The sequence below is a fragment of the Daejeonella sp. JGW-45 genome, from assembly GCF_029360805.1.
Taxonomy (GTDB): domain Bacteria; phylum Bacteroidota; class Bacteroidia; order Sphingobacteriales; family Sphingobacteriaceae; genus Daejeonella.
Genome location: NZ_JARKNC010000006.1, coordinates 405,455 through 498,580, shown reverse-complemented (window position 1 = coordinate 498,580; position 93,126 = coordinate 405,455). Strand labels below are relative to the sequence as shown.

Annotated in this window: 84 protein-coding genes (1 of these 84 running past the window's edge); 56 read left to right on the top strand and 28 right to left on the bottom strand. The window is 44.5% G+C overall.

The features are described 5' to 3' along the window. The first annotated feature begins 398 nt into the window (after positions 1 to 398). Both P2W76_RS09620 and P2W76_RS09615 read left to right on the top strand, forming a co-directional pair. Positions 399 to 1,316, top strand: a complete 918-nt coding sequence (locus P2W76_RS09620; protein WP_276347587.1) for a hypothetical protein — start codon at positions 399 to 401, stop codon at positions 1,314 to 1,316. A 202-nt stretch (positions 1,317 to 1,518) separates the two neighbouring features. Next, the gene (locus tag P2W76_RS09615) at positions 1,519 to 2,040 is read left to right on the top strand and encodes a hypothetical protein (RefSeq protein WP_276347586.1); all 522 of its coding nucleotides are present in this window, start codon (positions 1,519 to 1,521) and stop codon (positions 2,038 to 2,040) included. 58 nt (positions 2,041 to 2,098) lie between these two features. Here P2W76_RS09615 and P2W76_RS09610 read toward each other — a convergent pair whose 3' ends face one another. Continuing rightward, positions 2,099 to 2,629 carry a DUF6705 family protein gene (locus P2W76_RS09610; protein WP_276347585.1) on the bottom strand — a complete coding sequence of 177 codons (531 nt, stop codon included), beginning with the start codon at positions 2,627 to 2,629 and terminating at the stop codon, positions 2,099 to 2,101. A 265-nt stretch (positions 2,630 to 2,894) separates the two neighbouring features. Here P2W76_RS09610 and P2W76_RS09605 point away from each other — a divergent pair, with 265 nt between their 5' ends. Next, positions 2,895 to 3,533: a hypothetical protein gene (locus P2W76_RS09605; protein ID WP_276347584.1), complete on the top strand. Its 639-nt coding sequence runs from the start codon at positions 2,895 to 2,897 to the stop codon at positions 3,531 to 3,533. Beyond that, positions 3,530 to 4,393 (top strand): nucleotidyl transferase AbiEii/AbiGii toxin family protein, encoded by an 864-nt coding sequence (locus P2W76_RS09600; protein ID WP_276347583.1) that lies wholly within the window; start codon positions 3,530 to 3,532, stop codon positions 4,391 to 4,393. The genes P2W76_RS09605 and P2W76_RS09600 overlap by 4 nt, the downstream gene beginning before the upstream one ends. A 23-nt stretch (positions 4,394 to 4,416) precedes the next feature. Here the strand turns inward: P2W76_RS09600 and P2W76_RS09595 are convergent, their stop codons facing one another. Together P2W76_RS09595 and P2W76_RS09590 are read right to left on the bottom strand one after the other, a co-directional pair. Next, positions 4,417 to 4,995: a PDC sensor domain-containing protein gene (locus tag P2W76_RS09595; protein ID WP_276347582.1), complete on the bottom strand. Its 579-nt coding sequence runs from the start codon at positions 4,993 to 4,995 to the stop codon at positions 4,417 to 4,419. A gap of 61 nt (positions 4,996 to 5,056) precedes the next feature. Next, entirely contained in the window at positions 5,057 to 6,091 is a 1,035-nt protein-coding gene (locus P2W76_RS09590) for a quinone-dependent dihydroorotate dehydrogenase (protein WP_276347581.1), read from the bottom strand. 612 nt (positions 6,092 to 6,703) lie between these two features. Here P2W76_RS09590 and P2W76_RS09585 point away from each other — a divergent pair. After that, on the top strand, positions 6,704 to 7,456 hold the full coding sequence (locus P2W76_RS09585) for an isoprenylcysteine carboxylmethyltransferase family protein (RefSeq protein WP_276347580.1): 753 nt from the start codon (positions 6,704 to 6,706) through the stop codon (positions 7,454 to 7,456). Between the two features lie 3 nt (positions 7,457 to 7,459). Here the strand turns inward: P2W76_RS09585 and P2W76_RS09580 are convergent, their stop codons facing one another. Then, complete coding sequence (locus tag P2W76_RS09580) at positions 7,460 to 9,892, bottom strand: AsmA-like C-terminal region-containing protein (RefSeq protein WP_276347579.1); 2,433 nt, start codon at positions 9,890 to 9,892, stop codon at positions 7,460 to 7,462. A gap of 242 nt (positions 9,893 to 10,134) precedes the next feature. On the opposite strand from P2W76_RS09580, the gene P2W76_RS09575 reads away from it, so the two are divergent. The 3 genes from P2W76_RS09575 to P2W76_RS09565 all read left to right on the top strand — a co-directional run bounded on the left by P2W76_RS09575 (position 10,135) and on the right by P2W76_RS09565 (position 14,228). Further along, positions 10,135 to 12,051 (top strand): ABC-F family ATP-binding cassette domain-containing protein, encoded by a 1,917-nt coding sequence (locus P2W76_RS09575; RefSeq protein WP_276347578.1) that lies wholly within the window; start codon positions 10,135 to 10,137, stop codon positions 12,049 to 12,051. A gap of 121 nt (positions 12,052 to 12,172) precedes the next feature. Next, the gene (locus tag P2W76_RS09570; protein ID WP_276347577.1) at positions 12,173 to 13,468 is read left to right on the top strand and encodes a DUF5103 domain-containing protein; all 1,296 of its coding nucleotides are present in this window, start codon (positions 12,173 to 12,175) and stop codon (positions 13,466 to 13,468) included. A gap of 232 nt (positions 13,469 to 13,700) precedes the next feature. After that, a complete protein-coding gene (locus P2W76_RS09565; RefSeq protein WP_276347576.1) occupies positions 13,701 to 14,228 on the top strand; it encodes an acyl-CoA thioesterase in 528 nt (175 codons plus the stop codon). Positions 14,229 to 14,380: 152 nt separating this feature from the next. On the opposite strand, the gene P2W76_RS09560 is transcribed toward P2W76_RS09565, so the two are convergent. Then, the gene (locus P2W76_RS09560) at positions 14,381 to 14,803 is read right to left on the bottom strand and encodes an EVE domain-containing protein (RefSeq protein ID WP_276347575.1); all 423 of its coding nucleotides are present in this window, start codon (positions 14,801 to 14,803) and stop codon (positions 14,381 to 14,383) included. A gap of 464 nt (positions 14,804 to 15,267) precedes the next feature. On the opposite strand from P2W76_RS09560, the gene map reads away from it, so the two are divergent. The 4 genes from map (at position 15,268) to P2W76_RS09540 (ending at position 18,670) form a co-directional block, all read left to right on the top strand. Next, positions 15,268 to 16,032, top strand: a complete 765-nt coding sequence (gene map / locus P2W76_RS09555; RefSeq protein ID WP_276347574.1) for a type I methionyl aminopeptidase — start codon at positions 15,268 to 15,270, stop codon at positions 16,030 to 16,032. Between the two features lie 133 nt (positions 16,033 to 16,165). Further along, entirely contained in the window at positions 16,166 to 17,038 is an 873-nt protein-coding gene (locus tag P2W76_RS09550; protein WP_276347572.1) for a pirin family protein, read from the top strand. Between the two features lie 236 nt (positions 17,039 to 17,274). Continuing rightward, positions 17,275 to 17,691 carry a cupin domain-containing protein gene (locus tag P2W76_RS09545; protein ID WP_276347571.1) on the top strand — a complete coding sequence of 139 codons (417 nt, stop codon included), beginning with the start codon at positions 17,275 to 17,277 and terminating at the stop codon, positions 17,689 to 17,691. Between the two features lie 58 nt (positions 17,692 to 17,749). Next, complete coding sequence (locus P2W76_RS09540) at positions 17,750 to 18,670, top strand: hypothetical protein (protein WP_276347570.1); 921 nt, start codon at positions 17,750 to 17,752, stop codon at positions 18,668 to 18,670. A gap of 92 nt (positions 18,671 to 18,762) precedes the next feature. On the opposite strand, the gene holA is transcribed toward P2W76_RS09540, so the two are convergent. Then, positions 18,763 to 19,791, bottom strand: coding sequence for a DNA polymerase III subunit delta (gene holA, locus P2W76_RS09535; protein ID WP_276347569.1), 1,029 nt, complete (start codon positions 19,789 to 19,791; stop codon positions 18,763 to 18,765). A gap of 319 nt (positions 19,792 to 20,110) precedes the next feature. Between holA and P2W76_RS09530 the strand changes: the two genes are divergently transcribed. The 3 genes from P2W76_RS09530 to P2W76_RS09520 all read left to right on the top strand — a co-directional run bounded on the left by P2W76_RS09530 (position 20,111) and on the right by P2W76_RS09520 (position 23,955). Next, complete coding sequence (locus tag P2W76_RS09530) at positions 20,111 to 20,572, top strand: type I restriction enzyme HsdR N-terminal domain-containing protein (protein WP_276347568.1); 462 nt, start codon at positions 20,111 to 20,113, stop codon at positions 20,570 to 20,572. A 95-nt stretch (positions 20,573 to 20,667) separates the two neighbouring features. After that, positions 20,668 to 21,375 (top strand): DUF4397 domain-containing protein, encoded by a 708-nt coding sequence (locus P2W76_RS09525; RefSeq protein ID WP_276347567.1) that lies wholly within the window; start codon positions 20,668 to 20,670, stop codon positions 21,373 to 21,375. A gap of 192 nt (positions 21,376 to 21,567) precedes the next feature. Then, positions 21,568 to 23,955: an ATP-binding protein gene (locus P2W76_RS09520; RefSeq protein ID WP_276347566.1), complete on the top strand. Its 2,388-nt coding sequence runs from the start codon at positions 21,568 to 21,570 to the stop codon at positions 23,953 to 23,955. Here P2W76_RS09520 and P2W76_RS09515 read toward each other — a convergent pair. Continuing rightward, on the bottom strand, positions 23,947 to 26,637 hold the full coding sequence (locus P2W76_RS09515) for a valine--tRNA ligase (RefSeq protein WP_276347565.1): 2,691 nt from the start codon (positions 26,635 to 26,637) through the stop codon (positions 23,947 to 23,949). The genes P2W76_RS09520 and P2W76_RS09515 overlap by 9 nt on opposite strands. Before the next feature lie 368 nt (positions 26,638 to 27,005). On the opposite strand from P2W76_RS09515, the gene P2W76_RS09510 reads away from it, so the two are divergent. From P2W76_RS09510 to P2W76_RS09465, 10 genes are all read left to right on the top strand, one after another. Then, positions 27,006 to 29,054, top strand: a complete 2,049-nt coding sequence (locus tag P2W76_RS09510; RefSeq protein ID WP_276347564.1) for a M13 family metallopeptidase — start codon at positions 27,006 to 27,008, stop codon at positions 29,052 to 29,054. 60 nt (positions 29,055 to 29,114) lie between these two features. Beyond that, entirely contained in the window at positions 29,115 to 30,077 is a 963-nt protein-coding gene (locus P2W76_RS09505; protein ID WP_276347563.1) for a CvpA family protein, read from the top strand. 198 nt (positions 30,078 to 30,275) lie between these two features. Then, positions 30,276 to 30,692 carry a rhodanese-like domain-containing protein gene (locus tag P2W76_RS09500; RefSeq protein ID WP_276347562.1) on the top strand — a complete coding sequence of 139 codons (417 nt, stop codon included), beginning with the start codon at positions 30,276 to 30,278 and terminating at the stop codon, positions 30,690 to 30,692. A 12-nt stretch (positions 30,693 to 30,704) separates the two neighbouring features. Beyond that, positions 30,705 to 31,379, top strand: a complete 675-nt coding sequence (gene mnmD / locus P2W76_RS09495) for a tRNA (5-methylaminomethyl-2-thiouridine)(34)-methyltransferase MnmD (RefSeq protein WP_276347561.1) — start codon at positions 30,705 to 30,707, stop codon at positions 31,377 to 31,379. A gap of 49 nt (positions 31,380 to 31,428) precedes the next feature. Next, on the top strand, positions 31,429 to 32,235 hold the full coding sequence (gene mazG, locus P2W76_RS09490; RefSeq protein WP_276347560.1) for a nucleoside triphosphate pyrophosphohydrolase: 807 nt from the start codon (positions 31,429 to 31,431) through the stop codon (positions 32,233 to 32,235). 72 nt (positions 32,236 to 32,307) lie between these two features. Beyond that, a complete protein-coding gene (locus P2W76_RS09485; protein WP_276347558.1) occupies positions 32,308 to 32,556 on the top strand; it encodes a hypothetical protein in 249 nt (82 codons plus the stop codon). A gap of 60 nt (positions 32,557 to 32,616) precedes the next feature. Then, positions 32,617 to 33,177 carry an RNA polymerase sigma factor gene (locus tag P2W76_RS09480; RefSeq protein WP_276347556.1) on the top strand — a complete coding sequence of 187 codons (561 nt, stop codon included), beginning with the start codon at positions 32,617 to 32,619 and terminating at the stop codon, positions 33,175 to 33,177. Further along, positions 33,174 to 34,517: a hypothetical protein gene (locus tag P2W76_RS09475; RefSeq protein WP_276347554.1), complete on the top strand. Its 1,344-nt coding sequence runs from the start codon at positions 33,174 to 33,176 to the stop codon at positions 34,515 to 34,517. The genes P2W76_RS09480 and P2W76_RS09475 overlap by 4 nt, the downstream gene beginning before the upstream one ends. A gap of 88 nt (positions 34,518 to 34,605) precedes the next feature. After that, a complete protein-coding gene (locus P2W76_RS09470) occupies positions 34,606 to 34,947 on the top strand; it encodes a hypothetical protein (protein WP_276347552.1) in 342 nt (113 codons plus the stop codon). A 26-nt stretch (positions 34,948 to 34,973) separates the two neighbouring features. After that, positions 34,974 to 35,408 carry a hypothetical protein gene (locus P2W76_RS09465; protein WP_276347551.1) on the top strand — a complete coding sequence of 145 codons (435 nt, stop codon included), beginning with the start codon at positions 34,974 to 34,976 and terminating at the stop codon, positions 35,406 to 35,408. On the opposite strand, the gene P2W76_RS09460 is transcribed toward P2W76_RS09465, so the two are convergent. After that, the gene (locus P2W76_RS09460; protein WP_276347597.1) at positions 35,409 to 36,629 is read right to left on the bottom strand and encodes an FtsX-like permease family protein; all 1,221 of its coding nucleotides are present in this window, start codon (positions 36,627 to 36,629) and stop codon (positions 35,409 to 35,411) included. Between the two features lie 198 nt (positions 36,630 to 36,827). Here P2W76_RS09460 and fmt point away from each other — a divergent pair, with 198 nt between their 5' ends. Next, positions 36,828 to 37,736 (top strand): methionyl-tRNA formyltransferase, encoded by a 909-nt coding sequence (gene fmt / locus P2W76_RS09455; protein ID WP_276347549.1) that lies wholly within the window; start codon positions 36,828 to 36,830, stop codon positions 37,734 to 37,736. Positions 37,737 to 37,747: 11 nt separating this feature from the next. On the opposite strand, the gene P2W76_RS09450 is transcribed toward fmt, so the two are convergent. Continuing rightward, complete coding sequence (locus P2W76_RS09450) at positions 37,748 to 38,584, bottom strand: aminotransferase class IV (protein WP_276347547.1); 837 nt, start codon at positions 38,582 to 38,584, stop codon at positions 37,748 to 37,750. Between the two features lie 3 nt (positions 38,585 to 38,587). Beyond that, the gene (locus P2W76_RS09445; RefSeq protein WP_276347596.1) at positions 38,588 to 39,613 is read right to left on the bottom strand and encodes an RluA family pseudouridine synthase; all 1,026 of its coding nucleotides are present in this window, start codon (positions 39,611 to 39,613) and stop codon (positions 38,588 to 38,590) included. Positions 39,614 to 39,754: 141 nt separating this feature from the next. Between P2W76_RS09445 and P2W76_RS09440 the strand changes: the two genes are divergently transcribed. The 3 genes from P2W76_RS09440 to lat all read left to right on the top strand — a co-directional run bounded on the left by P2W76_RS09440 (position 39,755) and on the right by lat (position 43,247). Continuing rightward, positions 39,755 to 40,831 (top strand): DUF6588 family protein, encoded by a 1,077-nt coding sequence (locus P2W76_RS09440; RefSeq protein ID WP_276347545.1) that lies wholly within the window; start codon positions 39,755 to 39,757, stop codon positions 40,829 to 40,831. Positions 40,832 to 40,841: 10 nt separating this feature from the next. Beyond that, positions 40,842 to 41,741: a pyridoxal-phosphate dependent enzyme gene (locus P2W76_RS09435; RefSeq protein ID WP_276347542.1), complete on the top strand. Its 900-nt coding sequence runs from the start codon at positions 40,842 to 40,844 to the stop codon at positions 41,739 to 41,741. Positions 41,742 to 41,921: 180 nt separating this feature from the next. Beyond that, a complete protein-coding gene (lat, locus tag P2W76_RS09430; RefSeq protein ID WP_276347540.1) occupies positions 41,922 to 43,247 on the top strand; it encodes an L-lysine 6-transaminase in 1,326 nt (441 codons plus the stop codon). Between the two features lie 88 nt (positions 43,248 to 43,335). Here the strand turns inward: lat and bshB1 are convergent, their stop codons facing one another. Genes bshB1 through P2W76_RS09415 form a run of 3 tightly spaced genes read right to left on the bottom strand, consistent with a single transcriptional unit; the run spans position 43,336 to position 45,118 of the window. After that, positions 43,336 to 44,052, bottom strand: a complete 717-nt coding sequence (bshB1, locus tag P2W76_RS09425; RefSeq protein WP_276347538.1) for a bacillithiol biosynthesis deacetylase BshB1 — start codon at positions 44,050 to 44,052, stop codon at positions 43,336 to 43,338. Further along, on the bottom strand, positions 44,049 to 44,555 hold the full coding sequence (locus P2W76_RS09420) for a glutathione peroxidase (protein WP_276347536.1): 507 nt from the start codon (positions 44,553 to 44,555) through the stop codon (positions 44,049 to 44,051). The genes bshB1 and P2W76_RS09420 overlap by 4 nt, the downstream gene beginning before the upstream one ends. Beyond that, positions 44,552 to 45,118 (bottom strand): DUF4294 domain-containing protein, encoded by a 567-nt coding sequence (locus P2W76_RS09415; protein WP_346429827.1) that lies wholly within the window; start codon positions 45,116 to 45,118, stop codon positions 44,552 to 44,554. The genes P2W76_RS09420 and P2W76_RS09415 overlap by 4 nt, the downstream gene beginning before the upstream one ends. A gap of 170 nt (positions 45,119 to 45,288) precedes the next feature. Between P2W76_RS09415 and P2W76_RS09410 the strand changes: the two genes are divergently transcribed. The 4 genes from P2W76_RS09410 to P2W76_RS09395 are packed head-to-tail and all read left to right on the top strand — an operon-like array spanning position 45,289 to position 50,684. After that, positions 45,289 to 47,526: a bifunctional (p)ppGpp synthetase/guanosine-3',5'-bis(diphosphate) 3'-pyrophosphohydrolase gene (locus tag P2W76_RS09410; RefSeq protein ID WP_276347535.1), complete on the top strand. Its 2,238-nt coding sequence runs from the start codon at positions 45,289 to 45,291 to the stop codon at positions 47,524 to 47,526. 57 nt (positions 47,527 to 47,583) lie between these two features. Continuing rightward, a complete protein-coding gene (locus P2W76_RS09405) occupies positions 47,584 to 48,060 on the top strand; it encodes a transcriptional repressor (protein WP_276347534.1) in 477 nt (158 codons plus the stop codon). Between the two features lie 36 nt (positions 48,061 to 48,096). Then, entirely contained in the window at positions 48,097 to 49,371 is a 1,275-nt protein-coding gene (locus P2W76_RS09400) for an adenylosuccinate synthase (RefSeq protein ID WP_276347532.1), read from the top strand. A 26-nt stretch (positions 49,372 to 49,397) separates the two neighbouring features. Then, positions 49,398 to 50,684: an anthranilate synthase component I family protein gene (locus tag P2W76_RS09395; RefSeq protein WP_276347530.1), complete on the top strand. Its 1,287-nt coding sequence runs from the start codon at positions 49,398 to 49,400 to the stop codon at positions 50,682 to 50,684. A gap of 19 nt (positions 50,685 to 50,703) precedes the next feature. On the opposite strand, the gene P2W76_RS09390 is transcribed toward P2W76_RS09395, so the two are convergent. Genes P2W76_RS09390 through P2W76_RS09375 form a run of 4 tightly spaced genes read right to left on the bottom strand, consistent with a single transcriptional unit; the run spans position 50,704 to position 53,551 of the window. Continuing rightward, positions 50,704 to 51,525, bottom strand: a complete 822-nt coding sequence (locus P2W76_RS09390) for a M48 family metallopeptidase (protein WP_276347529.1) — start codon at positions 51,523 to 51,525, stop codon at positions 50,704 to 50,706. Between the two features lie 29 nt (positions 51,526 to 51,554). After that, positions 51,555 to 52,196, bottom strand: coding sequence for a glycerol-3-phosphate 1-O-acyltransferase PlsY (gene plsY / locus P2W76_RS09385; protein WP_276347527.1), 642 nt, complete (start codon positions 52,194 to 52,196; stop codon positions 51,555 to 51,557). Positions 52,197 to 52,248: 52 nt separating this feature from the next. Continuing rightward, entirely contained in the window at positions 52,249 to 53,106 is an 858-nt protein-coding gene (gene nadC, locus P2W76_RS09380) for a carboxylating nicotinate-nucleotide diphosphorylase (RefSeq protein WP_276347525.1), read from the bottom strand. Between the two features lie 43 nt (positions 53,107 to 53,149). Next, positions 53,150 to 53,551 (bottom strand): DUF4783 domain-containing protein, encoded by a 402-nt coding sequence (locus P2W76_RS09375; protein ID WP_276347523.1) that lies wholly within the window; start codon positions 53,549 to 53,551, stop codon positions 53,150 to 53,152. Positions 53,552 to 53,630: 79 nt separating this feature from the next. Between P2W76_RS09375 and gpmI the strand changes: the two genes are divergently transcribed. The 3 genes from gpmI to P2W76_RS09360 are packed head-to-tail and all read left to right on the top strand — an operon-like array spanning position 53,631 to position 56,220. Next, complete coding sequence (gene gpmI / locus P2W76_RS09370; protein ID WP_276347522.1) at positions 53,631 to 55,154, top strand: 2,3-bisphosphoglycerate-independent phosphoglycerate mutase; 1,524 nt, start codon at positions 53,631 to 53,633, stop codon at positions 55,152 to 55,154. Beyond that, positions 55,154 to 55,675 (top strand): hypothetical protein, encoded by a 522-nt coding sequence (locus tag P2W76_RS09365; RefSeq protein ID WP_276347520.1) that lies wholly within the window; start codon positions 55,154 to 55,156, stop codon positions 55,673 to 55,675. Before gpmI ends, P2W76_RS09365 begins: the two co-directional genes overlap by 1 nt. A 47-nt stretch (positions 55,676 to 55,722) precedes the next feature. Beyond that, on the top strand, positions 55,723 to 56,220 hold the full coding sequence (locus P2W76_RS09360) for a CAP domain-containing protein (protein WP_276347519.1): 498 nt from the start codon (positions 55,723 to 55,725) through the stop codon (positions 56,218 to 56,220). A 213-nt stretch (positions 56,221 to 56,433) separates the two neighbouring features. Here the strand turns inward: P2W76_RS09360 and P2W76_RS09355 are convergent, their stop codons facing one another. Together P2W76_RS09355 and P2W76_RS09350 are read right to left on the bottom strand one after the other, a co-directional pair. Further along, positions 56,434 to 56,790: a hypothetical protein gene (locus P2W76_RS09355; protein WP_276347517.1), complete on the bottom strand. Its 357-nt coding sequence runs from the start codon at positions 56,788 to 56,790 to the stop codon at positions 56,434 to 56,436. A gap of 76 nt (positions 56,791 to 56,866) precedes the next feature. Then, a complete protein-coding gene (locus P2W76_RS09350; RefSeq protein ID WP_276347515.1) occupies positions 56,867 to 57,481 on the bottom strand; it encodes a tetratricopeptide repeat protein in 615 nt (204 codons plus the stop codon). Positions 57,482 to 57,786: 305 nt separating this feature from the next. Here P2W76_RS09350 and lon point away from each other — a divergent pair, with 305 nt between their 5' ends. Further along, complete coding sequence (gene lon, locus P2W76_RS09345; RefSeq protein ID WP_276347513.1) at positions 57,787 to 60,264, top strand: endopeptidase La; 2,478 nt, start codon at positions 57,787 to 57,789, stop codon at positions 60,262 to 60,264. 107 nt (positions 60,265 to 60,371) lie between these two features. Next, entirely contained in the window at positions 60,372 to 61,331 is a 960-nt protein-coding gene (locus P2W76_RS09340; RefSeq protein WP_276347512.1) for a lipid A deacylase LpxR family protein, read from the top strand. A 104-nt stretch (positions 61,332 to 61,435) separates the two neighbouring features. Here P2W76_RS09340 and arfB read toward each other — a convergent pair whose 3' ends face one another. After that, positions 61,436 to 61,846 carry an alternative ribosome rescue aminoacyl-tRNA hydrolase ArfB gene (arfB, locus tag P2W76_RS09335; RefSeq protein ID WP_276347511.1) on the bottom strand — a complete coding sequence of 137 codons (411 nt, stop codon included), beginning with the start codon at positions 61,844 to 61,846 and terminating at the stop codon, positions 61,436 to 61,438. 251 nt (positions 61,847 to 62,097) lie between these two features. Here arfB and cmk point away from each other — a divergent pair, with 251 nt between their 5' ends. Next, positions 62,098 to 62,778, top strand: coding sequence for a (d)CMP kinase (gene cmk, locus P2W76_RS09330; protein WP_276347510.1), 681 nt, complete (start codon positions 62,098 to 62,100; stop codon positions 62,776 to 62,778). A gap of 1 nt (position 62,779) precedes the next feature. Here cmk and P2W76_RS09325 read toward each other — a convergent pair whose 3' ends face one another. Further along, positions 62,780 to 63,004, bottom strand: coding sequence for a hypothetical protein (locus P2W76_RS09325; RefSeq protein ID WP_276347508.1), 225 nt, complete (start codon positions 63,002 to 63,004; stop codon positions 62,780 to 62,782). A 169-nt stretch (positions 63,005 to 63,173) separates the two neighbouring features. Here P2W76_RS09325 and rpsA point away from each other — a divergent pair, with 169 nt between their 5' ends. From rpsA to P2W76_RS09270, 11 genes are all read left to right on the top strand, one after another. Next, complete coding sequence (gene rpsA, locus P2W76_RS09320) at positions 63,174 to 65,186, top strand: 30S ribosomal protein S1 (protein WP_276347507.1); 2,013 nt, start codon at positions 63,174 to 63,176, stop codon at positions 65,184 to 65,186. A gap of 134 nt (positions 65,187 to 65,320) precedes the next feature. Continuing rightward, on the top strand, positions 65,321 to 65,860 hold the full coding sequence (pyrR, locus tag P2W76_RS09315) for a bifunctional pyr operon transcriptional regulator/uracil phosphoribosyltransferase PyrR (protein WP_276347506.1): 540 nt from the start codon (positions 65,321 to 65,323) through the stop codon (positions 65,858 to 65,860). Further along, the gene (locus tag P2W76_RS09310; RefSeq protein WP_276347505.1) at positions 65,860 to 66,798 is read left to right on the top strand and encodes an aspartate carbamoyltransferase catalytic subunit; all 939 of its coding nucleotides are present in this window, start codon (positions 65,860 to 65,862) and stop codon (positions 66,796 to 66,798) included. The genes pyrR and P2W76_RS09310 overlap by 1 nt, the downstream gene beginning before the upstream one ends. 128 nt (positions 66,799 to 66,926) lie before the next feature. Beyond that, positions 66,927 to 69,950: a tetratricopeptide repeat protein gene (locus P2W76_RS09305; RefSeq protein WP_276347503.1), complete on the top strand. Its 3,024-nt coding sequence runs from the start codon at positions 66,927 to 66,929 to the stop codon at positions 69,948 to 69,950. A gap of 11 nt (positions 69,951 to 69,961) precedes the next feature. Then, positions 69,962 to 71,629 (top strand): TonB-dependent receptor, encoded by a 1,668-nt coding sequence (locus tag P2W76_RS09300; protein WP_276347501.1) that lies wholly within the window; start codon positions 69,962 to 69,964, stop codon positions 71,627 to 71,629. A 45-nt stretch (positions 71,630 to 71,674) separates the two neighbouring features. After that, complete coding sequence (locus P2W76_RS09295) at positions 71,675 to 72,763, top strand: SPOR domain-containing protein (RefSeq protein ID WP_276347499.1); 1,089 nt, start codon at positions 71,675 to 71,677, stop codon at positions 72,761 to 72,763. 3 nt (positions 72,764 to 72,766) lie between these two features. Continuing rightward, positions 72,767 to 73,474, top strand: a complete 708-nt coding sequence (locus P2W76_RS09290; RefSeq protein ID WP_276347497.1) for a MotA/TolQ/ExbB proton channel family protein — start codon at positions 72,767 to 72,769, stop codon at positions 73,472 to 73,474. Next, the gene (locus P2W76_RS09285) at positions 73,471 to 73,869 is read left to right on the top strand and encodes a biopolymer transporter ExbD (protein ID WP_276347496.1); all 399 of its coding nucleotides are present in this window, start codon (positions 73,471 to 73,473) and stop codon (positions 73,867 to 73,869) included. The genes P2W76_RS09290 and P2W76_RS09285 overlap by 4 nt, the downstream gene beginning before the upstream one ends. Beyond that, a complete protein-coding gene (locus P2W76_RS09280; RefSeq protein WP_276347495.1) occupies positions 73,870 to 74,691 on the top strand; it encodes an energy transducer TonB in 822 nt (273 codons plus the stop codon). 26 nt (positions 74,692 to 74,717) lie between these two features. Beyond that, positions 74,718 to 76,061, top strand: a complete 1,344-nt coding sequence (locus P2W76_RS09275; RefSeq protein WP_276347494.1) for a folylpolyglutamate synthase/dihydrofolate synthase family protein — start codon at positions 74,718 to 74,720, stop codon at positions 76,059 to 76,061. 89 nt (positions 76,062 to 76,150) lie between these two features. Continuing rightward, positions 76,151 to 76,984: an energy transducer TonB gene (locus P2W76_RS09270; protein WP_276347492.1), complete on the top strand. Its 834-nt coding sequence runs from the start codon at positions 76,151 to 76,153 to the stop codon at positions 76,982 to 76,984. A gap of 18 nt (positions 76,985 to 77,002) precedes the next feature. On the opposite strand, the gene P2W76_RS09265 is transcribed toward P2W76_RS09270, so the two are convergent. Beyond that, entirely contained in the window at positions 77,003 to 78,424 is a 1,422-nt protein-coding gene (locus tag P2W76_RS09265) for an amino acid permease (protein ID WP_276347491.1), read from the bottom strand. A 289-nt stretch (positions 78,425 to 78,713) separates the two neighbouring features. On the opposite strand from P2W76_RS09265, the gene P2W76_RS09260 reads away from it, so the two are divergent. From P2W76_RS09260 to P2W76_RS09250, 3 genes are all read left to right on the top strand, one after another. Then, positions 78,714 to 80,948 (top strand): sodium-translocating pyrophosphatase, encoded by a 2,235-nt coding sequence (locus P2W76_RS09260; protein WP_276347489.1) that lies wholly within the window; start codon positions 78,714 to 78,716, stop codon positions 80,946 to 80,948. 220 nt (positions 80,949 to 81,168) lie between these two features. After that, positions 81,169 to 82,644, top strand: coding sequence for an amino acid permease (locus P2W76_RS09255; RefSeq protein ID WP_276347487.1), 1,476 nt, complete (start codon positions 81,169 to 81,171; stop codon positions 82,642 to 82,644). Positions 82,645 to 82,747: 103 nt separating this feature from the next. Then, positions 82,748 to 83,317: a MarC family protein gene (locus P2W76_RS09250; protein WP_276347486.1), complete on the top strand. Its 570-nt coding sequence runs from the start codon at positions 82,748 to 82,750 to the stop codon at positions 83,315 to 83,317. A gap of 14 nt (positions 83,318 to 83,331) precedes the next feature. On the opposite strand, the gene P2W76_RS09245 is transcribed toward P2W76_RS09250, so the two are convergent. From P2W76_RS09245 to guaA, 3 genes are read right to left on the bottom strand one after another with little or no spacing between them, the layout of a single operon-like run. After that, entirely contained in the window at positions 83,332 to 84,510 is a 1,179-nt protein-coding gene (locus P2W76_RS09245) for an RsmB/NOP family class I SAM-dependent RNA methyltransferase (protein ID WP_276347484.1), read from the bottom strand. Further along, entirely contained in the window at positions 84,507 to 85,757 is a 1,251-nt protein-coding gene (locus tag P2W76_RS09240; protein WP_276347483.1) for an ABC transporter substrate-binding protein, read from the bottom strand. Before P2W76_RS09240 ends, P2W76_RS09245 begins: the two co-directional genes overlap by 4 nt. Continuing rightward, the gene (gene guaA, locus P2W76_RS09235) at positions 85,714 to 87,243 is read right to left on the bottom strand and encodes a glutamine-hydrolyzing GMP synthase (protein WP_276347482.1); all 1,530 of its coding nucleotides are present in this window, start codon (positions 87,241 to 87,243) and stop codon (positions 85,714 to 85,716) included. Before guaA ends, P2W76_RS09240 begins: the two co-directional genes overlap by 44 nt. Positions 87,244 to 87,392: 149 nt before the next feature. Here guaA and P2W76_RS09230 point away from each other — a divergent pair, with 149 nt between their 5' ends. Both P2W76_RS09230 and P2W76_RS09225 read left to right on the top strand, forming a co-directional pair. Beyond that, a complete protein-coding gene (locus tag P2W76_RS09230) occupies positions 87,393 to 87,863 on the top strand; it encodes a YdeI/OmpD-associated family protein (RefSeq protein ID WP_276347480.1) in 471 nt (156 codons plus the stop codon). 90 nt (positions 87,864 to 87,953) lie between these two features. Further along, entirely contained in the window at positions 87,954 to 88,562 is a 609-nt protein-coding gene (locus P2W76_RS09225) for a C40 family peptidase (RefSeq protein ID WP_276347479.1), read from the top strand. 10 nt (positions 88,563 to 88,572) lie between these two features. Here the strand turns inward: P2W76_RS09225 and P2W76_RS09220 are convergent, their stop codons facing one another. The 3 genes from P2W76_RS09220 to P2W76_RS09210 are packed head-to-tail and all read right to left on the bottom strand — an operon-like array spanning position 88,573 to position 92,531. Beyond that, on the bottom strand, positions 88,573 to 90,411 hold the full coding sequence (locus tag P2W76_RS09220; protein ID WP_276347477.1) for a UbiD family decarboxylase: 1,839 nt from the start codon (positions 90,409 to 90,411) through the stop codon (positions 88,573 to 88,575). Positions 90,412 to 90,465: 54 nt separating this feature from the next. Beyond that, positions 90,466 to 90,924 (bottom strand): dCMP deaminase family protein, encoded by a 459-nt coding sequence (locus P2W76_RS09215; protein ID WP_276347475.1) that lies wholly within the window; start codon positions 90,922 to 90,924, stop codon positions 90,466 to 90,468. Then, the gene (locus P2W76_RS09210; protein WP_276347474.1) at positions 90,924 to 92,531 is read right to left on the bottom strand and encodes an MFS transporter; all 1,608 of its coding nucleotides are present in this window, start codon (positions 92,529 to 92,531) and stop codon (positions 90,924 to 90,926) included. Before P2W76_RS09210 ends, P2W76_RS09215 begins: the two co-directional genes overlap by 1 nt. 185 nt (positions 92,532 to 92,716) lie before the next feature. On the opposite strand from P2W76_RS09210, the gene P2W76_RS09205 reads away from it, so the two are divergent. After that, positions 92,717 to 93,126, top strand: the 5' portion of a protein-coding gene (locus P2W76_RS09205; RefSeq protein ID WP_276347472.1) for a LysE family translocator. It continues 220 nt past the right edge of the window; only the first 410 of its 630 coding nucleotides appear in the window; the start codon lies at positions 92,717 to 92,719; its stop codon lies off the right edge, out of view.

Sequence of the window (93,126 nt, the reverse complement as noted above, 5' to 3'; positions counted from 1 at the left end):
GTAGCGATCTGGGTTTCTGTGAATTGCTGCTTTTTCATTTTATGACATTTGAAATTAAACTTTTTGTCTAATTACTTCATGTCTTAATTTCAGGGAAGCTTACATTTTCGCATGAGTATAACGCGGGAGATGGTAAAGTGAAAGAGATCCGTTCTCTTACTATTCTGAGATTTTTCAGCCTTATTCTTTCGAGCGTCTCAAGATTTACCAATGAACGATACGAAAGATTATACCAATGCTGACGTGCGAACATCACGTTTAGAATGCTAATTCTGTCATGTTTAAAAGCTTATTTGTTCTGTTAGGGTTTTATATAGCACTAATAGTTGGGTGTAATTCGAAGCCTTCTAATCACAATATCGATAATCAACAAAATTCTGTGGACTGAAGGTCTCTACTTGAGGGGTTATAATATAAGAGACAATCAGCCGATAACAGACGATGATATCCGAAGTTTCGCGTTAACCCTTAAAACTCACAAAATAAAATATGCCTATCTCTTCGCCGGACCCTTCAATGTAGACGGAACACTTCCTGAATACCCGTTTTCAGCGCGCGCCCAGAAAAGTGTAGCATTATTAAAAAAATTATATCCAGAGCTTAAAATTCTACCTTGGATTGGTGGTGTTCAGAACAAGCAATTATATCTTGGGGATTCGCTTTGGGTAGCAAACGCATTATTCGACACGAAGCGACTGATTGATTCTCTACAAGTTCCGGGTGTGCATGTGGATTTCGAGTATATTCTTAAAGGGGAACCAGCTCTAGATTCCACCACATTAGCAGAAAAGCCTGGTGACGTGAACTCTTATGGTCGTAATGTCAACGAATTTCACAGAAAGCTTCGGAAGATTTTGCCGGATTCCTTTATTTCCTCGGTAGTTGTTTCGACGTCTCCGAAAACAAAGCATTGGAAAAGAAAAACGACCAATCAAGAAATAAAGACATTGATTAACTATGTAGATCAGTTATCCTTTTTATTTTATGACACTTCGATAACCGATCAAGATGTCTTTAACGAAAGTTGCAACTATTTGTTACGGGACATCCAAACTCTTAATTCGATACGTGATATTCAGTATTTAATTGGTATAGGAACATTCGTTAACGACAAAGAACTTCAGAAATATCGTAACATGGAAATAGAAAATATCTCCAACTCTCTACAGACAGTAAGTCGCGGTCTCGCTTCTATTGAAACTTCTGAAAACTATCTGAATGGAATCGCAATCGCCTGTTATTGGACAACTTCCGATTTTGACTGGCGTGCATTTGACAAGTATTGGGTGAAGCCTAAAACATCTTCCGTCCCGTAACGAGTTATTAACCTAAATCCGATAGTGTTTTCTTATCGCACTTAATTAATTATAAATCAGCAGAGTAAAGAGTGTTCAGCAAGTAAGCAGTTTCCGACTATGGCTACTTACCTCCCGATACAAAAACGGGAAGGCTACAATTTCAGGGAAGCTTACAACTAGTGACTAATCCTCGTATATTCAATTTCTAACAAAGTAAATTATGAAAATACTAGTTTTAATAATATCAATCATATTTGCTTATAGTTTAACATTGTATTCGCAGGTCGCGGTAACAAAAAAGAATGTCAGGGGTAATACAGAGACTTATGAGAAGTCATCTACGAAGTTTAACCACTCATTTAGAAATGTAAAAAGCAAATTTAAGAATCCAAATTACGCGATGAACGAATTTGGAGCGGCCGACATAATTTTCCCGGAAACCAAATTCATATACAACGCTATAAGAAATACATTTTCATCTTCAGAACTCGATGTTCTGGCAAGAGAGAAAAGCAGGATGTATATTGGCTGTATCTTTAATGTAAATGGAAGCTTGGAGGATATGCGTTTTATAATAAAAAACGACTTAATAATCACCCCCGAAAAAATTGAAATACTGGAAAAAGTTCTTACTAATTATAAAGTAAAAATTTCGAAGCTCTCCAAGCCGAATGTTAAATATGTGGGCGCCGCAATACCCATTGTGTTTGAAAAATTCATAAATGACACTTACAAATTATGAGGTCATACTGTAAACTTCCCCGAACGGAAAGTCTGCAAGGTCAAATCGCGTATTATCATTATTTCGACCGCTTTAGAATCAATGTTTTGGGTACGACAATTTCTCGGGGCTTATGAGTAGTTCCTGGTCTTCTTAGGCCTTCATCGGGTTTATCAGTTATCGTCCATTTTAACGTGTTCCTATCTACAAGCTCTAAATCAACAATACTAGACCCATTCGAATAAGTATACACAGCCTTAACTATATTCGGTTTGCTTTTGACGGGAAGCCCAACTGTAATTTGTTGCTCCTGGCTTTTATTGATGTTTCTGGCAATTACCACTTTGTTTTTAGTGTAATCAAACTGCCCTACCAAACAATCTACGGTAGCGTTTATATTTTTCACATAGAGATTATTTTTCTTTGTTAACACTAAAGTAAAAGTTGTAGCCCCCTCAGAGTAAATCCACCTGCCTGCAAAATCCGGGTTTATATCTATAACTAATTTGGCGCCTTTTAAGCCTCTTTCTTTATCTGCTTGCTGCGCAAAACCTGATACTGAAAAAAAGACTATGCATGTTATGATCAATAATTGATTTAAATTTCTCATTAGACAAGACCTGTTGTACTGACACTGACAGTGCCGTGTTTACTGATTACTGCTGAAACCTAACCGGTGTATCGTATAACTGATCATCAGAAATATAAGGATTTTTCCGACTCCAGAGGCGGTCGATGTAAAATATCACATAAGACCGGCGGCCGAATAGCATTCATATCGTCCCATTAAAAGGCAAATTTACCAGTAATATGTATTTTTACAATAAGATAATCGAAATTTATTCGATTATCTTATAAAATTTATACATTTGTTTATGGATTTATACCAGACCATCCGCTCATATGCTTCCCAGCCTTTAACGCATCAGGTTGTTGTTTCCCTGCTAAAGGGATACAAAAGACCCAATGACAAGGTGCATGCTTTACTGAATGAAGGAGTACTTGAATCAGTAAAAAAAGGATTGTATATCGCGGGACCGGCAATCACGACGGTTAAACCTGAGCCATTTTTATTAGCTAATCATATATTGGGGCCAAGTTATGTCTCGCTGGATACTGCACTGTCCTATCATGGCTGGATCCCGGAACGGGTTTATGAAGTATCATCAATGACTACTAAAGCAAGCAGGAAATTTATAACCCCTTTGGGAGTATTTACCTATACACATTTGTCACTACCCTATTATGCCTTTGGCATCCGGCAAATCCAGTTAGCTGAAGAACAATATGCGATGACGGCTACGCCTGAGAAAGCGCTGTTCGATAAGGTAGTTACAACTTCCGGTTTAATATTGAGGAGCCGCACGCAGGTATTAAATTATTTGCTGGAAGATCTGCGGATAAATGAGGATCGTCTGAAGGAATGCGACCTGCAGAAGATGTCCCAATGGGTGCAGGATGCTTCCAAAGCTGAGAGTTTATCTATACTCGTAAAAACACTTAAGGATCTATGATAAAAGAATGGCTGGATACTTATAGGCCGGGCAATAAGGATGAAGCTACCCAGGCGCTCCGGGAGATTATGCAGGAGATCGCACTAGCCGGGCTGCACCGTGCCGGATTCTTTGAAAAGGCAGCTTTTTATGGGGGTACGGCTTTACGGATACTTTACGGCCTGGATCGCTTTTCAGAAGACCTTGATTTTTCACTTCTTGAGGTAAATCCCGGTTTTTCGCTTAATAAGTACCTGGATGCTGTGCTTGCCGAATTTGAATCGTTAGGAATGCAAGTATCTGTCAGGGAAAAGCAAAAGACAATTTCAACAAACATTGAATCGGCATTTCTGAAGTCAGAAACTATCTGGAAAGAACTGATCCTGGACAATATTATTCCTCAAAGCGGACTGGGTCAGAAGCCCAATATTCTGATCAAGCTTGAAGTAGACAGGGAGCCACCGTTAGGCTTCGAAACAGAAGAGCGGCTGCTATTGAAGCCTTTTTCATTCTATGTGAAGTGCTTTACCATCTCCGATTTGTTCGCAGGTAAAATGCACGCGCTGCTTTTCCGCAAATGGGGGACAAACGTAAAAGGCCGTGACTGGTACGATATGGAATGGTATATTAAAAAGGGTATCTCATTGAATTTAAATCATTTCGTGCTGCGAGCCCTGGATAGCGGGGATTGGAAGAAAAAAACTATTACAGAAGAGGAGTTCCGGGAATTGTTAAGCGCAAGAATTGATACTGTTGATATGGACAGGGTAAAAGCCGATATCCGCCGCTTTATTCCGGATCAGAAGGTATTGGACATCTGGTCGGCAAAGTATTTTCATGATCTTGGTAAGCACTTAAAGATCGGTTCCGGTAAAGCATAGCCGGCCGGCATGTCTGAAACTTTTCATTCTACAAACCTAACCGGCTGTATCGTATAACTTATCATCAGCGTCCCTAAACGGCCTTCTGGCCCCAACACCGGCCCGCTAACTACGAGCTTCTTATTACCCACATTCTCCAGGCTAGTCTGTTTGTTACTCAGGTAAGCCCGCTTTCCAATGGTCAGAAAGGACCTTCCCTCTTCACGCGTATCAGTGGATACAATGATCTTCCCGTCTTTATCGGCAAGCGCGATGTGATGAATATTGGTTTTCTGAACCATTTGGTTCATATACGAACGGATCTGTTTCAGGTTACCCTGCAGCAGCTCGGCCTTTATGGCCCAGGCGAAGGGTTTGGAAAGCAGCAGCAGGTGCCCTTCGTGCGAATGCAGCACATGTTTTGCTGCCTCACCCATCAGCACACGGTTATCCTCCAGGGCTTCTTCCCGGACATGCTTTACCTCTATGGATTTGCCGATCCAGATCGCGGCCATAAGAAGCACCGCAACCGTTACAAATACATACCTGCTGTTGTATCGGGCAACTCCTGCAAACTCGCCGGCTATCTGCCCGCTCTTTGGCTTCTCATCCAGTGTATCCATAATCTGTTTTTAATCCAGGGAAGGGATTACCTGTAAGATACATAACATCCGGGACTTTAGGTCAGGCGCCCTGTTTTTTCAAAATACCCTTCAGTATCCGTTTGATCAGGGCCGGCCCCTCGTATACAAACCCGGTGTAAACCTGCACCAGTGCTGCTCCCGCATCAATCTTCTCCAGAGCGTCCGCAGCGGTATGAATACCTCCGACTCCAATGATTGTAAAAGCTTGCTTAGAGTTATCCGAAAGATAACGTATCACCTCTGTAGAACGGCGGGTGAGAGGCTTTCCGCTGAGGCCTCCGCTCTCCTTATGAAGGCTTTCGCCCGATGAGAGTCCCTCGCGCGAAATAGTGGTGTTGGTCGCAATAACCCCCGCTATCTTCGTTTCGGTTACGATCTCGATGATATCGTCCAGCTGTGAGTCGGTCAGGTCGGGCGCGATCTTTAGCAATATGGGCCTGGATATATCATTTTTCCTGTTACGCTGCTGCAATGAGTGCAAAATATGTTTTAAAGGCTCCTTTTCCTGCAGCTCCCGTAAGCCAGGTGTATTAGGCGAGCTTACATTCACTACAAAATAATCGACAACATCAAACAGGCGGTCAAAACATTTTATATAGTCGCTCAGCGCGTCCTCGTTGGGTGTGTGTTTGTTTTTTCCTATGTTTCCGCCTATTACCAGGCCCTGGCGGTCGAGCTTGCTCAAACGATGGGCGACAACATCCACGCCCTGATTATTAAACCCCATCCTGTTGATGAGCGCTTCATCAGCAGGCAAACGGAACATCCGGGGCTTCTCATTACCCGGCTGCGGCAGGGGGGTCACCGTACCTATCTCGATAAATCCAAACCCAAACCCCGCCAGTTCGCTGATAAACCGGGCATTTTTATCGAAACCCGCCGCAAGGCCTACAGGGTTGCTGAACTTTAAACCGAATACTTCCCTCTCCAGCCTTTTATCCTCCAGTTTAAAGGCGCCTTTTATCAGTGGCTTTACTCCCCAGATGCGGTTTGCGGCACGAAGCCCCCCGGTGACGAAATGATGAATATTCTCGGGATCGAATTGAAATAAAATGGGCTTTATGATCTGGTACATGAAGCGAAGTTACAGGTTTGCGTCCAAAAAACGAACCTCCACTCCCAACCCGATAGCATCGGGTCTCAACTCCCAACCCGGTAGCGCTGCCCCCCAAGGTGCCCGCCCGGACGAACACCGCCCGGACGGGTCGTATATATTTAAAATTCTTACATACGACCACCTCCGGGGTCGATTTGCCCGGGAACACCAGTTGCTATAAATATACGACCGCCTTCGCGGTCGACAACGAATTTTTTTAACCCGACACTAAGTTCTTGATAAAATATGCTCTTGTGCTTTAGATTGGTCGTTTTTTGATAAGGTTTAAAAAGCAAGCCCTTATTAAATCACCAGTAGCGCCGACCCCGAATGTGGTCGCCCGGATGAACACCGTTCGGACGGGGTCGATTTGCCCGGGAACACCGGTTGCTATAAATATATGACCGCCTTCGGGGTCGACAACATTTTTTTTTAACCCGACACTAACGACTTTCAGTAGTCAGTGATCAGTGATTAGTTTTCCACTTTCAGCTTTCAGTTTTCAACCCGATAGCTATCGGGTTTCAACTCCCCCCTTGCTATTCCCCAATAATTGCCTTACATTACGATGACATTTATCTATTCAAATTTATGGCCTTAATTGAGCAAATGGAAAGCCAGGGCAACTGGTTATTTAAACATCGGGGAATACTGCCGCTGATAGTTTTTGTAGTGGGAGCGCTTTTATTCTTACAAAATGAATCAGATCCAAAATACTGGACGCTGGAAGGGACTCCTTATGAAATGTCATACGAGCTGAGCTGCCTGCTGGTATCGCTGCTCGGCCTGGTGATCAGGATATATACCGTGGGCTTCTCTGCTGATAATACTTCCGGGCGCAATACTGAGCGGCAGGTGGCTGATGTTTTAAATACCAAGGGCATTTATTCTACGATGCGTAATCCGCTATATGTAGGTAACTTCTTTATGTGGCTGGGTATAGCGATGCTGACCGGCCATTTCTGGTTCACCTTTTCCTTCATACTTTTCTATTTCCTGTACTACGAAAGAATAATTTTTACCGAAGAACAGTTCCTGAGAAATAAATTCGGCAGCACCTATCTAAACTGGGCGAGTAAAACCCCTATCATCATCCCGAATTTCAGCTCATTTGTAAAACCGGATAATAAGTTCAGCTGGAAGAAAGTATTAAGACAAGAAAAAAACGGACTGGCCGCTTTATTTCTTATTTTTTGTCTTTTCGACATTTCAGGTGAACTTGTGAAAAGAAACAGGGATTACAACGAGGGGCTTCTTATTGCGGGTGCTTTATCGGTTGTGATATATTTAGTGCTTAAGTACCTCAAATACAACACTTCCCTTCTGAAGGAAAATACTTACTGAATCTTACTCGTAACCTTCGGGAGCTCTTTTTCCGAGGCGGAACCTGACTTTACCATTATCACCATCCAACGCGCGGAGATTAATCACTATCCCTTTCAGATCACGCTCCCGCTTTTTTGAAGCATTCGCTATCTGCTCATCTTTTGAGGGATTACGCAAAGGTACGCGAATGGCGATATTGGTACCCCTCGAGAAGCTGTATACCCCATCTAAAAATATGTTAAGCACTGTCGACCGGATCTCCATAGGAGGAATGATCACCTTTTCACCACGTATGGTAAGCGTATTTTTAAGAGTCGTAAAACGTATATCCGAGAAGTTGCGGTTTGGAAAAGCAAAGTTCCCAACCTTCGTCATAGGCTCGAAATTAACCAGCGCCCCGTTCCGGATGTCGAAACGTACGGTACCCCGGAAAGACCTCGGTACGATCACTCCGCTGTTGCTCATCGCGCCCGATACTGATGTTCCGCCAAAAAAAGTGCCCCGAAGGTTCTGACTGGTGATCGCATCCTGACCAAAATTATCGAAGGCGTAAAACAAGCGCTCCACGTTCACATTATTGATCCTGGAATCGATCGTAAAACGGTTGAGCGCCCCTGTCTGGTCAATATTTCCGGTAACATTCACCGTTCCGCCGCCCTGCTTCAGGCTCAGATTATCCATCACTATCCCGGATTGCCTCAGCGTAACCTGGCCCCGCACGTCGGTAGCCACAAATTTCTTATAGATCAGTTTATTGATGCCCAAATTCATCCGCATACTCGCCTGCTCCAGGATCCGGTCAAGATCGCCCGAAATCTTCCGGACACCCCGCCTGGTTTTGGATGCGCTGCTGTTCCCTCCCTGCCGGCGGCCCACGAAGGCCATAAATTCATTCAGGTTAATCTGCGGGCTCCGCATCTGCCAGTCGACCAGCATCTTTTCCGGGTCTGAGTAGTACAGGTTTGAAAAGTTCTTTATTCCGCCCTCCATGGATATGGCAGAAGATCCGCTTCTAAGCTTCAGGTTATTTATAAAAAGATCTCTCCCCTTGAAGTTCATCACCATCTGCATATCCTCCAGGGAAAGATTACGAGGCTTGTAGGTTGCTTTGGCATTGGCGGCATTAACAGAACCATAGATAAACCGCTCCCCCTTATCGTTCTGATCGAAGGGCGCTTTATAGCTCAGGTCGACTTTCGCTGTCCCCTTGTTAAAAATGAAAGTTGTGCCGCCGAGCACATCATTAAGCTTGGTTAATGGAAAAGAAGACTTGAAGTTCCCGGCAAATACCGGCTTCTTCAGGTCACTGATCACGATAGAATCAGTGACGAAAGGAATACCATAATATTTTCCTTTCATCCTGTTAAACCGAACTACCGAATTGGCATCATTTCTCGGGCCGCCCTTAAGCCATTCATTATTATAGAAGCCTGTAAAAGCCACTTCTGTTATGCTCTCCCCACCGACGGTCAGCTCATTGTTATCAACTACCCATGATACATTGATAAGCGGCTCGCCGCCCCGCCTGAGCTTGCCTTTAATAGACGCCAGGACACTGATTGGCTTTTTAATATCGTATTTCGACAGCTTCTTAGCCAGGTGAGGAGGCAATAAGGGCAGTGCATTCTTATATAAGACAGACGATGTTTTAATGTCGAGCTCGTAATCCGTCGCATCAGGAGCAAACTTAAACTTCCCGCCAACGTCAAAATCATCATCACCGATACTGATCTGCTGGTTCGGTATAGTCAGAAGGTGATCTTCGTCCAGAAAAGACATATCCAGATTCATATTCAGCACTTTGTCCTTTATAAAACTTCCCTTTTTTATATTAAAGGAAAACGACTGAACATGAGTTACCAGTTTCACATTGCCCTTCCAGCCGCGGGCATCATACTTTACCCGGCCAACAGCGTCAGCTATATTAAACCGGAATAATTTATTTTTAAGGCGGTCATCAACTGTAAGGACAACATCGTTGAAGACAACCCTGTTGATCTTCTTCCGCCCGCCATTACCGTCACCGCCTTTCTTCCGTTTCTTAAAAATATCCGTATTCCTGACCCCGGTGCTGTCTGTAAAAAGATAGATCGCACCATCGTCTATCCGGATATCCTTGATAGTAGGCGTAACTGACAGAATAGAAAACGCATCAATAGCAATAAATACATTCTTTGCGTTCAGGAGGTCATGCTGATGCTTATCCCACAGGCTATCCCTTAAAACCACATTCTCGAGAGAAACCGAGATGCCGGGAAAGCCCCTGATCAGGGAAGGTTCCATACGCTCAATCTCCAGGCGCCCCTTAAGGTCCTCATTCAGCTGCTCGCTGATGGTTGTCAGCAGCTCCTTTTTGTTGGAATACACATAGGCGGCAATGCCCATCCACATGACGACGATAAGGCCAAGGAAGACCCCTGCAATTTTGAGTGTTAATTTTAACCAGCGCGGCATGTATGATTTCTATAAAATGTGATCCGGTATTGGGATAAAATTAAATATAGTCAAAATGTACGCCAATTGCTTCGCTTCACCCCCAATGGCAAATTTTCTATATATGGGAGATAACCCTGGCCGTGTGCAGCGCCGAAACCCGTGCTGACAAGCAGAGCGAATTTCAAGGCGCCCGATGCAAAATGTCATTGCGAGCGAAGCGAAGCAACAAATAACACTTAAATTCCGTACTTTTGCGCCAAATGATTGCGATAAATAATCTGACGTTCGAGATCGGTGCACGGGCATTATACGACGAAGCAAACTGGCATATAAAACCAGGTGAGAAAATAGGACTGATCGGTGCTAACGGAACCGGAAAAACAACCCTCCTGAAAATAATTGTTGGTGATTACACACCCACCAGCGGTACCATATCCATGGCGAAGGACATCAAGATCGGCTACCTTAACCAGGACCTGCTGTCGTACCAGTCTGACAAAAGCATTCTGCATGTAGCCATGGAAGCTTTCGGCCGCCAGAACCAGCTTCACACAGAGATTGAAGAACTTCTGAAAAAAATAGAAACCGAATATACTGATGAGCTGATCAATAAGCTCAGCGATAAACAGCAGGAATTCGAAGCCCTCGACGGCTATAATATCGAATACCGGGCGCATGAGATCATGGCCGGGCTGGGCTTCAGCGAGGCAGATACCCATCGCACGCTAGCCGAATTTTCGGGGGGATGGCGGATGCGCGTGATGCTTGCCAGGATCCTGCTTCAGGCGCCTGATATTCTTCTGCTGGATGAGCCTACGAACCACCTGGATCTTCCCTCGATCAAATGGCTGGAAACCTATTTACAGGCTTTTGAAGGCGCCATCGTGATCGTATCGCACGACAGGTACTTCCTGGACAGGGTAGTGAAGAAGATCGTCGAATCGCGCAAGGGAAAACTGATTCCGTATGCAGGAAACTACAGTTTCTATGTGGAAGAAAAAGGATTGCGCGAGGAGATCCAAAGCGGGCAGTATAAAAACCAGCAGGCTAAAATAAAGCAGGAAGAGCGGCTTATTGAGCGTTTCCGCGCTAAAGCCAGCAAGGCCAAGATGGCGCAGTCAAGGATCAAGGCCCTTGAAAAAATGGAACGTGTGGATGATGTGGATGATGATAACCCTTCCGTGAACTTCAGCTTTAAGTTCAGCAAGCAGTCGGGCCGCCACGTGGTACGCATTGAAGACCTGACCAAATCCTATCCGGGTGTACCTATTGTTAAAAATGCAACAGCAACTATCGAAAAGGGTGATAAGATAGCCCTGATCGGAGCCAACGGACGTGGTAAATCCACCGTTCTGAGGATCATTGCCGGTGCGGACAAGAACTTTACAGGCATGTGCGAAACCGGGCATAACGTAACGCAAACCTTTTTTGCGCAGCACCAGCTGGAGGCGCTGCACCTTGAGAACGAGATCATCCGCGAGCTTCAGGCTTTTGCACCGAAACATACTGAAACAGAACTCCGCTCTATACTGGGCTGCTTCCTGTTCACCGGCGACGACGCCTTCAAAAAGATCAAGGTCCTGTCCGGGGGAGAAAAATCAAGGGTTGCACTCGCGAAGGCCCTGACGGCTGATGCCAACTTCCTGATCCTGGATGAGCCTACCAATCACCTCGATATAGCATCTGTGAACATCCTTATCCAGGCATTGGACCAGTTTGAAGGTACTTTTATTGTGGTGTCGCACGACAGGTACCTGCTGGATAACGTGGCCAATAAGATCTGGTTTATCGAAGACCAGGAGATCAAGGAATATCCCGGAACCTACGCCGAATACGAAGAGTGGAACTCCAGGCGGGTGTATGTGCCTAAGGCCATAGTTGCCGAAGCACCTAAAAAGGAAGAGAAGAAAGCGGAGAAACCCAAAGTTCAGTCTGAGAATAAGGCCAATGATCTTAAAAAGCTGAACCAGGCGCTTCAGAAACTTGAAGAAGAGATCGCTGAGCTGGAAACATCGGTAAAGAATGCAGAGGCAGAACTGGCGAAAGAAGAAATATATTCAGACAGCGGGAAACTATCTGAAGCCAACCGCCGTTATCAGCAGTTAAGTCCCCGTTTACTAAAGGCCCAGGCCGAATGGGAACGGATGGCTGAGGAGATAATGAGCTATGGGCTGTAAGCTATGGGCTATGGGCTTTGAGCCAGGGGCTTTGGGTTTAGGGCTATGAGCTTTGAGCCGCAGCCCATATCTCATATCTCATGGCCCATATCTCACAGCTCATAGCCCAATACTGATCATTATGCAGCGAACATTAATTCTCTTCTTAATACTGTCCGGGATCAGTTCCGGGTTCGCTCAGAAAAAAGCCAGGGTACGGCCTGCAGAAACTCCGCAGAATGAGATCCGTTATGAGAATTTTGTATACATCCCCGAGATCCGGACGGTAGAGTTTTACAATCGTTCGAAGGAGCAGTCAACGCCTGTTTACACCCTGGGAAGCGAGGAGGCACTAATATTAGCTTTCGACGACCTGCGCGGCGGCTCGCGGAGCATCAGCTATTCATTGGAGCATTGCGATGCAGAATGGAAAAGCAGCCGCCTGTCGCCGATGGATTTCATTGAAAGCTTTACGGAAGACCGCATTATCGACTACCGTTCCTCGTTTAACACTCTTCAAAAGTATACACATTACGAGCTCCTGATCCCAAACATGACGGTCAAACCCAAGATCTCCGGCAATTACCTGCTTAAGGTCTATGAGGATAACGACCAACGGAAGGTTCTTTTAACCCGCCGCATGTATGTGCTTAACCCCCAGGTTGCTATCGGTGCTGAGATCGCCAGCTCAAACCTCATCGGCGAGCGTGAGCAGAGGCAGAAGCTGAACTTCATTGTCAACCACGGGCAGCTGAATATCAGCAACCCGTATATCGACGTAAAGGTCTTTATTACTCAAAACAACCGGCCCGATAATATGCAAACCGTTTTGAAGCCCACCTTTATACGGCCCGGGCAGCTCGTTTACAATGATCTTCGCAGCGTCGATTTTAAGGGCGGTTCAGAATTCAGGCGGTTCGATATCCGCAGCCTGCGTTTCCGTACCGAGCGGGTTTCAAAGATCAGCAGCGACACAGCCAACACGATAGACCTGGTCACCGAAGTTTCAGAAAACCGGCCCGGCTATACTTTTATGTACGATGAAAACGGCGCTTTCATGATCCGGAACACCGACGGCCGCGACAACCGTACCGACGGGGATTACTCCACGGTCAGGCTCTCCCTGGCAAGCAAAAAGCCATCTGCCGACGGTGATGCCTATGTGGTGGGCCAGTTTAACGACTACCAGCTAAACAATAAGCTGACTTATGATGAGATCAGCAACCGCTTCCGCGGATCTGTATTCGTCAAGCAGGGTGTGTTCGATTATCATTACATCTGGGTAAGCGGCGATGGCAAAACCCGCGATGATATTGTCTTCGATGGTTCTCACTTTGAAACTGAAAATGATTACCAGATTTTCTTTTACTACCGTAAACCGGGAAGCAGGTGGGATGAGCTGATCGGGTTCAGCCAGGTGAATACGGTTAAAAGGTAGTTGTACGTGATACGTTATACGCTGTACGTTCTCGTGTTAACGCCTAAAGAGGCTTCTACTTAGACGTTACTTGACAGCGTTTAGATACTTATAACGTAAAACGTATTACGTACAACGTTATAAGTTCCCGTGTTAACGCCTAAAGAGGCTTCTACTTAGACGTTACTTGACAGCGTTTAGATACTTATAACGTAAAACGTAAAACGTACAACGTATAACTATATTTGTCCCCATGAGCATCCTGTCCAAAAACCCTAAGAACTCATTCACAATAATGAATGAACTTGTTCTTCCCAACGACACCAATACCCTGAATAATTTAATGGGAGGCCGGCTGCTCCACTGGATGGATATTGCTGCGGCCATTTCAGCCCAGAAGCACTGCAACAGGATTGTGGTTACCGCATCGGTTGACAACGTGTCATTCCAGCATCCGATCAAGCTCGGTGATGTAATTACGATCGAAGCAAAGGTAACCAGGGCATTCAACACTTCGGTGGAGGTCAGGCTTTCAGTATGGGCAGAGAATATCCCCTCCGGATCGCGGGTTAAGTCGAACGAAGCCTTTTATACCTTCGTAGCGCTCGACCAGGAGGGCAGAACTATCCCCGTCCCGCCTATTCAGCCTGAAACGGATGAGGAGCAAAAACTATATGATGGCGCCCTGCGCCGCCGGCAGCTGCGGCTGGTACTGGCCGGTAAAATGAAAGCACACGATGCGCTGGAATTGAAGGCTTTGTTTTTGGAAGGAAAGGCTTAACCCGGCGGTGTTCGGTGATCGGTGGTCAGTGACCGGTATTCAGTATTCAGTAATCAGTAATCAGTGATCGATAGTCAGTTTCACACTTTCAGTTTTCAACCCGATAGCTATCGGGTTTCAACTTTCAACTTTCAACTTTCAACTTTCAACTTTCAACTTTCAACTCCTGACCCGCTTCCCATCTCCACTATCCTGTCAAACTCTTCCCTTTTTATTGAAACAACCGATAACCTCCCCTGCCTGACCAGGTTGATATCCTTCAATTGCGCATCCGCTTTGATCTGAGCCAGGGTAACGGGCTTTTTTAGCGGTTCTACCGGGGCGAAATCTACCACTACCCAGTTCGTATCATCAGTCGTCGGATCCTGGTATGACTCACCAACCACCTTGGCTATTCCAACTACTTCCTTGCCTTCATTACTGTGATAAAACAACACCAGGTCGCCCTCTTTCATTTCCCGCAGGTTGTTCCTGGCCTGGTAATTCCTTACTCCATCCCAGAAGGTTTTACCGTCCTTGTTAAATTTATCCCAGCTGTATTTGTGGGGTTCGGATTTGATTAGCCAGTAGTTCATTTGTTTTGTTTGTATTAGGATTCAAAAATAAGAAATTGTGATCACAGCAGCTTATCTGCCGGCAAATTAAAAATCAGTCCTGCTAATTTCTGTTTCGAGAACTGGAGCATCAGAATCGGAGAACTCATCAGAAATTCCAAAGTTTAGATCCGGATAATCCAAAATCAGAGTCAAGACAATCCAAATTAATCTACCCAGACATTAAGCGGTCCGCTATTAAAAAATCTGCAACATTTTATTGAATTGGTAGAGCCACAATCTGTTCGTCCGCATTTGGTGTATGGAGGAGATCAAGCTTTAGTTCGAAGCAATGTACAGGTATTATCCTGGAAATGCTCTACCGTGGCTCCCCCTTACGCTGAAACGTGGGTGGGGTGATTCGCTTCCAGCACGTCCTTTTTTCGTATCTTTGTGCTAACCGGCATTAACTATCGCGCTATAAAGCCGGTTCTCAAAAAAGAAATATGTCGATTACAAACGAGAGTGAATTGCTCGGTATGAAAAAAGCCAGCGACGCCGTTGCTTATACACTGAAGGAAATGAGAAATTTTGCCCGGGCGGGCATGACGACGAAGGAACTGGATAACTACGGCGGGCAGATCCTCAGGGACCTGGGAGCCAGATCAGCGCCGCATCTGACCTATGATTTCCCGGGCTGGACCTGCATCAGCGTGAACAATGAATTTTGTCACGGCATCCCGTCCGAAAAGCGAATACTGGGTGAAGGCGACTTAATAAACATTGATGTTTCTGCAGAACTGGATGGTTTCTGGTCTGACAATGGCGATTCCTTTGTGATAGGGACAGATATTAACAAGCACCAGCAACTGATCGATGCTTCAAAACAGATCCTGCAGAAGGCCATAGCCAATATAAAGGGCGGGGTCCGGATTGCCGACATCGGCCACCTGATCGAAACTGAAGCGAAGAAAAGAGGCTACAAAGTCATTAAGAATTTAACCGGGCACGGTATAGGAAGAAGCCTCCACGAAGAGCCCGGAGAAATTGCAAATTACCGCGATAAATATAACCCGGCCAGGTTTAAGAAGAATTCTGTGGTTGCTATTGAGACATTCATCTCCACCGCATCCACATACGCAGAAACCCTGCCCGATGGCTGGACAATGGTTGGAAATAAGGGCGGTTTTATGGCGCAGCATGAGCATACGATTGTTGTTACTGACGGCAGGCCGGTTATATTGACAGCGGCGAATGGCATTTGGAACTAAGGTAAAATTCCCCATTGTAGCCGATCCGGCGTTAATTAATCTGCATATTCCCTCTCCCAATTCTTAATCTAAATCAAGAAATTCCAGGGGGCACCGACGTAAATTGCATTCATTAAATGAAAGGAATTTTACGATGAAAAAGCTCATTGAAAAAGTTGTAGCAAATACCACCAAACCGCATATGGTTGGTGATGGATTCCGGGTCTTCAATTATATACCGGGAGCGGGTATACCGCAGGAACGGATCAGTCCGTTCTTACTGCTGGATTTTAACCCGGAATATGATTTTGGACCTTCCGAGCATTCAAGAGGCGTGGGTGTGCATCCCCATAAGGGCTTCGAAACGGTTACTATTGCCTATAAAGGAAGGGTAGCCCATCACGACAGCACAGGGAGTTCAGGCGTGATCAACCCAGGCGATGTGCAATGGATGACCGCCGGCAATGGCATCCTGCATAAAGAATACCATGAAGAATCTTTCTCTAGGACTGGCGGCCTTTTTGAAATGGTGCAGCTTTGGGTCAACCTTCCTAAGAAAGATAAATCCACCATCCCTCATTACCAGGAACTTACCGCAGCGGGCATGGGTAAATTGGAACTGCCGGACAATGCCGGCCTGGTAAATGTTATTTCGGGAGATTTCAACGGCATTAAAGGCCCGGCAGCTACCTACAGCCCGGTAAACCTATCTGATATTAAACTGAACGAGGGAGGTGAAGTCAGCACTTCTATTCCTGCAAGCCATAATGCAGCTTTGCTGGTGGTGAACGGAGCTATAGAAGTAAACGGCAGGGAAGCCGGCGAGCACAGCTTTGTATTGTTTGCTAATGAAGGAGAAGAAATTTCTATCAGGTCGAAAGGCAAAAGCGTGGTTTTGCTGCTGAGCGGCGAACCATTGAACGAACCCATAGTAAGTTACGGTCCTTTTGTAATGAACAGCGAAGCAGAAATTCGCCAGGCGATCGCTGACTACAACCAGGGAAAGTTCGGGGTTTTAGCGGATTAAAAAATCAAGCGGGTGCCTTTCCTTGCGGGAAGGCATTCGTTTGCGTTACCGAAGAACATCCCCGAATCGCAATGTTAATAAATAGTCAACTATGTAAAAGTATTTTAGGTGTGTTAGTTAATAAGCACCTATATTAGGGTCATAATCAGGATGATAATGCTAAAAGGTATCCCTTAAGCCTTATGGACGGGAGCTCCGACACATTCATCTATTCTGCCATGAAGTAAACATCTACTATGACCACTGCCCAAACAGATACAGACGGTTTGATCATATTAAGGCCTGATGAAGGGCGGAGATACAACCTGGGCTCAATGAAGGCTATTTTCAAGGCCGACGAAGAGGAAACCGATGAACAATATTCCGTTTCAGAATGGTGGCTCGACCCGAACTCTGACGGACCGGGCGCTCATAGCCATGAAGCCAATGACGAAATCTTTTATGTCCTCGAAGGCACCTGCACCTTCCTCGTGGGTGAGGAATGGGTAGACGCCGAAAAAGGATCTTTCCTGAAAATACCGGCAACAGTACAGCATGATTTTGCCAACCGGACCAATTACCGCACCGGCATCCTTAACTTTTTCATTCCCGGCGGATTCGAAAGGCATATGCCATCGATTGTGAATTGGTTTAAAGAAAACAGGAAAGGCTAAAACCGCCACTGCTGCCGGCGCTGTTACTAATTGCCAAATTTTCTTAATTTCACCCCTGATGAAATTTCTGTTCAGGATCCTGCCGGTACTTATAAGCTTTTTTCTTTCCTCCTGCTACTACATTACCAATATCAATGAAGAACCGCCACCCACTTTCACTGACGTGATCGGCATTAAATACAGCGAGGTGCATCGCCGCTTTGATAACGGATTGTCTTTTCACGAGTCTGGTTTCCAGCTGCAGCCCGAATGGGAGGTTTACTTCAGTGCAGAAGATTCGATCAGGATATACAGTCCGGAAAGGCAGCAATATATGCCCTACCGGATCTTCCATAGCCATAAGGCCTTGTTTCATTTTGCACGCGATTGGTTCAGGGTAAAGCATGTCAGTAAAGACAGCCTGATCCTGCAGGTCATGGAGCTCGAATCGAGGGTGGTAAAAGAAGAACTTTCCGATGTTTACATGACCCTGTATTCCCACGATTATATCAGTAAGGTACTGAAAACTACTGCAGAAAAGCTTCGGGAACCCAGCCGCGAGGATAGCCTCTTCATTAAATACCGGGCTATCCAGGCAAACAGCGATCCGGATAGCGCCTTTGCTGCGCGCAACCCCGTGGTATTAACCAGCAGGAGCCCTATCCTGCAGGTCGAAAAAGTAAAACCAACAGCCGACCCCTACCTGGGCTATATCAGCCGGTCGGAAGAATATCTCTATCCTGAATACCGGATCCGCATCGATAAAGCTTACCAGGATTTCCAATACTCGTTCCAGGTGATAGTAGACCACAAGGGGAAGATGACTTTTAAGGACTTCCTGGTTGGCGTAATGCCGGAATTCCGGGAAACTAAAACCCGCGTGGTCAAGGGTATAGTCGATGTTTATCTAAAAAACCTGGTCAGCGTAAATCCCGGCAATACCCTGGGGTACCCCCATTCGAGTGTGATTAATTTGAATGTTGTTGGGAGAAAACGTTAAAATTTTTAACGCAAGATTGCAAAGGTTTCCCTGTCCGGCGGACTTCGTGCCCCTTGCGTTTAAATTACACGCCAGGCCATCCGCAGGCTCCTTTAATGAATGATCTTAAACAATAACTCCTTTATTAATTCCGCGTCCTCTGTATTCCCGCTGGCATCGACCCCCTTAGTCTTCAGGTCGCATTCACGCAGGTAGCTGATTATCTGAAAGGTTTTCTGCTTGCTGAAACTCCTTCCCGCAGTTTCATAGTCCTTTACAAAGAATGGCGCAACGCCGAGTTCCCGCGCCAGCCCCTGCGGACTGCGGTCGGTTGCGTAATGATACTTCAATATCTTCGAAAAATAGGTATTCAGCGTACCCAATAACAGCTGAACAGGGTTATTCTTTGGATTGGCGGCAAAATAGTTAATGATCTGGTTCACCTTAAATGCATCCTTCCTGGCAATAGCAGTCTGCAGTTCAAATACATTATACTCTTTACTGATTCCAATATTGTTCTCTACATCCGTAGAGCTGATCTCCTCGCCCTGTTTTACGTTAAGCATGAGCTTTTCAAGCTCATTAGCAACTTTGGACAGGTCGTTGCCCAGGTATTCTGCCAGCAGCGCCGAAGCCCGGGCATGTATGGAATAACCCTTTTCCCTGACAAAATCTTCTATCCAGCCGGGGACTTTGCTTTCATATATCCCGGCCGACTCGAATACGAGGCCTTTTTTTTCAATAGCTTTGTAGGTCTTCTTCCGCTTATCAAATTTGCCGTTCCGGTAACAAAATACGAGGATAGTACTTGGAACAGGATTCTCAAGGTACGTTAACAGCGGGTCAGCTGATTTCTTCCCATCGTCATCCTTGCCCCACTTCAGGTCCTGGGCTTCCTTAACGATCACCACCTGGTATTCACTCATCATCGGGAAGCGCTTGGCGGAATTGACGATGCTCATCACATCACTGTCCTTTCCATAAAAAACAGACTGGTTAAAACCCTTTTCGGCATCGTTCAGCACGTTTGCTTCGATATAATCACTTACCTTATCGATATAATAAGATTCTTCTCCGTGCAAAAGATACACCGGCTTGAATTTGCGGTTTTTAAGGTCTTTAATAAGGTCGCTGATGTTCATTTTGAGGAGGCAAATTACGAAATATTGCGTCCTTTCAAGATGCATAGGTTTAAATAATGCAACAATTAAAGTTGGAGAAGAAGGAAATTATTGGAATTTTGCAGGATGCCTGTTTAACCGCTGAGTATGATACGGGGGCAAGCCCTATGTCATAGTTTAAAAGGAATTCTGGCCTTGATATTCAAAGGGCACAAAGCAGGCCTGATTATACCAGACAACATTTTTAAAACTTTGCGCTCTTCGCGTGTACTTTGCGATCTTTGCGTTTAAATATGCGTAACTAAGCTCTGCGTTAAAAAAACCGGCCAGCAAGGAAAAAATGTTTAAACCGATCAAATTAAACCTCCCTCAATACCCCTTCCGTTTAAAACAGGAAGATGACACACTTTCTATTTTTGACGAGATAAGGAAGAAATTTCTTGTTCTTACTCCGGAGGAGTGGGTCAGGCAGCATTTTGTACAGTTCCTTATTCGTGAGAAAGGCTACCCGCGTTCGCTTGTTAAGCTGGAGGGCGGGCTGAAGCTGAACTCCAGGCAGAAGCGCTCAGATATTCTGCTGTTCAATAATAGCGGGGAAAAGGTCGTTCTTGTAGAATGTAAGGCGCCTGCCATTAAGATTTCCCAGGAAACGTTCGACCAGGCAGCAAGGTATAATTTTGTCTACCGCGTACAATATCTTGTAGTTACTAATGGGCTGGAGCATTTCTGTGCTGAAATAGATTTCGGGAACGAACAATATAAGTTTCTGTCAGACTTGCCTGCATATTCTTCCGGGATATAATCGCACGAGCCGCGGGTCTGAAGATTTCTTAGCCGAAAGTCAATCTTTTTATAAACCTTCCGTAATATCCGGGCGATTTTTACCGTATAGCCCTTATGACAACAATAAGAATTCCCGGCCTCCCACTGGTCAGAACAATTTTCATAACAATTCTTGTATTTTTTTTAGGAAGCATAATAGCAGCCTGCCAGAAGCTCGATCAAGACCAGCCGCAGGAATTGCTGTCGGCCGTAAATGTGGTCAATGCGAGCATCGGGATGAACCCGGTAGGTTTCTTTATCGGCGGTTCTAAAGTACAGGGTGCCCCTTTGCACTATACCGGGGAAAGCGGGTATTTTATTACTTTCCCGGGCGAAAAGACTTTCGATGCAATTGAGGACACAGCACCGGACTACTTCCTGAAAACGAGTGTTACCTTTAAACAAAACACTTATCACACCATTTTTATAGCCGGTGAGCCCGGGTCAATTACGACCCTGTTTACGGAAGATGACCTGACCGCGCCGCCTGCGGGCAAAGCCAAAATAAGGTTCGTTCAGTTAAGCCCGGATGGAGGAAGCCTTATACTGTCTCTTAAAAACGGCACGGTGCTTTTCCCGGAGCAGGGGTACAAAACGGCGTCAGCATTCAAGGCCTTAGATCCCGGAGTATACGACCTGCAGTTAAAAACCGCGACGGGCGAATTGCTTGCAGAGCAAAACGTAACGATCAATGCAGGGATTATGTATACTGCATGGGTGAAGGGATTAAGATCGAACGCTTCTAACTCCCCTATAGGCTTACAATTGCGTTCTATTAACTAGATTATTAAGGCCGATTTATCTTCTCACCTTGCCAGGCAATGGCATATTTTTATATCTCAATTGCTAAAATGATATTTTAATGGATTATTTTTGCAGCTACAACACGGGCGGGCTTGCTTAAACACACCTGACAGCGGCCTGATCTTTGCTCTCTATGATATTAAGCGCTCTAAAATAAGTTTATACATAAAAATGAGAGTTTATGTTGTCTTATACTTATTACTGATAGCGTTATCCGGCACATCGGTATATGCTGCAAACACTTCAAACTTCAAAACTCCTCAAGCCCGGAATGGAGTCCTGGACCTGCGTAACAATTCTTTCTCTGATGAAATAAAACTTGACGGCCAGTGGCACTTTTACTGGCAACGATTAATAAACCCGGGGGATACGCTGCCCGGCAACGGAATCCTGGTAAATTTTCCACACCGCTGGGACGGGTATCTGCTGAACGGTAAAAAATTGCCGGCTTACGGGTACGCCACCTACACCCTGAAAGTTCTACTACCTGCTGATCACGGCCCTTTAAGGATAGCGATGACCGATGTATATACGGCCTACCAGCTATTCATTAATGGAAAGCCGGCAGCAAAAAACGGCAAGGTCGGTACCTCGGAGAAAGACTTTGAGCCTTCCTGGCAGTACAAGACGATCGATATCCCGCCCAATACAGGCAGTCTCGATATCATTCTGCAGATAGCCAATTTTGCTCACAGCAAAGGCGGCACTAAGAAATCTGTTACCCTAGGCGACCGCGACTTGCTGGAGTTAAATCATAACCGTGCTGATGCCATAGACCTGGTTCTCACCGGATGCCTGGTAATGGGCGGCTTTTTTTTCCTGGGCCTGTATCTCCTCGGTAACCGCGACAAGGCTATTTTACTTTTTGCCCTCTTCACGATCATCTATAGTTACCGGACAATTGGTATCGATAACTATACTTTGCACAGCCTGTTCCCCGATATTTCCTGGCACATAGCGGTCAGGCTGGAATACATGACGCTATTTCTGGGTATCGGTCTGTTTGGGCTCTATACGAGGTATTTGTACCCGGACGATGTTAACCATACTGTAGTGAAAGTAATCACGGTGTTATGTGCGTTCTTTACCATCGCCTCCCTTACACTCGCTCCGTTCTACTTCTCGCAGCTAATTAATCCTTTTTTAGTGGTGATGGTGTTCTGCCTGATTTATATTCCTTATATATACACCATAGCCCACAGGGAAAAGCGGCCCGGCTCCCTGTATGCGCTGATGAGTTCAGTCTCAATAATGTGTGTATTTGCCATTTCCTTACTTCATTACTGGCTCTTCATTCCTGACATGCAGCTTCTGGGCTTCATCTGCTACCTGAGCTTCTTCTTCCTGCAATCGCTGATCCTGTCGCACCGGGTATCTTTCGCGCTCCGGCAGGCGAGCGAGCAAGCTGAAATGGGGCTTGTCGCGAAAAGCGAGTTCTTAAGCACGATGAGCCATGAGATAAGGACACCACTGAATTCGGTAATTGGGATGAGTCACCTGTTACTCAAAGAGGAACCGCGGGCCGACCAAATTGAAAAACTTAATGTGATGCTGTTTTCGGCCAATAATCTTTTGGCAATCGTAAATGACGTTCTCGATTACAGCAAGATCGAAGCCGGCATGATCACATTTGAGCATATCGAAATGGGCGCTGCTATGATCGTAAGAAATATCGTAACGGGCTTGCGGGAGACGGCATCAGACAAGGGCATCGGGCTTACAGTTAAAATTGACGATGAGCTTAAACACAAGGTCCTTGGCGATCCGACAAGGCTCTCGCAGGTTATAACCAACCTGGTACATAATGCAATTAAATTCACACAGGCAGGTTCTGTTGAAGTAAGTATAGAGGTAAAACGCCAGGATGATCAGCAGATGGCGCTTTGTTTCCAGGTCAAAGACACAGGTATAGGTATTCCCGAGGAAAAGCAACGCATAATTTTCGAGCGGTTTACACAGGCAGATTCGTCGACATCACGGGGCTTTGGCGGTACGGGACTGGGCCTCGCTATCAGCAAAAAGATACTGGAACTTCAACATTCCACCCTTCAGCTCGTCAGTGAGGAAGGAAAAGGATCTACCTTCTTCTTTACCCAGATCTTTGAGAAGTGCACCGCCACCACTGAACAAAAAAATAATGAATTCGCCGGGCCGCGGGAAGATAATATGCCCCTGAAGGATGTTCACATATTGGTTGTAGAAGATAACCCGATGAATGTGCTGGTGGCTCAGAAATTTTTGGAGCGCTGGGGCGCCACAATAGATACAGCCATAAACGGCGCCGATGCATTAGATAAAATAAACCCTGCAATACATGGCCTGGTGCTGATAGATCTGCATATGCCGGTAATGGATGGCTACGAAGCTGCCATGAAAATGCGCGCCAGGGGTATCAAAGTGCCCATCATTGCCCTTACCGCCAACCTGCCAAAGGAGGTAGGCGACAAGGTACGTGAAGCCGGCATGAATGATATTGTTGTAAAGCCATTCCTGCCCGATGAGCTATACAGAATGGTGCTTCACTATACCGCGAAAAGAAACCTTACTGATCTACGCTAGATCCTGCAGGCTGTCTTCAAGAATTTTAATCTTGGACAGCGCATCATCCTTTTTCCTGCGTTCGTTGTCCACTATATCGGCTTTGGCGTTCTGAACAAAACGCTCATTAGACAGTTTAGCCTCTACCGATTTCAGGAAGCCTTTTAAGTAATCGATCTCTTTCCCGAGGCGCTCTCTTTCTGCACCGGCATCAATAGTACTGGCCAGTTGAATAAAGAACTCGTCCTTCCCGGCCATAAAAGAAGCGGCACCGCTTACCTTGTCATCTACGAACCGGACCTCGCTGATGTTCGCCAATTTGGAGATGATGCTAAGATATTTATCGTAGGCCATTCCTGAATTGACTCTTATGTTTAAGGGTAAAGGTTCTTTCGGCGATATCTGTTTGATGTTCCTGATGTTCCTGATCTCGCTAACCAGCTGTTTGACCGTATCAATATCCCTTATAAGTCCGCCATCTACCGCACCCAACTCAGGGTAGGCAGCCACGATGCAGCAATCTAACTCAGTTCTTTCTCCAAACAGCTCGTCGTGCCATAGTTCTTCTGTCAGGAAGGGCATAAGGGGGTGAAGCAGCTTTAAGATACGTTCGAAATAGCGAATGGTAGCCTCGTGGGTTTGGGCATCGATGGGCTGCTGATAGGCCGGCTTGATCATTTCCAGGTACCAGGCACAGAAATCATCCCATACGAGCTTATAAATTCCCATCAAGGCTTCTGATAGCCGGTATTGTTTGTAATTCTCCTCTATATCATTCAGCGCCTGGTTAAAAGCTGAGTCGAACCATCTAACAGCCTCCCGGTTAGTACTTACCAGTTCCCGGTCGACCTCAAGTCCTTTGACCAGGCGAAAAGCGTTCCATATTTTATTTGCAAAGTTTCTTCCCTGCTCACAGTAAGCTTCGTCAAACATCAGGTCATTACCCGCCGGGGAGCATAAGAGCATTCCAACGCGGACACCATCAGCACCATATTTATCTATCAGATCGATCGGATCGGGTGAATTACCTAGCGACTTGGACATCTTTCTGCCCTGCTTATCCCTTACGATACCGGTGAGATAAACATTTTTAAATGGCGCCTGGCCCCGGAATTCGTGTCCGGCCATGATCATTCTCGCTACCCAGAAAAATAATATCTCCGGAGCAGTTACCAGGTCGTTAGTAGGGTAATAATAATTGATATCGGCATTATCCGGATCTTTAAACCCATCAAAAACAGATATTGGCCAAAGCCATGAAGAAAACCAGGTATCCATTACATCTTCATCCTGGCGTATAGCACCTTCGGCCGAACCCGGGAACTGGGCCCTGAACTCTGCCTTTGCTTCCTCTTCGGTTTTTGCAACCACCCACTCCCCTTTTTCATTATACCAGGCTGGTATCCGCTGGCCCCACCAAAGCTGCCTGCTTATACACCAGTCTTTCACGTTCTCCATCCAATGCCGGTAGGTATTGATAAATTTCTCGGGTATCAGCTGAATCTCGCCTGTCAGCACATAATCGAGAGCCGGCCCCGACATCTCCGACATCTTACAGAACCACTGGAGCGATAGCTTCGGCTCGATGGCTGCGTCCGTTCGTTCAGAAAAACCTACCTGCGACCTGTATTCTTCGACCTTTTCCAGGCTTGCTTTTTCTTCGAGCATAACTGCTATCTTCTTCCGCGCTGCAAAACGGTCTTCACCAACAAGGATCTGCGCTTTGTCGTTCAATGATCCGTCATCATTCAATATATCTATGACCGGAAGATTATGCCTGATTCCCAGCTCATAGTCATTAAGATCATGTGCGGGAGTTACCTTCAGACAGCCTGTTCCGAATTCCATGTCTACATAATCGTCTTCGATAACCGGGATTTCCCGGTTGATCAAAGGGATTATAACTTTCTGTCCTTTAAGATGCCTGTAACGACTATCGTTGGGATTGATGCATATCGCAGAATCGGCCATGATGGTTTCAGGCCGGGTTGTGGCGATAACGATGTAATCTGAAGCCGGAGGTTCTGAGGTCTGAGACCCCGTACCTGATACCTCAGACCTGATACCTGATACCTCAGACCCGACACCTGATACCTGATACCTGATATAATAAAGCTTCTGGTTTACTTCTTTGCGGATAACTTCCTCATCGGATACTGCGGTCTTCCCTTTCGGATCCCAGTTCACCATCCGGATACCCCGATATATCCAGCCCTTTCTATAAAGATGGATGAAGGTATCTATCACAGCTTCGGAAAGATCATCCTCCATGGTAAACCTGGTACGGTCCCAGTCGCAGGATGCCCCCAGCTTTTCCAGTTGTTTCAGGATAATACCCCCGTATTTGTCTTTCCACTCATAGGCGTGCCGCATGAATTCCTCACGGCTGACATCCTTCTTTTCAATGCCTTTCTCCTTAAGCAAAGCCACAACTTTTGCTTCCGTTGCTATCGAAGCGTGATCGGTACCGGGTACCCAGCAGGCGTTTTTGCCTTGCATCCTGGCTCTGCGTATCAGTACATCCTGAATTGTGTTGTTGAGCATATGGCCCATGTGCAATACGCCGGTAACATTAGGCGGGGGTATTACAATAGTATAAGGTTCACGCTCATCAGGCACTGAGCGGAAAAACTTCTTTTCAAGCCAGTACTTATACCATTTATTCTCAGATTCTTTAGGACTATACGTTTTCGGAATGCTCATTTTAACAAAGGGGAATTTATTACAAATTTAAGTATTTAAGCGCTGAAATTCGAAGCAGCACACCTAATTCCCGCAAAAAAAGCGGTATCTGAATGCAGGAGAATCACATTTTTTCGGACGGGGGAGCAATAATATTGCCAGCAGATAGTTATATATCGTGATCTGCCTGTTGAAACCAAGATGATAGATACAAGGGAAACATGAAAATTACTCCGAATTTCAAGATTTCGTCATTTTTCCTTGATTACTTAAGGATTGGCCGCATTCTTAGCTGGTTCAACAAATAAAACTTTCCTGTCAATTTTATTCTCCCGGAGAATACTCTTAAATTCACGGGCTGATTCTCAGCTAACTAACCATTTATTAATATGAATAGAAATTATTTAAAAGCCATGCTGTTTGGGGCGGCAAGCTTAGCGTCGATTAACGCAAATGCCCAGCACGATTCGAAACCGGTAAAAAAGGTTGTCCTTATTGACAGGTCGAATATGGACCTGACTGTCAAGCCTGGCGACGATTTTTACAACTATGCGAGCGGCACCTGGATAAAGAATAATCCGGTACCAGCCAAAGAAACCCGCTGGGGAAGTTTTAACCAGCTGCGCGACTTTAATATCAACGCAGTTAAAACCATCCTTGCTGAATCTGCCAGCAGTAAAGCGCCTGCAGGTTCAATTGAAAGACGTGTAGGTGATTTCTATATGGCAGGAATGGATAGTTTAGCCATTGAAAAACTGGGCTATATCCCGATCAAGGCGGACCTGCAGGTGATCACAACGCTTACAGATCTGAACAGTGTGATTGACCATGCTGCTGCTATGCGTACGCGCGGCGCAGGGTCTCCTTTCTTCGGCTTTTTTGTAGGCCAGGATCGCAAGAATGTGAAGAATATTGTTCCGCAGCTTTCGCAAGGCGGCACAACTTTGCCCGACCGGGATTATTACCTGAAAAATGATGCCCGCAGCACAAAGATCCAGGACGCATACAGGGCTTATATTACCCAGCTTTTTACGCTTACGGGAACACCTGCTGCTGAAGCCCGCAAGAATGCCGAGACGATATTCGATTTTGAGAAGAAACTGGCAGCTGCCCAGATGAGCAGAGTCGAAATGCGTGACCCGTATAAAACTTATAACAAATTTGCCGTAAACGACCTGAGCAAGACAACCTCAAACCTTAAGTGGCAGCATTTGCTGCCGCTGATGAAAGTAAGCGGCCAGGATACCGTCCTGGTAAATTCACCGGCTTTCTTTTCAGAGCTTAATACAGTGCTGGCCAGCACTCCGGTCAGCGATCTGAAAACTTATCTGACATGGAATCTGCTGAAAAGCTCGGCACCTTACTTAAGCTCTGATTTTGTGGATGCAAATTTCGCTTTTAACCAGGCACTTACAGGGCAGAAGATTCAAACCCCACGCTGGCAGAGGATGTCATCTTTAACAGACGGCACTGTTGGAGATCTATTAGGGCAGCTTTATGTAGAGAAACATTTCAAGCCGGAAGCTAAAGCACGGATGCAGGAATTAGTAAGCAACCTGGTAAAGGCTTATGAAATAAGGATCAAAAACCTGGACTGGATGAGTGCTCCTACCAAGCAAAAGGCGCTTGATAAGCTGCATGCTTTTACGCCGAAGATTGCATATCCTGACAAATGGAAAAACTATGAAGGACTGCAGATAGACAGAAAATCATTTTTCCAAAACTTGAAGAATGCAAGTGCCTGGAGTTATCAGGATATGGTCAGCCAACTGGGGAAGCCGGTTGATAAAACCAGGTGGGGCATGACGGCACCAACTGTAAATGCTTACTACAATCCGGTAAACAACGAGATCGTTTTCCCGGCAGGCATCCTGCAGTTTCCTTTCTTTGACCCTAACGCGGATGATGCTGTGAACTACGGCGGTATCGGCGCTGTGATAGGCCACGAGATATCGCACGGATTTGACGATTCGGGCAGCCAGTATGATAAGGATGGCACTTTACGCAATTGGTGGACTGAAGAAGACATGACCCGCTTCAAAGCAAAAGCAAAAACCTTGCAGGAACAATTCGATGCTTATACTGTTCTTGATACGCTGCATGTAAATGGCAAACTGACCCTTGGCGAGAACATCGGCGATCTTGGCGGACTTAACGCTGCCTATGAAGCATTTAAAATGACCGCGCAGGGAAAAAGCAATGAGAAAATCGACGGGTTTACTCCTGATCAGCGCTTCTTCCTGTCGTGGGCTCAAGTCTGGAAAGGCAATATTCTGAACGAAACAGCTGCACAGTTTATTGTTACCGATCCTCACTCACCAGGCCCGTACCGTACAATCGGTGCACCCGTTAACATGGATGCATGGTATGAAGCGTTCGACATTAAGCCTGGAGATAAGCTATATAAGAAACCAGAAGACCGGATCCGGATCTGGTAATTTTCAGTAATAATTTGTAGAAGCCCTGCGTTTGTGTAATTTCAAATTCAGGGCTTTTTTATGTTTGATTCGTTGAATATCGCAGATATCATCCTGATCCTGATTATGGGGCTGACAGTTTACAGTGCATTCAGGAAGGGATTCATAGAGTCACTAACCGAGCTTAGTACCTGGCTTGGCAGCTTCCTGGTGGCATTTTTCTTATCCGACCAGATCGTCCGCCTCTTACATCAATTTAATATTACCGGCTTTTGGATAAGGCCCGTTTTTTTTATCATACTACTTATCCTTACCAGTCGTATGATTTTGATCTCATGGGACCGGCTGTCGGCATACATCCCTGGCGACGCCCACTATCATTGGTCCAATAAAGTTGCGGGAATTCTCCCTGGTCTCGTTTCGGGCGTTGTATATGCATCATTAGTCTCATTTTTCCTATCGGCCTACCCTCTCGGAAATCTTACCCAACGAACCAAAGACAGTAAGTTGGCGGGATTGTTAAATAACCCTGAGAAATGGCCGGGCAAACCCATCGCTGATATGGCAAGTGATCTCGGCTATATGGCGCAGCGGAATATTACCGTTCGTACGAAAGGCAATGAGATGGTTACCCTGCCTTTTAAAACAGACCGCTTTCAGCCGCGGCCCGACCTGGAAATAAGGATGCTCCAACTTATAAATAATGAACGGAAAAAGAAGGGGCTTCAACCCATGGTTTTTGATAAAAAGTTAGCCGGAGTAGCCTTGAAGCATTCTGCAGATATGCTTCAGCGGGGCTATTTTTCACACTATAACCCCGAGGCAAAAAGCCCTTTCGACCGGATGCGGGCAGGCCGGGTATCTTTTACTGTCGCGGGTGAGAACCTGGCCTTAGCTCAGACACTGCAGTCGGCTCATGAAGGACTAATGGAGTCGCCTACTCACCGTGCCAATATTTTAAGCGCATCATTTGGCAGGGCAGGGATAAGTATTTTAGATACCGGTATTCATGGGATCATCGTTACCCAGAATTTTAGAAATTAAAGCAAATAATAACAGACTGCTGATATTTACCTAGCTTTGCTTGCAATCTTTTTTAAGCAGAAAATTGACAACAATTGCGCTCCACGCCCGTTTAAACAAGATCGAATTATATCAATGTTGAAGTATTTATTAGTTTTTCTTATTTGCTTTTGTGGGATCAGTTTGTCGGCCCAAAATACAAAACCCGGCTTTAAAGCCATGATTGATAGCCTAACTGACCCTCGAATACCCCGGCTTACAGTAGAGGAATTTATTAAGATGGACAGAAATGACGTCTATTTGCTTGACACCCGGGAAAAGGAGGAATACGAGGTTAGTCATTTAAAGAACGCCAGGAATGCAGGTTACTTTTGGTTTGATATGCGGACTGTTTATGACATACCCTTCGATGCTCACGTTGTTGTTTACTGCACGGTAGGCAGCCGGAGCGGAAAGATAGCTGAAAAGCTTCTTAATGCTGGATATAAAAATGTCTATAACCTTTACGGCGGTATATTTGAATGGATCAATTCCGGCCAGCCGGTGTATAAACAGAATGGGGCGCAGACATCGGAAATTCATACATATAGTAAAGATTGGGAACCCTGGGTTGAAAGAGGCACAAAGGTGAATTAGCTTCCCGCATTTATGAACGAACAACTTAATTTCACAATTACTGCGGACGGTTCAAAAACTATTTTCAATCCGGCAATTGGTGAGCATTATCATTCCCGCCATGGAGCCTTGCAGGAAAGCAGGCACGTCTTTCTTCAGTCCGGCCTTAATTATTTCCTGGGCGATGAAATAAAAGAGGCGAGTGTCCTGGAGGTTGGATTTGGTACAGGGCTTAACTTCTTAGTATCCGCAGATCATTGTTATCTGAATAATATTAACCTGCAGTATACCGGTATTGAGGCTTTTCCTTTGAGTCTGGAGATTATTCGCGACAGCGGCTACGATCAGTATATTTCACCCCAGGTATGGCGGGCATACGCACACGCTTATGAAAAGGCGCTCCGGAAGGAAACATCCATATTGCCCGGATGCCAACTTTACATTGATACAACCACCCTGCTGACCTTTCAATCAGAGAAGATTTTTGACGTCCTCTACTTCGATGCGTTCGCAGCTATCCACCAGCCGGAAATGTGGACTGAAGAAGCGCTCAGGCATGTCGCCGGATTTCTTCGAAAAGGCGGTGTTTTTGTAACATATGCCATCACCGGCAATCTTAAACGAACAATGAAATCTCTTGGCTTCTCCATCGAAAAAGCTCCCGGGGCCGCGGGAAAACGAGAGATGCTGAGAGCGGTGAAGCTCTGACAAGGCTCATCTCATAACTTAATTATTATTTTTGCTGCAAATTATTCATATGCCCGTTAACACCATTCCCCCTTCAGGCGCAACTCCGGCCGAATCCTTTGAGCGCTTATTAACCATCATGAATACTCTTCGTGAGCAATGTCCCTGGGATAAAAAACAGACCATGGAAACCCTGAGGCACCTGACCATAGAAGAGACCTACGAGCTATCTGATTCTATCCTGGAGGGTGATATGACTGAGATAAAGAAAGAGTTGGGGGATATTATGCTGCATCTGGTTTTCTATACACGCATTGCCTCTGAATCCAAAGCTTTTGACATCGTGGAAGTCTTAAACGGAATATGCGATAAGCTTATCCATCGCCATCCGCATATTTACGGTGATGTAGTAGTGGATGATGAGAATGATGTTAAACGCAACTGGGAGCAACTCAAATTAAAAGAGGGAAACAGGTCTGTGCTTGGCGGAGTACCGGTATCACTTCCTGCCCTCGTCAAAGCCTCAAGAATCCAGGAAAAAGCACGCGGAGTTGGATTTGACTGGGATAAAAAGGAGCAAGTCTGGGAAAAAGTTGAAGAGGAACTGCGGGAGTTCAAAGAAGAGCTGAATGTTGGGAATGGCGAGGCAGTTGATAAAGAAAAAGCAGAAGCCGAGTTTGGTGACCTGCTGTTCTCGCTGATAAACTATGCGCGTTTTATAGATATCAACCCTGAAGATGCCTTGGAAAAAACCAACAGAAAGTTCATCAAGAGATTCCAATACCTGGAAAGCCAGGCAAAAGAATTGGGAAAAAACCTTAAGGATATGACCCTCGCCGAAATGGATGTTTTCTGGAACCAGGCTAAAAAGCTATAAATGATCAGATATTTATCTTCCATGTTGCGTTTTAAAAACAACGCTCGTATTGACATGTAAAAGTGACCTGGAATGAAACGATTAATTTTCTCAGCTATCGGTGTTACTCTGACCTTTATTTGGATCGTCTATACCGCGCCGCCTATACAGGGGAAGAATAGTACGTCTGATGATGTTCAGATCAAAACCATCAACAAATCCGGATCGGGATCAGCCATGAAACAATCTGTTTACAAAACGTTTAAGCCTGACACAACCAATATCAGAAAAACATTGCTTGTGAGCTCCACTTCAGAAGTTTTTATTATGAACCGGCCATAGAAGAATAAACCATATGCTATCATCCTAATAACGATATAGCCTGACGCGATAAATTTGTAAATGTTTAAGAAACCGGTTGTTTCTGAAGAAGAGCTCATTCAGAAATGCAAGCAGGGTAACCTCAGGCACCAGGAAGCGCTATACATGCGGTTCTATAGCTATGCTATGGGTGTAGGTTTGCGCTATCTGCCCGACCGGGATGATGCATTGGAAGTTGTGAATGATTCCTTTATAAAAGTATTCAAGTCCATAGAAAGTTTTAAAAACGAACAAAATTTTAAACCCTGGCTAAGGAGGATAGTTGTTAATACCGCGCTCGACAGAAGAAGAAAAGACCTGAAGCATCAAAATCAACTAGCCCTTGAAGATGCTGAATATGTGTCTTTTGCTCCGCAAGCGATCGCACATTTGAATTCGCAGGATATCCTGAAGCTTTTAGATACCCTTCCTTATGTACAGCGGACAGTTTTTAATATGTATGAAATTGATGGTTATAATCACGAGGAGATTGGAGAACTGCTCCAGATATCCGCAAGCTCTTCCAGGGTTAATCTCAGCCGGGCTAAAGAAAAATTGAGAGAGGCGCTTAGGTTGGAACAATCAGAATATGAAAGAAAATGACGGATCAGGAACTTACAGATAAGATCAGTCAGGTATTTGACGAATTCGAAGACCCGGCAGCCGGATACGGTTGGCAGGAACTCCGGAAGAAATATCCTGAAAAGCATGCAAGGCCTGCCCTGATCTGGTGGAGTACTGCTGCGGCTATCCTTCTTATGATTTCCGGAATTTGGTTAGCAGTGCCTGATACTGAGGTCGGCAAGCTTGCCGCGGACAAAGCCGGGGTAAAGGACCAAACAGAGAATCACCCAAAGACAACGGAAACCATAAGGAAAGATCGCCTGAGCACACCTGAGAATGCCGTGGACGAGATACCTGTCCCGGCGTCCGGGAATGTAGCTATCAACATTTTAAAGCGGTCCAAAGCCGATGACAAAAAATCTTCCGCTCCGGATAATAAACTGCGGTCATCGCAGGTAGCATCCCCGTCCGCGGCCATGGATGTGAACATGCTGTCAGCTTCTCTCTCACCAGCTTTGCCAGTAGCTGGGAATAACCCTGGCCAGGCACCGCTGATCACTCTACCGCAGCCCCTTAGGCCAGCACTGGATAAGACGGACGCCAGTGCAGAAAGGGATTCGGCACTTAATGTTACGGCGAGAATGCTTGCTTTGGCACAACCTGCGGCTGCCGGGGATGATCACCTGCATAAAGTGGAGGAGCAACCTTATAGATCACAGAAGGTGGCTTCAAAAAATAACATGATAAGCTTCTATGCCGGATCGTTCTTTAATTATGCTCTGGGAAGCGAAACCACGCTTAACTTCGGGGCTGGCTTTACTTCAGATATTAAGCTTGGTAATAATTTACGGCTCTCTACCGGACTCGCACTTGCAAATAATAGTCTGAGTTATAATAACGGTGTTCCGGCGAGCGGGAAAGAGAAGTTGACCTTTGACATGCAGCCTTCATTTGCTGCCGGAGGTAACAACAACCTTACCACGATAACGAAGTATGATGCAAGCCTGCTTGCTTTAGACATCCCGCTTAACATCAAGTATCTTCTTATCCCTGAAAATAACACGCTTTATATGCTGGCCGGTCTCAGTTCGGGAACCTATCTTAATGAAAAATATTCATTAAGATATAAGAAATATAACCCTGCAGGCTTCTACGCCGGCCAGGATCAGGGGAGCACTGTAAGAACTAATTTCCAGACATTTGACTTCGCCCGCACACTGAATATTTCTTTCGGGTATAGTACCAATCTGGGAAAAACACAGAACATAACGATTGAGCCGTTCCTGAAATACCCTCTGGGGGGCCTGGGCAGTGAAGACCTCAGATTTGGCTCTACCGGGCTGAATATTAAGTTGAATTTCTCAAGTTTAAAAAAATGAAATTAACGGCCTGCCTTCAAACATTTATAAATATGCTTATGATAGTCCCATTCGGACGGGCCTCATCGCATATAAACGTATACATACGATGAAAAACCGGATAATCATATTACTTTTGACGGCCAATATGGCGTTCATGACAGGCTGCGAAGAAAAAGAGAACCCGTTGTGTGGAGGCAGCGACCCTGCAAGTGACCTGCCCTGGTTAAAGCAGGAAATTAACCGGCTGAGCGCAATAAGCAGTTGCAACAGCATTTCCAGATCAACCTATAAAAAAGAAACTGTGTTCATTTTTTCGAGTTGTGAGCCAAATTTCAACAGCATTCCCTTTTTGTACCGGTGTGACGGAACGAGGATCAATCTTGAACCCGCAGATTACCAGGATCTGAAGTTTACCGGAAGCATTGAACTGATCTGGAAGAGCAAGTAGAACAAAACGAATTTAACCTTTAACCTATGAAATATTTTTTAAAAACATCTGTAGTTATCCTTGGAGTAGTCTTTATGTCAAATACTTCTTGCGAAAAAGAAACGCTTACCGGCGTAAAAACATCCCGTTTCGATAGTCCCGTAGAGCTTTTGGTAGATGAAAAGGTAACCTTTTCAAAGAATTCCAAAGAACTTACACTCACGCTCGTAAGCCTGTCTGACAGCCGCTGTGCCAAAAACGTACAGTGTATATGGGCAGGGAATGCAGTGGCTAAAGTTCAGTTAAGTGGTGCAGATGGCTCAGAAGCCGAGCTGAGTCTATGTATTGGTGAATGCGATAAGGTGGTTAAGACATCAGATACACTTTCAGTGAGCCTGAATGATACAAATTATAAAGTCATTCTGAATGAGGTCAAGAACGAGGGGATCAATAAAGCAGTTCTGACGGTAAAAAAGATTTAACTATTTAAATGTTATCGCCTTTAAAGGAGAAATTCTTGTAACAAGCAGGGAAGGAATTAGCAGCACAAGGATGCTGATTAACAGTGTACCCGCATTTAAAAGGAGAATATCCTGAATTTCCAGCTGTACCGGAACGAAACTTATATAATACGAAGCCTGATCCAGCTTAAAAAAATGAGTTTTGTTTTGGAACAGGCCCAGGCCTGCGCCTAAAATATTGCCAAGCAGTAGCCCAAACGCAATGAGGTAAGAAGCGTTGTAAAGGAATACTTTCCTGATCTTCCAATTCGTGCTTCCCAATGCTTTAAGGATGCCGATCATGTTGGTGCGCTCCAGGATCATAATAAGCAATGCAGAAATCATATTAATAACCGCGACCGCCATCATTAATACCAGAATAACCTGGGTGTTCACATCCAGAAGCGATAGCCATTCAAATATGGTAGGATAATATTCTTTAACGGTGTACGAGCGTAGGTCGATATTAATATCATCGTATACTACATTTGCCGTCTGATCCAGTTCTTCGAAATCCTTAACCCTCAGTTCATATCCGCCCACCTGAGCGGGGCTCCAGTTATTAAGACTCCTGACCAGGTTAATGTCACCAATCACGAAAGTTTTATCTACTTCCTCCACTCCCAGGCTGTATATCCCGGAGATAACGAATTTTCGCTTCCGTAACGAATTTTCGATAAAATACATCAGAAAGTCGTCACCAACCTTCAGGTTAAGTCTGTCGGCGGTATATTTAGAGATCAGGATCTGCGTCCTGGATTTGACACTATCCGTAAAGTCTATGACTTTTCCGGCGACAAGAGTTTTCTTAAAATAAGCCCAGTTGTAAGTTTTATCGACCCCCTTTAATACGACCCCTTCTACCTCGTCATTGGTATTAATGATACCCGGTTTCGTAGCAAAAGGCTGGACGTAAGCGATATTAGGTGTAACAAGGAGTTCGTTTAGCTTCTTCGGATCAATGATAAAAGGCGAGTTCTCATAGGAGCTGTTCAGGTCCAGCCGGGATATTTGAATGTCGCCGGAAAATCCCCTGACCTTTTCCCGGATTTCGGCTTTGAATCCTTTTACAATAGCCACTGCCAGGATCATCACAGCCAGGCCAAGCATAATGCCCAGGATGGCAATGCGAACAATTAGCTTCGAAAAAGTCCGCTGAGAATTAAACGTGATCCGTTTAGCAATAAATAGAGGAAGATTCAAGCTGCTATAGTTTAGTGTCCTGTTCAAAGATGCAACTTTTGCCGGACTAATCGTTACATCGTCACGCGCCATAGTTTCGGATTTTCGGCTTAAATTAGCAGACGATTTGACTGAAAGCTGAAAGCTGAGAGCTGAGAGCTGAGAACTGAAAACTGAAAACTGAAAACTGAGAGCTCATACCTAACACCTGACATCAATATGAAAGTCGTCTTTATGGGTACGCCCGATTTTGCTGTAGCTTCCTTAAAAGCACTTCTGGATAATGGGATTGAAATCGTTGGCGTGGTTACAGCGCCGGATAAGCCGGCAGGGAGGGGTCAGAAAATAAATGAGTCGGCTGTAAAAAAATATGCCGTTGAACAGAGATTAAAAGTGCTTCAGCCCGTCAAACTCAAAGACCCTGCATTTCTTAATGAACTTCGCTCCCTGAATGCTGATCTGCAGGTGATAGTGGCATTTAGAATGCTGCCGGAGGTGGTTTGGAATATGCCTCCCAAAGGAACCATTAACTTGCATGCCTCTCTCCTGCCGCAATATCGCGGTGCTGCTCCAATAAACTGGGCGATCATCAATGGCGAGAATGAAAGCGGCGTGAGCACATTTTTCTTAAAACAAGAGATCGATACAGGAGACTTGCTTTTTGCCGAACGTGTTGCCATTAACGAGAGCGATACTGCCGGCGATCTTCACGATAAGCTTATGGCCACCGGGGCGCAGCTTCTCGTCAGGACGGTAAAAGCGATCAGCAACGGCGGATATACCGAAGCCCCCCAGCCATCATTGCCCGAGCTGAAGATTGCACCGAAAATCTTTAAAGACGACTGCCTGGTCAACTGGGACCAGCCGGTAGAAAGCGTTTACAACTTTATCCGCGGCTTAAGCCCCTATCCTACGGCCTTTACACCCTTGCATGATAAGTCGCTGAAGATCTTTAGTGCAGTTCCCGAAAAATCGGACCCGGATTTGCAGCCTGGGGCATACATAACTGATAATAAAACCTTTTTAAAGTTTGCCTGCAATGATGGCTTTATTTCTGTAAAAGACCTGCAACTGGAAGGAAAGAAACGAATGAAAGTTGACGAATTCCTTCGAGGCGCCAAACTGTAAAGGCATTGGCATCAGGTATTCAGTTTCTGTGTAAGAAACCTCGAAACCTCGTTAAAATACCTCTTATTATTATAGCCCATCACCCACTGAATTCCCCGGGCTGCGTTGGTTAGGAAAACTTCATCGGCTTCATTTAAAATATCCGGACTGATCTGTGCCTCTATTAATTCAACATCGTTCTCCCGGGCAAGCCTGATCACAGCCTGGCGCATAACGCCCGCAATACAGCCTTCTGCAAGAGCCGGAGTGTATAGCTTCTTGTCGTACACCACAAAAACATTACTGCTCATGGATTCGCACAAAAAGCCGCTATTATTAAGTACCATTACCTCGTCGAGCGAGTTTTGGCTTTTGAAGATCCCTGCGAGAACATATAGAAGAGAATTGCAGGTTTTCAAATTCGAGAGAATGTTTACAGGCTTGGTGATTTCATCAAACACGTCAATGATCAGCCCCTTCTCATTAAAAGCATAGTAATCTTCAGACAATTTGGAGGCCTCCAGGACATAACCCATTTTATTGGAAGCGGGACTGTACAATCCTTCGCCATCGCGGTAGGCCGTCAGCCTTATCCGGGCGTTCGGCCCTGTTTTATTTCTCCGGGTGAGTTCTTCGACCTTTTCCCGTATGAACCAGACATCTACCTGCGCCCAGGAGTCCATTTTAAGCAGCTTCAGGCCCTTCGTGATCCTGTCGCAATGCATATCCACAAATTTCACTTCTCCCTTCATTAGCCTCATCGACTCGAAAAGACCGTCCCCGAACTTAAATCCACGATTTGATGCCGTTAAAATCTCCTGATCAGCGGGCACGATAGCCCCATTGAAATTAATGAACTGCTTGCTCATGAATTATTCTTTAATGTAATTGCGCCATTTTTCGAGTACCGAATTAAAATCTACAGGAAGATCAGTTTCGAAATGAATAAACTTCCGGGTGGAGGGATGTATAAAACCCAGGGATTTAGCATGGAGCGCCTGCCTTGGCATCAGCGCGAAGCAATTCTCTACAAATTGCCGGTATTTGTTAAATACCGTGCCTTTGATTATCCGATCGCCTCCATATGTGCTGTCATTAAATAAAGGGTGACCAATATGCTTCATATGGGCGCGTATCTGATGAGTGCGTCCTGTTTCAAGCTGACATTCAATCAAGGTCACGTAGTTAAAGCGTTCAACGACTTTATAATGCGTTACCGACCATTTTCCATGAGCTTCATCGTCATAAACCGCCATTACCTTTCTGTCCTTCATACTCCTTCCGATATAGCCCTTTACGGTTCCGTCATCTTTAAGATCGCCCCAAACCAGGGCCAGATATTTTCTTGTTATAGAATGATCGAAGAATTGTTTTGCAAGGAAGGTGATAGCCCATTCGTTCTTACTCACCAAAAGCAATCCTGAAGTGTCTTTATCGATCCGGTGTACAAGCCCCGGCCGGCCATCATTACCTGGCAGCTGCGGAAGCTTCCTTACATGGTGAACAAGCGCATTTACAAGCGTACCTGTATAGTTGTTAAATCCAGGGTGTACAACCATGCCCGGAGCCTTATTTACCAGTATCACATCATCATCCTCGTACACAATGTCTATTGGGATATCCTCAGGATAAATCTCGGTATCCCTTGGCGGATGCGGCAGTACCAGGGAGACCACATCCAATGGTTTGACCTTATAGCTCGCTTTAACTATTTTATCGTTAACCAGAACGTTACCTGCATCGATTGCATTTTGTATCCGGTTACGGGATGTGTTCTCCGTACGTATAATTAGAAATTTGTCCAATCGCAGCAAGGACTGCCCCTTATCCACCACGATCCGCAGGTGTTCGTACAGATCCTGTTCCTCTAATTCCTGGACGTCATTTTCCTCGGTCATGCCGCAAAAATAATTCTTTATAGCCATTATCTTCACATAAAACAAATGCCATAATTTGAGGTTTTTTGGTAATGCGGGTAAACTCCGTTTAACAGAATTATAAAAAGAGTTAACTTTACCTGTAATTTTATTTCAACCAGGATGAAAAATATTCTTAAAACCACATTGGCAGTTTTCTTTTTATCGGCTTTAGGTGCTGCTAACGTTTCTGCCCAAAGCGATATTTCTGAATTGATAAAGTCAAGCCCTGCAGATGCGACTAAACTTGCGCAGGCATATCTAAGACCTCTTTTTAAAGGGTTTGGGGTTGGCTTAAACTCGGGCTGGAACAATACAGCTCATTCTAAGAATTTGCTGCGTTTTGATCTCCGCTTCGGAGTGACCGGAGCTGTGGTGCCTCAGAAGGACGAATCATTTGATGTTACCAAAATTGGCTTGTCGTCTAACATCCGGCCGACAAATGCGGCGCAGGTAATAACTCCCACGCTTGCCGGCAACACCAATGATGGAGTTCAACTTTCCGTGTACGATTCACAAAACCGCCTGCTGGAAACGTTCAGGATGCCGGAAGGTACGGGTGTAGGGTTAATTCCAGCACCACAGCTGCAGGGCAGTATCGGTTTACCGAGAGGACTCGAATTTACTTTGAGGGCCATGCCAAAAGTTAACCTTGGGGATGATCTCGGCGAAATAGGAATGTTTGGCGGCGGACTTAAGGTAGAGATCTTGCCTTTAATTTCGGGAGCAGTCGATAAGCTGACGCCGGTTGATGTCGCTGTTGCCATCGGATATACCCAATTCAATTATACAGTGCCGCTTGATGTTCCCGTACCATCAGGCGCCCGGCCTGCTTCCGCAGGACAACCGACCGACTTTTCCGGGCAGAAAGTCGATGCACAATTTTCCGGTATAAATACGGAAGTGATCCTTTCAAAACGATTGCTGGTCTTCACGCCATTCATAAGTCTTGGATATAATTCATCAAAGACCGATGTGGGATTGATAGGGAACTATCCGATCGTAAGCGGTGCAGACCTGCTTGGGCCTACATATACAGTTTTTACCAATCCGGTTAATATTAAGCAGACCGATATCAGCGGCTTCAGGACTAACCTGGGCTTTCAGCTAAACCTGGCATTTTTCCGGATTTACGGCTCTTACAGCATGGCCGAGTACAACTCTTTCAACGGCGGGATTGGCTTTGGACTAGGGAAATAGCTCAAATCCCTTGACTGGATTAAATACTGACAGCCCGGTTGAGCAAATTTTCGATCCCTTATTTACTGAAAAAGGAATTGAAGTTTTTGTAAAGCGGGATGATATGATCCATCCGTTTATTTCAGGAAATAAATGGCGGAAACTTAAATATATTCTGCTTGAGGCCGACCATCTGGGTAAAAAACACCTGGTCACCTTCGGGGGCGCGTATTCAAATCACCTTATTGCGACTGCCTGTGCAGCCGCCAGGTTTGGCTTTAAAAGTACAGGTATTGTACGTGGTGAAGAAGTTCAAAATGACATCCTTATGCTATGTAAGCTTTTTGGGATGGAACTCAGGTTTACAGACCGCTCATCTTATCGCGACAAGCTCCTTTTATTCAGCGAACTGTTCGGCGATGATCCTGAGACTATGTTTATTGATGAAGGGGGTGCTGGGGAACTGGCAGTAAAGGGCTGTGCTGAACTTATAACAGAACTGTCGGAAGAAGCCTACGACCATATCTTCTGTGCAGCCGGAACGGGAACTACAGCGGCCGGAATAACACACGGAATTGGAGAAGGATCGCTGGTTGCCACAGCCCATATCGTGCCCGTATTAAAGGGCGGTGAATACCTCACCGACGTGATTAAAAAATACACGCCTCATCAGTTTGAAATGCATACAGATTACCATTTCGGCGGCTATGCTAAAACGTCTCCTGAGCTCCTTGATTTTGTGCATTCCCTTTGCCGGTCGACTGGCATTTTGATTGAACCTGTTTATACGGGTAAGATGTTTTTTGCACTTTTTGATCTTGCCTCCCGTGGCAGGTTTGCGCCGGGGAGTAAAATCCTTGCGGTGCACACCGGCGGATTGACGGGTCTGTTGGGTATGTCATCAAAATTCAATCAAGCGGCAACATTCTAAGCGCAAAATACGCCGGGATCTCTATAAAATGCTAAACAAAATTTTGCTGCCTCCGAAATCCAGGCGTTAAAAAACAGGTTTAAACTGTTTAAACCTATTTTTACATAAAAACGCACATAAAGTGCTGAAATTTGCGCATTTGTGCGGTTTATTTTATTTTTGGGAATAAGCAAAAGAGCTATGTATAAATTATCAGTATCCCCGGATCAGGTCAATAAAACGCTTAGCAAGCACATCCTCGCAGACGGATATGATCTTACGTTTGATATGGAAAAAAGTAATGGCGTTTACATATACGATTCCAAACACCGCCGTACTTTACTTGATTTTTTTACATGCTTTGCCTCGGTTCCTCTTGGATACAACCACCCGAAAATGGTTAACGACGAAGAATTCAAGAAGAACCTCATGCTGGCAGCTCTGACAAATCCGTCGAACTCTGATATTTATACGACACAATACGCCCAGTTTGTAGAGACTTTTTCCCGGGTAGGCATACCGGAATATCTTCCACACGCATTTTTTATTGCCGGCGGATCACTGGCCATTGAGAATGCGTTAAAGGTAGCTATGGATTGGAAGGTTCAGAAAAATTATCAGAAAGGTTATACCCGCGAAAAGGGAACAAAGGTTATTCATTTTGAAAAAGCTTTCCACGGCCGCTCGGGTTACACACTCAGTCTAACCAATACCTTGCCCGATAAGACAAAATGGTTCGCCAAATTCGACTGGCCCAGGGTAAGTACCCCAGCAATCCATTTTCCATTTAGTGATGAGGGATATGAAGATCTGAAAAAGAGGGAAGCTTTGTCCATTGCACAGATCAATCAGGCTTTTGCGGATAACAAAGATGACATTTGCGCCATAATCATAGAGCCTATTCAGTCTGAGGGTGGCGATAATCACTTCAGGCAGGAATTCCTTGAACAGCTCAGGCAGTTGTGCGATGATAATGAATGCTTCCTGATTTATGACGAAGTTCAGACCGGAGTAGGCCTCACGGGGAAATTCTGGGCTCATCAGCATTTTGGAGAAAAAGCCCGGCCGGATATCTTAGCTTTCGGTAAAAAAATGCAGGTATGCGGGATCCTGGTTGGCAACAAAGTCGACGAAATAGAAACCAACGTATTTAAAGTACCTTCGCGGATCAATTCTACCTGGGGAGGTAACCTGGTGGACATGGTCAGGTCAACAAGGATCCTGGAGATCATTGAAGAGGATAACCTCTTAAGCAGCGCAGCAATAACAGGTAATTATCTTCAGGAACGCCTTCGCAAGATCTCCGAAAAACATCGGAATATTTCAAATGTACGCGGCCGTGGTTTGCTAACCGCCTTCGACTTTCCAAATAAGGCAATGAGAGATCAATTTATCGCGAAGGGCATGGAAGAGAACGTGATGTTTCTCGGCTGTGGTGATAGAACAATACGTTTCAGGCCGGCACTTATCATTAACGAGGAACAGATTGACAAGGGTCTGGAAACTTTAGAGAAGATCATAGGCTAAGAAACAAACGGCATTCAGTAATCAGGGCAGTGTATATCAGCTGCCGTCCACCGGATCCGGTTATTGATAACTGCCATACATTCATCCATTACTTTAATTCGAACAAGTCATTAACGCCCAACAGTTTTTTACTGGTAAAGCCTTCAGCGTGCACTGCTCCGATAGATTTTCCGAGCTCCCTTGAGCGGGCTTCAATGATCTTGAGAAAATCAGGCGATGATATATAGGTTTGCTGATCATCATTATCAGGATTGAAAAATTGTGTTTTGAAGGCGTGAATACTTTCCAGTTTTTTCTCCCAAAATTCGGTAACGTCTACTAAAATATCAGGCTGAATATACCTGTCCTGGATATATTGCAGAAGCAGACGCGGCCGGAAAGCTTGCTGCTCTTTTCCATCCAGTTGCGTTTTCACCTTAGCAAGGCCAGATAAAAACAGGGCATCATATACTAATTCACCCGCCCGTCCGTGGTCTGGGTGGCGATCATGCAAAGCATTACTAAGCACAATCTCGGGAGCATATTTCCTGATCATCCGGATGATCTTTAATTGATGTTCTTCATCGTTTTTGAAAAACCCGTCGCGCATCCCCAGGTTCTCACGGATATGGAGCCCTAGTATTGCTGTTGATGCGGCCGATTCCTGATCCCTGGTTTCCGCAGTCCCGCGGGTTCCGAGCTCCCCACGGGTAAGATCCACTATGCCGACCTTTTTGCCTGCTGCAATATGTTTTAATATAGTGCCCGAACAGCCTAACTCGGCATCATCGGGATGCACCGCAAATACCAAAATATCTAATTTCATAAGGTTTTACTATTCAATAACTTAATAATTTTCTTTTTTATCCGGGAAGAACCAGGCTTTGTAAATGGGTAGAAAAAATCAACCACTTCACCGTCACGGTTTATAAGATATTTATGAAAGTTCCATCGTGGCACTGCGCCGACATGCCCGTTATGCTTCTTATCAGCCAGGAACTTATAGAGCGGGTGAGCATACTCGCCTCTCACCCGGATTTTCCCAAACAGGTCGAAATGGGTGTCATAGTTATCTTCGCAAAAGTTTGCTATCGCATCACCTTCGAGGGGCTCCTGACCGCCAAAATCATTCGATGGAAAAGCAAGTATCCTGAAATCATCCCCTTCAAAATCGGTTCTCAAAACTTCAAGTTCTTTCAACTGCGGAGTAAAACCACATTCGGAGGCTATATTTACAATAAGAAGTACTTTGTCCTTATAATCGATTAATTTCCGTTCCTCACCGTTCAAACAGGGAACGGTGAACTGGTAAATTGATCTTTCCGTCATAGATTGTACATGTAATAACCCGAGGACTGGATAATTGCTTCTATATCCCGATCCTCCTGCGGATCATATTTGTTTTTGAGGTTATTACCAAAGATACGTGCTACAGACTGATAAAAGAAGGCTGTGACTCCTCCTTTCATTTCCTTAACCAGTTCATAACTGCTATTCCCGGTTTCCCGGTCAATTAGCTTTATTAAGATGCCGCCCTGTGTTATCGTTAAATTTTTGATCTCACGATTAAACATTGCCTTAATTTCATTCTCAAAAGTCTTCACCAGCACTCTTTGCTCCTTCTTGTTCCTGGTGTGCGCAAGATCGGTTTGCAGCCGGGCATATCGCTGTCGTGCAAACATCGCATAAGGCATAACCTTCATAACATTATACCTCAGCCTGTTAAATTTTGCCCTTTCCAGGGGCGATTTGAAAATACGGGTATCTACAATGGTAATTTCAGGAAGGCCTACCCATGGAATAAGTTCGTCGTCAATATTCGTAACAGCAACGACTATGGTATCCTTAACTCCTTTTATGGTTGGATCGTTCTTATATTGGGCTAATGCCATTTTTGACATCAAAGCCACACAAAACATTACCAATAGCCTAAAAAAATTCATAAATTTATACTCTGCAAATTTACAGCTAATATTTTATATATATTAATACCCGGCACGCGTTTAATGTAACCCATAGCGTATGCTTAACGTTTTAATATATTGGCTATTGCATTAGAACGATGAAAGAACTTGTGATCGATCTGGAGGCGGAGAAGAAAGAGATTCTCAAGCGTTATCGCGCATTGCTCAGGGCATGTAAGCCTACTTTGCAAAAAGGCGATAAACGTATGATACGCCTTGCTTTTAACATGGCTCTTGAAAGTCATCAGGATATGCGCCGTAAATCTGGCGAGCCTTACATTTATCATCCCATCGCCGTTGCACAGATCGCTGCTGAAGAGATCGGCCTGGGAACCACGTCTATCGTTTGCGCCCTTCTACATGACGTTGTTGAAGATACCGACATCACTCTGGAAGACATCGAAAGGGAGTTTGGAAAGAAAGTAGCCAAAATTATTGACGGCCTTACGAAGATCTCCGGCGTATTCGATTACAATAGTTCCCTGCAAGCCGAGAATTTCAGAAAAATGCTGCTAACGCTGGCTGATGATGTGCGGGTGATCCTTATCAAACTTGCTGACAGGCTCCATAATATGCGTACCATGGATTTTATGCCGCGCGATAAGCAGCTGAAAATCTCATCGGAAACCGTTTACTTGTACGCACCGCTCGCGCACCGGCTCGGACTCTATACACTGAAATCGGAACTGGAAGACCTTTCCATGAAGTATATGGAACCGGTTACTTACAAGTTCATCGCACAGCAGCTCAATGAAAAAAGAACAGAGCGCGAAAACTTTGTCCGTGATTTTATTGCTCCTATCAGTGAAATTCTTAACGAACAGGGACTCCAGGCTGATGTTTATGGAAGGCCAAAATCCATTCACTCGATATGGACAAAGATGCGGAAGAAGAATATTCCCTTTGATGAAGTATATGATCTTTTTGCTATCCGTATCATCCTGAACAGCAAGCCTGATAATGAAAAGTCAGACTGCTGGAAAGCCTACTCGATTGTAACTGATCTTTACCACCCGAACCCTGACCGCTTAAGAGACTGGATTTCCTCGCCGCGGGCAAACGGTTATGAATCGTTGCACACCACAGTCATGGGACCCAGGGGCCAATGGGTCGAGGTTCAGATCCGTACCACCCGGATGAACGAAATTGCTGAAAAGGGCTTTGCTGCACACTGGAAATATAAAGAGCCTTCCGCCGATAGCGGCGGCGACAGTGGGCTTGATCAATGGATCCATAAGGTCAGGGAAATGCTGAACAATCCCGAATCGAACGCCCTTGACTTCCTGGATGATTTCAAGATGAACTTATTCTCGGACGAGATCTTTATTTTTACACCGAAGGGCGCCCTTATCCAGCTACCGGTAAATGCAACTGCACTCGACTTCGCTTTCGAAATACATACCGATATTGGCGCCAATTGTATAGGTGCTAAAGTCAACCATAAATTGGTACCTCTTTCTTATAAACTTCAAAATGGCGACCAGGTCGAAGTTATCACCTCCAGTAAACAATCGCCGAAAGAAGACTGGCTAAGTTTCGTAGTCACTGCGAAAGCCAAATCAAAGATTAAGTCATCCTTAAAAGAGGAAAAGCGAAAGATCGCAGAGCAAGGAAAGGAGATACTTGAACGAAAGCTAAAGTCGCTCAAAGTCACTTATAACACAGATAATCTTTATAAACTAACTTATTACTTTAAACTACCTTCCACTCTTGATCTTTTCTTTAATGTAGCAAAGGGCCTGATCGATGTTAAACAGCTCAAAGAGTTTGTCGCTTCGGAAAAGATAGTAGAAAACAAACCTGAAAGGCCTGAAAACCTGACACCGGATCAATTTACCAAAAAAGTTAAGAGCGACAATGATACCCTGCTTATTGGAGAAGACCTCCAAAAACTGGATTACAAGCTTTCTGCCTGCTGTAACCCGATACCCGGGGATGACGTATTTGGCTTTGTGACCGTGGGAGATGGAATAAAGATCCATCGCACCAACTGCCCGAATGCGGCAAAACTAATGTCGAACTACGGGTACAGAATTGTTAAAGCCCGGTGGAACTCACAAAAAGAACTGGCATTCCTTACAGGCCTAAGGATTATCGGGATCGACGATGTAGGGCTGATCAGTAATATCACCAGCATTATTTCCGGAGATTTTAAAGTCAATATGCGTTCTATAACTGTAGATACGAACGAGGGCATGTTCGATGGTTCTATAATGGTTTACGTCAATAATACAGAACACCTGAACGATATGATCGCTAAACTTAAAACCGTTCCGGGGGTCACTTCTGTTACCCGGTTTGATTCACAATCGGAGGATCTGGTCAAAGCTTCCTGAATTAAATAAGGATATTCATAATTTTTTGGATAAATTTGCGGGTCATTTAATCACACTATGGCCGGACAAGATACTATTGCACTGGTAATTAAAATTTTTGAAGCTTATCTGGAAAATAAAAGTCTCAGGAAAACACCTGAGCGCTACGCCATTCTGGAGGAGATCTATTCACGAAATGATCATTTCGATGTGGAATCCCTTTATATCCACATGAAAAATAAAAAATACCGTGTTAGCCGGGCCACGGTTTATAATACGCTTGAACTGCTCGTGGCCTGCGACCTGGTTACTAAACACCAGTTTGGCAAGAATATGGCGCAGTTCGAGAAATCATACGGCTATAAACAGCATGATCATATTATCTGCATTGACTGCGGAAAGGTTGTAGAATTTTGTGATCCCCGGATACAGCAAATTCAAAGTATGATGGGTGAGATATTAAAGTTTGATATAAAACACCACTCCTTAAATCTCTATGGCAATTGCGACCGGCTCAAAGCAGGTCATTGCGAATCATATTCCAATAAAAATTAATCTTCATACCATACCCATACTCCCTTAATTTAACTAATGACAATCGATGTATTACTAGGCCTCCAATGGGGCGACGAAGGAAAAGGAAAAATTGTTGATGTTTTATGTCCGCAATATGATTTGATCGCACGTTTCCAGGGCGGCCCGAATGCAGGGCACACACTTGAGTTCAACAATCAAAAATATGTGCTGAACACCATTCCTTCAGGTATATTTAATGATAATGCGATGAACCTGATCGGGAACGGCGTTGTTATTGATCCGATTATTTTAAAAAGGGAGCTCGATAACTTAAAGAAAAACGGATTTGATCCGGTGGCACAAAAGAAGCTTGTAATAGCCAGAAAGGCACATCTGATCCTGCCTACACATCAGCTACTTGACGCGGCTTCCGAAACCAATATGGGAGCCGACAAGATCGGTTCGACCCTTAAGGGAATCGGCCCAACCTACATGGACAAGACCGGACGTAATGGCCTTCGTGTGGGCGACACTATGCTCACAGATTTTCGTGACCGTTACAATAAGCTTGTGAACAAGCATCGTTCAATACTTTCCCATTACGGAGAGATCCCTGATTTCTCTGAAAAAGAAGCGGCTTTCTTTGAAGCAATCGAATTGTTAAAAAGCATCCCGCAGGTTGACAGCGAGCATTTTGTTAATCAGTATCTTAAGGAAGGCAAAAAGGTTCTCGCTGAGGGGGCCCAGGGAACTATGCTGGATATCGACTTTGGTTCATATCCGTTCGTGACCTCGTCAAACACCACTTCTGCCGGCGCATGCACCGGACTTGGCGTAGCTCCTAAAAATATTGGAAATGTAATTGGGATATTCAAGGCCTATTGTACACGTGTAGGAAGCGGTCCTTTTCCAACCGAGCTTGAAAACGAAACAGGCGAACAATTACGCCAGGTAGGCCGGGAGTTCGGCGCAACAACCGGTCGCCCGCGCCGTTGCGGATGGATTGACCTGCCTGCTATGAAGTATGCGATCATGCTCAATGGTGTTACCGAACTGGTAATGACCAAAGCCGATGTCCTAAGCGGGTTTGACACCATCTATGCCTGCACCAGCTATAAGTACAACGGCGACATCATTGACTATATGCCATACGATATCCATGCCGTAACAGCAGAACCGATACTCGAAGCCATCCCGGGCTGGGCGGAAGATTTGACCGGAATAAGAAAAGTGAGCGAAATACCTGCGAAGCTGAGTTCCTACATAACGTTTTTGGAAAAACACTTAGAAGTACCGGTAAAGTATCTCTCAGTAGGGCCTGACCGTGAGCAAACGCTTATTCTTAGCTGAAACGGAGTATGATTATCTAGATCAAAGTGCCTGCTTCAAAAGTTTTTGTCGCTCCCGAACCGGATACTTTCAAATTAAAAGCCCTGCAATGGGCCAATACTTTTGACGATGCCTGCTATTTTGATTCAAACAAATATGCAGATCCCTATACCGCCTTTGATACATTTATCGCAGCGGGGGCAGTCCGAAAATTAAGTTCGGCCGGGGCCGGATCATTTGAAAAGCTCGATCGCTTTTTATATGAAACAGACACCCTGATCCCAGGCTACCTGGCTTATGACCTAAAAAATGAACTTGAGGATCTGAGCTCGGGAAACAGCGATCATCTTGGCTTCCCTGATCTCTGCTTTTTTATTCCGCGCCACACAGTCCTTATAAAGGGGACCGAGGTTGAGATCAGCAGCAGCGATCCGTTAAGTACGTGGCATGCTATAAATAGGTTGAACGTTGCCGATAGAAGCAATAAGCCCGTTACGGGCATACAATCGCGTTTTACCAGGTCCGAATACGTCGAGGCTGTCAATGACATCAAGCGTCATATACAGCGCGGGGATATCTATGAAATCAATTTCTGTCAGGAGTTCTACGCCGAAAATGCTGAAATAAACCCCCTGGATACCTTTATCAGGTTAAATAAAATTTCGCCGACTCCATTTTCCGGTTATATGAAAACCGGCAACCGGTTTATCATGTCTGCTACGCCGGAACGTTTTTTAAGCCGGCGGGGGCAAAAGCTGATCTCCCAGCCAATAAAGGGAACATCTGCCAGGGATCCCGACAAGAGAAAGGACGATAATCAGAAAAGGAATCTTCAAACCGATGAAAAAGAACTGGCAGAAAATGTGATGATCGTGGATATTGTAAGGAACGATCTGACAAAGAGTGCTAAGCCAGGCTCTGTGAAAGTGGAAGAGCTGTTCGGCATTTACAGCTTTACTCAGGTTCACCAGTTAATATCAACGGTAACATGCGAAAAAGCTGAAGGTTTATCCAATGCTGAAATCATCGCCAATACCTTTCCCATGGGATCAATGACCGGCGCCCCAAAAGTACGCGCGATGGACCTGGCTGAGCAATATGAAAGAACAAAAAGGGGAGTATATTCAGGTGCCATGGGTTACTTCGCCCCGAACGGCGATTTCGACTTCAATGTTGTGATCCGTACCTTACTGTATAACCAGGAGAACAACTACCTTTCCTTCCAGACCGGAAGCGCCATTACTCTCGATTCTGATCCGGAACACGAGTATAACGAGTGTGTACTTAAGGCTAAAGCCATCCTGGAAGTGCTGAAACAAAAAAACCCGGATTGACCGGGCTTTTACTTAGTTCTTAGTTAGCAGCTGTTCGGCCGCCTTTATAAAACTGTCTCGCTTCAGGAAGCAGATTTTGAATAGCGGCAATCCGGGTTGCATCACTTGGGTGAGAACTAAGGAATTCGGGAGGTGCACCGTTGCCTTCCTTCGCAGCTGCCATTCGCTGCCAGAACGCCACGGCATTATCTGGATTATAACCTGCCATCGCCATAAATATCAATCCCAACCGGTCTGCTTCGCTTTCCTGGTTACGTGAATATTTTAAAAGTGCGAGCTGTCCGCCAAGACCATACAATTGTCCGACTATCTGCTGTGTACCTTCGGACCTGCCCCCTACCGCTGCTCCGACGATAGCACCGCCACCCTGCGCCAGGGTCATTTGAGAGTATCGCTCTGCGGCATGCTGAGCGATAGCGTGAGCAATCTCATGACCCATCACCGTAGCCAAACCTGCATCATTCTGAGTAACCGGCAGAATACCGGCATATACCGCAACTTTACCACCGGGCATGCACCATGCATTAATTTCTTTACTGTCCACTAAAGTGAACTGATAATTATAATTGTATTTATCTCCATAGCCATTAGCCTGCATGTAGCGGTTGATCGCACTGGCTAGTTTATTACCCACTGTTCTTACCCTTTGTGCGTCTGTACCGCTGGATATTACTCTTGTGGATGGGTCAGAAAGAAATTGCTGATATGCTTGATTGGCTTGTTCCCGGAGAACAGCATCGTCTACCAGGCTTAGCTGGCTTCGTCCCGTGAGGGGAACTTGTGAACATGATAATAACGCTGTGCTAATAGCGACAACGCTAAATAATTGTAATCTTTTCATAATTCTGTTTTAAATAAGCTTGGTTAATTTTATTTCCTTTTAAACAGATTTACTTTGGATTCCCTACCTTTGATCAGACGTTCAATGTTTTTTTGATGTGTTACCAGAATGAGTACGCAAATGCTCATCCCATATAATAATACTGAGCGTATTGGAGACTGGAATATAAATATGATACTTAGCGGAAAACTGAATCCGGCAAGGATCGAACTAAGTGATACATATTTGGTTATCAACAATACAATAACAAAGGTAAGAACGCAAAGCATCGCTGCCTGCGGCTGTACTGCTAATATCATTCCAAATAATGTAGCAATACCCTTTCCTCCTCTGAAACCTGCAAATACGGGAAATAAGTGTCCCATTACAGCCGTGATACCCAAGGCCAGTTGATAGTTTACGAACTGAACCGAATTTTGCGGTCCCGTAACCGAAAGGCCAATAAGATATGCAAGATTTGTGGCAGTATACCCCTTAAAAATATCCAGCAGCATGACTGCTATTCCTGCTTTTTTGCCAAGTACCCGGAAGGTATTCGTGGCACCAGCATTGCCGCTGCCATATTCCCGCACATCAATCCCATAAAAGGCCTGACCGATCCATACTGCCGTAGGTATTGAGCCAAATAAGTAGGCAAGTATAAGAGCTGAGACCGAGTATATAGATATCATTCAGGTACAATTATACTAATTCAAAAAGGTGTATAGGATAAGATTTATCAATTTAATTGCTCTCAACAGCCTTTAAACTCATATCTAGGCTTTTAACGGAGTGGGTTAATGCACCCATCGACACGTAATCAACTCCACATTGTGCATATTCCAGGACATTGTCCTCCGTTATGCCACCAGAAGCCTCCGTAATAAACCGTTTGTTTATCACAGCAACGGCTTCCTTTAATTGATCAAAAGCAAAATTGTCAAGCAGAATGCGGTCAACACCACTGCTGTTTATAACTTCATTCAATTCGCTGATATTCCGTACTTCTATTTCTATTGGAATGTTTAAGCCGTTAGCATGAATATACGATTTTGCGGCTTCGATAGCCTTGGCTGTCCCGCCGGCATAATCGACATGGTTGTCCTTGATGAGGATCATATCATATAAACCAAACCTGTGATTCACCCCACCTCCTATTTTCACAGCCAACTTCTCCAGGTATCTGAGACCTGGTGTAGTTTTTCGCGTATCGAGCACTTTCGTATCAGTTCCTTCAAGAAGCTTAACGACCCGGTGGGTTGTTGTAGCTACGCCGCTCATACGCTGCATAACATTTAATACCAGGCGCTCGGCTGCTAAAATTGAATGTACACTCCCTTTTACAAAAAAAGCAATGTCTCCCGGCTGTACCTCGGCACCATCAGAAATGTGAACTTCAACCTTCAGGGCCGAGTCAACAGCCTTAAATATCTCAAGCGCTACAGACACGCCGGCCAGTATGCCGTGGTCTTTAACCAGTAGTTTTGCTTCTCCCTGCTGGCCCGCGGGAATGGTTGAAAGTGACGTATGATCCCCGTCGCCGATGTCTTCTATTAGGGCCTGTCGGATAAATGTTTTAAGGTGAGTAATGTCTGAATCCATTCTAATTGGTTGAGTACAAAAATAGAAATACTTATCGCAATTGTTATTCTTTATCGTACTCTATTCGTATTTCTTTAATAAGAAATCTCTCCCCATTACTGCTCAATGACGTATAAACGCGAAACTTATCTTTGGCAGTTACCATCGATAAGACAGCTAATTTATAGTTTGGATTGGATGTTAAACGATGGATAACTTTCGCAGAAACCGGCCTGTTCTTGAAAAAAAAACCTCTCAATATCTGTTCGGCCTGTGCTTTAGAATACAGGTTTTCCTCCGAAAGGATGTTAAGTTCAACGGTCGATGAGAAATATCCCGAGACTTTCTGAGCATCTCCTGAGCTAAAGTACCTGGCAAGCGAATCTATATCCGTTGCCTGTTTTGTTTTTGCGGCGGTCAGTATAGTCAGAAATACAATTAAAACAGGTAAAAGTCTTGTTTCCATATCTAAATAAAATTGCGCTAAAAGCATGCCATGATGTAATTAGGTCTGGAATTTTGCTGCAGCAAATGTATATTTGCGTGTGGAAAATAAAAAAGCGGTACTCCTTATATTAGATGGCTGGGGATATGGAAAGCACGATAGTTCTGATGCAGTCAGCATTGCTGAAACCCCATTTTTTGACAATTTATTAAAAACATACCCCAACTCAAAGCTTGAAGCATCCGGGGAGGCCGTAGGCCTGCCTGCCGGTCAAATGGGAAACTCTGAGGTAGGACACATGAACCTGGGAGCCGGCAGAATTGTTTATCAGGATCTCGGGCGGATTAATAAAGCAGTACGGGAAAATGAACTGGTAAATCATCCTGTTTTAAAAGCAGCTTTCGACTACGCTAAAGCGTCTGGCAAAAACCTTCATTTTATTGGTTTACTTTCCAATGGCGGGGTGCACTCCCACATCGGCCACCTTAAAGCCCTCTGCAGCGCAGCTAAGGAAAACAATGTTAAAAATGTATTTATTCATCCTTTCATGGATGGCAGGGATACTGATCCCAACTCCGGACTTCCTTTCATTCTCGAGCTCGAAGACCATCTTCAGAAGTCCGGGGGTGTTATAGCATCTGCAATCGGACGGTATTATGCGATGGACCGCGATAACCGTTGGGAAAGAATAAAACTGGCCTACGATCTTCTCGTAAAAGGTGAAGGAACGCCTACACATGATATTTCTGAAAGCATCCAGCAATCGTACGACAACGGTGTCACAGATGAATTCATCGAACCAATAGTGAAGATAGATAACGATGGTGTGCCTGTCGGTAAAATTGAGACCGGCGATGTGGTTATCTGCTTTAATTTCCGCACAGACAGGGGAAGAGAAATTACAGCAGCGTTGACTCAGAGGGAGTTTCCGGAATACAATATGTCTCCTCTTCCGCTGCACTTTATTACCCTGACATCCTATGACGACACGTTCCAAAATGTAAATGTTGTTTTTACAAAGGATGATTTGAGTAATACACTCGGGGAGGTGCTTGAAAGTTTTGGCAAAAAGCAGGTTCGTATTGCTGAAACTGAAAAATACCCCCACGTAACCTTTTTCTTCTCGGGGGGAAGGGAAAAAGCGTTTGAGCAGGAGAAACGGATCTTGATCCAATCACCTAAAGTAGCTACTTATGATCTTCAGCCCGAAATGAGTGCTGCTGAAATCACCACGGCGATCTGCGAGGAGCTTAAGACAGGCTGGCCGGATTTTGTGTGCCTGAACTTTGCCAACCCTGACATGGTTGGGCATACCGGTGTGTTCAGCGCCGTTGTCAAGGCTGTAGAGACAGTAGATCAGTGCCTTCAGAATGTTGTAGAGTGTGGTATAAAAAACGGCTACTCCTTTATTATTCTGGCAGATCATGGCAATGCCGATTTTATGATCAATGAGGATGGATCTCCGAACACAGCGCATACAACCAACCTGGTGCCCTGTATATTGATTGATAAAGACTATCACCATATCGCCGACGGAAAACTTGGTGATGTTGCTCCAAGTATCCTCGCATTAATGAACATTCCTGCACCGGAGGTTATGACGGGTACCGTACTCGTATCATAATGCTAAGCAAGTCCACCTTAGTTGCACTTCTTCTTTTTGCGTCTTGCCAGGCGCCGGGAACGAAGCAGGCAAAGAAATATATGGACTTAAAGGGCTTTTTTGAAAAAGAATCAGCACGGCTATCACAGACGGGCGTCAGGGTTGCGAAAACCGTAAGCAGAAACGGATTGTCTGAAAACAAAGACAACGTTTTGCCAAACTGGGAAACTGAATTGAGTCTTTTTACCGAATCAGATATCAATAAGGCTGCCTGGAGAGACAGCTACAAGATAGTCCAGGATAGCACAATGACCACGTACATAGCTCTTGACAGTAAACTGCGCACCCGCTCGATCGAGATCAGAAAAAATCAGCAGGGTAACCTGCAGGGTATAACTATCGTTAATCATACAGCAAACGCCCTTTACAGTTCAGCCGAAGAACTGATTTATATTCCCGACTCCATTTATCGCATTGCAAAAAAACAAGACGTGATCCTCCTGGGAAATAATAACTATGAGATTTCCGGTATTTTTAAATAGCGATCCAATAATCAGATTCTTCCGGCGTTAATACTCTCATCAGTATTATGCGTTTCATTTTAACTATTCCCGCGCTGGCGTTATTATCGTGCATGGCGCTAAAGAACGACCCGGATAAGCCCGCGTCGTCAAATAATTTTCAGAACGAATTCCTGAACAGGGTTAACAAACTTCGTACATCCGGATGCAAATGCGGCCGTACATACATGCCGCCTGTGGAGCCTGTGACATGGAATAATGCTTTGGAAAACTCGGCCTTTAATCACGCCCGTGACATGTACAGACGACGATATTTTGCACACACGAGCTTATCGGGCAAAAGCATAAAGAACAGGATAGAGGAAGCGGGCTACACCCTCTCGGGCTTACGCAGTTATGCTTACGGCGAAAATATCGCTGCAGGCCAAAAATCTATCGACCAGGTAATGAACAGTTGGATCAGGAGTGAGGGGCATTGTAAGAATATCATGAACAAAAACTTCAGGGAAATTGGCGTTGCTGAGGTAAATCTGTACTGGGTCCAGGACTTTGGGGCGAGGAACTGAGGTTTGACGCGGAGATGGGAGGTCGGAAATGTAGGAGCGGCTCTGACGAGATCCCCGACTAAATCGGGGGAGAGTCTCTCCGCTTATATAATGACACGGTTAATTGAGCACTACCACGGCTCTTCCCCGACTTGATCGGGGATCTCCTCCGGAATAGGATACACGACCTTGTTCGCCAAGTATCTCCACCCCGGCCAAATCAGACCTCAGTCCTCAGACAATGTCAGTCAGTTCAGCCTCCTTCGTCCTCGGCCTGACAAATATATAATAAAAAGCAAGCGCCGCCAGTCCTGTCAAAAAGAACACTATGGCATAGGGCCTCAGGGTATCATCAAAAAAGAATTCTCCAATCATCCAAACTGTGTTCGCAAGTATCCATGAGCAAACTGCCAGGTTATGATAAAGCTCGGACAGAACCTTCCTGAAACGGTAAGTTATATAAAACGCCAGGAATAAGGTCGGAAAGATCATGACGATCCCTGCAGTTTTCAGGTCCATAACCCAGCAGGTATCTTTCAGCAACCAGCAGACAATGTGAAGATTTTCAAGTTTGCGTATGGATCGTAACACGGCTCTGTTTTGAAAGTCCGGATCAAAAGAAAAACCCCGCTTATTGCAGGGCTCCTATTATGTTATATGAAAAATCTCAATTTAAATTCTTCAGGTAGCTCTTAGCGTCTTCAAGCTGAGTGGTAATATCCTTGCGCCCCGGTGTAAGGCTTAAAACCTTCTCAAAGTCACCTATACACGACCGGAATGCATTAACAGCCTTCGCCTTGTCGTAGAAGCCTGGTATTTTCTGCCCCTTCAATACACCGTAGTCCCGGTAGGCTACTGCCCTGTTCTGATACAGTTTAACATCTTCGGCATTCAAGTCTATCGCCTTGGAGAAATCCCTTATTGATGACAGAAGCAATTTCTCGCGGTCCGGATTAGACATACCTTTGGTATCGTTCGCCATAATATTCCGGGCTTTGCCACGATAATAATAAGCACTGTTTTCGCTCGGTTTCAACGAGATCACCCGGTTAAAAGTGGCCACTGCCTTGTTGTAATTCCCTGAATGATAATATGAATACCCAAGCATATACAGGGTATTGACATCATTGGTGTCGGCTGCAAGTGCCTTTTCCAGGCTGCTTACTGCCGATTTAAAATCTCCGTTGATGAGTGCCCGCTCCCCCATTTTATGGTACGGACTCTGGGCGAATACTGTAGTGGTAAATAACGTTAGGAAAATGAATAGTGGCGTTGATCTCATGTAGGTTATAAAGAAAATTTGTCTCGATCAATTAACGGGTGCGAGATGTATTTATTTTTAAATGTACTACTTTTAGTAAATACAAGAAAAAAAATCGCTTATTTAAATAGATTTTGGTGTTTTTGAAAGCACTGACGAAACTATCGGCATGTACCCATATCAGCAGTTTTGTCGGTTTCTCAACTGCAAATCTGACTAATTTAATATAAAGGAAGAATTGGCACATACCTTGCACTTTTAGCTTTCAACCCTTTCAAAGGGCGATTAGGACAAATTACTGTCATTATGACGTTTTTCAGATATAGATGAGCAACTACGACAATTTCGATTTTAACAGAACCCTACCATTAATAAACGAAGATACTGAGTTTTTCCCCCTAATGTCCCAGGAGGACGAAGAGGAGATGAACAATGAAGATACACCGGACGTATTATCTATCCTGCCATTGCGGAATACTGTATTATTCCCCGGGGTAGTAATTCCTATCACCGTAGGCAGGGATAAATCAATAAAACTTATTAAAGATGCTTACCGCGGAGATCGCATCATCGGCGTTGTATCACAACGCGATGTTGGCGTTGAGGATCCGGCTTTTGATCAGCTGAATGAGGTGGGAACCGTAGCACTTATCATCAAGATGCTGCAAATGCCTGACGGCAACACGACGGTGATCATTCAGGGGAAGCAGCGTTTCCGTTTAAAGGAAGAGGTTCAAAGCGATCCTTATATAAAAGCATCGATTCAGAAATTCGAGGAACTCAGGCCCAAAGCTGATAAGGAGTTCAAAGCGCTGATGGCTTCTATTAAAGAACTGGCTATGCAAATTATCCAGCTCTCTCCTAATATTCCAAGCGAAGCGGGCATAGCGATCAAGAACATTGAAAGTGCTTCATTCCTGATCAACTTTATATCCTCGAATATGAATGCGGACGTTGCAGTTAAACAGCAGATGCTTGAAGTTGCCAATCTTCGCGAAAGGGCTAAGATGGTTCTCGAACATTTAACTGTCGAGCTGCAGATGCAGGAGCTGAAAAACCAGATCCAATCGAAGGTTAGAGTTGACCTTGACAAGCAACAGCGCGACTATTTTCTGAATCAGCAATTAAAAACCATCCAGGAAGAATTGGGAGGAAACTCTCCGGACCTTGAAATCGAAAACCTGAGATCAAGGGCTGCAAAGAAGAAATGGTCGAAAGAAACCGGCGATCACTTTGGCAAGGAAATAGAAAAACTTGCCCGGATGAATCCTGCAGCTGCCGATTATTCTATACAAATAAACTACCTGGAGCTTTTGCTCGACTTGCCCTGGAATGACTTTACCAAAGACAATTTTGATCTTAAGAGAGCCGAGAAGGTACTTGAAAAAGATCACTATGGACTTGAAAAAGTCAAGCAACGGATCATCGAATATCTTGCCGTGCTTAAATTGAAGCATAACATGAAAGCGCCGATCCTTTGCCTGGTTGGCCCCCCGGGAGTAGGAAAAACTTCCCTTGGTAAATCAATTGCCAAAGCGCTGGGAAGAAAATATGTACGGATGGCGCTTGGGGGTATCCGGGATGAAGCGGAAATAAGAGGTCACCGGAAGACATATATTGGCGCAATGCCAGGGCGTATTATCCAGTCTGTAAAAAAGGCAGGCACTTCGAACCCGGTATTTGTCCTCGATGAGATCGATAAAGTGGGGAACGACTTTAGAGGCGACCCTTCGTCAGCCTTACTGGAGGTATTGGACCCGGAACAGAACAATGCGTTCTATGATCATTATGTTGAGGTTGATTACGATCTTTCGAATGTTATGTTCATCGCGACAGCCAATTCATTGAGCAGTATTCAACCGGCTCTTCTGGACCGTATGGAGATCATTGAGGTTAACGGATATACTATCGAAGAGAAAATCGAGATCACCAAACAGCATTTACTTCCAAAACAACGTGAGCAGCACGGACTAAAAACCACGAACATTTCGCTTAAATCGCCTGTCATCGAGAAAGTGATCGAAGACTATACCCGCGAATCAGGGGTACGCGGACTTGAGAAAAAGGTTGGTTCACTGGTAAGGGGTATTGCAACGAAAATTGCAATGGAGGTAGAATATAGTTCTGCGATCAGCAAAGCTGATGTTGAAAAAATACTAGGCCCGCCGCTATTCGATAAAGACCTTTATGAAAACAATGACGTTGCGGGTGTCGTTACCGGTCTTGCCTGGACCCAGGTAGGCGGAGATATTTTATTTATAGAGGCCAGCCTCAGCCCTGGAAAAGGCAAATTATCTCTTACCGGAAACCTTGGCGATGTAATGAAGGAGTCGGCTACAATTGCGATGGCCTATCTCCGTGCTCATGCATCGAAATTTGATATTGACCACCGTCTGTTCGATCAGTGGGATGTACATGTTCACGTTCCTGCCGGCGCTACACCTAAAGATGGTCCCTCGGCAGGTATCACTATGCTAACCGCATTGACCTCAGCATTTACCCAACGCCGGGTTAAATCACACCTGGCGATGACCGGCGAGATCACCTTGCGCGGTAAGGTGTTACCCGTGGGCGGAATCAAGGAGAAGATTCTTGCGGCAAAACGTGCCAACATCAAAGACATTATCCTTTGTAAATCAAATCAAAAGGACATCCTGGAAATCAAGGAAGACTACATTAAGGACCTCAATTTCCATTATGTAACGGAGATGAAGGAAGTTATAGAACTGGCGTTAATCAAGGAAAAGGTGAAAGACGCACTTGACCTGACGGTGAAGGAACCAGTCTCCCCCGCTTTGAACTAATAGAATAAGGAACAAGGAACAAAGAGTAAAGATATCCACAAGGCGCCTCTAATCCTTGCTCTTTGTTCCATACTCTTTGCTGCTATTTCTTTTACTATTTTCGCTTCATGAAATTTCTCTATGTGTTTTTAGCTGCTATTCTTTTTAGCGGAATATATGCAATAGCACAACCGCCTTCCTTTAAAAACGAATTCGGTTTCAGAAGCGAAAATGATTCATACCTCGCGTATGGCCAGGACAGATATTATACAAACGGCCTTTTCATCTATTTCAGGAGAGCTACCGATCAGGGCAGGCTTGATAAAAAACTCAACAAGATCATTTGGGAAGCCGAAGCCGGGCAGAAAATGTACAATGCTCAATCAGGAAATGTCCCTGACATAAGCTTCGTCGATCGGCCATTTGCGGGCTACCTCTATCTCGGCGGGAATGTTAATTTTCTATTCTATTCTGAAAACTCTTTAAAGGTAAGCTTGCAGGCGGGTACTATCGGCCCTGCAGCAAAAGGCAAGGAAGCACAGGAATTACTGCATGACATTGTAGGATTCTATGAGATCAATGGCTGGCAATGGCAGGTAAATAATGAAGCGGCATTAAACGCCTCGGCAAATTACAAGTATTTCCTGTTCCGAAATAAGACCGGCAAGCTGGATCTCGGCATTGAATCTTATGTAAATATTGGGAATACCTTTTCCGGTGCGGGTGCAGGACTTATGTTCCGTACGGGCAGTCTTAATCAGCTCTTTCATTCGGCAAGTACAGAAAGCACTGTTTCTCATAACTCAAGGTCAAAAGATCTTGTGGACAAGGAATTTTTCTTTTATGCTAAACCTATGCTACATTATATAGCTTACGATGCAACAATCGAAGGCGGATTATTCAGGGAGGATAAAGGGCCGGTAGTATTCGGCGTGAAGCCGATGGTCTTCAGTCAGCAGGCGGGAGTCATTTACTCTAAAAACCGCTGGACAGCCGACTTCTCCCTTATCTTTAAATCCAGAGAAGTAAAAAGCATGGCCAGGCCACATCAATATGGCTCGGCATCTTTAAACTATCGGTTTAACTAGATGGGCTGTGAGCGATGAGCTGTGGGCAATATTTCGCAAAAACTAACTGCTCATAGCTCAAAGCTCATAGCCAGAACTTCATTTCATGGTAAACATGCCACTGCTTAGTCCCAAAGATCTTTCTTCCGGTTGATCTTCCTGAGCGCTGTCGCACGCTTATGTTTCAGCCTTTTTTCAATTACGGCTTTACCTGGTCTGGTTGCTTTTCGCGTCTTTGGCTGATGAAGAGCCGCTCTGAGAAGTACGATAAGCTTTTCGATACCCCGTTCCTTATTGACTAACTGGCTTCTGTCTTCTTCGGTAATGATCTGCAAAATGCCGTTAGAATTGATCTTGTTAGATAGTTTGAATAATAAAAGGGCTTTTTGCTCTTCAGAGAATAAAGCTGACGACCTGATATCTATATTCAGTTCAACCTTACTCGAAACTTTGTTGACGTTTTGTCCTCCCTTACCCCCGCTTCGCGATGTCTTGAAGGTTATTTCTTTCAGCAAGTCTTCTTTAGAAAAATTCATGGTCAAAAGTAGCAATAGAGAGAGAAACAAGAATCAAGAGCCAGAACAAATCAGGTAAGCTTGACCCCGAAGGTGGTCGTATGTTTATAGAAAAATCATTCTAACCGTTTCCCCGACCCCAACCCTTTTAACCGGAAACCAGTGGGACAGATCCGTCTCTTTGATAACACGATCAATCTTGATTCTGGCGCTTATCTCTCAATAAATAAATATTTCTTTCCAATCCAACCTAAACCCTAAATTTGTTGCCGATGAGCAAAAACATCGTTATCGCCATAGACGGCTATTCTTCATGCGGCAAAAGCACCATTGCAAAGGCTCTGGCCAAAAAACTTAATTTCATATATATAGATAGCGGCGCCATGTACAGGGCCGTTACCTTGTATTTCCTGAGAAACAATATCGATCTCAATGATCATGAGGCTATTGCTGATGCCCTTAAAGACATCCACCTGAACTTCCATTCCCGGGACTACAAAAGTCATATTACCCTGAATGATGAAGAGGTATCCGAGGAAATACGGCAAATGCCGGTTTCTGAACTTGTAAGTGAGGTGAGTGCCATTAAAGAGGTAAGGATAGAAATGGTCCGGCAACAGCAGCGGATGGGCAAGTCTAAAAATATAATCATGGATGGACGCGATATCGGAACTGTTGTTTTCCCGGGTGCCGATGTAAAGATCTTTATGACAGCCGACCCTAAAATACGTGCGGAACGAAGGTTCAGGGAACTTATGCTTAAAGGTGAAGACGTAACGATGGAGGAGGTTTTTGACAATATTGCCCACCGGGATTACCTCGACACCACGCGGGAAGAAAGTCCACTTGTACGAGCCGATGATGCTATCATACTCGACAATACAACCATCGATCAATCGCAACAGCTTGATTTCGCGCTGGCCCGGATACTTCCGTTAATAAAGAACGTTTAGGTCAGTCGGCTTCTTCGTCAGAATAGTTACTCCTGCGATCATCATATGATTCATTCATCTGCTCATCAAAAGGCTTCTGGTGCAATACGAATTTATTATCCTTGTCGGCCGCATTATCCCTTTTTCTTACTTCAACAATTCTGGGCGCATCCTTTGTAGCAGATGCATCCTCTTCGGGTTCAATGTTTTTTATCCTGCTGTCAGGTCTTTGCTCTTCTTTACTCATAGCCAATATATTAATAACATTATAACCGGGCTGCCCGGCGAATGTTTGATGCGGCTTTAGAATGATCTTATTATCAAGAAAATAAACAACGAAAATGTTTTTTAATAAAAATGAATTTTTCTACCTTTGCAGTCCGATTTAATATCGGAAAAAGGAGATAAATTAATTAATGGCCAAAAAACTAGAAGCCGAAAAGGAGTTAACAGCTAAACAAGCGGAACTTCAGGGCGAAGAAACCACTGCGGTTAAAGAAAAAGAAACTATTGAATCAGAAGCTGATTCAGTATCGATCGAAGAGATCAAATCAAAATCTATGATCACCCCTACAGGCGATTTCGACTGGGATGCGGATGACAAGGGTTTTGGTAATTACAGCGCTGAAGACCGTGAAAAGTTTGAGGCGATGTATGCTGGAACATTTAATTCGATCGAAAAAGGCGAGATCATCTCGGGCATTGTCGTATCGATTAACAACAAGGATGTGGTATTGAACATCGGATTTAAATCTGATGGCCTTGTATCACTATCTGAATTCCGTGATACACCGGACCTTAAGGTTGGTGACTCGGTTGATGTATTTGTAGAATCGCAGGAAGATGCTAACGGACAGTTGGTATTATCACGCAAGCGTGCAAAAACACAACGTTCATGGGAAACTATCAATGAAGCATTAGATCAGGACAAGATCATTACTGGTTTTGTTAAGAGCCGTACTAAAGGTGGTCTTATTGTGGATATTATGGGTGTTGAAGCCTTCCTTCCGGGATCGCAGATCGACATCAAGCCTATCCGTGATTACGATATCTATGTAGGTAAAACAATGGAGTTCAAGGTTGTTAAGATCAATCATGAGTTCAAAAACGTTGTAGTATCTCACAAGGTGCTTATTGAAGACGATTTAGAAAATCAAAAAACTGAGATCGTTGCTAAGCTTGAAAAAGGTCAGGTACTTGAGGGTACTGTTAAAAACATCACTGATTTCGGTGTGTTCATCGACCTTGGCGGCGTAGACGGCCTGTTACACATAACTGATATTTCATGGGGCCGCATAGAGCATCCGCGTGAAGTATTAAACCTTGATCAGAAGATCAACGTGGTTGTTCTTGATTTTGATGACGAGAAAAAACGTATCGCATTAGGATTAAAACAATTAACTCCGCATCCTTGGGAAGCTTTAGATACTAACTTAGAAATAGGTTCTAAAGTTAAGGGTAGAATTGTTACTGTTGCTGATTATGGCGCATTCCTTGAGATTACTCCTGGAGTTGAAGGCCTGATCCACGTATCAGAAATGTCGTGGTCTCAAAACCTTCGCAATCCACAAGAGTTCCTGAAAGTTGGTGATGAGGTTGAAGCTCAGGTATTAACTCTTGATCGTGCTGAGCGCAAAATGAGCCTGGGTATCAAACAACTTACTCCTGATCCTTGGAAGAATATCGGCGATCGCTATCCTATCGGAAGCAAGCACAAAGCTGTTGTTAAGAACATGACTAACTTCGGTGTGTTTGTTGAGATTGAAGAAGGAATTGACGGATTGATCCACATTTCTGATCTTTCATGGTCTAAGAAAGTAAATCATCCTAACGAATTCACTAAAGTTGGTGAAGAATTAGATGTGGTTGTTCTGGAACTCGACGAAGCTAACCGCAAACTGAGCTTAGGTCACAAACAGCTTGAAGAAAACCCTTGGGAAACTTTCGAAACAGTATTCACACTGGATTCAATCCACGAAGGAACTGTATTAAAAGTAACTGACAAAGGTGCTATCGTAGCTTTACCTTACGGTGTAGAAGGATTCGCTCCTACTAAGCATATGGTTAAAGAAGATGGTTCTTCAGTTAAAGCTGAAGAGACCGCTGATTTCAGAATCATTGAATTCAATAAAGATTCTAAACGTATCGTAGTTTCTCACGCCCGCATCTGGGAAGAGGCAAAAGCTGAAGAACGTAAAGAAGAATTCAATGCTAAGAAGAAAGAAGCTAAGGCAACAACCAGCGCTGTTAAAAAAGTGAAAGAATCTGTTGAAAAATCAACTTTAGGTGATCTTGGTGTATTGGCACAATTGAAAGAAAAGATGGAAGGTGCAGAGAGCAAAGCCAAAAAAGCAAAGAAAACTGAAGATGATGCTGCCGAGGCAGCTAAATCTGAAGCTTCTGAAGAAGCTGAAGAATCAGCAGAATAAGCTTAGCTTTAATATTATAATTAAAAGCCTCCTGTAAACCGGGAGGCTTTTTTATTGGGCAGACAGGTATAACTTTCAACTTTCCACTGTCAACTTTCAACTTAATTCCCTACTTTTGGTCAAATTAAGCACTGATGCAAAACCTTACCTTGCTCGACGGTCAAAAATTCCAGATCACCATTCAGCGCCTTTGCCATCAGTTAATTGAAAATCACGACCTTTTTGATAATTCCGTCATTATCGGCATCCAGCCGCGGGGTATCTTCCTGGCCAAGCGTATTATTGACGAGCTTCAAAAAAAGCTGCCTAAGGCTACCATTATAAACGGGAACCTTGATATAACTTTTTTCAGGGATGATTTCCGTCGCAAAGACGGATTGGTTCCCAGTCCGACGGAGATAGATTTCTTCATAGAAGGAAAAAAGGTAATACTGGTTGATGATGTGCTGTGGACTGGCAGGACCATCCGTGCCGCTATGGACGCCCTGCTTGCATTTGGCAGGCCTGCAAAAGTAGAATTGCTCACCCTGGTTGACCGGAGGTACTCAAGGCACCTTCCCATCGAAGCGGATTATATTGGTATCAAGGTAGATACGATCGACTCGCAAAAAGTTGTTGTAAGCTGGAAAGAAACGGATAAGGAAGACAAGGTAATCTTACTTTCAGAAAAATAATGACAGATAAGGCTCAAACATTAAGCACAAAACACCTTCTGGGTATAAAAGATCTCACTTTAGGGGATATTGAATTAATTTTTGAAACTGCTGATACATTTAAGGATGTTCTGAACCGTCCAATAAAAAAAGTACCCTCATTGCGGGATGTTACGATAGCAAACATTTTCTTCGAAAATTCAACCCGCACCCGGCTTTCCTTTGAGCTGGCTCAAAAAAGGTTGTCAGCAGATACAATAAATTTTGCGGCTTCCTCTTCTTCGGTCAGCAAAGGCGAGACCCTGATAGACACCGTGAACAACATCCTGTCTATGAAAGTGGATATGGTTGTTATGCGGCACCCTTATGCAGGCGCAGGAGTATTTTTAAGCAAGCATGTTAACGCACAAATCGTAAATGCAGGAGATGGTGCCCATGAGCATCCAACGCAAGCCCTGCTGGATGCGTTCTCTATCCGGGAAAAATTTGGAGAAGTTGGGGGGAAAAAAATTGCTATTATCGGCGATGTGCTGCATTCAAGGGTTGCACTTTCTAATATTCTTTGTCTTAAGAAATTGGGCGCCGAAGTGATGGTTTGCGGTCCGAGTACGCTCATTCCTAAATATATCCAGACACTTGGTGTAAAGGTAGAACACGATCTTCTAAAAGCGCTAAACTGGTGCGATGTTGCCAATATGCTTCGCATCCAGCTTGAACGGCAGGATATCAAATATTTTCCATCGCTAAGGGAGTATTCGATGATGTACGGCCTCAACAAAAAGATCCTGAATTCTCTCGACAAAGAAATTATAGTGATGCACCCCGGCCCCATTAACCGTGGTGTCGAAATCACCAGCGATGTAGCTGATTCTAAGCAGTCTATCATCCTGGACCAGGTTGAAAATGGGGTGGCTGTCCGCATGGCTGTATTATACCTGCTGGCCAGTCAGCGGAATTAATAGTCTTTACGTTAATACCATCTTGAGTTAATTCCCGTTTAATAGTCTGTTTTCAACAGATGTTAATTACTAATGTGAATTCACTAGGTAGGTTTGACTTAATTTAGCAATAACTATTTTGGTTACGTATGCTCAGAAAATACATATTTAAATCGCTCCTTTTCGTTTTTATCACGTCCCCCGTCTTCGCTCAGAACACAGCATGGTTTGAACTGAACCAGGCATATAAGAGCGGCATCGAACTTCTTGAAAAAGGAAAATTTGCTGCGGCCTCCGGTCAGTTTACCCGGGTTGAACAGGCCGGTCCAAAATCTTCCGCAGATCCGGGAAGCACGCCCGAAATCAGCCTTTTGAAAGAAAATGCCCAGTATTACCTGGCATTATGCGCCCTCGAACTGGGCAATGACGATGCTGAGGGCCTGTTCCTTAAGTTTATCGCAGACAACCCTGTCAACAATTATACAAAGCTGGCGTTTTACCAGGTTGGCCGTTCATATTTTGGACAGAAAAACTATCCAAAGGTGGTAGAATGGTTTAGCAAGCTCGATAGGAATAGTCTCGGCGGAAAGGAATCTGCAGAATACCGTTTTAAACTTGCCTATTCTTATTTTGAGCTTAAAGATTATAAAAATGCGGAACCCCTGTTTGCACAGTTAAAGGATGAGAAAAGCGTTTACAGCGAACAATCGGTCTACTACTATGCATATCTGAATTATCTGTCTAAGAACTATCGTGTTGCGCTGAAAGAATTTGAACGCCTGAAGGGTTCCAAAGCTTATGAGAACACCTATCCATATTACATTGCTGCATTGTATTTTCTCGACAAAAGGTATGATGATGTGCTCGCTTACGCTGTCCCTATACTAAAAAACACTAAACAGCAGTATGAGACAGAAATGTTCAGGATAGTTGGAGCTTCGTATTTTGCTAAATCGGATTATGTAAATGCGGGGAACTATTACCAGAGTTTTCAGCAGAAAGATCTTGGTAAAACACAGAATAACCAGGATAACTACCAGATCGGATATACCTGGTTTAAGTTAAAAGACTATAAAAAAGCGATCGTTGAATTAGAGAAACTGGAAGCCACAGATGAGTATTTTCAGAATGGCATGATCGCTTTGGGCGAATCCTTCCTTAAAACCAATAATAAGCAGGGGGCACGGGCCGCATTCTTTAAAGCATCCAGGCTTAATTTTGACAAAGAACTGCAGGAAGAGGGCTTGTTTAATTATGCAAAACTCTCCTACGAGCTTGAATTTCATCAGGTTGCCTTAGACGCTACCCAGCAATTTATTAAGACTTATCCCCGGTCACCAAAGCTGGATTCCGCAAAAACCCTGCTTGGCGAGATCTTGCTTTCAACTAAAAATTACAAAGACGCCATAGATATTTTGGAATCCATTCCGAATAAGAATAAAGAGGCGAAAGAAGTTTATCAGAAAGTAACCTACTATCGCGGCCTTGAATTCTATAATGAGCGTGCATTTCAAAACGCTATATCCGCGTTCATGCGTTCTAATGACAATGCAATGGACGCCGACATTCACTCTTTATCGACGTACTGGCTTGCAGAGGCAATGTATGAAGTGAGAAAATTCGGCGAATCTGTAGATAATTTCGAGAGATTCCTGGCCATGCCTGCGTCCAGGAAAACTGATCTCTACAATTTTGCGAATTATGCTTTGGGATATGCCGCATTCGAACATGAAGCCTATCGCAAATCAGTGACCTACTTTAGCCGCTTCCTCCAGGGGAACGAAAAAGACCGTAACACGATCAACGATGCTATACTAAGATTGGCAGATTCCTATTTCGTACTGAAAGATTATGGCGATGCGCTGACGTACTATGACCGCATTATTTCTATGGGCGCTGCACGTGAAGATTACGCCTTATTTCAGCGAGGCATGATCCAGGGTTTACAGGGCCAGAACGATACTAAGATCGAGACGCACAAGTCGCTTTTACAGCAATTTCCAAAATCAAATTATGCAGATGATGCTGGTTTTGAAATCGCTTATACCTATTTTATTAAGAACGAGTTCGACATCGCAAAGACAGACCTGAGCGCGCTGATTGAGAAATATCCGCGTAGCAGCTATGTGCCGAGAGCTCTAATTACTATCGGGCTGGTGCAGTTGAACCAGGATCAGTCTGATGCGGCGATCGAAACATTTAAGCGGGTGGTTGCTGAATATGCAACTACCGACGAAGCGAAACTTGCTTTGGAGTCCATCAAAAACATTTACCTGGAAAAATCCGACGCAGCCGGCTACCTGGCCTATGCAAATACAACAAGCATTGGGAATCTAAGCACCTACGAGCAGGACAATATTACTTTCCAGGCAGCCAATAACCGTTTCATGAGAGGTGAATACCAGGCAGCTTTTGAAGCGATAAATGCTTATTTCGATAAGTTCCCTAATAAGCCTGTTCATGATAAGCATGCAAAGTTCGTCAGAGCTGAAAGCCTGGTGAGGCTTGGCCGTCCGGATGAATCGATCCCTGATTATGAATATATCCTTAATGACTGGACAAGTGATTATACCGAGCGCGCCCTGATCAGCATATCTAAGATCTATCTTTCCCAGAAGAAGTATAATGAAGCGATCGTCCATCTGAAAAAGCTTGAACTTACCTCAGAATACCGTGCTCATTACGGGTATGCTATAAATAATCTCATGGAAGCCTATGCGAATTTGAATCTTCCTGATGAAACAATACAGTATGCCGAGTTCATCCGCGAATATGACAAATCCTCGCAGGAAGAAAAATACCGTGCCGACCTGTATACTGGTAAGGCAAACCTTATCATCGGAGATAAGGCAGAAGCCTTAAAATTCTTCCAGTTGGTTGCAGATAAGACACAGACGGTGACTGGCGCAGAAGCCAAGTATAATGTGGCGAATCTGCAATATGAAAAAGGCGAATACAAAACGTCGCTGGCAACTGCTTTTGAATTGACTAATAAAATGCCATCCCATGATTACTGGGTGGCGAAAACATATATCCTCATTGCAGATAATTATGTTGGCCTTAAAGACAACTTCCAGGCAAAGAGCACACTGCAAAGCATCATTGAGAATTATGAAAGCGACGATGATGATATCCTGGCTACCGCGAAAGAAAAACTGGCTGCAATAAAATAAATAGCATTAAGATGAAGATCCCATTTTTTAGACATACGTTATTGTTAGGATGTTTGAGTATCAGCTTACCCTTGTTAGCCCAGGATAAACCTCAGCCTCCACAGCCGACAGGCACCCTTACGGAAGAGATCGAAGTTGTACGGCCTTACAAGCCGGTGCTTTCGGATGCCGTAAAAATTCGCCGCAATCCGAACCTCGATAATGAGCAGACATTCAAACCTGTGCTTACTTACTCCATCGTAGACAAAAAGCTGGAGCTGAATTCAAATATTAAAGAATTAGAGGCTCAGAGAATGGCTGGCGAACAGGAAACCGTACTGAGTAATAATTATGTTAAGGGTGCGGCAGGTAACTTCGGTACTGTTCTCGGCGAAGCCTATTTCAATACTGGCCGCGATCAGGCATTGCAGGCAGGTGCATTCGTTAAACATTTGTCGCAACAGGGCGACCTTGATAAGCAACAGTTCTCCAATCAGCAGCTCGGCATATTCGGAAGATCTATTGCAGATGCTTATTCCGTTTCAGGAAAGCTGATGTACGACAGGAGGTCTACATTTTTCTATGGCTTCAATCCTGTAGCCGCCGCTCCTGTAAGTATGGATAAGCAGCGGTTCGGAACACTCAGCGGCCAGGTGGAACTGATGAATAACTCCTCTGAGTCGTCTACGCTTGATTACGCTTTGAGTCTGAATGCATACCAGTTCAACAATATTAATGACGGCAGAGAGGGTACAGCTATCTTAGCTGGCTCTGTAAATAAAGCAATGAGTGCGTTTAATGTGGGGCTTAATGCCTCAGCTGATTTTACTGCCGTGAAAGATGCCGCATATAAGATGGGGAATAGCTTCCTTAGAGCAAATCCTTATGTTAAATTACAGGGAAAAGGATTTATATTGAATATCGGTGTTAATGTCGTGCAAGAATTTGGCGATAACAGCCGGACAAACATCTTCCCGGCTGTCTCTGCCGAAATGCCTATTGTTACCGATTATGCAATTCTCTTTGGCGGTGTTAACGGCGATGTTCTTAAAACTTCGCTGAGAGACCTTTCTTTGGAGAATCCATATCTCAACACTAATATAGACATCCGGAACTCTGTGGAGAAGATGAATATTTATGCCGGAATAAAAGGTAATGCCGGGGCAGAATTTGGCTATAAAGTCACTGGTTTTTATAAGACTGTTGATGATCTTTTATTGTTTGTTAATAATCCCCTTCAGGTTAACCGGTTTGATGTTTTATATGATACCGGCAGTAACAAGATTTTCGGATTGGACGGACAACTTAATGTTAAAGCATCGGATGTACTGAATATAAGCGGTAAGGCCGAGATATACAGCTATGAGCTGGAGTCGGAAAAAGAGGCCTGGTTTAAGCCTTCATTACGTCTAACGTCTAACGCCAAGCTTACGCTAAATGACAAAATCGCTCTCGATGGCGAGCTGCTGTTCCAGAGCGAAACTTTTGCGAAGACTATAAGCCCGGGAGTTCCGGCTACAGAATCGTCGGTGAAGATCAAAAGCTTTATGGATGTAAGCGCCGGGGCGGAATATAGGGTTAACAACAAGATCGGGGTGTTTCTCCGGGCCAATAATTTATTAGGAACGTCTTACCAGAAATATCTTTATTATTCAAGACTTGGGTTGAATTTATTCGGCGGGTTGAATTACTCATTCTAGTGCTTTTTTTGGCTGCTTGAGAATTAAAAATTAACTTTACCGCTCATGGATATTGGCTTTTATATTGCGGATTTATTGCGGAATCAGGATGAAGTGAGCCTTCCCGGTTTAGGAACTTTTACCAAGGAGCGGGTTGCCGGATCTTATGACAGTTCAAGCAATACTTTCAGGCCTCCATCCTACCAGGTATCATTTGACAACAGGTCGAATGATTTTTCCACCCTATCCGAATATATCAGTACTAAAAAGAACCTATCCCGTTCGTCAGCCGAATACTTCGTAAAGAAATTTACCACCACGATTTCCGAACTTCTGCAAACCTCAGGCACCGCCGAAGTCAAACCACTGGGTATCATCCGCCAGAACAATGATGTTATAATTTTTGAAGCCTCACAGGCATTGGAAGTTTCTGGTAAGTACTACGGGTTAAAGCCTGTTTTAGAGCGTACTCATACGTTCGAACCTCAGGTTGCTGAAGCACAGATCCCCCTAAACGAAGCCGTTGGTAATTCAATCAGTACGGAGAAAGGAAGTTTTATAGAGGATTTCATCACGGGGCAAGGCAGCGAAACCCAGGAAGAGGAAGAAGAAGAATATTTTGAGGAGACGCGAGGCAATAAAACACCGCTGATAATCCTGGTTACACTTTTGCTGGGACTTGTTACGATTGTATTACTCTATCTGTTTAACCCGGCTACAAAGAACATAATAGATGGTATGTTTTTAGGTCCGGCCCCGGCCGCTTCGGCCGCATCCGCGCCTGATAGTCTTATAAGCACAGCAAGCCCTGTACCACCTGATTCAGGTAGCAGACAGCAAACGGCGATCGATACACCTGCAAATGATGCTGTATCAACACCCCCGGAAAATAAAAACACACCTGTTGAAGTTATAACATACGAGATCGTGGGAGCCACCTTTGGTAAAAGAAGCGAAGCGGAAAGTTATATCAAGACGATGAAAAGTAAAGGGATAGAGGCTAGAATTCTTGAGAATATGCCGGGAACGCTTTTTAAAGTGAGCATAGGGTCTTTCCCGGATTCAAAAACCGCCCAGGACGCACTGAACAGAATAGTAAAAGAGGTTGAAAAATCCGCGTGGACAACAAAATATAAATCAACGAAAACCCAATAAACAATGTTTTTACTACAAATAGATACGCTTACACCTATTGCTGATACCGCCGCTTCGGCCGCTGCCGCAGTTCAAACTATGCCAACAGCAGAAGAATTGAGATTCATTGACCTGCTTTTCAAAGGCGGCTGGGTTATGATTCCTCTGGCTATCCTCGCTTTCATAGCTCTCGTGATCTTTGTCGAGCGTTATATTACCATCCGGAAAGCATCCAAAGATGAAATGAATCTAATGATGCAGGTGAAACAAAGTATACAGTCGGCCAGGCTTGAATCGGCCATGGCACTTTGCCGTAACAGCAACACTCCCCTCGGCAGGATGCTTGAAAAAGGCCTGATAAGAATTGGCCGGCCTATAAAGGATATTGAAGGCGCAATAGAGAACGTAGGTAAGCTGGAAGTTTCGAAACTTGAGAAAAATATCAGTATTCTTGGAATTATTGCCGGAATTGCGCCGATGCTGGGCTTCGTAGGGACCATTATCGGTGTGATCACCATTTTCCATGAGGTGTCGGTAAAAGGTATCATCGAGATAGGTACTATATCAGGCGGCTTATATACCAAGATGATCACCTCTGCTACGGGTCTTATCATTGGTATTATAGCTTACGTGCTTTATCACATATTAAATATTATGGTAGACAGGATCATCCTGAAAATGGAAACTGACGCTATAGAGTTTATTGATCTGTTAGAAGAACCAGGGAAATGAATTTCAAGAAACGAAAACGCGGCGCTGTAGAAGTCCACACCTCGGCATTGAACGACATCATGTTTTTCTTGCTGCTGTTCTTTCTGTTAGCATCTGCTGTAGCTAATCCTAACGTTGTAAAGCTCTTTTTACCGCGGTCCAGTTCAGGACAGTCAATTCCGCAGAAAACAATTAATGTGTCGATCACTAAGGACCTTGAATATTTTGTCGAGAAACAGCCGGTTGCATTGGCAGATCTTTATAAAAGCATAGAAGTTTACCAGCGTGCATCACCTGATCTGACAATAATTCTTTATGCAGATCGTACTATAGCTATTGAGAATGTAGTTGAACTTACGGATATTGCTAACCAGTTAAAGGTGAAGCTGGTCCTGGCTACTGAAACAAAGAAATAAATGCAATACCAAAGACAGGAAGAAAATAACTACCCAAAAGCATTCGCTATCTCCTCGGGGATAATGGGTTTCCTGGTGCTTATAAGTTTTTTTATTATTGCCAGCAGGGTCGAGCCGGAAGATATAGGCACAGGAGGAATTATCGTAAATTACGGTACCGCAGAAATCGGTATGGGGGACGATTATATGAGTATAGAAGAACCCTCCGCAGCACCTGATGCTAACAATACGCCGCCTGATAAGGTGATAACCGACAACCAGGAAATTTCAGACCCTGTGTCTGAGGTCACCGACAAATCAATTGCAACTCAGAACACGGAGGACGCTCCGGAAATAGTGACCAAGGAAAAGACTACTGCAAAATCACCATCAGTAAGCCTGCCCGCTAAGGAAAACAAGCCTACCGTTAACCAGAATGCACTCTACAAGGGAAAAAAGAATGACGGGAAAGGACGTGGCGATGGAACCGGCGACGTAGCCGGCAACCAGGGAAGTAAGGACGGCGATCCGCTTTCTCCTGACTACGGTGATGGAGGCTCGGGGTTCGGTAACGTGGCCCTGGACTTAAAAAGCAGGAAATTCACGAACTTAACCGTTCCCAAGGACGACGGGCAAAAGTATGGCCGCGTAGCAGTTAGGATATTCGTTAATAAAAACGGCGTCGTGGTCGACGCAATACCCGGAGTAAAGGGCACAACACTTTCTGACAAAGCAATTTGGGAAAAATGCCGCCAGGCCGTGATGGGAGCTTCTCTGAATAAACTTGAATCTGCGCCTGAAACTCAAATTGGGGTAGTGATGTTTAACTTCAAGGTAAAATAAGCTGCGCTCCCGCGAGGGAGATTATCATGGCTCCGCACCACTCTGATCCTTCATCCACTGATCCGCCGGCTCCGTCTTATAAGGAAACTCTGGATTATTTATATGCCCGCCTGCCCATGTTTACACGGGTAGGTGCAGCTGCCCTAAAAGCAGACCTGACCAATACCCTTGAACTTTGTGCACGAATAGGTAACCCTCAGCACGGATTTAAAAGCATTCATATAGCCGGAACAAATGGTAAGGGTTCGACATCTCACATGCTCGCGGCAATACTACAAACTGCAGGGTATAAAACCGGCCTGTATACCTCGCCTCACCTGAAGGACTTCCGTGAACGTATACGGATCGATGGAGAAATGATACCGGAGCAGGAAGTTGTCAGGTTCGTTAATAGTCAGCGGTCGAACATCGAAGAAATTGATCCCTCCTTCTTCGAAGTAACTGTTGCGATGGCATTTCGTTATTTTGCTCAGCAAAAAGTCGATATCGCAGTTATTGAGGTGGGATTAGGCGGCCGGCTCGACTCAACCAATATTATCAAACCGCTTATCTCCGTGATCACAAATATCGGCTTTGACCATGTGAATATTCTGGGTGATACACTGCCGCAGATAGCCGCAGAAAAAGCAGGGATCATAAAGCCCGGGATCCCGGTGGTGATCGGTGAGAAACATCCTGAAACGATTCAAACCTTCATTCAAAAAGCTGCACAAACGAAGTCTCATATAACATTCGCCTCTGATCACTGGCTTATTAACAGATCCGGTTCTCAAACTGATAATCGTTTCCTGAAGCTGGATGTTGCTAATAAGCTCCCGGCTAAGCCTGCCTATGGGAAGCTTGAATTGGACCTGACAGGATCCTATCAACTTAAGAATCTTGCTACTGTACTGAGTGCTGTGGATGAGTTAAAAAAGGCGGGGTTCATCATTTCAAAGGAGCAGGTCAAAACAGCCTTAAGACAGGTTAAACAGCTTACAGGATTACAGGGCCGCTGGCAGCTCCTTAAACGAACTCCATTGATTATATGCGATACCGGCCATAACGAGGATGGGATTCGCGAGGTCTTGAAGAACATTGCCCTGCAAAGTTTTGATAAGCTGCACATGGTGATCGGCATGGTAAAGGATAAAGATATCGCGAAGATCCTTGCCCTGCTTCCGCGAGAGGCCACCTACTATTTTTGCAGTCCAGATATGCCGAGAGCAAAGCCTGCCCATGAGCTCAAAGAAGAAGCGCATCGGTTCGGGCTTACCGGAGATAACTATGAAAGTGTTAGCCTGGCACTGGAGGCCGCTACGAAAAATGCTTCCCCGAATGACTTCATATTTGTTGGCGGGAGTACGTTCGTAGTAGCGGAGATCGTGTAGGGCCGGAGCTAATTTCCAACGTTTCATCGCGGTTATGGAATTCCCGGCTTTTTATCATCAATCAAGTATTAAACCTAATAACTGAACTGATGATAAATTTTAACCAAAATTTATACACGACCCAGTGGCTGGATCTTGTATTTCAAAACCGTAACAAGTCTTATGGTGCCTATGAATTACGCAAGCACAATAACGAAACAACGGCAAAGGCTTTTGCATATGCCTCAATTTTGTTCGCTGGTTTGATTGTTTTCGCATGGATCTACGGCCAGATCGGTCAGACCATCCCGCCCGTGCCTACCGCGCAAACACCTGATCCGGTAGAAGTAAGCCTGGCCAAAATACAGGAAGAAAAACCTTTAATTCCTCCGCCAGCACAAGCCGCACGGCAAAAGCCTCTGCAGAGTATTCAGTATACGACGATGGTAGTCGCTCCTCCGGCTGCCGATAATATCGAACCGCCTTCCCGGTTGGACATCTCACAATCAGTCATAAGTACAATTACTGCAAGTGGTACTGATGCCACGGGAATCAATCACCTTGAACAACCGGCAGGCGTACCGGGGGGAACGGGAACGGCTGAGACCGTATCAGAAAATACTATATACAGTCTGGATGCCATTGAGAAGTATCCTGAATTCCCGGGCGGACAAGAGGCATTTGCTAAATACCTCAGCAGGCATTTGAGATATCCGGGAATGGCTGCCGAGCACGGTATCCAGGGAAAAGTGCTGGTTAGTTTTATCATTGAACGGAATGGTGAACTCTCACATATCAAGATACTCCGCAGTATAGGAGGAGGATGCGATGAAGAAGCTATGCGGGTTCTGGCAAAATCTCCAAAATGGGCACCGGGACTGCAGAATAATCAAAGCGTCAGAGTAGCTTATAATATTCCTATTAACTTTAAGCTGCCTGATTAAGACTGAAGTCTGAGGTCCTTAGACCTCAGACTTCTTATCAGTTGCCCTCCAAAGATAATATATCGGTACTCCGCTCAGCATTATTCCAAGCCCGACCCAAACAAACTCTTGCTTATAAAGGATTAACAAGGTGCAGAACGTAAGCCCCATAATGATGTATAAGGCAGGTAGATAGGGATATCCAAAAGCTTTATAAGGCCGGTCGGCATCAGGCAATTTAGACCTGAGGACATATATTCCGAAAATTGTAAGCATATAGAAGACTACCACAACAAATGATATCATGTCGAGCAGCTGACCATATCGACCGCTGAGACAGAGTACCGAGGCCATGATGCACTGTATCCAAAGCCCGAATTCGGGTACGGCATGCTTATTTAAGCTAGCTGTTTTCCTAAAAAACAGGCCATCGTTGGCCATGGTGTGATATACCCTCGCTCCGGCAAGTATGAGTCCGTTATTACAGCCAAAAGTAGAAACCATGATCATTAAAGCAATTATGATAGTACCGGCATTTCCAAATATTACCTGTGAAGCTGTAACAGCAACCCGGTCTTTATCAGCTGTAGCGATCTCTGTAAGCGGAAGAACAGCTACGTATACAAGATTTGCCAGAACATAAACTACGGTTACGATAAGGGTTCCCAAAAATAAGCTTAACCCAATATTTCTTTGGGGGTTTTTAATCTCCCCCGCGATGAACGTAACATTGTTCCAGGCATCGCTGCTAAAGATGGAGCCAACCATCGCGGCCGACACAGCGGCCAGTGCGGCAGCAGTGGTGTACGACTGCAAGGAGCCATCTACATTAAGCTTTTGCAAAGTCCAGGCATTGGTCCAGTTTGCATCCCACACATCCGGCTTTAACATAATAAATCCGAAAACGATCAGTCCAAACAAGCTCAGCAATTTTGTAAGCGTAAATGATGTTTGGATCATTTTACCACCCTTTACGCCTTTCGTGTTTATATAAGTAAGTAAGATTATAACACCTATTGCCAAAACCCGGGCAGGCGAAATAATGACTGAACCCATCTCAAACAAAACAATATCCTCACTAACCGATGGAATTAAATAGGCAGTAAACTTTGCAAAAGCAACCCCTACTGCGGCAATAGTGCCCGTTTGGATCACGGCGAAGAAACTCCAGCCATACAAAAAGCCGATAAGGGGATTATAAGCTTCTCTTAAATAGACATACTGGCCGCCTGCTTTTGGAAACATTGCGCTGAGCTCACCATAACTGATCGCTGCTATAAGTGTCATCAATCCGGTAATAAGCCACACAGCTATCAACCATCCGGCTGAGCCTACATTTCTGATGATATCAGCCGATACAATAAAAATTCCTGAGCCTATCATGCTACCTGCAACGATCAATGTCGCATCAAGCAGACTAAGCTCCCGTTTCATTTCAGTTGGTTCCAGAGTTCCCTTCATTTTTTAAAATTGGTTTAGGTATATAAGATTAAACTTACATTAAAAAATATCACCAAATCACTAAAATTATGAAAATGCAATTTTATTCACTCGCCTTCCAAAAAAAAGCTTAATTACTATAAATAAAAGTTTCACTTAACCATCTCATTACCAGCATGCAAGTCAAATATCCAAAAGAAATATCACTGAATACCATAACATTATAGTTCAACGTGTTTGAATAATAGAATAAGCCTGCTATTTTTGCGTCACTTAGAAAAAAGTAACAAACTTAAACAGAGATCTATACATGGAGTTTTTACAAGAAAATTTAATTTATTTAATACCGGTTTTAGGTGTAGTAGGAATTATTATCATGGCTATAAAATCTGCCTGGGTAAGCAAACAAGACCCGGGCGATGAAAATATGCAAAGGCTTTCCGGATACATTGCAGACGGTGCAATGGCTTTTTTGAAAGCTGAATGGAAGATATTAGGTTACTTCTCTGCAATTGCGGCTATCTTGCTGGCATACTCCGGTACTCTTGTTGAAACTTCAAGTTGGGTTATTGCTGTTTCATTTTTGATTGGTGCGTTTACATCAGCTTTGGCTGGTTATATCGGTATGAATATCGCCACCAAATCTAATGTTCGGACTACTCAGGCAGCAAGGACAAACTTAGCCAAAGCTTTACAGGTCTCCTTTACCGGAGGAAGTGTAATGGGTATAGGTGTTGCCGGACTTGCTGTTCTAGGACTGGGAAGCCTGTTTATTGTCTTTTATCAGATGTACGTAGTTAACGTAAACGGAAATGTTAACGGAATAGAAATGGTGAAGGCTCTGGAGGTTCTTGCGGGATTTTCACTCGGCGCTGAATCGATCGCATTGTTTGCGCGTGTAGGCGGTGGGATTTATACCAAAGCGGCTGACGTTGGTGCCGATCTTGTAGGTAAAGTTGAAGCTGGTATTCCGGAAGATGATGTTCGCAACCCGGCGACTATTGCCGATAACGTAGGGGATAACGTAGGAGATGTCGCTGGTATGGGCGCCGACCTGTTCGGATCTTATGTAGCGACGATCCTTGCTACGATGATACTTGGACGGGAAATAGTCTCAGTTGATAATTTCGGTGGCATCGCCCCTATCCTTTTACCCATGCTGATTGCGGGTATTGGCTTGATCCTTTCTATTGTAGCCTGTTCATTTGTCAAAATCAAAAAAGAAACAGACAGCGTCCAAAACGCACTGAACCTTGGAAACTGGTCTTCAATAATTCTGACTGCAATTGTATCTTTCTTTGCTGTTCAATGGATGTTGCCTGAAGAAATGATGATCCGTGGGTTCGAGTTCACAAAGATGGATGTATTTTATTCTATCGCTGTCGGATTGGTGGTGGGCGCTTTGATGAGTATAATTACAGAATACTATACCGCTATGGGTAAGCGGCCGGTTATGAGTATCATCAAGCAATCATCTACCGGCCACGCTACAAACATTATATCCGGCTTATCTGTCGGTATGGAATCAACAGTATTGCCGATCCTTGTTCTTGCCGGAGGTATTTACGGCTCGTTTTATTTCGCAGGTTTCTACGGGGTTGCTATTGCAGCGGCCGGAATGATGGCTACTACCGCTATGCAACTATCTATAGACGCATTCGGTCCTATTGCTGATAATGCAGGAGGTATTGCTGAAATGAGCGGTTTGCCGCCAGAAGTCAGGGAACGTACAGACAACCTTGACGCTGTGGGAAATACAACTGCAGCAACTGGTAAAGGATTTGCAATTGCTTCAGCTGCACTGACCTCGCTCGCACTTTTTGCGGCCTTCGTTGGCGTTGCAGGTATCAATGCAATCGATATTTATAAAGCCGATGTACTGGCGGGGCTTTTTGTTGGGGGAATGATTCCATTTATTTTTTCAGCACTTTGTATATCTGCAGTTGGACGTGCTGCCATGGATATGGTAAACGAAGTACGGCGCCAGTTCCACGAAATTCCTGGAATTATGGAATACAAAGCGAAACCGGAATACGAAAAATGTGTTGCTATTTCTACAGAAGCATCTATCCGTGAAATGATGCTGCCGGGCGCAATTGCTCTGATCGTTCCAATTATTATCGGTTTCACTTTTGGGCCCGAAGTATTAGGTGGCTTGCTTGCTGGTGTAACAGTATCTGGAGTACTAATGGGAATGTTCCAATCGAATGCCGGTGGTGCATGGGATAATGCTAAAAAATCCTTTGAGAAGGGTGTAGAGATCAACGGCGAGATGTTCTTCAAAAAATCAGAACCTCATAAAGCGTCCGTAACAGGCGATACAGTAGGAGATCCGTTTAAAGATACATCCGGTCCGTCAATGAATATCCTTATTAAATTAATGTCGATAGTTTCATTGATCATTGCACCACATATCTCAACCGGATCGGGGCATACAGGCGGCGAGATGGATGTTAAGAGAGATATCAAAACAATTACTGTTGACTCAGCGGGAACTCCCTTTGTGGATACCATCAGCAATAAAATAGATACTATTGCCAGATAATTCCGGTAATTATAAGATGAAAAGGGATCCTGACAGATCCCTTTTTTTATGGCTAAAAATCTTCTAAAACATCGCCCATCAGTGTCTTAGTATAAAATTCAGCATCTTATGAGACCCATAACAATTGCTGACACCACGTTTCATTTTTCAAATAAAAATAATTACGTTTGAGATCAGTTAAATGATAAAAGCGTATATAAAACATTACTAAACCAATTGTATGTTCTACAAAAAATCTATCGAACAGTTAATGTTCGAATCAGCTCAAACCGGTGAGGGTACTTTAAAAAGATCACTAAGTAGTGTTAACCTGGTTGCACTCGGTATTGGAGCTATCATAGGCGCCGGTCTGTTCTCTTTAACAGGGATAGCAGCTGCAGAAAATGCCGGCCCGGCAGTAACTATATCCTTCGCACTTGCAGCTTTTGCATGTGCTTTTGCGGGATTATGCTATGCTGAATTTGCTTCCATGATACCTGTCGCCGGAAGTGCCTACACCTACTCTTACGCCACCATGGGCGAATTTATGGCTTGGATAATTGGGTGGGACCTGGTGCTTGAATACGCCCTTGGAGCTGCTACAGTAGCCGTGAGCTGGTCGCGATACCTGCTGGAGATCTTGCATAAATACAACATTAACCTGCCACACGAATTTATTGTATCGCCGTGGGAAACTATGAAGCTGGGAGACGGGACAGTCATAGAGGGCGGCTTAATAAACCTGCCCGCTATTTTCATCGTATGCATACTGTCCCTGGTACTCATTCGTGGTACACAGGAGTCTGCAAGCATGAATAACTTCCTGGTCGTCCTGAAAGTGAGCGTAGTTTTGATATTCATCGTTTTAGGGTGGAGCCATATCAATCCCGACAACTACGTTCCTTATATCCCGGAAAACACCGGCAAATTTGAAAACTTTGGATGGAGTGGAATTTCCACGGGAGCTGCGGTCGTGTTCTTTGCCTTCATAGGCTTTGATGCAGTTTCTACAGCAGCTCAGGAAGCTAAAGACCCACAGAAAGGCATGCCAATAGGTATCTTGGGCTCCCTTATTGTGTGTACAATCCTCTACGTACTTTTTGCCCACGTAATGACTGGTCTGGTTAATTATAAAGACTTTGCGGGAGATGCAAAACCGGCAGCCACTGCTTTTGCGATGACCGGCTACAGCTTCCTGCAGGATGCTCTGATCATAGCGATACTTGCCGGCTACACCTCGGTCATTTTAGTGATGCTTATGGGGCAGTCGCGCGTATTTTATACTATGGCTAAAGATGGCTTGCTGCCGAAGTTCTTTGCATCAATTCATCCGAAATTCCGTACGCCATGGAAAACCAATTTATTCTTCCTTGTCTTTGTCAGCTTGTTCGCAGGATTCGTTCCTGTTTCTGACCTGGGCCATATGGTAAGTATCGGAACATTATTCGCATTTGTGCTGGTTTGTATTGGTATCGTAGTATTACGCCGCACGTTACCTAATGCCGTTCGGCCGTTTAAAACTCCGTTTGTACCCTATGTACCGGCTATCGGTGTTGCCGTTTGCGTTTACCTGATGTATTCTTTGCCTGCCGAGAGCTGGTTCAGGTTATTTATCTGGATGAGCATCGGGGTAGTAATCTATTTTGTATATGGTAAAAAGTATAGTAAAGTACGGGAACTCAGAGATGGAAAGATCATAGAAAAGGACAGGGAATAAACAACAACAGTTTATAAAAGGTTCCGGAATATTCCGGAACCTTTTGCTTTCCGCGTACCTCAGGATCCAGTCAATTACTTTAGTTATCAACTAAATAGCAGTAATGGATAATTTCAACTATAACCAAATTCTTTCTGTTACAATGATCCTTTTTGCGATCATTGATATCCTGGGTTCGATACCGGTTGTTATCTCTTTACGAAATAAGACTGGTCATATACAATCTGAGAAGGCTACGATCGTGGCTTTACTTTTAATGATATTATTCTTGTTTGTAGGTGAAGAACTCCTCCGAATCATTGGTTTGGATGTGTCGTCTTTTGCCATTGCCGGTTCTATAGTGATTTTCATTATCGCTATGGAAATGATTCTCGGGATCAATCTTATCAAGGAAGAAATACCGGCGAGTGCTTCTATCGTGCCGCTGGCATTTCCCCTAATAGCAGGCTCGGGGACATTAACGACCCTCCTGTCACTTAAATCGGAATACGCTACCCAGAACATAATAGTAGGAATCATCCTCAATATGATCTTTGTTTACATCGTATTAAAAAACACCATTTGGCTCGAAAAGATCCTTGGAAAGACGGGTGTACACATTCTAAGAAAGGCGTTCGGTATAATACTGCTGGCAATTGCCATTAAACTTTTCCGGAATAATACGGGACTATAAAAATAAGGGGGGCGTTAAGACTCCAGGGGCTTCAAAAGTCTGGCGGCAAACATGGTATCTGCTTTATGCTCGTATCCCATAAATACTTCCTTTCCCTCGAGGTTTAGACCGTATTCGGATACCAGGTAGTCAACAACATCTTCGTTTTCCTGTCTGAAAACTGAACAGGTAATGTATATCAGGGGCTTGCCTGGCTTCAGGTACTTAATAACATTTGCTGCAATAGCTTTTTGAAGATTCTGAAACCCATGAATCTTTTGCGGCATAAACTGGCTGATCATCTCGGGTGTACGCCCCCATGTTCCTGAGCCACTGCAGGGCGCATCCAGGATGATCCCATCAAATTCATAATGATACAGCACCTGGTCAGGATTTTGAGTCAGATCAAGCAATTTCTTCTGATAGGTACGAAGCCCGGCATTAATAAAGCGTTCATCGAGGTTATCAAGCACGCTTTCGCGGATATCAGATACGACAAGCTTTATATCGGGCTGCTCAGAAAATAAGAGCAGAGACTTTCCACCGGAGGCTGCACAGGCATCCCACCAATGCTCGTACCTGTTCGGCTTAAAGTATTTCAAGGTCTGCTGTGAGGACAGATCCTGCACCTCAAAAGGCTTTGTCGGAAATGTATCATCCGGGAATATCTTGTCCAAATTGGTGCCGTTGGGAAGAGCGAGGGTATAATTCCCCAGCCGGCTAAATGAAATAGACGTTGCATTAATTTCTGACATGACCAGATCTTCCTTACCCGGGTGTATCCTGATGAAAAGATCTGGCTGGATAAAAACCGACCTGCAAAAAAGGGATTCGTTTATCCCCTCGGAAAAATCACCAAAAGGAAAAACGTCCCTTAATTTGAATCGCTCATCCTTTGCCAAATAATCGAGTTTCTCCTCACGGCTCAAATAGATCTTTTCATTGAGATCAGGGCGAAAGTGCTGTAAAAAGGGATTGTCTACCGCAGTACACAGGAATTCCGCATAGAATAACCTCTCTTCAACAGGCAGGTTATGAAAAGCATTGCCAATTCTATAGTAATTGTACAACAACCTGGACGCTGAACGCCGGTCATTTGAACCCATCTGCTTATTTCTTCGAAAGAATTCAGGTAGAAATTTAGCAAGGGGCCGGTCCTCCTGGTAGCTTTCCAAAACGCGCAAAAACGTCCTTAATTGCTGCTCGGATCTCATTTTACAGGCTGCAATTCGAGTCCCCTGAAAGTGAGCAGCATAAGGTTATCGTTGCTGTAGCCGGCTTTGCTATCTTTTGAAAACCGAAAATCATTGTGAAGTCCCTTATAGCTTTCCTCTGTAAGATGGCGTGCATAATTATTTCCATATTTTTCAAGTAAACGCCCGAAATAGTACCCTGTATCAAATCCTTTAAAAGCAAATTCAGAGGGATCAAAGCCATATTCATCACGATAATGGGCTATAAAATGCTTTACTTTCGGGGACTTATAATCCACAAAATATGAGGAGCTCAACTTCGTTTTCAGGGCCTGAAGCTTTGCACCATCCAAAAATGTTGCTTTAAGCCAGTTCGGGTGTCCAAAAACTTCGATCCTATAGTTGTCGCGGCTAAGCTGATACAGCTTATCGATTGTCGGTGTCAGGAAAACCCGGTCGGACGAGGAAATAATAACCAGATTGTTTTTCGAAACGTTCAGATACGACTGCAAGCCTATAGCGTTGGGTCGCTCAGTTATCTGAAATTTCCCTTTCGAAAGTCCACTTATATACTTTCGCACTGGTGCTGAAAATTTCTCGTCGTCGGTCTTCTTAGTATTTACAAGCACAATATTCACCTGATCCGGATGGTAAGTCCGGGTGATATAATCCGCTATCTTCCATCCATGCTGATCGATGGTATTATTCAGCATCAGCAAATTCGGATTTTCAACCTTCGCAGGCAACGATGCAGCCAACGGATATACAATAATTTTTGAAGGGTCCGGATCTGTGAATTCTGAAAATGTACTCAGCGCGTTGGGAAAGACAGGGCCAATGATCAGGTCATTGTCAATGACCGAGGCAGCCCTGGCAAGATTCACTACCCGTGTTTCCTGGTCCTGGGTATCAAAAACCTGCAACTTATAGTTATGTCCATTTTTAGAAAGTGAATCGAGAGCAAGCTTAAAGCCCTGGTAGAAATCTATGGCAAGGTCAGCTTTACCGATATCTTTTGCCTTTGCGTTCTTTAAATTAATAGTATTTAATTCAAAAGGCAGCAGGAGACCAATAGAATGATCAAGCTTTTTTTCTACAGCAGGTTCCTTTTCAGGTTTTTCTTGTACGGGCGGAACTTTAACATTACCCGGCTTAACAGGTGCAACTTTCCTGGAACAAGCTGAAATAAAAGCAACTACCAGCAGGCATAAAATTAATACAGATCTATTCCCACTCAATGGTAGCAGGCGGCTTGGAACTAATGTCATATACTACTCTGTTAATTCCTTTAACATTATTAATTATGTCATTGGATATTTTAGCGAGAAGCTCGTATGGCAAATGACTCCAGTCGGCAGTCATACCATCTACCGAGCTTACTGCACGTAAACAAATAACATGCTCATAAGTTCTCTCATCTCCCATAACACCCACAGACTGAACAGGTAAAAATATCGCACCGGCCTGCCAAACCTTATCGTACCAGCCGGATGCCTTAAGATTGTTTATATATATAGCATCTGCTTCCTGAAGGATCGCAACCTTTTCTGGGGTGATATCATCAAGAATACGTATTGCAAGTCCGGGACCAGGGAAAGGATGTCTTCCCAAAAGGTTAGTATCCATCCCTAAAGTCTTACCAACTCTCCGTACTTCGTCCTTAAAAAGAGTATTTAGAGGCTCAACAACTTTTAATTTCATAAAGTCCGGTAGGCCTCCAACATTGTGATGCGATTTAATCGTCGCGGAGGGACCTTTAACAGACACTGATTCTATCACGTCCGGATAAATTGTACCCTGGCCTAACCATTTGACATCCTGAACCTCATGAGCAGCGTCGTCAAAAACCTCAATAAAAACCCTTCCTATGGCCTTTCTTTTTAATTCAGGGTCCTTTATTCCGGCTAGCTGCCCTAAAAACCGGTCTCCTGCCCTAACCCCACGCACATTTAATCCCATATGCTGGTATGAATCTAAAACCTGCTCAAATTCATCCTTTCGTAGTAAGCCATTGTCCACAAAAATACAATGCAAGTTCTTACCGATAGCCTGGTGTAACAGTACAGCAGCAACCGATGAGTCGACACCTCCCGATAAACCTAAAATAACTTTATCATTTCCCAGCTTCTCTTTAAGCGAAGTAACCGTGCTTTCTATGAATGCATCCGGTGTCCAGTCCTGGCTGCAATTACAGATATCTACAAGAAAATTTTGCAGAAGCTGCTTTCCGTCGGTGCTATGTGTAACCTCAGGATGAAATTGTATGCCGTAAACTTTGGTGTCCTTTATATGGAATGCTGCTACCTTTACAGAATCGGTACTCGCAATGATCTCAAAATTAGCCGGAATTGAAGCGATCGTGTCCGCATGCGACATCCAGGTTTGCGAACCTTTGGAAATATTCTTGAAAAGAGGATGTGCGTGGTCAATGAACTCAAGATTTGCCCGCCCATACTCCCTTGTCGAAGAAGGTTTAACATCACCACCCGACTTCTGTGCTATGTATTGTGCCCCATAGCATACCCCCAGGATCGGATAGTTTTCCTGCAGGCTAACAAAGTCAATTTGAGGTGCGTCGTCCTGCCTTACGGAATAAGGACTTCCTGAAAGGATCACTCCTTTTACAGTACTGTCAAAACCGGGAAGATTATTAAATGGATGTATCTCGCAGTATACGTTTAGCTCCCTGACTCTCCTTGCAATAAGTTGGGTATATTGCGATCCGAAGTCAAGAATTATGATCTTTTCTTGCATGCGCAAAGATAACTTTTTGAAGTGAGATGCGAGAAACGAGAAGCGAGAATTACCGTACGTGAAGGACTTTTTCATTACTTGTCCCGGTCAGACATCTCATTTCTCGTTTCTCGCCGCATCTGTATATATTTGAATATAAAAGCCGTAAAATGGAACCTGTATCGTTCAATGTTGTTCTGGAGCCTCTCGATGAAAAAATGGTTCATCACCTTATTGCAGTTCCGAACGAAATAGCAGACAGGTTCGTCAATGGCAAAAGCGCGCCCCGCGTCTTTTGCTCGGTTCAGGGAAGTGATGAATTCCCCTGTGCACTCAATCCCCGGCATGGCAGATATGTGATCATCGCAAGCAAACAGTTAATTAAAAGAAACAAGCTGGTTGTGGGCGTACCTTTCATGGTTTCCATCCGCCATGATCCACAAAACGGCCTTGGCTTACCCGAAGAACTGGCAGAAGTTTTTGATCAGGACGAGGTCGCTCTCAGGGTGTATGATGCACTCGGCGACGGACATAAACGCGGTCTCATTCATTATATCAACCAGGCAAGATCGGTCGATACCCGAATAAAACGATCCCTTGAAATTATGGAGAAGATCAAGGAAAGAGGGAACTGGTCTTAAAATTAAAATGGCTGTAAGTTTAGTCCTGCCTAACCAATTTGAATAATCTCCTGCCTGTATATTTGGACGCATATTTGTATACAGCTACAGATGAGGTTCTCCTTTTTTTTCTTATTCGTCCTGATAACTGTGTCCAGGTGTAATTCCGGTTCTCAAAAACATCATATCCCTAAAACTTCACGCGTTGGTGACTCATCTATTGTACACAATACGTCTACCCCACAGGATACTGTAGCCGATACCAGTACAGCACCTGCCTGGAATTACGCAGATTCCCTTGATGTTCAATATATAAATCCGGGCAGAACCCGGCCGGATGAGCTTGTTGACTACGCTGAAACACTTATCGGCACTCCATATTTGTATGGATCTTCCGATCCGGCCAAAGGATTTGATTGTTCGGGCTTCATTACTTTCGTTTTTAATCGCTTTAATATCGCGGTACCGAGATCATCTGAGGGTTTTACATCAGTCGAACGAGAAATTAGCCTTAAACAAGCTAAACGCGGCGACATCATCCTTTTTACGGGCACCGACAGTACGAAACGTGTTGTTGGACATATGGGAATCATCACCTCTCAAAACAACGGGCACGAGTTTATCCATTCTACATCCGGAAAGGCGTATGGGGTAACAATAACACCCCTGAATAAATACTACCAGGGAAGATTTGTCAAGGCGATAAGGATATTCAATTGATCGTTGACACCTAAACAATTCCACTTAAAGACCCGCCTTTGCTGCCTAGGGCGTCCACCTTTTTTTCGACTTCGGGATCTTTGATAAGAAGCGGCGCATGATGAGGCTTAATACGGGCATCAATGATCATGGGTCCTTTGCAGCCCCAGTGTTTATGATCCGTAAAGGAATTAACCCCGTGAATATCATGAGACGGATTACTCCGTGTGAAGGTTACCCAAACGAAATTATTAATAGTCCCGGCTGTGAACCCAGCGTCGTCGCAAAGAACGATCAAGGGTAACCCGTCCAGGTTTTTGAACCCTATCGATTCATCCAGAATACGTATTTCCTGAGCCACCTGCTGGGAATCCACATACGTTGGCGCATCCACAGCGAGTATTCCCGGCATAACCATTTTATATTTATCAAATGGCCTTGGCAGGGAAAAAGTGGATGGAAGGTCTGCCCATAAGTTCCGTTTCTTGTCGCCAGCAGCAGCAATCGCAACCTTCGAACCTGAATTAATATCAGTGCCGCTATAATCCAGTGTATCGATAGTTGTTTTTGTATAGAAATGCAGATCCCGTGACAGGTCAACCCTTTCAAAAACATGCTGCAGGAATCCGGGAATGTCAGCTGTACTGAGCGATGGATCATCCTCTTTGCTAGTTATAAAAAGGAACTTTGCAAGACTAAGCTGGCTTTTCCCAAGAATATGATTAGCAAGTGTCAGGATTTCCTGCGGTTTCTTTTCCTTTAAATAAGGAGTATATCGTTCGCTTCCTATCGCGAAAAGCAAGGGATGTACACCAGCGGCGTCAACTGCGTTTACTTCGTGCAAACCTGGTATCTCCTTCGGAATTGCAGAGCCTGTGATTTCATGGATAAGTGCTCCGAAGCTGGTATCCTCCTGCGGAGGGCGGCCGACCACCGTGAAAGACCATATAGCATCCTGCCGGTGATAAACGTTCCGGACTTTCATTAAGGGAAAGGGATGTTTTAAGCTATAATATCCCAAATGATCTCCAAAAGGGCCTTCATCTTTTGTCTGTCCCGGTTCAACCGTACCCGTGATCACGAAATCGGCATCAGACGACATGCAGAAACCTTCGTCATCATAAAAATACCTGAACCTTCTGTTTCCGAGAGCCCCTGCAAACATCATTTCAGAAAGACCCTCCGGCAGCGGCATAACAGCAGCAAGCGGATGTGATGGCGGGCCTCCGACAAAAATACTGACCTTCAGCGCTTGCCCCAGCGCGTTCGCCTTAGTCTGATGCACACCTATCCCCCGGTGCAGTTGGTAATGCAAACCGATCTCGCTATCCTGAATGTAATTGTTACCACCCAACTGGATCCTGTACATCCCCAGATTAGCATTCATTATTCCAGGCTTGTCGATGTCTTCCGTATAAACCTGCGGCATCGTGATAAACGGACCGCCGTCCATTGGCCAATGAGTAATTTGCGGCAGCTCACTGATACTGGTCTTCCCAAACTTCACAGGAGATCTGAAGCTGGTTTGCCATGGTAATGCGGAGAAGGCGATGAAACCTGCTTTAACATATTTCAGCGGATTCTTAAGTGCTTTTATGGGATCTGACTTTATATCCACCAACGTCTTAATGTCGTCGAGCGTGTCTCTGAACATAAACTTCGAGCGTTCAAGAGTGCCAAAAAGATTCGAAACAGCCGGAAATTTACTCCCCTTAAGGTTCTCAAACAATAAAGCCGGCCCCTGGTTTTCATACACGCGCAGATGGATAGCTGCAGCTTCGAGGTATGGATCCACCTCCTCCCTGACCCTTACAAGATGGCCATGTTTTTCAAGATCTGAAACACAATCGGCAAGACTTTTATAACCCATTTATTATTCCGCGAGAGAGGCGCAATTTACGAAAATTAAATTCGAGGTCCGACCTCATACCTCATACTTCACGCATTCCACTCCAAACCTATTGAGAAAATCTACACCTTCATCAGAAGTCAAACCTTTATATTCTGCATAGGATGCTTTAAACCATACCTTCTTAATTCCGGATGAGTAAATGATCCGTGCACAGGCAAGGCACGGCGACAGTGTCAGATAAAGCGTTGACCCGTCCAGGCTGGCGCCATTTTTTACCGCATATAATATTGCATTTTCCTCGGCATGCAGCGCCAGTGAACAACTATTCTTCGAATCACGGGGGCATCCTGTTTCCGGCCATTCCTCGTCGCAATTGTGCGTACCGGCCGGCGGCCCGTTATACCCGATTGAAATGATCCGGGTGTCTTTGGTTAACACCGCTCCTACCTGTGCCTTCACGCAATGCGACCGCGCGGCCAGATCGCTTGCAAGTTTCATAAAGATCAGGTCAAAACTCGGCTTCGCTACCATTAATGTGTTGCTTCTACGTCCAACTTACTTACATCGATACCTTGTATCTTTAACTCTGCGCTAACTCTGAACGCAAAATATACCAGATATGCGAAACAGATCACAGGAATGATATAAGAGATATGAATGCCGCTCGTGTCGGCAAGCAATCCCTGTACCGGCGGTATGATAGCACCTCCGAGAATCATCATAATCAGGAAAGCTGAACCCTGGCTGGTATATTTACCCAAACCGGCGATCGACAATGCAAAGATGCTTGGCCACATGATCGAGCAAAATAAGCCTCCGCTGATAAACGCATAGATCGCTACTTTGCCGGTTGTGGCTACGCCGATAATCATTGCTATCGCTCCTAAAACACCAAATGTAAGCAACGTTTTGGCGGGCCTTTCCTGGCTGTAAAAGAAACCAGCTATAAGAACAAGCACACAAACCGCATAAACGTAAAGCTGACTAATGTCTGTACCATTCAAGTCGTTTGCAAGCAATATCACTCCGAAAGCAACGAATGGAACCACGATAGTAAGTATGTTCTTTGTACTTTTTGATAGCCTGAAAGCACTTACAGCTCCCGTCCAACGGCCTATCATCATACTTCCCCAATAAAGCGATATAAAAGGTGCTATGGTTGAATCATCGTATCCGCCAAATTCAGGAAGTTTCAAAAGTGTTCCCATATTCCCCTGGATAGTTACTTCTACTCCCACATATGTGAATATTGCTATCATTCCCAGGATCAGCTGCGGATAACCCATAGCACCCCAACCCGTCCTGTCTTTCGAGGCCGCATTAAGTGTTAAAAACAGGGTGAAAATTATGATCACAAGGGCGGCGTATACAAAATATGAAAGGCTCAGGCCCGTCCAGTCAGCCAGCGGGATCCCTGCAAGCACCAGGACGAATGCTATAAAAATAACAACGAGCGGAAGGTTTGTCTTGTCGCTGGATTCGATCTTTTCATCACTCGTAACTTTCGGCAGCCTGGAAATTGCAAAGAAGGCTGCAACTGCAAGAAACAAGCCCGCGAGCGCATAATACAGGGTATCTATCGAACTGATCTCCACAGCTTTGGGAGTAACAGCCCTGGCACTTCCAAACAATATCACACTCACAGCAATCGGACCTAGGATACTTCCAAAATTATTCACTCCGCCAGCTAAATTAAGGCGGTTAGCTCCCGTTACTGGGCTTCCCAAAGCCACAACAAAAGGGTTAGCGGCTGTTTGCTGAAGGGAAAACCCTATCGCCACGAAGAAAAAAGCGGTAAGTATATAGGGAAAAGAGCCTGAGTGCACTGCAGGAACCATTAATAATGCGCCCAGAGCAGATACAACGAGACCTATAATAATACTGTTTTTGTAGCCTAGTTTATTTAAGATGTCTACCCCTGTAATTTTTGATGCGTAAAACAAGATCAGCGACCCTATAAAATACCCTCCATAAAAAGTATATTCTATAAGCTGGGACTCGAACTGTGTCAGGTCAAAATGCGTTTTACAAAATGGAATAAAAATACCGTTGCTGGCTGCCAGAAAGCCCCAGAAAAAGAACACTGTAATTATAGTGTATAAAGCAGACCCGTAGCTTCTTTGCTGGTTATTCTCCATAGTGCAAATGTTACCTTTTTAATGAACCCGAACATAAATCAATTTTCTCATATGTGGAGGATTTTATTTAAAGGCTTTAGGGTTTAGGGTTTAGGGCTGGTCTAACGCCTAACACCTAATACTTTTTTTTCATTGTTATTAAACCGTTAATTCGCATATTCGCAAAATTGGATTAGTAATTCGGGATGATCGAATCAATTATATCAGGTATAGGATTGGGATTTGTGCTTTCTTTTTTGACCGGCCCGGTATTTTTTGCTCTGATTAAAACCAGCATCGAAAAAGGCTTCTATGCCGGGGTGTCACTGGCTGGGGGAGTGGTAGTAAGCGATGTGTTTTATGTTGCGCTGAGCTTATACGGCACCTCGTTCCTGGCACTTGAAAATAAATACCGCGTTCAGATCGGCGTTGCCGGAAGTGCTATTCTATTTGCGATCGGTATCTATTACCTTCTTAAAAACGTTAAGGTTAATTACGAAAAAACAACGTCCAAGCGTCACAATACCGGATATTTCCTTAAAGGATTTATCATGTGCATCTTTAATCCGGCAATTCTTCTTTATTGGCTTAGCGTAACAAGCGGTGTAATTTCGAT

What these genes read in the sequence shown, in the direction of transcription:
- P2W76_RS09615 (WP_276347586.1), top strand. Translation starts at nt 1,519, where the DNA reads ATGAAAATACTAGTTTTAATAATATCAATCATATTTGCTTATAGTTTA.
- P2W76_RS09610 (WP_276347585.1), bottom strand. Translation starts at nt 2,629, where the DNA reads ATGAGAAATTTAAATCAATTATTGATCATAACATGCATAGTCTTTTTT.
- P2W76_RS09605 (WP_276347584.1), top strand. Translation starts at nt 2,895, where the DNA reads ATGGATTTATACCAGACCATCCGCTCATATGCTTCCCAGCCTTTAACG.
- P2W76_RS09600 (WP_276347583.1), top strand. Translation starts at nt 3,530, where the DNA reads ATGATAAAAGAATGGCTGGATACTTATAGGCCGGGCAATAAGGATGAA.
- P2W76_RS09595 (WP_276347582.1), bottom strand. Translation starts at nt 4,995, where the DNA reads ATGGATACACTGGATGAGAAGCCAAAGAGCGGGCAGATAGCCGGCGAG.
- P2W76_RS09590 (WP_276347581.1), bottom strand. Translation starts at nt 6,091, where the DNA reads ATGTACCAGATCATAAAGCCCATTTTATTTCAATTCGATCCCGAGAAT.
- P2W76_RS09585 (WP_276347580.1), top strand. Translation starts at nt 6,704, where the DNA reads ATGGCCTTAATTGAGCAAATGGAAAGCCAGGGCAACTGGTTATTTAAA.
- P2W76_RS09580 (WP_276347579.1), bottom strand. Translation starts at nt 9,892, where the DNA reads ATGCCGCGCTGGTTAAAATTAACACTCAAAATTGCAGGGGTCTTCCTT.
- P2W76_RS09575 (WP_276347578.1), top strand. Translation starts at nt 10,135, where the DNA reads ATGATTGCGATAAATAATCTGACGTTCGAGATCGGTGCACGGGCATTA.
- P2W76_RS09570 (WP_276347577.1), top strand. Translation starts at nt 12,173, where the DNA reads ATGCAGCGAACATTAATTCTCTTCTTAATACTGTCCGGGATCAGTTCC.
- P2W76_RS09565 (WP_276347576.1), top strand. Translation starts at nt 13,701, where the DNA reads ATGAGCATCCTGTCCAAAAACCCTAAGAACTCATTCACAATAATGAAT.
- P2W76_RS09560 (WP_276347575.1), bottom strand. Translation starts at nt 14,803, where the DNA reads ATGAACTACTGGCTAATCAAATCCGAACCCCACAAATACAGCTGGGAT.
- map (WP_276347574.1), top strand. Translation starts at nt 15,268, where the DNA reads ATGTCGATTACAAACGAGAGTGAATTGCTCGGTATGAAAAAAGCCAGC.
- P2W76_RS09550 (WP_276347572.1), top strand. Translation starts at nt 16,166, where the DNA reads ATGAAAAAGCTCATTGAAAAAGTTGTAGCAAATACCACCAAACCGCAT.
- P2W76_RS09545 (WP_276347571.1), top strand. Translation starts at nt 17,275, where the DNA reads ATGACCACTGCCCAAACAGATACAGACGGTTTGATCATATTAAGGCCT.
- P2W76_RS09540 (WP_276347570.1), top strand. Translation starts at nt 17,750, where the DNA reads ATGAAATTTCTGTTCAGGATCCTGCCGGTACTTATAAGCTTTTTTCTT.
- holA (WP_276347569.1), bottom strand. Translation starts at nt 19,791, where the DNA reads ATGAACATCAGCGACCTTATTAAAGACCTTAAAAACCGCAAATTCAAG.
- P2W76_RS09530 (WP_276347568.1), top strand. Translation starts at nt 20,111, where the DNA reads ATGTTTAAACCGATCAAATTAAACCTCCCTCAATACCCCTTCCGTTTA.
- P2W76_RS09525 (WP_276347567.1), top strand. Translation starts at nt 20,668, where the DNA reads ATGACAACAATAAGAATTCCCGGCCTCCCACTGGTCAGAACAATTTTC.
- P2W76_RS09520 (WP_276347566.1), top strand. Translation starts at nt 21,568, where the DNA reads ATGAGAGTTTATGTTGTCTTATACTTATTACTGATAGCGTTATCCGGC.
- P2W76_RS09515 (WP_276347565.1), bottom strand. Translation starts at nt 26,637, where the DNA reads ATGAGCATTCCGAAAACGTATAGTCCTAAAGAATCTGAGAATAAATGG.
- P2W76_RS09510 (WP_276347564.1), top strand. Translation starts at nt 27,006, where the DNA reads ATGAATAGAAATTATTTAAAAGCCATGCTGTTTGGGGCGGCAAGCTTA.
- P2W76_RS09505 (WP_276347563.1), top strand. Translation starts at nt 29,115, where the DNA reads ATGTTTGATTCGTTGAATATCGCAGATATCATCCTGATCCTGATTATG.
- P2W76_RS09500 (WP_276347562.1), top strand. Translation starts at nt 30,276, where the DNA reads ATGATTGATAGCCTAACTGACCCTCGAATACCCCGGCTTACAGTAGAG.
- mnmD (WP_276347561.1), top strand. Translation starts at nt 30,705, where the DNA reads ATGAACGAACAACTTAATTTCACAATTACTGCGGACGGTTCAAAAACT.
- mazG (WP_276347560.1), top strand. Translation starts at nt 31,429, where the DNA reads ATGCCCGTTAACACCATTCCCCCTTCAGGCGCAACTCCGGCCGAATCC.
- P2W76_RS09485 (WP_276347558.1), top strand. Translation starts at nt 32,308, where the DNA reads ATGAAACGATTAATTTTCTCAGCTATCGGTGTTACTCTGACCTTTATT.
- P2W76_RS09480 (WP_276347556.1), top strand. Translation starts at nt 32,617, where the DNA reads ATGTTTAAGAAACCGGTTGTTTCTGAAGAAGAGCTCATTCAGAAATGC.
- P2W76_RS09475 (WP_276347554.1), top strand. Translation starts at nt 33,174, where the DNA reads ATGACGGATCAGGAACTTACAGATAAGATCAGTCAGGTATTTGACGAA.
- P2W76_RS09470 (WP_276347552.1), top strand. Translation starts at nt 34,606, where the DNA reads ATGAAAAACCGGATAATCATATTACTTTTGACGGCCAATATGGCGTTC.
- P2W76_RS09465 (WP_276347551.1), top strand. Translation starts at nt 34,974, where the DNA reads ATGAAATATTTTTTAAAAACATCTGTAGTTATCCTTGGAGTAGTCTTT.
- fmt (WP_276347549.1), top strand. Translation starts at nt 36,828, where the DNA reads ATGAAAGTCGTCTTTATGGGTACGCCCGATTTTGCTGTAGCTTCCTTA.
- P2W76_RS09450 (WP_276347547.1), bottom strand. Translation starts at nt 38,584, where the DNA reads ATGAGCAAGCAGTTCATTAATTTCAATGGGGCTATCGTGCCCGCTGAT.
- P2W76_RS09445 (WP_276347596.1), bottom strand. Translation starts at nt 39,613, where the DNA reads ATGACCGAGGAAAATGACGTCCAGGAATTAGAGGAACAGGATCTGTAC.
- P2W76_RS09440 (WP_276347545.1), top strand. Translation starts at nt 39,755, where the DNA reads ATGAAAAATATTCTTAAAACCACATTGGCAGTTTTCTTTTTATCGGCT.
- lat (WP_276347540.1), top strand. Translation starts at nt 41,922, where the DNA reads ATGTATAAATTATCAGTATCCCCGGATCAGGTCAATAAAACGCTTAGC.
- bshB1 (WP_276347538.1), bottom strand. Translation starts at nt 44,052, where the DNA reads ATGAAATTAGATATTTTGGTATTTGCGGTGCATCCCGATGATGCCGAG.
- P2W76_RS09420 (WP_276347536.1), bottom strand. Translation starts at nt 44,555, where the DNA reads ATGACGGAAAGATCAATTTACCAGTTCACCGTTCCCTGTTTGAACGGT.
- P2W76_RS09415 (WP_346429827.1), bottom strand. Translation starts at nt 45,118, where the DNA reads ATGGCATTAGCCCAATATAAGAACGATCCAACCATAAAAGGAGTTAAG.
- P2W76_RS09410 (WP_276347535.1), top strand. Translation starts at nt 45,289, where the DNA reads ATGAAAGAACTTGTGATCGATCTGGAGGCGGAGAAGAAAGAGATTCTC.
- P2W76_RS09405 (WP_276347534.1), top strand. Translation starts at nt 47,584, where the DNA reads ATGGCCGGACAAGATACTATTGCACTGGTAATTAAAATTTTTGAAGCT.
- P2W76_RS09400 (WP_276347532.1), top strand. Translation starts at nt 48,097, where the DNA reads ATGACAATCGATGTATTACTAGGCCTCCAATGGGGCGACGAAGGAAAA.
- P2W76_RS09390 (WP_276347529.1), bottom strand. Translation starts at nt 51,525, where the DNA reads ATGAAAAGATTACAATTATTTAGCGTTGTCGCTATTAGCACAGCGTTA.
- plsY (WP_276347527.1), bottom strand. Translation starts at nt 52,196, where the DNA reads ATGATATCTATATACTCGGTCTCAGCTCTTATACTTGCCTACTTATTT.
- nadC (WP_276347525.1), bottom strand. Translation starts at nt 53,106, where the DNA reads ATGGATTCAGACATTACTCACCTTAAAACATTTATCCGACAGGCCCTA.
- P2W76_RS09375 (WP_276347523.1), bottom strand. Translation starts at nt 53,551, where the DNA reads ATGGAAACAAGACTTTTACCTGTTTTAATTGTATTTCTGACTATACTG.
- P2W76_RS09365 (WP_276347520.1), top strand. Translation starts at nt 55,154, where the DNA reads ATGCTAAGCAAGTCCACCTTAGTTGCACTTCTTCTTTTTGCGTCTTGC.
- P2W76_RS09360 (WP_276347519.1), top strand. Translation starts at nt 55,723, where the DNA reads ATGCGTTTCATTTTAACTATTCCCGCGCTGGCGTTATTATCGTGCATG.
- P2W76_RS09350 (WP_276347515.1), bottom strand. Translation starts at nt 57,481, where the DNA reads ATGAGATCAACGCCACTATTCATTTTCCTAACGTTATTTACCACTACA.
- lon (WP_276347513.1), top strand. Translation starts at nt 57,787, where the DNA reads ATGAGCAACTACGACAATTTCGATTTTAACAGAACCCTACCATTAATA.
- P2W76_RS09340 (WP_276347512.1), top strand. Translation starts at nt 60,372, where the DNA reads ATGAAATTTCTCTATGTGTTTTTAGCTGCTATTCTTTTTAGCGGAATA.
- arfB (WP_276347511.1), bottom strand. Translation starts at nt 61,846, where the DNA reads ATGAATTTTTCTAAAGAAGACTTGCTGAAAGAAATAACCTTCAAGACA.
- cmk (WP_276347510.1), top strand. Translation starts at nt 62,098, where the DNA reads ATGAGCAAAAACATCGTTATCGCCATAGACGGCTATTCTTCATGCGGC.
- P2W76_RS09325 (WP_276347508.1), bottom strand. Translation starts at nt 63,004, where the DNA reads ATGAGTAAAGAAGAGCAAAGACCTGACAGCAGGATAAAAAACATTGAA.
- rpsA (WP_276347507.1), top strand. Translation starts at nt 63,174, where the DNA reads ATGGCCAAAAAACTAGAAGCCGAAAAGGAGTTAACAGCTAAACAAGCG.
- pyrR (WP_276347506.1), top strand. Translation starts at nt 65,321, where the DNA reads ATGCAAAACCTTACCTTGCTCGACGGTCAAAAATTCCAGATCACCATT.
- P2W76_RS09310 (WP_276347505.1), top strand. Translation starts at nt 65,860, where the DNA reads ATGACAGATAAGGCTCAAACATTAAGCACAAAACACCTTCTGGGTATA.
- P2W76_RS09305 (WP_276347503.1), top strand. Translation starts at nt 66,927, where the DNA reads ATGCTCAGAAAATACATATTTAAATCGCTCCTTTTCGTTTTTATCACG.
- P2W76_RS09300 (WP_276347501.1), top strand. Translation starts at nt 69,962, where the DNA reads ATGAAGATCCCATTTTTTAGACATACGTTATTGTTAGGATGTTTGAGT.
- P2W76_RS09295 (WP_276347499.1), top strand. Translation starts at nt 71,675, where the DNA reads ATGGATATTGGCTTTTATATTGCGGATTTATTGCGGAATCAGGATGAA.
- P2W76_RS09290 (WP_276347497.1), top strand. Translation starts at nt 72,767, where the DNA reads ATGTTTTTACTACAAATAGATACGCTTACACCTATTGCTGATACCGCC.
- P2W76_RS09285 (WP_276347496.1), top strand. Translation starts at nt 73,471, where the DNA reads ATGAATTTCAAGAAACGAAAACGCGGCGCTGTAGAAGTCCACACCTCG.
- P2W76_RS09280 (WP_276347495.1), top strand. Translation starts at nt 73,870, where the DNA reads ATGCAATACCAAAGACAGGAAGAAAATAACTACCCAAAAGCATTCGCT.
- P2W76_RS09275 (WP_276347494.1), top strand. Translation starts at nt 74,718, where the DNA reads ATGGCTCCGCACCACTCTGATCCTTCATCCACTGATCCGCCGGCTCCG.
- P2W76_RS09270 (WP_276347492.1), top strand. Translation starts at nt 76,151, where the DNA reads ATGATAAATTTTAACCAAAATTTATACACGACCCAGTGGCTGGATCTT.
- P2W76_RS09265 (WP_276347491.1), bottom strand. Translation starts at nt 78,424, where the DNA reads ATGAAGGGAACTCTGGAACCAACTGAAATGAAACGGGAGCTTAGTCTG.
- P2W76_RS09260 (WP_276347489.1), top strand. Translation starts at nt 78,714, where the DNA reads ATGGAGTTTTTACAAGAAAATTTAATTTATTTAATACCGGTTTTAGGT.
- P2W76_RS09255 (WP_276347487.1), top strand. Translation starts at nt 81,169, where the DNA reads ATGTTCTACAAAAAATCTATCGAACAGTTAATGTTCGAATCAGCTCAA.
- P2W76_RS09250 (WP_276347486.1), top strand. Translation starts at nt 82,748, where the DNA reads ATGGATAATTTCAACTATAACCAAATTCTTTCTGTTACAATGATCCTT.
- P2W76_RS09245 (WP_276347484.1), bottom strand. Translation starts at nt 84,510, where the DNA reads ATGAGATCCGAGCAGCAATTAAGGACGTTTTTGCGCGTTTTGGAAAGC.
- P2W76_RS09240 (WP_276347483.1), bottom strand. Translation starts at nt 85,757, where the DNA reads ATGACATTAGTTCCAAGCCGCCTGCTACCATTGAGTGGGAATAGATCT.
- guaA (WP_276347482.1), bottom strand. Translation starts at nt 87,243, where the DNA reads ATGCAAGAAAAGATCATAATTCTTGACTTCGGATCGCAATATACCCAA.
- P2W76_RS09230 (WP_276347480.1), top strand. Translation starts at nt 87,393, where the DNA reads ATGGAACCTGTATCGTTCAATGTTGTTCTGGAGCCTCTCGATGAAAAA.
- P2W76_RS09225 (WP_276347479.1), top strand. Translation starts at nt 87,954, where the DNA reads ATGAGGTTCTCCTTTTTTTTCTTATTCGTCCTGATAACTGTGTCCAGG.
- P2W76_RS09220 (WP_276347477.1), bottom strand. Translation starts at nt 90,411, where the DNA reads ATGGGTTATAAAAGTCTTGCCGATTGTGTTTCAGATCTTGAAAAACAT.
- P2W76_RS09215 (WP_276347475.1), bottom strand. Translation starts at nt 90,924, where the DNA reads ATGGTAGCGAAGCCGAGTTTTGACCTGATCTTTATGAAACTTGCAAGC.
- P2W76_RS09210 (WP_276347474.1), bottom strand. Translation starts at nt 92,531, where the DNA reads ATGGAGAATAACCAGCAAAGAAGCTACGGGTCTGCTTTATACACTATA.